A 114,191-nucleotide genomic window follows, 5' to 3' on the forward strand; every position below is an offset into this window, starting at 1 on the left:
TGGTCGCCGGTGCGCACCTTCAAGGGCTATGCCGCCTGGGGCGAGCCCGAGGGCGCCGGCAAGAACTCGCTGCGCCGGGCGGCCATGACCAACTGCGGCTGCGCCAGTTCCTGCAACGTCCATGGCCACGACCATGCCGGCGCCTGGTCCAGCAAGCTGCCGGTCGCCGACCTCAGGAGCTTCTGGGGTGCGCTTGGGTGCGCCTGCTGGGCGGTATGAGGTGAACGACGTCGGCTTGCTGGTCGGGCGCCTCATGCTCGTCGTGCTCTATCTGGTCAGCGGCTTCGGCAAATGGGGCAACCTCACCGGCACGGCGGCGGTCATCGCGGCGAAGGGCTTTCCGTCGCCCTTCGCCCTCGCTGTGATCGCAGCGGCGGCAGAGGTGCTCGGCGCCTCTGCGGTGGCGCTCGGTGTGCTGCCGCGCCTCGCTGCCCTGGGGCTCGCCGTCTACACCATCGTAACGGCCGTCGTTTTCCACGCCTTCTGGGGCGTGCCCGACGCGGCCGCCGCCGAGATACAGACGATCCACTTCCTGAAGAATCTCGGTCTCGCCGGGGGATTCTTGATCCTTGCCGGCGTCGGAGCCGGCCGCTTGGCGCTGATGCGTAACAGGAGATTATTATAGTGACGTCGCGTCTGGAGCGTTCGTCGGAAGGTAGTTCCTCGGTGCTGCGCTGGTGCGCACTGCTCTTGCTTTGTGCCGCCTATATCCAGGGGCCGGTGACCAAGATCCTCGATTTCGAGGGCGCCATTGCCGAGATGAACCATTTCGGTTTGTCGCCTGCACCGCTCTTCGCGGTCGGCGTGATCGTCTTCGAACTCGCGATGAGCGCGCTGATCCTACTCGGCCGCTGGCGCTGGCTTGCGGCGCTCGCGCTCGCAGCCTTCACGCTCGCCGCCACCTTCATGGCACTTCGCTTCTGGGAAATGCCGGCAGGTCAGGCACGGATGATGGCGATGAACGGCTTCTTCGAACATCTCGGCCTCGTCGGAGGATTTCTCCTCGTCGCGCATAACGACATGAGGTCGTGATGCGGCCGCCTGCGATTGCACTCGCTGCCGGATGGTGGCTCGCGCTAGCCGGGGGGGCGGCAGCGCAAGCCGACAACGCAGCCGCTCCGCTGGAAAAGGACCAGTACGACCGGCTCAAGAATATTCCGCTCACATCGGACGGTGCCGTCACGCTCAGCCTCGGCGGACAGCTTCGCGCCCGCGCCGAGTTCTCACGCCACCCTGTCTTCGGGCTGGCAGTACCGGAGCACAATAACGGCCTGCTGATCCGCTCCTTCCTTTCCGCCGATCTGCGGCTCGGGCCCTATCTGAAGACCTTCGTCGAGTTCGTCAGCGGGCAAGCGCCAATCTGGAACGGACCGCCGCCAGCGACCCAGCTAGACCGACTCGACCTGCTGCAGGGCTACGGCGAACTCACATTGCCGACGGCCAACGGCAACGTCATGCTTCGCGGCGGGCGGCAAGAGATGAGTTTTGGTTCCTCACGGCTAGTCTCTGTGCGCGAGAGCCCGAACGTCAGACGGGCCTTCGACGGCGTCCGCGCTGCCTGGATAGCCTCGGCCGAGGCGCGCATCGATGCATTCCTGGTGCGGCCAGTATTGCCGTTGACCGGAATTTTCGACGATAAGTCTGACCCTGGGCAGGCCTTCTGGGGCGTCTACGGCACGAGTCCGGTGCCTGGTATCCCCGCCCTCAAGGCCGATCTCTATTATCTCGGCTTGAACCGTCAAAACGCCCGCTTTGCCCAAGGCACGGCGGACGAGCATCGCCACACGATCGGGACCCGGCTCTTCGGCAAGGCGAACGGCTTTGACTGGAATGTCGAGGCCGCCTGGCAGTTCGGCCATTTCGGACGCTCGGACATCCGCGCCTGGACCGTTTCCGGCGAGTTCGGCTACACCTTCGCAGACCTGCTCTTCGCGCCGCGGTTGGGTTTCAACGCCGACACGATCAGCGGCGATAGCAATTTGCACGACAGCACGCTCGGCACCTTCAACCCGCTCTACCCGAAGCTGCCCTATTTTTCCGAAGCCAATCTGACGGCGCCGGCCAACCTCATCGACATCCAGCCGAACATCACCCTGACGCTCCTGCCCAAAGTGAAACTAACGGTGGGTTGGAACCCGCTCTGGAAGCAGGCCAAGGCCGATGCCTTTTACGGACCGGCGATCACGCCCGTTCCGCGCACCGCGGGCGGCGCCGGGCGGTATCTCGGCCATCAAGTCTCGACCACGCTCGAATGGAGTCCAACCGATCATCTCACGCTTGGTGGCACTTATGTGGCCTACGAGCCCGGTCAGCGAATCCGGCAGGCCGGCGGCGTCTCCGGCTCCTTTGCGGCCGGCTGGGCGACGCTGTCCTTCTGAGCCTTAATCTAAAGAGGAGCAGATGGTACCCGCCCTTTTCGACAGCGAAAAGGGCGGGCTGCGTCGTCAAGCCCTAGCGATCGCCGGTTCCCGCGCATCTGTTTGCGACGGCCCGCGTGGAAAACCCACAAAATGCCCTCTTCGAGGATGACATCACGTCTTACCGCTTAGTGTCTAATCGTCCAAGAAGAGATGGCAATTATCTTACGTAGATTTTGGGAGATGTTGCAATGATAGGTATATTTCGTAGCAAGCACAATTCGATGGGGCTCTCGTTTGTCTCTGGGTTTGCCGACGCGCTGTTTTTTATTCACTTGGGTGGCCTGTTCGTTGGACTGGTTACTGGCAACGTCGTGCTCCTGGGGCTAGGCATCGTTGGCCACGAGAAAGGCGGCCTGCGCGGCCTGCAACTTATGACGTTCCCTCTCTTTATGCTGGGTGCAGGTGCGGCAGCGATAATGGTCGCGTGGATTAGACCCATCGAGCGCGCGACTTTTTGGACCCTCATGCTGTCAGCAGTCGCATTCGCGACGTCCGCCCTTCTTGCGCTCCTTAACGCGGGGCCCATATCCGCGTGTGCCCTTCTTGCCGTCTTCGCTATGGGAATGTTGACCGCCATCCAGCGCCTTGATGCTGGCCTTGGCGCTCCATTTTCGCTGATGACGGGCAATATCGCTGGGCTCGCCGTCGCTGTTGCGCGTCGTGTCATCGGCTATTCCGAAAAACCCGAGGAGAGGGGGCAATCACTGACGTCGATCATCCTGGTCCTCGGCTTTGTGGCAGGTTGCGCAGTCGGCACCTTGGCTCAGGTCACGGTTGGTGTGGCCGGTATGGCGTTGCCGTCTCTTTTGCTCTTTCTGATCGGCATCTTCTATTCTTCGCAGGCAACGCAAAAGTCCGGATGACATATGGGTGTGATCTGGAATTTCTCTGGAGCCGAGAACGGCACTGGCGGTCTCACCAGAAGCGGGCGACCGACATGGCTCGGATAGCTTACTTTCGATTGACGGCGCGCGATCGCGATGAGCCCCATCGGGCATCTACTTCGCTTGAGTTGATGTTCGATCTGGCAACCGTCGTCGCAGTGGCGGCCGCTGCGCACGCATTAACGGAGGACATAAACAGAGATCGTTTTGCGCTTGGTGCCATTAAGTTTGCTTCGAGCTTCTTCATGGCGTGGCTCGCCTGGATGAACTACACGTGGCTCGCGTCAGGTTACGACAACAGGTCGGCCGCGTTTCGCTTTTTATCATTGGTCATCATATTCGGTTCGTTCACGCTAGCCGGAGGTATTCACAATGATGACGGCGGCCAGCCTATCTGGCTTGAGCTGGTTGGCTTCACCATCATGAGGCTTGGTCTTATTGCCCTTTGGATGGGCGTGGCGAACGGAGATCGAAAGGAGCGCCCAACAGCACTGCGCTATGCTGCGACTATCGCCATAATGCAATTGTATTGGTATGTAATAATATTTTATGTACCACCGCAGGCGGAGAGTTACCTGCCTCTTTTTTTATTCGGCGCGGTCGGTGAGTTAGCTGCCCCCGCATTTGCAGAGCGAAATAACCCGTCGAACTGGCATCATGGTCACATCATCGACCGATATAATATGTTCAACATTATTGTTCTTGGCGAGTGCTTTTTGGCAATTTCAATGATTGTTGCGGACTCAGGCGCGCCGGACTTCAAACATTTCTTACTCGCAAGACTTTGCTTCATCATCGCCTTTTCAATGTGGGGGCTTTATTTCGACCGCAATAAACAGCTTATTGGCCGCGAGCCGATTGTCGTTTTTACTTGGGCCTATGGCCATTATATTCTCTTCGCGGGTGGCGCAGCGACGGCGGCAGGTTTTTCCGTTTTTTTTGCTGCCGGTAATGGAGCCGTTATCGAGCCGGAAGCAGCTCTATCGATCAGCGTCCCAGTGGCCGTGTATTTGACTGCGCTTTGGTTGGTTCGCGATCGAGTATCTGGGCAGGGGGCAAGGCATTGGTTCCTACTTGTGACAGCGGCTTTTGTGCTAATAAGCAGCATGTTTGCTTCCTATGTTTTGGAATTGATCGTAGCGATCCTAGTAATAACTGTAACGGTACGAGGAAAATTGTATCACGCGCCGGCATGATGTGGACCAATGCAACTAATAATTGAGTGGCCCATTCGCCAGTAGTGCTCGCCGCGCGATTTGACTGACGCTCCTGCCCAAAATGAAGCTGACGGTGGGCTGGGACCCGCTCTGGAAGCAGGCCAAGGCCGATACCTTTTACGGACCGGCGATCGCGCCCGTTCCGCGCACCGCGGCCGCGCCAGGCGGTATCTCGGCCATCTCGACCGCGCTCGAATCCGGCGGGCCAGCGGCGTCTCCGACGCCCTTGCAGCCGGCTGGGCGCCGCCGTCCTTCTGACAACGCGCAAATCGTCAATCCGCGCCGCGGATCGACAATCCGCAGAACATTTCTCGGGAGATAATGCTGGTGCCATGCTTGAGGTAGGGCAGCAGCCCCAAAGCCTGATCGGCGGATCGTCATTGGAGAGAAATCATGTCCAAGTACCTGGAAGTCCTCACCCCAAAAAATTGCCAGATGATCTTCATCGACCAGCAGCCGCAGATGGCGTTCGGCGTGCAGTCGATCGACCGGCAGGTGCTGAAGAATAATGTCGTCGGCCTCGCCAAGGCGGCGAAGGTCTTCAACGTCCCGACCACGATCACCACGGTCGAGACGACGAGCTTCTCCGGCCACACCTATCCCGAGCTGCTGGCGGTGTTTCCCCAGAACAAGATCCTTGAGCGCTCTTCGATGAACTCCTGGGATGACCAGAATGTCCGCGACGCGCTCGCCGCCAACAACCGCAAGAAGGTCGTGGTGGCTGGCCTCTGGACTGAAGTCTGCAACACCACCTTCGCGCTCTGCGCCATGCTTGAGGGCGGCTACGAGATCTACATGGTGGCGGATGCCTCCGGCGGCACCTCAAGCGACGCACACAAGTACGCGATGGACCGCATGGTGCAGGCCGGCGCCGTGCCGGTGACCTGGCAGCAGGTGCTGCTCGAATGGCAGCGCGACTGGGCCCATCGCGAGACCTATGACGCCGTGATGGCGATCGTGAAGGAGCATTCCGGCGCCTACGGCATGGGTGTCGACTACGCTTACACCATGGTTCACAACGCGCCGGAGCGCGTCACCCATGGCGAAACCATCGGGCCGAACGCCGCCAAGGTGAACTGATCGCTCTGCCACTGCGGGCGCGTCATGAGCGCCCGCTGTGGCTCAATACTTCATGCGGCCGAAGGGATCGGGATCATGGTGAAGTCGCTTCTCGACAAGGAGAATTGCGCGCTCGTCTTTGTCGACCAGCAGGCGGGGCTCGCCTTCGGTGTCGGTTCGGAGGACCGTCAGGTGCTGCTCAACAACGCCGTGGCACTGGCTAAGACCGCGAAGGTTTTCGGGCTGCCGATCGTCGCCTCGACCTCGGCGACCAAAGTCTACAGCGGGCCGATGATGCCAGCCCTGCAACGGGCTATCCCCGATGTCAGCGCGATCGACCGCCGCAACATGAATGCCTGGGAGGACGACGCCGCTCGTAACGCCATCGTAGCGACGGGCCGCAAGCGGCTGCTGATCTCCGGCATGCTGACCGAAGCTTGCGTCAACTTCCTAGCTCTCTCGGCCGCCGAAGAAGGTTACGAAGTTTTCGTGGTTGGCGATGCCTGCGGAGGCTTGACACCTCAGAGTCATGAACTCGCGTTGCGTCGCATGCAGGCGGCCGGAATTCATATGACGAGCTGGATTCAGGTGCTGCTGGAGTTACAGCGCGATTGGACTCGTCACGATACCTATGATGGTGCGCGCGCGATCGTGGAGGAATTCGCCGGCGGCTATGGCATCGGTCTCGCCTATGCCCGCGACATGATCAAGCCGGGCTAAAGAGAAAATCTGTGGTGAGTGCCATGCCATCGCTGCGAACGAGGACGACACAGGCGCGTTTGCTATCGCCGACACTCCTTGTCGCGATGTTGGTATCAAGTTGCGTTAGCGGTCCGAACCGAGCTTCGGTGCCTGCCTCACTGGCCGCCTCGGCACGCATTGAGCATGTGGACCTCGCGCGTTTTTGGGGGGATTTGGTCACGCCCGAAATCCGCGCGGTGATCGAGCGGCAATATGACCAGACCTATCGTGCGGTCCGAACCGGCCAGCGCGCGGCCAGCGCTTTGCGCCAAGCCAATTTCCTCGCGATATCGGGGGGAGGCGCGGATGGTGCGTTTGCGGCCGGGTATCTGACGGGATGGACCGAGCGAGGCGATCGCCCGCAATTCGAGGTCGTCACGGGTGTCAGCACCGGGGCCTTGGCCGCGCCCTTTGCTTTCCTCGGATCTCGCTATGACGGGCCGTTGCAAGAGGTCTTCACCCTCTATGGCGACGCTGAAATCTACACCAGTCTTGGGGTGTTCGGCGTACTCGGGCGAGGCCTCTACGACAATACGCCGTTGAGGAATCTGATCGACCGCTATCTGACTGACGAGATGATTGAGGACATCGCGGTTCAATATCGTCTTGGGCGGCGGCTTCTGATTCAGACGACCAACATTGATGCGCAGCGCCCTGTGGTATGGGACCTGTCGGCCATTGCGGCAGGCAGCCGACCAGAACGACGGGAACGCATGGTCGAAATCCTGCTCGCTTCGGCAGCGATTCCGGCGGTGTTTCCGCCGGTACGCATAGACGTTCAGGTGGACGGTGAACGTCGGCAGGAATTGCACGTTGACGGCGGGACAGTGGCGCAGATTTTCTTTGCTCCCCCAGATATCGGCTTGAACCAATTCGAGCGCCGGCGGTTTGGCGCCATTCGCTCTCGAAAGCTCTATTTGATCAGGAACGGTCGGCTGCTACCGCAATATGAGACGACCGAGGAGACCGCGATCGGGGTCGCCAAGCGTGCCATTGAAACCCTTGTTAAATACCAGACCGTGTCCGACTTGGTGAGGCTGCAACTGCAAACGGCAGCCGGAGGAGCGAAGCTGTTCTATGCCGCCATCCCCAACAGTTTCACTGCTACGCCGAAATCGGACTTCGATCGCAGCTACATGCAGCAGCTCTTTGCGACTGGGCGGGAGGAGGGCGCGCGTGGAGCTTGGCGGACAAAACCACCATTAACGCCTATCCAGACAGAACCGACTCATTGACCCCACTGCCGTTGCAGCCGCCCTAGGGCATTCCAATCGTAGCGTTGCCAGGACGCGTTCAGGTGACCAGAGCCATTTCACGCGGGTTTTCCGGCAGCTCGCGGGTACAAGCCCAGGTGCCTGGCGTCGCAGCCAGGGAGACATGCAGGCCGGCTCGGGCAAGCTTCCGCCCGCTGGAGCCGCCTGTTTCGCTTCGCGGGCGATGCGGCTGGCGACCGCTTATGCCGAGAGGAAACGCGTAGCGGCCATGATCTCGGGCTCGCGCATCTCGTGCCCGCCTTCGTGCCAGTGCGTCTCGACCGCGGCGCCCTGGGCCGCCAGCCAGCTTTCCAGCTGCTCCGTCTGCGGCGCCGGGCAGATCGGGTCGCGGCGGCCCGCCGTGACCAGCACCGCGACCGACGACAGGCCCGGCTGCGGCGCGGGCTCGAAGGGGATCAGCGGGTGCATCAGGACGGCGCGGTCAAACAGCTCGGGCGCGGCGAAGAGGACGGAGGCGAGGATGTTCGCCCCATTCGAATAGCCGATCCCATAAACCTCACTGCCGGGACTGGCGGCGCGATGGGCGCGGATGAAGCCGATCATCTTCTGCGTGCGCGCGGCGAGGTCCTGCATGTCGTAGACGCCTTCCCCGGTGCGGCGGAAGAAGCGGGCGGCGCCGTGCTCGGAGACGTCGCCGCGGGGCGCGACGATGCCCGCGCCGGGCACGATCTGCGCCACGAGGCCGGAGAGCTGCCGTTCGTCGCCGCCCGTGCCGTGGAAGGCAAAGACCAGCGGAGCGCCCGGCGCTGCCGGCTTGGCATAGTGGTGATAAGCGTTTTTGTCCGGCTGCATGTTCGGTTGGATGTTCATCGCGACCTCCTTGCGGGTTTGCTGAGCGTCCCGCCGCGGAGGGCGGGGCGCCTGGTCGGTTCAGTCCTTGAGCGGAGGCAGGATGCGCTCGATCTCGGCACGCAGATGGGCGTGCTGCTGCGGCAGCTTCAGCGCCTCGCCGAGATGGGCGGTATCCTCGTCCCGGGCGAAGCCAGGCTCGTTGGTCGCGATCTCGAAGAGCACGCCGCCCGGCGCCCGGAAATAGATGGCCCAGAAATAGTCGCGATCGATCTGCGGGGTGACCTGGTAGCCGGTATCCATCAGGGCCTTGCGCACCTCGGCCTGCGCCGCCTTGTTGTCGACGGCAAAGGCGACATGGTGCACCGAGCCCGCGCCCTGCCGCGCCCTGTCGGCGCCCGGAAGCGTCTCGACATCGACGATATCGGCCCCGTTTCCGCCCGGCACGGCATAGCGCGTCACAGCGCCCTGCTTGTCGACGACCTCGTAGTTCATGAACTTCAGCAATTCGCCGGTGGCACCCTCGTCCTGCAGGCGCAAGGTCACGCCGCGAAAGCCGTGGACGCCCTCGGAGGCCGGGACCGGCCCGCCGGCAAAGGGCGCGCGCTTGTCACCGGCGACGCCGACCAGCGAAAAGCCGTCGCCGTCCGGGCCCTGCAAGCGAAGATGCTTCTCGCCGAACAGCTCGGTTTCACTGACGCCGCCGACGCCGGCCTTCTCCAGGCGCTCCTTCCAATAGGCCAGCGCCTCGGGAGCGACTGCGAACTGGGTCTCGCCGACCTCGCCGGTGCCGCGCCGTCCCCGCGGGATCTGCGCGAAGGGGAAATAGGTCATCACCGTGCCCGGCGTGCCGATCTCGTCGCCGTAATAGAGGTGATAGGTGTCCGGCGCGTCGAAATTGACGGTCTTCTTGACCCGGCGCAGGCCGAGCGTGTGCGTGAAGAAGCTGTTGTTGGTCTGGGCGTCCGCCGCCATCGAGGTGACGTGGTGAAGACCCTTGATCTGCTTGAGCATCGCTTTGTCTCCAAATTCCTTGCCGGGGTTCAGTCCGGTCTGAGCAGGAAGATGGACCCAGTGTCTTGTTGCTTGAATAGTCGTTTCTCTCAGCTTATTATTGCTCAAATCGCGATGATGGGACGATCTCTTGATCGGCGAGCTCGAAGCGGTCCGTGTATTCCTGGCGGTGGCGGAGAAGCGCGGCTTCGCGGCCGCCGCGACCGCTCTCGGCATGACGCCGAGCGCAGCCACGCGCGCCGTCGCGGCGCTGGAGGCGCGGCTCGGCGTGCAGCTCTTCATCCGCACGACGCGGACGGTGGCGCTGACCGCAGCCGGCGCGCTCTATGCCGAGCGCGTGCGCCCGCTCACCGCCGGGCTGGAACAGGCGGCGCAGGAGACGCGCGAGACGCAGGGGCTGGTCGCGGGCGCCCTGCGCGTCGCCGCGCCTTTGTCGTTGGGGCTCAAGGTGCTGCCGTCGGTGCTGACGCAGTTCGGGCTGGTCCACCCTTCCGTCCGGGTGGCGCTCAGCCTGACCGACAGCTTCGTCGACATCCTCGACGGCAGCGTCGACCTCGCCATCCGCATCTCGGGCGTGCCGACGGATAAATCGACGATCTGGCGCAAGCTCTGTCCCGTGCCGCGTCTCCTGGTCGCCGCGCCGGGCTATCTTTCAGCGCGCGGCGTTCCAGGCAGCCCCGAGGATCTCGCCGAGCACGAATTGCTGGCCTATGGCACCGACCCTGCCGGCGAAAGCTGGGAACTCAGGCAAGGCGACAAGCGCGGCACGATACGGGCGGCCGGCCGCTTCCGGGCGGATAGCGGCGACCTCCTGGCGGATCTCGCCGTCAACGGCGAGGGCATCGCGCTGCTGCCGCGCTTCATCGTGGCCGATGCGCTGGCCTCGGGTCGTCTCGTGCAGGTCCTGGAGGCATGGTCGCCGGGCGAGCTCTGGCTGACGCTGTTCTACCCGCCCTATGAGCGCCTGCCGCTGCGCGTCGCGACCTTCTCCGATTTCTTCGAGATCTACGTGACACAGACGCGCCCGCTTTGATCCCTTATTGGAGTTCCAATTCGCTCTGTTCTTGGAGGCCGAGCCTAAACGTCGTTCGAACGCCTCGCTGGATATGATGGCCGTTTGGGCCTACTGGACGCGCCGTCCCGACGTCACTGCGTCCTCGCTCTCTTCCTCGAGTTTCGAGACCACGGCCATTGTCCCTCTATCTCAGCTTCAAGGGAGAAGCTCAAAAATGTCCTGATGAGGACAATCAGCCCGAGAAGGCCAACACTCTCCCAGGTAAGCGGAGATATGATCGTGGCGATGATGTCTGCGCCGATCAGTATTTCCAGGCCGAGCAAGATTCCTCGCCCTAGATTAGCGCGATACCTGTCGTAAGCGTTATGACTGGATGCAAGAATCAGATCACGAATATAGACGACGGTTGCGATCGCCACGCCGGCAAGAATCACGCCGACACCGAAGAATTCAAGACCAGTCGCGAGCGGACTAAGAATTGGTGCGATCAGATTTGCCAAGCCGCCAGATTCACTACCAACATCCACTGCTATGTTCCTTCTGATAGAAAGGGAATGGATCGGCGAGGCGACCTGGAAGAGGATGCATTAGTTGGCTTCGGCGCCGGCTGTGCTGGCGAACAGGGCGACTGCCGCGAGAACAGCTGGCAGGCTGAAGGCAGCGGCCGGTGCGAACATGTAACCTGCCGCACCGAAGCCGCACCCCAAGGCGAACGTAACTACTGCCGCGGCCATTTTTTTGACCCGCGCTTTGGTGGTGGCGACCTCTTCGGCTTTCGAGCCAGCCAGAAGATCTGCGAGATCGAGCATGATCTGCGTTGTTGTGCCCGTCATCAATGTTGAGGGAGATGCCTTGGGCAGATGCGCTCTGTGAAGTCCGTTCTGAATTGCCATGGCCGAAACAAGCGCGAGCCCAACCACAAGCGTGACGACGTTTCCGTCCGCTTGAAACGGCCCGTGAGAGAGGGCGTAAATTGCCACGGCAGCCAGCAGGGCCAGCTTCACCACAAGCATCGGCTTGATAGGCGAGCGGCCCATACTTTGAAGTTTCAGGCAGATCAGGCGAGATACGAAGACGACGACGCAGAACATGGGAAGGGCCAGAACCTTAGACAGGGCACCGCTGAGGCCGAGTGCAGCCGTTGCGCCCAGGGTTACGAAGTTTCCAGTAACGTGTGCAGTGAACAGACCTGAAAGAGAAAGAAAACCCAGCGTATCGATGTAGCCGCCGTTTAAGCTCAGAAAAATGGGAAGAGAAGGAAATTTCATCGCTTATCTCGATTATAGTCAGATTTTAGAAGATTTTTTGACATGATCTGGACGTTAAATGCGACGTATAGTTTCCTCCGGCGAGAATTGTTTCCGGTCGCAGCGGGATACTATACATTTTTGAGCGTTTTTTTATTCCGTTGATACGCCGTTGAATGAAGCATACGTTCCAAAAATTTCAGAAATAGCTTCGATTTAAATGCGCGTGATCCCTGCATAGAGAGGCAATCCGTCCTGACTGTATTGGAATTTTCGCCAAGACGTGTCGTCGATCGAGATCGTCAGGATATGCCAGGCGACAGGAACGGCCGGAGGCGCAGGCCGCGCTCCGGCCGGCGGCTGCTATTCTGCTATGAAGGAAAGAAGATCGCTGTTGAGGCGGTCTTTATGTGTCACGGTCGTGGCATGAGGCGCGCCTTCATAGACCTTGAGCTTCGCACCTTTGATCATCTTGGCTGCTAGGGCGCCTGTCGCCTCCAGCGGCACCACCATGTCATCGCCGCCATGGATGACGAGGGCAGGCACGTCAATCTTCGCCATGTCGGGCCGGAAGTCCGTTTCCGAAAATGCCGTGACGCAGTCGATCGTCGCCTTGAGCGAGGCCTGAAGTCCGATTTGTACTGTCAGTCGGAATATGGCGGGCGAGACACTATGGCCGCGCTCGGTTCCGTAGAAAAGTGGATTGAAGTTCTCCAAGAACGGCGGTCGATCCTGCAAAAGCCCGGCTCTGATGCCGTCGAATAGCGACTTATCGGGGCCGTCGTGGTCGGCCGTCTTCATGAATAGCGGCGTCACCGCGCTGATCAGCACGAGCTTGGAAACGCGGCTTGCGCCGTGTCGAGCGATGTAGCGCACGATGTCGCCGCCGCCCATTGAGAAGCCGACCAGCACGGCGTCCTTCAGATCGAGCGTTTCCATCAGGGCGGCGATGTCATCGCCCATGGTATCGTAGTCGTAGCCGGTCCAGGGTTGGCTCGACCTGCCGAAGCCCCGGCGGTCGAAAGCGATCCCGCGATAACCCGCCAAGGCGACGGCGAGCATCTGGTCGTCCCACATGTCGGCGCTGAGTGGCCATCCGTGACTGAAGAGGATGGGGCGACCCGTTCCCCAATCCTTGAAATAGATTTCCGTGCCGTCTTTTGTCGCCAGTGTCGTCATGTCGAGTCTCTCCGTCGCGCGGCGCTTCGTGCCGATGCAATTCTTTGAGGCTAGACAGGGTTCAGAGATGCGGCTTGTCGGTCTTCTGCGCGAATTGCCGATTTGCCGCGCCTCGCTATCCTACTCGGCAATTAAAGCTGGATATTGAGAGAAGGGCTTCCAATTGAGTAAGTGCCGGTTTCTGGAATACGATCCTTCGACCACGGAAGAGATGCCGACGTTCCCGTCCAAATGATAGCGCTATTGTCCAAGACGCCGGCCAAAATGTGCCTTCGAATTGTCCTGTGGGTGACGCATGGGACACCGAGCCGTGGCCGCGTCCTCACCTTCGAAAGGCGATGCCGTTTTGACGGAGGATCGCGATCGTGAAGGGGCGCGGATTGCATCACGTCACCGTCATTGCCACAGATGCAGCACGGAACGTGGAATTCTATACGAAAGTACTCGGGCTGCGCTTGGTAAAGCGAACTGTGACGCACGAGGACCCGGGAGCTTACCATCTCATCTATGGAGATGCGGAAGGGGTGCCCGGCGGCAGTCTTTCCTTTTTCTCGTGGGTGAGTGCTGCTGAAGCGGAAGACCGCGGCGACAACGGCGAATACGTCCTCTTCTCAGTTGCCCCTGATGCGATTGGCTGGTGGGCGAAGCGGCTGACCGATTTTGGCGTACCGTTCCAGCAGCGGCAGTCATTGAGCGGAAGCGCTCAACTCAATTTCGAGGATCCCGACCGCACACCGCTGGCCTTGGTGGCCAGAGCGTCGGCGGAACAAGCCTCCTGGTCTCAACCGCATATTCCGCCGGCTTTCGCCGTTCGCCAACTCGTAGGTGTTACGATGAGCGTACGCGGAACGACGCTGATGGCGCGAATTCTGACAGAAGTGCTTGGTTTCGCCGAAGTCGGACGCGAGGGCGATCAAATCGAGTTCGCGGCGCATGACGAAGCGGGAGGACGGCTATATCTGCATCAGCGGCGCAATCGGTCTCGCCCCAGACTCGGTGCCGGCGTCATCCATCACGTTGCATTCCGAGCCAACGACGAAGCCGAATTGGCTACTATGGCTAAAGAACTCCAAGAGCGTTTTGGGATCGCCTCAAGCCCCGTCAAGGACCGCTATTATTTTCGTTCGATCTACTTCCGCGGACCAGACGGGTTGCTGATCGAGATTTCGACGGATGGTCCTGGTTTTCTCATTGATGAAACACCTGGAGCGCTGGGGACGCGCTTGATCTTTCCGCCGAGCTTGGAAGATCGCCAGGACGAGCTGTTGCGAATTTTGCCGCCGCTCGACAGAGTTCGCTGAGACGCTTCACGAAGCGCCTCTATCAAGGTTGGGCGCCGACAGCTTGATCTACGCGCGTCGTATAGTTGGCAGGCAGCCACCTGTAGTGGCCATCGCGAGCGGTAATATGCCCAAGGCCTGGAAATGAAATGTGAGCTGCGCCGATCCAGAAGCCTTTTGTGGCGGCTTCCGCGAAAAGGGAAAGGCGCCTCTGCTCTGCTTTCCACGCATCACTATCATAGGTCACGGTGACGGCCGGGTCGGGAAACTGGATGGGGGAGACATGGACGATGTCTCCCCAGACGAGCAACTGTTCACCTCCGCTTCCGACAAGGTAGGACGTGTGGCCCGGTGTGTGGCCTGGGGTCGGTACGGCTTTGATTCCCGGCAAAACCTCGCCCTCGCCGTTAAAGGTAACGAGGCGACCCGCCTCCTGATGGGGGCGAAGGGCACTGCGCGCCCCGTTGAACATGCTCCGAAGGATGGCAGGTGCCTTCGCCTCGTTGGCGCTATCGAGCCAGTAGTCCACGTCCTGCTTCGAGACGTGAAGCGTTGCGTTTGGAAAGCTCGGCTGCCCGTTCTCTACGACACCGCCGATGTGATCGGTATGCAAATGAGTGATGAAGACGTCGTCGATCTGCTCAGGCGCATAACCTGACGCTCTGAGGTTCGCCAGGAGCTGGCCACAGCACTTTCCATAGAGGGCTCCAGCTCCGCTATCGATGAGCACGAGCCGTCCGTTCAAATTGACAAGGAACGCGTTGATCGAGCCCTCGAAAGGCAGTGCCAAACGTTCCTGGGCCAGAAGTGCTTCGGCAGTGCCGGGACGTGCGTGGGACATGAGAGGTCGATCTTCGCCTGTCAGGGCCCGCTCCCGCGGTACGGTCAGCGTCGTGGGGATTGGAAACGGATGAGTCCCGTCGAGAAGCGCTGTGACTTCCAGTTGGCCGAGCATCATCCGATAATAGCCGGGTGCCTGTTTGCCGGCTTGAGGAGCCCCCGCCGGAGATCCGGTCGCGAGGAACGTCAAACCGAGGACCGTGGCGATCAATCGCTTCGAGTGTGAGGTGATCATCGAGCGCCCCATTGTTGGCTGGCAGGTATCCTGCCAGCTTGAGGGACATGCCTCTTGTCATAATGCGCTGGGCTTTGACGATTTTCGTCGTGTGATCAAAAAAGGAGAATTATGCCCAAACCTTCGTCTGAATTGCCTGTCGATGAAGGATTTACGTAGCTTCAGGACGGCTGTACCGGTCGTCAGTCGCAACCTGCGAACGCCGACGAAGGAACGGGCCCGGTCGCAGGCGAATACGGTGGGGGCCAATGATTCAGGGGCAAGATTTAGCGGGCGGGCTAGAGGAGCCCATTATGCCGTCGCAGTCCGCTACGGCCGCGATGGGCTTTTACGGCGAGCGCATCACATCACACCTTGAAATGCCCGGCCGCACTGTCGCTGAGTTTCGGCCTGGTGGCCGTCTTGGATTGGCGGTCACGCGCCTCACCTGCGATAAGGAAACGCGCAACAGAACTGCCCCAGTGCCGACGGAGGCTGCGTTCTCGATCCTCCACCAACTCCATCCTCTGCAGAGGCATTCGTGCTGGCTGAGTGGGCACAAGCGCTACTCTGATTGCTTTTCGGCTGGAACGGTGAGCGTCATCGATTTGCGAGACAGCCCCCAATGCGAGTTTGGTGGTCGCTTTGATGCTTTGCAATTCTACGTTCCGGCCGAGGCATTGGAGGAGTTGGCGGAGCATCACGCGGCACGGCGGGTGGATACTCTGCGGTGGAAACGCGACGAGCCCGACCCCATCACGGCTGCTCTGTCGGAAAGCCTGCTTGTTGCGTCGGAGTTTGCTTCCGCCAACGCATTGCTGATCGATCAGCTGTCGCTGGGGTTGCTGACGCACTTCGGCGAGACTTACGGCGGAATGCGTCGTCTGACGCAAGCGCGTGTCGGCATATTGGCGAGTTGGCAGGAGCGCAGGGCCAAGGAAATGTTGCATGCCCGCTTCGCCACGGACCTCAGTATCGCGCAGATCGCCGAGGAGTGCGGGCTGACGCCTAGCCATTTCGCGCGAGCTTTTCGGCGAAACACCGGCTTGGCGCCGCATCGCTATCTGATGAAGCTTCGCGTCGAGGAGGCGAAGAAACTGCTCGTTCGCCCTGATTTATCGCTCGAAGAGATCGCCATTTGCTGCGGCTTCGGCGGGCAGAGTCATTTGACGCGCGTCTTCGGCCGGTTCACCGGCGTGACGCCTGGTGTTTGGAGGAGGCAAGTGGGGCAGGGCTAGGCTGCACCTTCGCGCGACACGTTTTACGCCGCTTTTTGCGGCCTCAGATCGCGAACGCGCACAATGACCAATATTCTGACCGGCGCGTGTTCCGCTAAGGAACACACGCCGGTGCCGCGGGGTTCGGATCCGGTGATTGCCAGATCCGCGGGAGAGAAAGGGGCAGCTCTCCCGCTGCCGCTGCGCTTTGTGATTGCTAGGCCGGTTGGCTGGCGACATCCTCGGCGCCAGTTCTCATCAAGACATTCAACAGGGCTTCCACGTCGCGCGGACCGTCGTACCGCTGTCCATTGATGAAGAGGCTCGGTGTGCCGTTCACACCGCTGCGAACTCCTCCGAGAAAGTCACGCCTGATCTTCTCGTCAAAGCCGCCATTAAAACCTCGTTCCACAGGGGCGGTGTCCAGGCCAATTTTCCGCGCGTAATCGAGGAGATCGCGGTCCTGGAGCGCCTGCTGGTACTCGAAGAGCGTATCGTGTGCTTCCCAGAATCGACCTTTCGTCGCCGCGGCCTCCGCGAATTCGGCGGCGCGAAGCGCGTGGGGATGCAATTCGGAGATCGGGAAATTGCGAAACACGAACAGCAGGCGGTCGCCCATGAGGTTCTTCACGGCCTTCAGAATGGGATAGGCTTCTCCGCAATAGGGGCATTCATAGTCGCCATATTCGACCAGAGTGACGCGCGCGTTCCTAGGTCCCTGCGTGTGATCGTGGTTGTCGACTGGGATCGCGAGACCGTTCATGGCAGAACTCCTTGCGCCGGAGATCGGGCGTTGAGTTTGTCGAGTGCCTCGAGGATGCCGTCTGCTCCAGGGTTGATCCCCAGCGGCGAGACGTAGCTCCAGCAAATCACCCCCTCGCGGTCGACGACAAAAAGCGCGCGTTCGCAGATGCCTTCGATCTTGCGATAGGCACCGTAGCGCGCGGCGACTTCACCTTTTGGCTCGAAATCCGCCAACAATGGAAAGTGAAGCTTGCGATCGTTCGCGAAGGCCGCGTGACACCAGACCCCGTCGACGGATATGCCGACAAGCTGGGCTCCGGCCCGATGGAATTCGGGAAGGATCTCGTTGTAGAGAGCCATCTGATCGCCGCAGACCGGACTCCAATCGGCCGGATAGAAGGCCAGGATGACCGGGCTGCCTCGCATGTCCGCGAGCGAAAGCTTCTGGTCGGGCGTCGCCGGCAGGGTGAATTGCGGGGCGACGCTTCCGGGTGGCAGGACTGTCATGGGCGACTCATGCGCTGGCATCGGAAAGGCCGGGATCGGTTTGGCGGGTCGCTCAGCGCGTGGGGCGCGTCATTTCATAAAGGAACCAGGCTCTGCGCTCCGCCTCGTCGATCCAGACCTCGATCAAGCTCGTCGACGCGACGTCGTTGTAGTTCTCGCAAACACCGTGGGCTGAGCGCAGGAAACCCGCCATGCGGCGGTTGTCGTCCGCCAACTCCGCCAGCATGTCCTGGGCAGTTACATAGTCCGCGTCATTGTCGGGCAGGCGCTGGATCCGCGCGATGTGTCCGATCGAGCGCAACGTGGTCCCTCCCACCTTTCGGGCGCGCTCGGCAAGCACGTCGGTGGTAGCGAAGATCTGGTCACCATGCTCGTCCAGCATCAGGTGGTAGTCGCGGAAGTGGGGACCCGAGAGGTGCCAGTGGAAATTCTTCGTCTTCAGATAAAGCGCGAACATGTCGGCAAGGACGCCGGTCAACGCTGCCGCGATATCCACAGTGGCTTGCGCACCGAGATCAGTCGGCGTTTGCAGTGGAGCAGTCTGGTTCGCACGGCCCGAAGCGTTGTTCATGAGCGACCTCCAATGGTGATGACCCCCGCGCGCCTGACGCCATTATCGCTGTCGGACACCGTTGACGGGCTTTCGGAGCTGACGTTACGGCCGGCGGGACGAGCGGTGAATCGACCACAAGGGTGATTGCCTCATACTTCAGTTTGCATTGGGGGAAGTCGGCGGAGGCCAAGGGCGTTGGACCAGCTCAACCTCGATCTTCGACGCAAATCGGGGAGGGGGCGAGGAGGCTCTATTCCCCTGCGGTGCGATCATGATGCCAGCCTTCTTAAACTCTTGTATGATTCCGTTTCTCGGGCGATCGCTCACACTCGCCGCGGCGGCATAAAGCGATGTGAGCGGCACGGGGCGGATCGCTTCGGCCCTGGGAATTTGGACTGCGTCCAGCGATGGCAGCTGGAGCCACGCTCATCGCGATTCCAGTCAAACCGTGACGCTAATCTGCAAGCTCCGCCTGCAGCGATAAATTACCTTGCTGGCTGCGCTGATATCATCAAAGGCTGTCGCACCAGATGTCGTCTGAATCGTTCGCTGATCGGCGGGTCTCGATACGATCACGCCGAAAGCTATCGTTTGGCGAAATTTTTGTTTCGCCTTCTGCCGGAAAGCGAAACAGCTGCCGTTTTGCGGCCGTTCTTCTGGCAACAGGCATCTTCACCATCGATACATGGACACAATTGGAAGGCGCTGTTGCCGTCCTATACGTCCTTGTCATCCTCATCGCGATGCGCACAGGGCGGCAACAGGATATCGTCTCGGCCGCAATACTGAGCCTGATCCTGACACTGATATCTTACTTGCACGCACACGGTTTCGTATTCGGTTCGCCAGCGTTCCGCGCCCTTGTGAGCCTTTCAGCGATAGGAATGGCGACGATGCTGGCCCTCTGCAATCAAGAGGCCACGCAAACGCTCTCGGATCAGGCCAAGCTCTTGAACCTGAGCCACGACATGATTTTCGTGCGGAACAGCGAGGGCCTCATCACCTTCTGGAACCGCGCCGCAGAGGATGTCTACGGTTGGTCTAGCGCCGAAGCGATCGGACGCTCAGCGGATGAGCTCCTTGCGACGCAGTACCCCGAACATCGTCACGTGATCGAGCGCGGATTGCTCTCTACCGGACGATGGGAAGGGGAGCTCGTACAGTTCGGGAAGTCAGGCGAGCGGCTGATGGTTGCAAGCCGATGGGCCCTGCAACCGGGCGGACAGGGCGATGCACTTGGAGTCCTTGAAACGCACACGGATGTGACTGAGCGCAAAAGGACGCAAGATGCGTTGCACTTGGCGCGCTTGGAGCTTGCCCATGCCGCCCGGGTTACGACGCTGGGTGAATTGACCGCGTCGATCGCGCACGAAGTCAATCAACCGCTGATGGCGGTTGTTACGAATGCGGAAGCCTGCCGACGCTGGTTGCAGAGGAACCCGCCCGATATCCAGGAGGTCGATACGGCGATTGGGCGAGTCATCTCCGAGGGGCAACGTGCCAGCGAGATCGTCACTCGCATTCGCGGATTCCTAAACAAGGAACCAACTCAATCGAGCCAACTCAACGTCGCAACGCTCGTTGGCGAGGCGGTCTTGCTGGTTGAACGGGAGTTGCAACATGGGGAGGTCGAATTGCGGCTCGCGTTGGAGCCGAACCTCCCACCCATTCAGGGAGACAAGGTCCAACTCCAGCAAGTGCTAGTCAATATCCTGGTAAATGGTGTGCAGGCCATGGCTGGGCTTCTGGGTGGCCGGCACATCTCTCTGCAGGCGTTCCGTTCTGACGCTGATGCCATCGCGATAGAGATTAGCGATACCGGTCCGGGCATTGCCGAGGGCGATCAAGAGAGACTATTTGATCCATTTTTCACCACCAAGGACCATGGGATGGGCATGGGCCTCGCGATTAGCAGGACACTTGTCGAAGCCCATGGCGGGCAGTTGAAAGCAACGAGCGCCTCGGGCTGCGGCGCGACCTTCCATCTGACGCTTCCGGCACTGAACACGAGTGTCGCGCCATGACACGGCTGCGGACCGTGAGCACCGGATCTGTCGCTGTCGCGTCGGCACCTTTTGTGGCCGTGGTCGATGACGATCCTGGTGTCAGGGATGCCCTCGACAGCCTTTTTCGCTCTGTCGGATTGGCGACCCTGCTCTTCGGGTCGCCGGCTGAGCTGCTCGCGAACGCGTTGCCGAGCGTTCCCGGTTGCCTGCTTCTTGATGTGAGACTGCCTGGTCTCAACGGCCTGGATTTTCAGGAGCAGCTGGTACGTGATGGGTTCAACGTGCCGATCGTCTTTATGACGGGACATGGGGATATCCCGATGTCGGTTCGGGCAATGAAAGCGGGTGCGGTCGACTTTCTGGCAAAGCCGTTTCGCGAGCAAGACATGCTCGACGCGGTGACACTCGCGATCGCACGAGACCGGTCTCGGCGCCACGAACTCGAAGCCAAACACGATCTGCGGATCGAGTACGAAACGCTCACGCCCCGCGAGCGCGAGGTTATGGCACACGTCGTGGCAGGTTTGATGAACAAGCAGGTGGCAAATGCCATCGGTATCAGCGAAATCACCGTCAAGATTCATCGCGGCAACGTCATGCGGAAGATGCAGGTGCGATCGCTCGCTGACCTCGTGCGAAAGGCCGAAGCCCTCGGCGCTTCGAGAGCTTGAGCTGCCGGCAGCGCAAACCTCTGTATGATTCCGCTTCGTTCATTCTGCCTGCATAAACGCCAAAGCTGGGGCATCGCTGCCCGCTTCCTGCGAGATTGGCGTGATTGGCTTCGGAATGCCTCACATACCCACAATCGCGATCGTGGACGATGATGAAGGGGTCCGCACCTCGCTCTCAAGCCTCCTTCGTGCTCTCGGCTACCATGTTCGCGGTTACGCCTCCGCGCAGGATTTTCTGAACGATCCAGCCATCGAAGAGCCGGACTGCCTGCTGGTTGATGTCCAGATGCCTGGGATGAGCGGCGAGCAGTTGCAAATGCATCTGGTCGCGTCTGAACGCTCCTTCCCCATCATCTTCATGACGGCATTTCCACAAGCGGGCATCCGCGAACGTGTGATGGCAGCTGGTGTTCGCGGTTTCTTGCAGAAGCCCGCCGACGCCGGGCAAATCGCTAGTTCCTTGGCGGGGGTGCTCGGCGGGGATGGCTAACGGCTGACTCCTAACACCATCGTATGGGAAGCCGATCCCTACGTACGATTCTCGCCAGGTTGAAGGCCGCCTAGCGTCGCGCTGCTGACGGAACCGCTCGGGAAACCGGTATCCATCCGCTCACCCGATGCCCCAAGCGAGGCACTTATGACCGATTTAGCAACCCCTCCAACCTGGTCGAGGCGCGAAGCTGTAGCGACATTGGCCGGTGCAGCGAGCGCTGCATTCCTTCCCGCTGCCGCCTTCGCGCAGTCCTCGACAGCAACCTCGGGCCCAAAAGGAAAGACACAGATGAGCAGCGGTTTCGTAAAGACCAAGGATGGCGTCGAGATCTTCTACAAGGACTGGGGTCGCAAGAATGCCCAGCCGATCGTGTTCCATCACGGCTGGCCGCTGTCCTCTGACGACTGGGACGCACAGATGCTGTTCTTTGTGCTGCACGGCTATCGTGTCGTGGCGCATGATCGTCGTGGCCATGGCCGTTCAGCCCAGGTGAGCGACGGCCACGACATGGATCACTACGCGGCCGACGCCTTTGCCGTCGTCGAGCATCTCAATCTGCGGAACGCGGTGCATATCGGTCACTCGACCGGCGGCGGCGAGGTCGCCCGTTACGTTGCGAAGCACGGCCAACCCGCCGGCCGCGTCGCCAAGGCCGTGCTGGTCTCAGCCGTACCGCCGCTGATGCTCAAGACGGCGAGCAACCCCGAGGGCCTGCCGATGGAGGTTTTCGACGGCTTTCGCAAGGGCGTGGCCGACAATCGCGCGCAACTCTATCTCGATGTGGCGGCCGGCCCGTTCTACGGCTTCAATCGCGAGGGCGCGAAGGTCTATCAAGGCGTCGTCCAGAACTGGTGGCGCCAGGGCATGATCGGCAGCGCCAAGGCCCATTATGACGGCATCAAGGCCTTCTCCGAAACCGACCAGACCGAGGATTTGAAAGCCATCACCGTGCCGACCCTCGTGCTGCATGGCGATGACGATCAGATCGTGCCCATCGCCGACTCCGCACTCAAATCCGCCAAGCTGCTTAAGAACGGCACGCTGAAGATCTACAAGGGCTATCCCCACGGCATGCTCACGACGCATGCCGACGTGATCAATCCGGACCTTCTCGCCTTCGTGAAAGGCTGAACGGACTCGACCGAGGCGCCACTGGGGGAGGGTAGCCCTGCTACCCTCCCATTTCTTGCTTGAATGCCGGGCCTCCCGGGGTGCCGCGGCCGATCTGCAACGCGACGACGGCCCAAAGCTCTCCGCGGTCAAACCCAGCAGGGGCTGGCGGCTCTTCCTACATGCTCGAGGCGGTGGCGATTTTCTTTACGAGGTTCCGGATCAACCTCCGATGCTTCGTGAGCCTGCGCCGCCGAATCTCAGAGGGCGGAGGCACCAAGGCGGCGGCAATAGGCGGCAATCTCCCGCCCAACGGGAAGTCGCTCGCGCTCGAAGCCAGCCAGAGCGCGTTCAAGATTGTCTTCAGCCGCCAGATGACGGTGCAACGCCATGACGTCTCCGGCTGCCTTTGAGACTCCCATTGCAGTATGTGGCCTCACCACGAAGGCCGCATCGCCGATCAGCGCGATCGGTCCTCGCACCATCCGGGGGGCTTCGTAGTCGAAGATGCCTCGGATCGATGGCTTGTCCTCACTGCCGACCGCGAGGGCAAATTGGGGCGGCAACGTATCGGCAGCATCCCGATGCAGCATCGCCAGACGGTCAGCCGAAAAGCCACTCCTCGGCAGCGAGAACGGATGGGTTCGGCCCTGCGTGTCGGTGAACAACGCCGGGAGTTGGTCACTGCTGCCCGGCCGATACCAGACCCAGTTATAGCGCCGTTCGCCTTGCGCCATCTCTCCCTTTGAGCCCGGTACGAGATATCCGAGCGCATGGGCTCCGCGCTTCACGTAGAATGCAAAGCGCCCGATCAGCAGCGCCGCTTCCGATGGCAAGGCTGTCTCCGGTACGAGACCGCGCCAGGCTGAATAGCCTGCATAGCCGTTGACGTGGTTTTCGGGGTTCACGGCCTTGCGGACAATCGAACCGATCCCGTCGGCTCCGATCACGAGATCGGCTTTGCAGGCAGCGCCGTCACGGAAGTGGAGGACCGTGCCCGTCTCCGCGGGCTCGATGGCTTCCAACTCCTGCCCCAGTGCGTGGCGTTCCCCACCCAGATCGCTTGCCAAGTTCTCGTAGAGAACACCCCACGAGATTTGCATCTGCGGCATCGCGAGCGTTTCCGCCACCCCTCCGGCTCTGTCCAGATAGATCCGTTCTTCAGCCATGACCCCGATGGTGGCCACGCGCTCCTGACCGAGCAGGCGCAGCATACGGAACACATCCGCTTGCGCGACAAGGCCTGCGCCGCGACCGGAGAGCCCGTGCCGGGAGCGCTCATGAACGCGGACTTCGTGGCCATCCCGCCGCAGCAGGAGAGCGGCAAACAACCCAGCAAGAGAACCGCCGACGATGCTGATGCAAAGGGCTCTCATGTGGGGGGCGTATTGGCAGCCTATGACGGCGGGACGAGCCAGCAACCCAACAACATCGCACCACAGCGGGCAATCATACGGAGGTGTGCGGTCCCCATCCCCAAGCGCTACAGCCTCCCCGAGGTCAAGGCTCTAGCATTCAAAAAGGGCAGCCGGCCGGATTCGTCGCTGGCCCGTTCGCGCTGATTGGTTGCAGGGGACCCTTCCGATGACACAGCAAGGTATTACTGCGCCGCTTCCATTCGTGCTCCGGACCTCGGCAATCTATGCCATAGCGGCCGCTGCCGGCATCGCGGTGGCGAACATCTACTACAATCAGCCGATGCTGGGCCTGATCGAAGAGGCTCTCCCCGGTCAGGCTACGGGATTGGTCCCGACCGCTACCCAGCTCGGCTACGCCTGCGGCCTTTTCCTGCTGGTTCCACTTGGTGACATTGTCGAACGACGGCGGCTGATCGTCCTGCAGTTCGGCTTCCTCGCTGTCGCGCTCGTGCTGGCCGCCCTGGCGCCGAATGCGCTGTTGATCGTCCTCGCTTCTCTCGTCGTTGGCCTGTCGGCCACTGTCGCCCAGCAGATTGTTCCGCTGGCGGCGCATCTGGCTGCTCCCGAGCGGCAAGGGGCAGTCGTGGGTACGGTCCTGGCCGGCATTCTGACCGGCATCCTGCTGAGCCGGACCCTAGCAGGTTTCGTAGCGACCCATGCAGGCTGGCGGGAGATGTTTTGGCTGGGCGTGCCGATGGCGCTTGCCGCGGGCGGGCTGATGGCACTGGTCCTTCCGCATGCTCCGCCGGAATCGGAGCTGAGCTATGGTCGGCTGCTGAGTTCCATCTGGGATCTGTGGCGCGAATTCGCGGTGCTTCGGCTGGCCGCAATCACGCAGGCGCTGATTTTCGCGGCATTCACCGTCTTCTGGACCGTGCTCGCCTTCCGGCTGCAGGCGCCGCCCTTTGGTTTGGGTGCCGACATCGCCGGCCTGTTCGGCATCGTCGGGGCGGTCGGCATCTTCGCCGCGCCGCTGGCGGGGCGTTTCGCGGATGCTCGGGGGCCGGCGCCTGTTGTTGCGATGGGGGCCATCGTCACTCTGGTTTCGTGGATCGTCTTTGGTGCGTGGACCTCCTTGGCCGGGCTGGTGTTCGGCGTGGTGCTCCTCGACTTCGCCATGCAATCGGCACTCGTGTCGAACCAGCACATCGTCTTTGCGCTGCGGCCCGAGGCTCGGGCTCGGCTCAACACGGTCCTGATGGGAGCCATGTTCTTCGGGGGCTCGATCGGCTCGGCCAGCGGCATGGCCGCCTGGCAGTTCGGCGGCTGGCCTGGGGTGGTCGTCCTCGGTTTGATTTTTGGCGCCATTGCGACAGCGATGCAGTTTGCCTGCATTGCCCGCAGCCGCAGCCACACGACCGGCTCCTGAAGCCTTCGCCGGCATCAACCGCGCCGCAGGGGCAAGCAGAGCATGCGTCTCAAAACCATTCTTAGTATTGGCATCGCCTTCGCCGTCAGCGCTGGAGCTGGCGCACTGGCCTATGCTTGGCGGTTCGAGATTGCTCCGATCGAGACCCCTGCGCCAGCCAGCTTCGAAGCGGCGACGATCGCCAAGGGACGCGATCTTGCTCTCATCGGCGACTGCCAGACCTGCCACACGACACCGGGCGGCCGCATCTTCGCCGGCGGCCTAGCGATGCCGACGCCGTTTGGCACCATCTATTCGACCAACATCACGCCGGATCGCGGCACGGGAATCGGCTCCTGGTCCCGGGAGGCTTTCACGCGAGCAATGCGCGAAGGTGTCGATCGGGAAGGGCGGCACCTCTATCCGGCGTTCCCCTACGACCATTTCATGCTGACCAGCGATCAGGATCTCGAAGCGCTATACGCCTTCTTCATGACGCGCGAGGCGGTCAGCGCACCGACGCCCGCCAACGAGCTGCCATTCCCGATCAATATCCGCCTCGTTCTTGCCGGCTGGAAATTGCTCTTCTTCAGCCAAAGGCGGCTGCAGCCCGACCTTGCGAAGGACGCGCAATGGAATCGCGGGCGCTATCTCGTCGAAGGTCTCGGCCATTGCGGTGCCTGTCACACGCCGCGCAACCTCATGGGGGCGGAAGTCCAGTCCCGCGCTTTCGAAGGCGCCCGGGTCGAGGGCTGGCTGGCCTACGGGCTGGGAAAGGCATCGAAGGCGCCGCTGCCGTGGACGGCCCAGGCATTGGAGACCTATCTGGCTGAGGGCTCCCACCCGGATCATGGCGTGGCTCGGGGGCCGATGGCGCCGGTGACGGACAACCTTTCTCTTGTGCCGCGCGAAGAAGTCGCCGCAATGGCCGCCTATATTGCCGCGCTTGCACCCGCGGGCGCACCTGTTGCCAAACCGACTGGCGTCGCGCAGCTGGCTCTTGCGCAATCGGCTGGTCTGCAGATCGCGACGCCTCCGGACATGCCTGGAGCGGGAGCCCGCCTCTACGCCAGCGCTTGTGCTTCATGCCACGACGCTGGGCGCAGCCTGCCATTAGGAGCGGTATCGCTCGCAGCTTCGACAGCGCTGGCGGGGGAGGGGCCAGAGAATCTGGTGAAGCTCGTTCTGAACGGAATTCCCGCTGCCGGCGGTGCCAAGGCGCCGATCATGCCGGGCTTCGGAGCCGTCATGACCGACGAGCAGATTGCGGCTCTGGTGAAGCGCCTCCGCAGCCAGGTCGCAACGCGTCCGGACTGGCCCGATCTGCAGAAGGTCCTTCGAGAGGCGCGCCGCGAACTCGCGCGCCATCAGGCGAAATGAGGAGGCTGGTATGGCCAATGTCACAATCAATGGCACCAGTCACGCGATCAAGGCCGCGCCTGATACGCCGCTGCTCTATGTCCTGCGCAACGAGTTGAAACTCAATGCGGCGAAGTTCGGCTGCGGACTCGGCCAGTGCGGAGCCTGCACCGTAATCGTTGACGGCGAGGCCGTATTCTCCTGCGTTACCCCGGTCGAGCTGGTCGAGGGGCGTTCCGTGACGACGCTGGAAGGGCTCGGGTCCAGGGAAAATCCCGGGATTTTGCAGCAAGCTTTTATCGACGAGCAGGCGGCCCAGTGTGGCTACTGCATTCCCGGCATGATGATGCGCGCGCAGGCGATGCTCCAACGCAACCCACGGGTATCGGATCGGCAGATCCGCGAAGAGATGGAACCGCATCTGTGCCGGTGCGGCACGCATATGCGCATCCTCCGCGCTATCCGTCGGGCGGCCGACCGGGTGGCCGGGACACTCGTGCCGTCGGCGCCGGGAGGCCGGTCATGAACGCGATGCTGTCACGCCGCGCTGTCCTCGCTGGCGCCGGCGCACTGACCCTGGCGTTCAGTTGGTCCGCTGCGCGGGCGCAGACCGAAACCGGGAAGGGAGAGGGGCCAACAAAGCGAGGTCTCCCTGGCAGCCTCGATGACACGCCTCGGCTCGATGCCTGGATCCGGCTCGATGCCACTGGCTCCGTGACCATCCTGACCGGCAAGGCCGAACTCGGGCAGGGCCTCAAGACGGCTATTCTCCAGATCGCCGCGGAAGAGCTCAAAGTGCCCTTCTCATCGCTCGGTCTCGTCACTGCCGATACCGGCCGAACAGCCGATGAAGGCTATACGGCAGCCAGCCATTCAATTCGCGATTCGGGCACTGCGATCCGCAACGCCGCCGCCCAGGTGCGGGAAATCCTGATTGCCGAGGCCGCGCGACGGCTGACCGTCTCGCCTGAAACGCTGCGTGCGGCCGAAGGGGCCGTTCTCGGTCCAGGGGGAGTGCGCCTGAGCTACGGAGAGCTGGTCAGTGCTGAGTTGCTGCAGGTCGAGGCTCGACCCACTTCGAAACTGACACCGACGGCCGACTTCACCGTGATGAACCGGCCGGTCGCAAGGATCGACATTCCGGGCAAGGTCACGGGCGGCGAAGCCTATGTGCAGGATCGTCGCCCAGACGGCATGCTCCATGCCAGGATGATCCGGCCGCCGAGCTATGACGCCGAAATTGCTCGGCTGGATGCCACTGCCGTGGAAGCCATGCCCGGGGTTGTGAACGTTTTCCGCGACCGCAATGTCCTTGCCGTAGTAGCGGACGACGAATGGACGGCCATTCAGGCCATGCGCCGCCTCTCGCCACGCGTCGCGTGGAAGGAGCAGGCGTCGCTGCCGGATGCGGCGAATCTGGGCGACGCTCTGACGGTCCTTCCATCGCGCGACACCGCCATCCTCGAGGTGGGAACGCCGGGTGGGGCGGGAACTGTCGTCGAAGGACGCTTCGTACGCCCCTATCTCGCGCATGGCTCGATCGGCCCATCCTGCGCCATTGCCGAGGCGCTCGACGGCGAGGTGACGATCTGGACGCATACCCAAGGCGTCTATCCGCTCCGCCAGGCCATCGCGGGAATGCTGAAGCTGCCGCTCGACAAGGTTCGATGCATCCATGTCGAGGGCGCGGGCTGTTATGGTCAGAATGGTGCGGACGACGTTGGCGCCGACGCCGCCCTGATCGCGATGGCTCTGCCGGGACGCCCGATCCGCGTGCAGTGGATGCGTGAGCAGGAACATGCCTGGGAGCCTTTCGGGCCCGGCATGGTGGCCGCGGTGCGCGCCGTGGTCGACGGCAGTGGCGCCGTCACGGACTGGCACAGCGAGGTTTGGAGCCAGTCCCACATGATGCGGCCCGGGCCGCCGGGCACGCTGCTGGCTGCCCGGGACAAGAGCGATCCGGCTCCGCCGGCTCCGCCCGTCGCCCTCGCGCAGCCGGAGGGAGGTGGCGATCGCAACGCGATCCCGCTCTACCACTTCCCGAATGCGAAGGTGGTCCATCACTTCCTGCCGGAGATGCCGTTGCGCGGCTCCTCGATGCGTTCCCTCGGCGGCTATCTGAACGTCCTGGCCATCGAGAGCACCATCGACGATCTGGCTCATGCCTCAGGGCAGGATCCGGTCGCATTACGCCTGCGCCTGCTCACCGATGATCGCGCTCGGGCCGTCGTCGAGAAGGCAGCTATGGATTTTGCATGGAAGGCGCGACCGCGACTTCCAAAGGGAGGCGGCTACGGCTTCGGCTTTGCCCGGTACAAGAACCTCGAAGCGTATTGCGCCGTCGCGCTGGAAATCTTCGTCGACCCTGAGGCGGGCGAGGTCCGCATCGTCCGCGTCAACGCGGCTACCGACACCGGAGAGGTCGTCAACCCGGATGGTGTCAGGAATCAGATCGAGGGAGGGATCATTCAGTCCGCGAGCTGGACGCTGTTCGAGGAGGTGACGTTCGATCGCAAGCGCATCACGTCGTTCGACTGGTCGTCCTACCCGATCCTTCGGTTCTCAAGCGTTCCGGAACGGTTGGATGTCGCGATTATCGACAGGCCCGGCGCACCGTTTCTCGGCGTGGCGGAGGCGTCGCAAGGCCCAACGGCTGCGGCCCTGGGCAACGCCATTCGTGACGCAAGCGGTCAAAGATTGCGGCAATTGCCGTTCACTCCGGCCCGTATTCGGGCCGCCTTCGGACGGTGAGCGGACGAACTATAGCTGGCGAGCCATCACCGACGGGCATGGCCCAGTACGTTCTGCCGAGCTGGCGTCCGCGCCTCCTCTCACGTCCGCTGCTCCACGCATTGATCGTCGTCGCCAAGTACTGCTGGGCTGGACGATCGCGACGCAATCTATGCCTTCAAGCGACCGCTATCGTCGCTCTGTTCTGCTGGCTGCTTGCGGCCTTCGTCCCAAAGCCCCCCGGCCGCCCGCTGCAACGGTGGTCTCGTGAGGGCGTCTCACCCTGTAGCGGCACCGAGCCCTGGACGGCGAAACCGTCCGTTGGGCCATCCCGTGTCGGGATTTCATAAGTTGGAGAACCCTATGAGCAGCCAAACCGTGGGCAATGCCGCGCCTCGTGCCCATCAAATGTTTCCTGTGTTGACGCACGATCAGATCGAAACGATGCGTCGCTTCGCCAGTGGTCCGCCCCGGCGTTTCACTTCCGGCGAGCCGGTCTTCACAAGCGGGGATCGCGACGTGCCGGTCTGGCTTGTGTTGGCAGGCTCCATCGACGTCGTTCGGCGCGACGGCCTCGACGACGAGGCACCGATCACCACTCATCGTGCAGGCCAGTTCACCGGCGAGGTCAGTCAGATCGATGGGCGTGCGACAATTGCATCGGCCCGCGCTGGCAGCGACGGAGCCATGCTGCTGCCTTTCGATCCTCCCCATCTGAGAGCATTGATGATCGGGTCCGCGGAGGTCGGCGAGATCATCATGCGGGCGCTGATCCTTCGCCGCGTGGGGCTGATCGAGCAAGGCGGCTCCGGTACGATTTTGATTGGTTCGGCGCATGATGCGCATCTCATTCGCCTACAAAGCTTCCTGACCCGTGACGGCTATCCCAACCTGGTCATAGACCCGGTTACATCGGGCGAGGGGCGTAGTTTTGTCGAGAAGTTCTCCCTGCAGATTACAGATTTGCCGCTGGTCGTTTGTCCCAACGGCAAGCTGTTGAAGCGTCCGACCGAGCGGGAGGTAGCCGCGTGTCTCGGGATCATTCCGAAAATCGATTCGGAAAAGATCTATGATGTCGCCATCGTTGGAGCTGGCCCGGCCGGCTTGGCAGCGGCGGTCTACGGCGCGTCTGAGGGCCTTTCAGTCATCGTCCTAGACCAGCGGGCGATGGGAGGGCAGGCTGGTGCTTCGGCACGGATCGAAAACTATCTTGGATTTCCTACGGGCATATCGGGCCAAGCTCTTGCTGGCCGCGCTTTCAACCAGGCCATCAAGTTTGGCGCAGAGGTGGCGATTCCGTTGCGTGTCGAAACGCTACAACGGACTGGTGATCGCATTACTCTGGGGCTCTCTGACGGCGCGACGTTGGCGGCCAATACCGTGGTGATCGCGTCCGGCGCAGCCTATCAGCACCCGGAGATTCCTGGTCTGGCGCAATTGGACGGGGCCAGCGTGTCGTACTGGGCGTCGGCCGTGGAAGCCAGACTCTGCCGCGGCAAAGAAATTGCCCTCGTCGGGGGTGGAAATTCAGCGGGGCAGGCGATTGTGTTCCTTACGCCGCAAGTGAAGCGCCTTCACGTTTTCGTTCGCAGAGACCTGTCCGAAACGATGTCGCGCTATCTCATCGACCGGATTTCAGCGCTCCCGAACGTCGAGATTCATGTAGGAGCCGAGATTGCGGAATTGGACGTTAACGGGGGCGTGCTTTCCGGTGCGACCGTTCGAAATCGGTCTGACCATGGCCTGTCAAGATTCGGGATTAGCCACTTGTTCCTGTTCGTCGGCGCAACACCGCACGCAGGCTGGCTTCGAGATACACTGGCGACTGACGAGAAAGGCTTCATTCTCACCGGAGGTGAGGAGGCTTTGCCTTTGGAGACCAGCGTGCCGGGAGTATTCGCGATCGGCGACGTGCGCGCGGGTTCAACGAAGCGTGTCGCTGCAGCAGTAGGCGATGGAGCTGCGGTTGTTGCGCAGATTCACGGATACCTAGGAGCTTTGCGCGACAGGTAGTTAATCACGACGGTCTGTTATTGGCTTCCTTTGGTATTCTGCGGACCAAATGAACTGCAAGGCGTCATAACCAGACATTGGCTCGCGGCCATATAGCGGAGATCGGGCGCTTCCAGATTTAATTGCGCTCGGCCAACGAGTCGATGAAACCTCGTTAGCACGGCAGACTGGGGGCGCTTATGCAGAGAACCGACCTTGGCCCATAAGATGGTAGCCAGTTAGACTGCGGCCGCTACGCGCGTTGTGCCAGAGCTATCCGAAAAGTGCGGAATAAGCCTCTACATGTTACCTAGGGTTGTTTTCCCTTCTGTGCCGTGCACCATGAAATATATGGAGCGCTCAACCAGCAGGAGCGGGCTATGCGGGCAATACAGGTTCTCGCTTTCGGCTTCGTAACATTGGCGGGCCTTTTCTCATTCGGTGGCGAAGCGCGGGCCTGGGGCAAATTTGGTCATCTGACCATTTGCGATCTGGCGTACCGGAACTTCACAGACAAGGCGCGCGAGGAACTCAAAAAGCTCTTCCAGGTCGGCCGCGGCGGCATCGGTGTCAAAGGCCGCGGCAAAATGGATGACCGCCACTATACATCGTACAATGTCGGTTGCCTCGAAGAGGACGAGCTGCCGCGGAAGCACCCCGACGATCATTTCATCAATGTCAGCCGAGATACCAAGTCGATCACCAATAGCGCCTGTCCGGCCGCGGCCGACTGCATCCTTTCTGGGATCGGCCGAGATTTCGACACCCTCAGGGACACGGCCAGGCCAAACGAAGAGCGTGTCTTCGCACTAATGGCGCTGGGGCACTGGATCGGGGACATCCATCAACCGCTTCACGTCTCTTTCTCCGATGATCGCGGCGGCAACGGGATCGATGCTAAGATCACCGGCGGCAAATGCGGGAGATCGACCTATCGAGTCAAAAATCTGCACGGGATCTGGGACAACTGCCTGCTTGAAGCCGGCCTATTCGAGCGCGTTCGGAACCGGGCCGATTTCAGGAAGAGCTGGAGCAAGAACACCATCACTTACCGGGCCGTCGATACATTACAGGCCACCACCTCACTGGCGGAAGAAAAAGAACTCGTGGGGGGCGATCCAGTGAAATGGGCAAATGAATCCTTCGAGATCACTGTGATGCCTGAGGTGCGTTATTGCGTTATCGTCGCTGGCGTCTGTAAGTACTCGTCGGGCTCGGTACAGCTGGGGAATGGCGTTCCGAAGCGCTCCGAGCAGTTTGATCAGGCATACCTCGCCATGTTCTCGAAGACGGCCCAGAACCGCGTTAAGGCCGCCGGCTTCAGATTAGCTCACCTGGTAAATTTGGCGCTGGATCCGGCTTACACGGGACCGGTACAGGACAACCTGCAACCTTGATCGATATGAGCGCCGTCGCCGTTGGCTGTTGCGTACGGCCATTGTGTTTGAGATTTTGCGTTCGCGCTCGATCTTGCGACGACTTGCGCTGTTGCGTGGTGGCGGCGCCTCCGCCTTCTGGCTGACACGCCGGATGCACACAACCAACCTTGCAGATCCGGAATAGGATTCCGTGATTGCACGGATAACGTTCTACATCCTCCGACTGCTCTATCGGCCTGTGACCGGCATGCGCCATTAGCAGACTCTAGCTCTCTGGCCAAAAGCAGACGTCTTGAACGCGGTCGCGGCACGATCGGAAACGATCTAACTCGGAGGTTCGCGAGATCGGTCCTATGCAACCTAGTCGGGAGAGTTGCCAGGTCTTGGTGGGAGGCTAAACGGCGCTTTCGGGCAGCTGGGTAAAGGAAGTTTGTCCAAGCCATCGTTGGATACAGGATATCGGGCAAATCGATTTCGATCTTTCAGCATTTCGAAAGCGCGCCGCCATACCCTGATCGACCGTTAGCTTGGCGAGAGGCCGACGCTTGCCCACTCAGCGCGTGACCCGATCTTTCCCCGTGGACAGTGCTCTATTGAACGCTGTCCTGGAGCATGTGGACCAGGGAATTCTGATGGTCGATGCCAACGGCTATGTGGCCGTCTGCAATCAGCGCGCGATCGATCTGCTCGGCCTGCCACCCGACCTGATGCGTTCCAATCCATCTTTCGAGGCGGTGAAGAGATGGCAGATGGAACAAGGTGAATTTGGTACTGTCACCGAGGAGCTCCTCCGGGCCATCAAATATGAAGGGATACACGTAGAAATCCTGGACTACGATAGGCAGAGACCAGACGGCACGGTGCTGGAAGTTCGAACCAACCGCCTCCCCAACGGCGGAATGGTGCGCACCTTTACTGACATAACCATACGAAAAGCGGCCGAGAACGCGATCCGGGTGAGCGAGGAGCGCCTGCGGCTGGCTTTGCAGGCGAGCAGGATGGCTGCTTGGGAGCTGGATCTCGTGACGCAGTGGGTCGATCGCTCCGAGAATTCCATGGTGCTGCTTGGCATTTCCTCGGGACCGGCAGGCGATTTCATCAATAGGGTCCATCCCGACGACCGAGAAATGGTGACGGCCTTCTGGAGCGCCGTCAGGTCGGAAGGAAGTGGCACGGCCGAAGTGCGCTACCATTCTCCTGACGGCTCGCAAACGTGGCTTGCTCTCAGGGCCGAGCGAAAGGACGATAATCGACTCATCGGACTGACCTTCGACATCGCAGATCGGAAGGCCGCCGAAGAAGCCATCTGGCGAACCGCCAATCACGACCCGCTGACGGGCCTGGCGAACCGGGCGCTCTTCCAGGCTCGCCTCAACGAGGCGCTGACGAATGCCGGAATCTCTGGGACCAGCGTGGGGCTGTTACTGCTGGATCTCGACGACTTCAAGGATGTCAATGACACGCTTGGCCATGCGGTTGGAGACCTCCTCCTTCAGGAGGCGGCCCTTCGGCTCAGAAGCTTTGTCGGAGAAGGCGATACCGTGGCACGCCTCGGGGGCGACGAGTTTGCCATCATACTCGCCGATATTTCAGCGGGAAGTGAAGCAACTGCCCTTGCTACGGAAATCGTAGATGCTCTCTGTGCTCCCTTCCAGCACGAAGGACGAGCTCTTTCCACAACGGTCAGCATCGGGCTGGCAACCTTCCCTGAGCATCACCGCGATCCGGTCGAACTGATGAAGGACGCCGACATCGCGCTCTATCGCGCGAAGGAGCAGGGGCGCGGCCAAGCGGTTGCTTATACCAGTGCCGCCCGCGAGACGATGGAGCGTCGCGTCACCATCGCACACGACGTCCGCGAAGGGCTCGCAGCACAGCAGTTCGTTCCCTATTACCAACCGAAAGTGTCGTTGGTGACAGGCCGGATCGTCGGCTTCGAGGCCCTCGCGCGTTGGAACCACCCGACCAAAGGGCTCCTCTCGCCTGACTATTTTGGCTCGATGTTCGCCGAGCAGGCCATTTCGATTGCTCTGGGCGAGCAGATGATCCGCCAGGTCGCGGCCGATGTTCGATCATGGCTGAATCAGGGTCTCGAATGCGGTCGCGTCGCGGTCAATCTGTCTTCCGCCGAAATCTCCGACCCGAGACTCGCCGAGAGGATTATCCGCATACTGGAGGATACAGGTGTCTCCTCGGCGCATTTTGAAGTCGAAGTGACGGAAACGGCTTTCCTCGGGCGCAGAACCGCGACGGCGTCCTCCATCCTGAACAAGTTGCACGAGGCCGGCGTCTCCATCGCATTGGATGATTTCGGGACAGGCTTTGCGTCGCTTCTGCATCTGAAGCAGTTCCCCGTGGACCACATCAAGATTGACCAGAGTTTCGTGCGGAACTTGATCAGCGACGACAGCGACGCTGCAATTGTCGCCGCCATCGTAAGTCTCGGTCACGCTATGGGAATGCATACGACTGCGGAGGGGGTCGAAAGCTTCCCACAGGCCGCACGCCTGCGAGAAGCAGGGTGCGATTCCGCTCAGGGCTATTTTTATGCGAAGCCGCTGCGAGGGGAGATGGTGCCGAAGACCATTCAGAGTTGGTTCCCGACAGGCAAGCCAGAGCTTTGAGGGCGAAAATACGAAACCCGGGCCGGGTGAAAGCGTATTGCGAGTTTGCTATTGCTCGCCGCCCTCCCGGCTCCTAATCACCGATGGTGTGCGCCGCCACGTCGCCGCAGGCTAAACTTGCGCCATTTGCTGACGTTGGCGCACCATCCAGAAGCGGACATGTCTGGTTCAATGGCGTACCTGAACTCCTCACCTTCGTGGAGGAGCGCCCCCGCGAAAGCTAGCTTTGCTGGGCGGCGTCCTTCGGCAAATGGAGCGGGGCCTGGCACTGGCTAGGAAAGGTCGGCGCCACGACGTAGACCGCTTGGCAGCGAGCATGCGCGGAGCGCCCGGAGTGTCGTCGATCCAAGCGAACTACCCCGTTTGTGCTCGTTGTGGGCTTGGGCATATCAGCCTAATATCGCGACGGGCGCTGGGGTAACTCAGTGGGAGCATGACCATGTCTCACCGCGTGCCATTTACCACGGGTGATCTGACCGATCATCAATTGGGCGCTGATGACACTCTTGCCGGCGATCCGACCAGCACTGTTTTGATTGGCGACGCAGGCGGCAACCTGCTCGATCATTCCAAGGGCGGCAACGACACGTTCAGCGGGGGCGCCCCTGCCAACTACACCTTCTACGGTGACGCGGTCGGCAGGATGCTCGACCATGCTCAGGGCGGCAATGACTCTTTCAGGGGTGCGCTCAGCTCCACCAACACAGCTTACGGTGACGTGGGTGGCGACATGCTCGACCACGGCAAGGGCGGCAATGACGTTTTCACGGGTGGGGGCCTCTCCACCAACACTTTTTTCGGCGATGCGGGCGGCCGGATGTCCGGCCAGGCTCAGGGCGGCGATGATCGTTTCGTGGGCGCTGCCCTGTCCAACAACATCATCATCGGAGATGCGGGCGGCGATATGTCCGGCCATGCTCAGGGCGGCAGCGACAACTTCATCGGCGCCAGCAACCAGGCCAACAACGCCTTCTATGGCGACACGGTCGGCAGCATGTTCGACCATGCTCGAGGCGGCAATGACAGCTTCACCGGCGGCGGCCGCGATGCCGACAACAGTTTCTACGGTGATGCGCTCCGCGACATGTCGGATTTCGCCCAAGGCGGCAACGACGATTTCACGGGTGGCGGTGCCTTCAGCAACAACGTTTTCGCCGGCGACGCCGGGCGCAGCATGTCCGGCCATGCTCGGGGCGGCGACGACAGTTTCACAAATAATGGCGCCTTTTCCACCAACTTTTTCTACGGTGACGCGTTCGACATGGTCGACTTTGCCAAGGGCGGCAACGACACCTTCACCAGCGGTCCCGGCTCCAGCAACACTTTCTTCGGTGATGCCGGCCACAACATGTTCGGCCGGGCTCAGGGCGGCGATGACGTGGCGTTCTTTGCCGGCAATGAGGGCCTATCCGCACAGTTCGCGAATGCGGCCTATGGCGACGCGCAGACGATGTTCGGCGATGCTGCCGGCGGCAATGACCGCCTGTCGGGCGGCGTCGGTTCCGGGGATGTCGTCAACCAGTTCTATGGCGACGCGCAATCCATGCGCGAGGCGGCGAGAGGCGGCAACGATACGCTGACCGGCGGCAGCAACAGCGGCGGAGGCGCGGTGACGAACAGCCTCTTCGGTGACGCCGCAACCCTGTCAGGCTTCGCCAGGGGCGGCAACGATACCTTGATCGCCGGGACCGCAGCATCCGGATCCGCGGTCAGCAACGACATGTGGGGCGACGGACAACTGAGCGACCACGCGCGTGGCGGCGCCGATCTGTTCCTGTTCAAGGATTCTGGTTCGATGACGGTCGGGACCAATAACACCATCGAAGATTTCAGTCAGGCCCAGCATGACAAGATCGGGTTCAACGGTGTGGCGGGCGTACACTCCTTCGCTGATCTGACCATCGCGCAAAGCGGCTCCGACACCGTCATTACCGCCGGGGCGGATCAGGTTACGCTGCACAATTTCACGCACATGCTGACACATAGTGATTTTTTGTTCGCCTGAAAGCAAAGCGGGGTTTGCCGGCGGCTCGTTCAGCGGAGCGCAGCTGTCGGAAGTTCCGGGAAATCTTGCCTGTTGTTGGCCCCGGCGGATCTCTGGTGAGGTCCGCCGGGGCCATACGGCGGGCCCTGCCTGACCCGTTCACATCTGCTTAGGGATGGCTGCCTTGCTTCCCAAGCCCTCTTCCAATGCTGCCAGCGAGGCGTTGGCCTCCTGCCGCTCCGCCTTCCTGGCGGTCGCGCTGTTCTCTGCCCTGGTCAATGTGCTGATGCTGACCGGGTCGATCTACATGTTGCAGGTCTATGACCGGGTGCTGCCCTCGCGCAGCGTGCCGACGCTGGTCGCGCTCTCGATCATTGTCGCAGCCCTCTACATTCTGCTCGGCCTGTTCGATTGGCTGCGCCAGCGCATCATGAGCCGGATCGGGATCGTGCTCGACCGCCAACTCAGTGCGCCGGTGGTCGGCGCAATCCTCGGTACGAACCTACGCGGCGGGCCGGGCGGCATTCAGCTCTCACGCGATCTCGACAGCGTGCGCGGCTTTTTCTCGGGGCTCGGGCCGACGACGCTGTTCGACCTGCCCTGGATCCCGCTCTATGGCGGTCTGTGCTTCCTGCTGCACCCTTCTCTCGGCTGGACCCTGGTCGCCGGCGCGGCGATCCTCATCTTCATCGCCTTGCTGACCGAAGTGCTGACGCGTGGCCCGGCGCGCGAGTCGTCTCGCGTGGGTGCCGAGCGCTCGGCCCTGCTCGAGGCCGCCAGGCGCAATGCCGAAGTGATCGGCGCGCTCGGCATGGAGCGGCGCGTCGCCACTCTGTTCGACCGCATCAACGACCGTTACGTCGTGACCAATCTTGGCTCGTCCGATCTCGTCAGCACGCTCGGCACGATGTCGAAGACCATCCGCTTCATGCTGCAGTCGGCCATGCTCGGCCTCGGCGCCTGGCTGGTGATGAAGAACGAGGCCTCCTCGGGCGTGATGATCGCCGCCTCGATCCTGAGCGGCCGGGCGCTGGCACCGATCGAACTCGCCATTGGCAGCTGGCGGCCTTTCATCGGTGCCCGCCAGGCCTGGCAGCGGTTGAAGGCCGYGCTGGCGGAGCCGCGCGGCCATCCCTCCATCGCGCCGGACCGGCCGACGCAGCGGCTGGTGCTGGAGCATGTCTTCGTCGCGGCACCGGGCGCACAGAGCCCAATCGTGAAGGATGCAGGCTTTGCGCTGAAAGCAGGGCAAGGGCTTGCGATCATCGGCCCCTCCGCCTCCGGCAAGTCGACGCTGGCGCGGGCGCTCGTCGGGGTCTGGCCGCTGATGCGCGGCAGCCTGCGCCTCGACGGTGCGACGCTCGACCAATGGGCTCCCGAGCAGCGCGGCGGGATCATCGGCTACATGCCGCAGGACGTGCAGCTCTTCGCCGGTACGGTGGCGGAGAACATCGCCCGCTTCGATCCGGATATCAGCGAAGAGGCCGTTCTCGCCGCGGCCAAGGCGGCCGGCGCCTACGCCATGATCCTCGGCCTGCCCAAGGGCTTCGAGACGCCGATCGGCGAGGCCGGCAGCCTCCTTTCCGGCGGCCAGCGCCAGCATATCGCGCTCGCCCGGGCGCTCTACCGCGACCCATTCCTGGTTGTGCTCGACGAGCCGAACGCTAGCCTCGATGCTGCGGGCGATGCGGCGCTCACCGCCGCCATCGGCAGCGTGCGCGAGCGCGGCGGCATCGTGATCGTCATTGCCCACCGCCCATCGGCGCTCGCTGGCATCGACCTCGTCCTGATCCTGGCTGAGGGCCAAGTCCAGGCCTTCGGGTCGAAGGAGGAGATCCTGCGCAAGAGTCTGGCGGCTGCCCCCGCAGCGGCGGGCGCCGGCTTCCCGACTTCGAAGAGGATAGTGACAACCGATGCGCACGGCTAACGAGAACATGGCAGGTATGCTCCTGTCAGGTCCTGCGAACCGGAAGATCGCGCGCCGCCTCGATCCCCGCCGCGATATCCGCCAGGCGGCGATCGCTGGCGTCGCCATCATCGCCGTGCTCTTCGGCACAGTCGGGCTCTGGGCCGCGACCGCACCGCTGGCGGGCGCGGTCATCGCCTCCGGAAAGATAGTTGTCGAGAGCAATGTCCGCCGCATCCAGCATGCAGCCGGCGGCATCGTAGCGGAGATCCGGGTCAAGGACGGCGACCACGTCAAGGCCGGCGACGTCCTGGTCAGGCTCGACGAGACCCATGCCAGGGCAAGCCTGGCGCTGATCGAGATCGAACTGCGCCGGTTCCAGGCCCGCAAGGCCCGCCTCGAGGCCGAGCGCGACCGCAAGGCCGAGGTCGTCGTCCCAACGGAGCTGGCGGAGCGGGCCAGAGCGCCGACGGTGATCCAGGCGCTGGACAGCGAGCAGGCCCTATTCCGCACGCGACGCAGCGCGGCCGAGCTGCAGCGCTCGCAATTCCGCGAGCGCATCGCCCAGTCACGCGAGGAGATCAGGGGGATCGCGGCCCAGATCGAGGCGAAGCAGGCGCAGGCCGGCCTGATCAAGCAGGAACTCGACGGCGTACAGAAGCTCTACGATCAGAACCTCGTCGCGCTGTCACGGCTGACGGCGCTGCAGCGCGAGGCTTCACGACTCGCCGGCGAGCAGGGCAGCCTCATTGCCGACACGGCCCGGGTGAAGGGACGCATCGCCGAGATCGAGCTGCAGATCCTGCAGATCGACGAGGACCTACGCCGCGAGGTCACGACCGAGTTGCGCGATGTCGACGGCAAGATCGCCGATCTCTCCGAGCGGCGCATAGCAGCGGTCGACCAGCTAGACCGGACCGAGATGCACGCGCCGCAGGACGGCATCGTTCACCAGAGCACGGTGCACACGATCGGCGGCGTTATTTCGCCGGCCGAGCAGATCATGCTGATCGTGCCCGAGACGGACGGACTCGTGATCGAGGCACGCATCGAGCCGGCCATGATCGACCGGTTGCGCATCGGCCAGGCTGTAGTACTGCGGTTTCCTGCTTTCGACAGTCGCGCGACCCCCGACCTGGAGGGGCGCCTGATCCAGATCTCGGCCGACGCCTCCACCGACGAGAAGACAGGTGTCTCCTTCTACACCGCCCGTATCGGCCTGAGATTGACCGAAGTGAAGCGGCTCGATGGCAAGGTGCTGCTTCCGGGCATGCCAGTCGAAGCCTTCATCCAGACCGGCCTGCGCACCGCCTTCGTCTATCTCGTCAAGCCGATCGAGGACCAGATCGCGCGATCGTTCCGATACGATTGACGCTGAGCATGCTTCTGGGGGGACACATTTCGTTCTCGGACACGTCAATTTGGAAGCGAGCCGCGGAAGTAACGGCAGCGACCGACCGGCTGGCAGATCATTGAATTCTGTGGCGGCTGTTCGTTTACAGGCGACGACAGCCACCAGCGAGGCGATGACGGCCCAGTGCTCGCCGCCGCCGTCGCTGCCGGCGAAGAGCGCATTCTTGCGATTGAGCGCGATTGGTCGGATTGCGCGCTCGACCACGTTGGAGTCGATTTCGACGCAGCCGTCGTCGAGGAAGCGCGAGAGGCTGCCTGGAAGCGGACATGCTCGATGTCCGCCTTGGGCCAATTTGGCAAGTTCGGTCCTGCAATACGGACCTACCCGCTCTACGGATGCCTTCTCGTGTGCGGCGTCACGCCTCACCCAAATGGGGATACAAAGCGGGCTGGCGACCGGAAGCGGCAACCTCAGCAAGTTATGATCGGGACGCCTTAGAATCAAATTGGACGCCCGGCTCGGGCCGGGCGTCCAGAGGCAGATTGCGGAACTCGACCGACAATCGCGGCAACACTATGCCTCTCGCTTCAACTTCTGTAGCGGTACCCGATGGATGCCGCAGGGGGTTTGTGTAAGATACTGAAATATATTGGTAATTTATCGAAAGATGCCGCATCAATCTGCGCTTGTAACCCGAAGTGCTTCCTCAGTTTCCCGCTCAGGATATTGAGGCGGTTGCTGAGGCAAACAACAGGTACAAAAAAGCCTCCGGAAACCGGAGGCATGGCGACAGCACATTGGCCGTCGAGTTGGCTATTTAACGAGTTCGGCCATGCAATTCTCGACAGCGATCCGCTCGTAAAAGCTCGCTCGCACCTTCTCGGGATCGAAAGCGGGCCGAATTCCCTTCTCCCGCAATTTGTCTCCAATTTTCCGGAAGTAGATGCCGTACTCGTGGGCGAGCATATGGAGTGAGGCGAAACGATTGGCAAAACGATCCATGTCCTCCTCGGAAACGACGCGTTGCCTCCAGCGGGTCTTGGGATTGATCACAGTACTGACGGGGATCACGCCCAGGTTGATCAGGCTCTGAACAACCGCAAAGTCGGTTTTCAGTTTTCTCTCGACTTGCTTCAGCGAAAGAACGCCTTTGATCGTTTTGTCGAGCAGGGAAAGAATCTCGTCTGGGTCAACCATGATGGATGAGAAGCCGGATACTTCCGGCCGAAACCGCACCCGCTTCGCTTTGCAGCTCAAAATGAGTTCGACTATCTGGACAGCGGTGCACCCCACTCGCGTCGCGGCGGCGGTGATGTGCTCATATCCAGAATCGCTCGGCTCGATTTTGATTGCGTCCTTCATCAGGCGTTCAAGGAACAGGTCCAAATCTCGCTTGGCGAAAGCATGGTTGAACGTTTGGTCGCCGCCACCGGCCACGAAAGGGCGGAGATGTCCCGCTTCAAAGAGCGCCCGCTCTATGTGGCGTGGAATGTTGAGGTACTGTCCTGCCTGCTTCAGCGGCATTTCTTCCGAAATGAGACAGAGAAGGTCGCGTGCCGCATCTGCTTCGAAGAGGATTCGGTCGTCGGTCAGAGCCAACTGCTCGTCTGAAATGTGCCCGGCAGCGTGAAGTAGCTTCCGCAGCCGCTTGCGATGGCCTCCATATTCCTTTGATGCCGATCGAACCGAATGAAGGCGTCTTGCTGCGACTTCTCGGCCGAGGATCATATCGCCTGGGCCGAATGGGAAGGTCTCGATGACGTGCTGCCGGAAGATCTCCTGGACTGGAAGATATGCGGGATCACCGAGCTGTTCCCCCAGCCACTTATGGAGCCTTCCGAACAAAGAGCTAAGGCCCCAGTCGCCTCCTTTTTTCGCGGCGGTGTTCGCCTGAACTCGAACCAGTAGGTCGCGAACCCCCATCTCGCCAGCCTCTGCAATCTCAAACCCTGCTGCGCCGGCCTCATACCAATCGTTATCGTTGAAAGAATCGACCTTCACATTGATGCCGCCGATAGCTACGGCGCCCAGCTGTTCGCAGGTCGTCGCGGCGGCGTAGAAGGGCAGGGCGCCGAGCAAGCGCAATGTTGGGAGTTCTTGGCCACTCATGCGATCCGACAGGTAATCTTCCAGCCGCGATGGCTTTCGACGGGGCGCTTGGTCCGTGACGCGTGCGAGCTCATCGAGCGCGGGCTGGACTAGCTGGGCGAAGTCATGAAAGCGCTTAGGCGTTCTTTCGTCCGATACAACAACCAGTCCTACGCCGTGCACCCGGCACGTCCGGAGGGGCTCCACGATCCACTGCAGCCTACCGTAGGCCCGGCAGGACAGTGGCCCGTGCCCCACCTCAATGTCGCTCGAGATGCAGTGTGGGCAAACCCGCACCTTCTTTCTGCTTAGCACCTCTTTTGTGAGTGTTTGGCCCCGGACGGAGTAACGAAGCCGTCCTTGGTGCACGGTTGCATTTGCCTTGAGGACGGCCTCATCCGCCCTGCAACGATGAGCGAGCCGCTGAAGCGCTATGCCGTCTCCATCCACAACGCCCTGGAACTCAAAGCCTGCGTCCTTGCAGAAGTCACGGGCAGTGCGGCCGACCAACATGGCGTTGCGGGAGCAAAGGCTCATCGGCGTTTCACCGACGCCCTGGGCGACGGTCATTCGAAGGGGCAGCTGAGTCACTTGTTTCTCTTGTCGCGGGGAGCTTTGAATTTGGCCGGGCGGTCATTTCCGTCCTGGCTCTCGCATTGGATTTTGCGCTTGAGGACGCTTCGCGGATCGATCAGGTGCCAGTCGGCAATCGCGGCGTTGAACACGTTGTCGGCGGGCAGACAGCCGGTGCGGGCAGCGAACGCCGCCGCGAAATGCTCCATGCCGAGGGATCGCGACTCCTGCAGAAGCGCATTCCAGATTGCGTCCTGGACGAACTCTATCGCTATGCCGAGCCGATAGATGGAGGCATGGAGAAGGCGAGCGATGAACTCGTCATCCTCCAGGGCCTCGATGGATAGTGCGGCCTTTTCGCCGCCGAACGACCTAAGCAAATGTCGGATTAGCGGAGCATCCTTCGCCAGATCCAGGTCCTCGAACACGACAAAGCGTGTACGCCGCCACACCTGCTGATCACCGTCCTCTCCAGGATTGTCATCGCCAGAGAGCATCGACGTGATCGACGGAAGACCAGATAGGATTAGCCAAACGGGCCATCGCGGGCTTTGCATCAGTCCCTTCAGAGTGTCCTGCACCTTTTCGATTTCCACGACGTTCCTGGACTGCTGGACGTGCTGGAGCTCGTCGATATGAAGGAAGCGAATGCCGCGGAGCTCCAGCTGATGGCGAACCAGCTCCCAGACGACATTTTCCTTCAGCTCCCTGTCTGTTGTGTACTGGATCGCGTTCAGAACACTCATCCCCAGCAGCCTGAGCGTGCAGGGGGAGGGAGCCGTGAGCGAGATCAACATGCAGTCGGAATTCGGGTCGCCGTAGCCAGCGAACTCCTCTCGCTTCAGAAAGTGCCGCTCGAGCGTTCGCGATTTCCCGGACCCCGAACCGCCAATGATGGCTAGGGCGCGCCCTTCCTTGAGACGCCCCACGCAGCGGGCTGAGCCCGCTGCGGTGGCATCCTCGGCCAGGAGAAAGCTATCGAAAATTTGGTCGATCTCAGCATTTACCACTCGGTCACGCGCAGTGCCGAAATAGGCAGATGAGATGCCGACCATGACCTTCCCACTGTTTGTGCGCCGCCCCGATTGGAGGCGGCGCATACGGCTGACGGGATCTTCGCGGAGAGCGGTGGTGATCTTGGTTTCGCCCATGATCAATCCTCCATGAAGAAGTCATCGCCGGGGAGAACGTCCGGCGAGTTTGCAATGTCCTCGGCTGCCGTTGGCGGCTCGAGCTCGTCCATCGGTTCGAAAATGGCAGGCGCGTCGCCGGCATCCGGTGCGATTTCGAAGTCGCGGAATCGCGCCTTCTCGAACTTGGCGATCTCGGCCGAGCCAAGAATTGGAGACGCGATGCCGGCGCGCCGGGTCGCCTGATCTGCAGTCTCCTGGATGTCGCGAATGGCCTGCTGCACCACCGGCAAAGCCAGGGCAGCCATGCTCGCGTTCGTCCGTCGTAGGAGGCTCTCAGCTTCCAGCCAGCGCGTCACCGAAACGCCATCGAAGCCCGACTTCACGCAGGACACCTCGCACCAGCCTTCTTTCGTCCGAACCGAGATTTTTCCGAGATCGGCGGGATTGACGCGAACGAGTACCGACTTCTGGTGGACCTCCGCACGCAGCCGCTGAAGCTGGAGGCTCTGATAGCGAAGTCCGAGAACGCGGATGCCTTCATTCCCGATCCGGCGCTCCAGGGTAACGCCAAAAATGTGGCGATTTACGTCGGGCTCGGGGCTCGGAAGCACGGGGAAGTCACGTGTGAGGCGTAGCCAGGCGTTTCGCGGCGTTTCACCGCCGAGCCCGGAATGGGGCGTGTTGTGGTACACGTCCACAATCCACCGAACGATCATCCGACCGATTTCAGCGATGTCCAGCGTTGCGCGCGCTTCGGCATCGTAGTCGCCCTTTGCGACCACGTTGGCAAACGTCTGCCCGTCCAACCGAGAGAAAAGACCGTTCAGGGTGCGGAAGCTGCGCTCCGTGCGAGCGCGCATCTGTGGCAAGCCCGCAGGAGGGAAGAGCAGCTCTGCGCCCATATCGGTGGCAGCTGAACAATATTCGTGACTGAGGAATTGCGAACCAGAGTCCTGCACCACACTTTCGATCGAACCGTACATATCCCATGGCGTGATGCAGCCCGCTGCTGCCGCGTAGGTCGACTTGTCGTTCACCGCCATCTCGAGCGTCGCTACGGCCGTTGACGCTGAGAGCTTATCCACGAGCAGAGCTGCGGTATAACAGCGTGTGGCCGCATCGATCGCGGCGGAGAGCCAATAACGCCCACGCTTGACCTCGTCCTTCAGCTTCGGCGAAAGAGTTTCCCAGATTCCTGCGTCGATTAGGATTTTTTGGAGCGGAATGAGGGTCTCGTCGATCTCGACCCGCTCCAATGGCCTGGTGACGTCCAGTCCACCGCGCACGATAAAGAACTTCTTCCGGGCAGCTTCTGGAGACGTTCGGCCCGCTTCGACTGCGAACGGATCTAGAGCGTTGATGACACGCTCGAAAGCCTTTCGGCTCGGCTTGTGCAGCGGACGAAGACCTTGCTGCTCGCGCTCCTCGTTCTGCCGGTCAATCTCTGCGTGCAGATCGTGCAGCAGGTCCGACTTCCTTGGCTGGCGAGTACTCATGTACATATCCGCAAATTTGGACATGAGGGCGCGCTCCTCGGCTCCGAAGCGCACACTCCTGCGGTCGCCGCATCGACTCCAACCGTCGACGAACGCCATTGCGTCGTAATTGCACGCCTCATATTTCCGGAGCCAACGACGCAATGCCCGAGGGCTAGGCGGTCGCTTAACTGACACGTCAGCGGAGCCGCAACGGCCATTAGCGAACTCCCTCGTGAGGAGTTCAGCGACGATCTGGGCCACTGCTGCCTTTAGGGATTTGTCCGAGCGGCTGACCTTACCCTCGGCCTCCAGTTTCAGGATGCGATCGCATATCGTTTTGCGCCAAAGCACCTTCGTCTGCGTCTTTGGGCTGAGATCGGTGATCCGCGACGTACCGTGCGGTAGGCGCAGCTTGGCTTTTGTCTTCTTGTAGAAGCCAGGGTCGATGCTCAGGCGGCCAGCTTGCCGCAAAGCGTGAAATTCCTCGTGGGTGAAGGATTCATGCAGATCGGGGTTGTCGACACGCCGGAGGACATGACCGATCCAATCGTATGTTGCCGGCGAATATTCATTACCGTCGATGGTGATCTTGTCCTGATGCGAGAGGTTCCACCGCGGAGCGGTGCTCGTATGCACAAGGTGGGTGGGGTTCAAAGCATTGGTCATGTGAATTCTTTCAGAAATGGGTTTCGGAGGTGCGAGAAAGGCGCACGAAGCTGGTTCGAGAGATGCGGCCGGGGCCGAGGTGCTGCAGCACGCCATCGGCGATGAGGCAGAGGAGGGCCATGAAGCCGAAGCCATCGTTGCGGGTGACAGAGAGCACCTCGCGGATCGTCATCGAGCCGCGGAGCGTCCTAGCGAATGCGAGGATCGTCGCGATGTCGTCGCTGTCCCTGGATCGTAAGGCTCGGTGGAGCAAACGAGCGTCTGCCGAACGATCAGGGGTGATGTGTTGCTCAGTGCGGATATGAAAATAGTCTGCGACCTGGGGCTGCTGGTCCCGGATCAGCTCGACTGTCTTGCGAATACCGCTGGGTTCAACCCTTTTTGCGGGCTTCACAAAGAAGGCTGTGCTCGTACCCGCCTTCATGTCCACGACTATGTCGATGGTGTGCTGGTGGATCTCGCCGTTCTCGTCGACGTATTCCACTGGGCCGACTTGTTCGCGCAGATCGGCCACCGAAGGCGTGGCTATCGCAATATACGCCAGGTTGCGCTCTGGGATGCTCTCGAAAACAATCTCGCGGTTGGTGCGAGGGTTTACGAGCGATCCTCGGAACGATGCACGTGACTTCTTGGCTGGTCTTCTACTCGCGACAGAGGCTCTGGGGGGAATCCAGACTTTGTCCAGCGTATCCCGCTTGAGCTCGCGATTTTGGTCGAGAGTGAGCGGTGGGTGAGCTTCGGCGCTTGGCGTCGCCGGTTGTTCGGCCTTGGCCGGCTCGTAAATATTATCAGAGTACGTGGATGGTGGAATTGGATATTTCGGCAGTCTTTTAAATGAAATCATCTTAGGGTTCTGTTCGGTAGGCACACTACCGCGATCCCAATATCTCGCGAACACTGCTTGCTATTGCTCGCAAGCTCGTGTATAAGCGAGAGACTGAGTTCGGCAGTTGCCGGACTTGGATAGGCCTGCTCCGGGGTTTTCGACGTCCGTAGGAGCTTGCCGCATGAAGGGGGCATTCCGGTTGGCGCTGGAATGCCCCTTTTGCTTAGGCGTGTTGATTGCGTCTCTACATATGCGGTTCCTTGTCGTGTTCGGGCCGATCGTGAATGATCACCGGGAAGACGATGATCTGTGCGCCCGGCGCGGATTTGATCCGTGCTTCCGCCTCGGCCTCTGCCAGCACCACCTGCGCGGCGGCTACTGACGCTGCATAAATGGCCCGTGAGCCAACTTCCTCGCCAAACTCAATCCTGATTTGACTGAGCCTGATTACCAGCGAGGCGAGCTTATCCATTGCGTCCTCCAACCATTTTCTAGGCGTTGGGAGCGAGAGGCAGGCTCTGGTGGAAGCCTCCGGCGGGTATCTGCTTCGCTGCATTCGTGTCCTATTCCGCCGCACAGGTTGATCTGACCGGACACAATGCGTCCGGCACAGACCATCCCGCTCAGCTGAGTGAGAGTCAGATTTTGGCTGTGAGCACGGGCCCCGACAAAAAAACGTGGGCGCTGGCCTCCCGCCAATGGCGGGGCACGAGACTCAACGGTGAGTTCATCACCCTTCGAACTGAGCCTCGGCAATTCGAAGTGGGGTGGTTCTAGTTGATTTGGGAGGGGTGATGTAAAGAAAAATTTCGTTCAAAGGTCTGTTAAACATACCTGGCAAGCGATGAAACACCACTCTCTTTGGTGTTTACTTCTGGTCGAAGTGCGCTATTTTAATTCCTACAGCGTATACGTGCGTGACTTCTGATTTCTTAATAAATGATAAACGGCGCTGGCTCTATTGGGCACATTGGCGCATAATAGCTTTGCACAAACACTCAGGCCGGAAGCGCCGGACACCACCCCGAATGACTAGCAGATCGACGTGAATCCGTTGCTGGCGAGTTCGCTAGTGGGGGTGGCAGTTCGCCGGCAGTATCGCGCTTCGTTATTGGTTCGCTCGGCTGAGTGTACTCTCTCGCCTTTCCATGAGCCCTTCGGCGGAAGCGCTGGGCGGCGCGCGTGTTGGCCCGTCTGCCTCTGGCTTCACGCGCGAGCGGTCAGGTCAGAGCCCCGGGCGCAGCGGTCCTCAAGCTCCCATCCGTCACGTGTTCCCAGGCTGTAACGCGGGAGCGGCACTATGGCTGATTGGCTATTTTTAGAAGGATGGATGCGTCGCATCCCATCTCGTCGAACAGCGGATCAAGAAGCATTGGGTCGAACAAGGTGTCGACTTCCGACTGACGGTGACGCCAGAGAGGATCCCGACCATCCAGCGACTTGATCGGCGCCGACCGAAGGGTCTGGGAGCGGGAAAGGACAGGCCGCACGACGTGAATCATCTGAAACCCTCGCGTTGGATTAAGCCGGAAGCGAGCAGGCAGCAGCTATCGCTCAGGGTCGAGGAGGCGGGTTTCTCGTCTGAGCTCGCTGCATGTTATACAGAATGTAAAAAAATCTCATCAAATGCCGCGCATTATGGTTAACGTGCGGAGCTAGGGCGAGCTTAGAAGTCAGCCGACGTTGGGCTTTGTAAAAACCACGACGCCCTCAACGGAATCCCCACTTACAAAGCTGGCCCCGGCTCCCTCTAGGGCTCTGCGGAGACGAATGTTCAAGGCAATTTTTGGCTCGATATCGCCGGCTTCGAAATCAAAAAGCGTCTTCCGGGACACATCTGCGGTTTCTGAAAGCCAATCTTGCGTTTGCCCTAAAAGAAGCCTCGCGGCTCTGCAAACGAACCCTCGGATCGGCGCGTCTGCAGGCATAGGCAGAAAGCCCGCTCCAGTCAGGAGTGTCGGACCGCAATCATTTTTATGGAATAATTTTATGGAGCTTGTATAATAAGAGCTGTCGCCGAACGGCTTGGCGGAGTTGGGCGATCCATCCTTCTGCATGGGTATTTTCGACGGAGAGCTCATCCGTGCCGCACTCTTTTAACCTAGATTTCTGGGGACCCACCGACATCACACGTCGCCCCGCTGAGCACAGCGAGAGACAATGCGAGATGGGGCAGCGGTTGATATCGAAATCCGTCGTCCGGCAAACATGACAAATGCCTCGCTGCCGGTCGAGAGCAGCGGGATGATTTCCCCTGCACAATAGTCGCGGCGAGATCGCGCCGATCAATCCGGCCTCACCAGTCCCGCGAACGCAAGCGGTCGGCCTTCAGTGCCCGTCGTGTCGTTCCGTTACTGCCTCTCTGCGACCAGATTCACTCAGATCGAGGGCAACATGATCAAAGAGCGAAGCTTCGAAGAGCGCGAGCGCGTGAGTGCGCCGTGTATGCGGACATTCGTCAATATCGCGCGACGCTGGCGACTGTCCGAGCGCCACCAAGCCGATCTGTTGGCGGTCAATATCAACACATTGCGGGGCTGGGCCGCTACGGCTGCGGAGCAAAAGCACCTTGTCCTTGAGACGAGCGCGCTATTGCGCCTGTCGGTGATCCTGGGCGTGTTCGCGGATCTCCGGCGGTCCGTCGCGGCTGCAGCTGGAGCGCGGGAAGAGCGAGCGTGGCTGAAAGCTCGGCAGAAATTAGCGCCTTTCGACGGGCGCACTCCGCTTGAGGTCCTTTCAGGTGACTTCGGAGAGCAGATGGTCGTGCGAAGGCATTTGGCAGCTATTGTTGCCAATGCCGATCCTTCGCCCGCTTCGGGGTTCGAGCAACTCCCTCCTACGGATTTCGACTACTTAGACTTGCGATTTGCCATGGCGCCCATAGAGGCCATCGCCTTCGACGCGTTTGGGACGCTGGTTGAAATTATGGATAAGCGACGACCATTTCGCTGGCTGGTGGCAGGTGAGCGTTCAAACTCGCTCCTCCAGCACGCGATCAGATACCCTGTTGGCTTGAAGGAGTTGTCCCAGCAATTGTCATCACCGATCTCGGGAGACCGCCTTGCTGAACTCGAGGCGGACCTGAACGCGGAACTGAAATCCGTACGGCTTCGACCCGGTATGGATTTGGTGTGGCAGGTGGTCAAACGGGCAGGCCTCCAAACCGCAATATGTTCGAATCTCGCTGAGCCCTACGAAAAATCCCTGGTCGGGCAATTGCCCGGCAAGCCGGATGTCTCGGTTCTTTCATTTCAAACGCGGTTGATGAAGCCACAACCCGAAATCTATCACCTCGTGTGTAATCAGCTGGGCCTGGAACCCCGTCAGGTAATGTTCGTCGGTGACTCGATGCAAGCCGATGTAATCGGGCCGGCGGCGATCGGGGCGTTCTCGATGCCAATCGCGGAATTTGAGCGGTCATTTGCGGCCGGCGCGTCCTTCTATGCCCCGCGTCCAATAGCGGACCTGTTCGATCGGATTATCGGAGCCAAGGCCGGCTGAAACCCTCGTTCCCATCGAAACTCCCCCGATGAACATGGAGGCAAAATGCGCCTGCTTGTCGTAAGCGATATTCATCTCGAGTTCGGCCGTTTCGAATTTCCTTCTCCGATGCCCGACTACGACGTCGCTGTTTTCGCCGGCGACATTGGGCAACCAATTTCCTCTGCCATTGAATGGATGGCGCAGCGGCAGGGGGAGGGCGGCCCACTTCGCGACCGCCCAATTATCTATGTACCAGGCAACCACGAGTTTTATGGCACTGAGTTCAAGGCGGATCTCGCCAAAGGTACGCAGGCTGCCGAAATTGCCGGCATCGAGCTATTGTTTCGTCGGGCGGTGGTTGTCGGCGAAGTGCGCTTCATTGGAGCCATCCTTTGGACCGACTATCGAATTCTGGGGACACCGAAGCCCTCGATGGTGCACGCGGGCCAGACGCTGAACGATCATCGCCTGATCCGATACCGCCAAGATGACGGGCATTTCAGCCGATTTATGCCATGGCATGCAGCGGCAGAACATCGAATGGATCTAGCCTTTATCCGGCGGGAGCTCGATGTGCCTTTTGCCGGGCCTACTGTCGTGGTCACTCACCACGCGCCGCATCCAAAATCCATTCAGACACGCCATGATGGAAGTCCTCTGACGCCGGCATTTGTTTCTGACCTTGGGCATGTGATCGAAAAATTTCAGCCAGAACTCTGGATCCACGGTCATGATCACGGTTCGCACGATTACATGGTTGGGCGCACACGTGTCTTGGCCAACCAGGCCGGCTATCCAAACCTGCACGGCGACCGAGAGAATCGGGGCTTTGATCCGCTTTGCGTCGTGGAGGTCTGATCGAGCGATGAGAGGCTTTGATCCAACTCCGTGGAATTGGTCCATCCTGAAGTATGTCTTTTGGCAGACAGGAGGACCGAGATGCCGAAGAAGCGCCACAAGCCCGAAGAGATCGTCGCGAAGCTGCGCCAGGTCGATGTGCTGGTCTCACAGGGGCAATCCGTTGCCGACGCGATCCGATCGATCGGCGTGGCGGAGGTGCCGGAGCATGTTCGTTCAGATAACGGGCCGGAATTTGTCGCCAAGGCCGTGCAGGAATGGATCGGCGCGGTCGGTGCCAAGACTGCCTACATCGCTCCCGGCAGTCCCTGGGAGAACGGCGTCATCGAGTCGTTCAATGCCCGGTTGCGCGGTTCCACTCTCCCACGGCAAGCTCCTCTTGACGACAGGTAGCTCGCTTCGGACCAGTACATGTCGGACTTTTCGGTCCAGGGAATACGGCAAATCGCTCAGCATAGTCTGCAAAGCGGCCTTGTGAGACCGTGTCGCGGTCTAAGTATCCTTGACCGTGAAGTGATCCTGTGTCCAAAATGAATTCGATATTCAAATATCGAATTGGCTTCGGACTTCCGATCACTAACTGCGAGTAGCAGCGGCACAAGGCTGCTCTGCAAAAATCAATGCGGGAGGAAAATCCATGCGGGACCGAGTGCTTCACCCAGCCATCGTTCATCGACCGACAGGCCAAACTCAGTTTCAAGGCGGCACCTTATCCTGCCGATGCACCGATCGTCCTGTTCGAGTGAAAATCACCGGAGGAATTGCCCACAATCATGCCTGCGGATGCACCAAATGCTGGAAGCCCGACGGGGCGGCATTTTCGATCGTAGCGGTTGCGCCGACGGAGGCAGTCACCGTTGCCGAGAACGGCGATAAGCTAGCTGTCGTTGACCCCGCAGCCCTCATCCAGCGCTTTGCCTGTGACGATTGCAGGACCCACATGCATGGCCCCGTGGAGCGGGATCACGCATTCAAAGGCCTGACGTTCATCCATCCGGAGCTCTTTGATACCGACAATTGGCCGCAGCCTGGTTTTGCGGCCTTTGTATCGTCAGTCATCGAGAGTGGCGTCCATCCATCCGAGATGGATGGTATCCGAAGCAAGCTGGAAGGTATTGGCCTCGCGCCGTACGATTGCCTGTCACCGGTGCTGATGGATTACCTGGCGACATGGACGGCGAAAAGGAGCGGTGTTCTAGCCGATTGATTGGGGCGACAGTTATCGTCTCACCAATCCCGCGTAAAGACCAAGCCGAGTAACTCAGCACCGTGGCTCTTATTGGCTCCTGTGAGCTCAATGCAGCGCCTCGGCGCATTGATCTGCCTGCCTGAGATGGTCGAGCAATTGAGCAGCCAGGCGATGAGCAAAGTAATGTTTCATCCCAGACCGGCGGTTGGTCCGAGATGTGTCTTCGTCGCGAAGTATTTCAACGCCATGGTTTGATCGAGCTCAGCTCTCTTTCAACCGTGCAATCTAGCTTGGAGCAAGCGATGTTGTCGGTCCGGAAGAAGTTCAACGACATATTGTGCCGGAATTTATGCTCTGCTGCTGCGCCGATCTTTGATCCGCTTTCGGCGAGAATTGCCGACATGCAGGGTTGGGAAGTGTCAAAGCTATCAGGCTCGTTCGGCAAGTTCGCCAATCTTGCTGTTCCCGATGGAGTCAACTTGTCGAACATGAGCGACCTGGTGGATGTGTGCCAACGGATCACTCGTGTCAGCGATAGCTGCCTGATCGTCGACGCGGACGACGGAGGCGGAAACGCTCTCCATATTGCCCGCACCGTTCGCGAACTGGAGACCGCAGGCGTCAGCGCGATCGAGATCGAGGACAACGCAGTTCCGCGATCGTTTGGCGAGGCAGCCCGCCGACATTCGCTGATGCTCTCCGAGGAGGAGCAGGTGGGGAAACTGCGTGCAGCCGTCGCCGCGAGGCGCGACCAGGATACGGTCATTGTCGCTCGCACAAGCGCGCTTTCCGAGCTGCCCCATGACGAGGCGCTTCGGCGTCTGAAGGCTTACTCGGAGACTGGTGCGCAAGCTCTGATGTTTCCCGAGCTCCCTAACGAGCGGCAAGACCTGGCCGACATCGCATCTGCAACCCAGTTGCCGATCTTCGTTCTGGGGCTATCGCCGGAGGTGATCCAGGATGAGGCCCTGCTCGCGAGGTCCCGCGTTCGCATCCGGTTCTTGCCGCATCTGCCCTACAGGATGGCGGTCAAAGCGATCGATGACGCGTATCGCAGCTTGCAGAGCTTGCCCTCTGTCGATCATCTGCTTGAACAGTCAGCCTCGCCTGAGCAGCTCAGAAGGCTGGATCGCACAGACGAAATGAAATCGTGGCAGGAACGGTTCGTTCGCTGATTGGCCAGGAACGCTGCCGGCTACGAGCAGCCGGATCTTGTATCGGATGAGCGTGAGCGCTCATCCGATGTCAAACGGCCTGTCTCGCCGAGCCCATGGAAAGGGGTTGGTCGTCGCCGCGGCTGATCAGGCGATTGAGAACTCGCCTGCACGCCGCAACGTCCGTGGCAGGCAGATCAGCGATATTGCGGGCTTCAATATCTCTGGCCCGAGCCAGGAGTGCCCTGCTTCGATCGATCCCGCGGGCGGTGAGCGTCAGCAATCCTTCGTTCGAGACCGCAACGATCCCCATCGCTTCTAGTTCATGCACTGTTCCTTGGGCCGCATTGGCCCCCAAAAACAGATGCGGAAGTAGATCCTCGAGGCTCCTGTTCGGGAGCGTCTCGATCGCCGACATCAACCGTGTCTGAAGCAGGCTCAAGCCCTCGGCCCTGCGTCCCTCCTCAAGGGCGTCCGAAAGCGAGCCATGGGCCCGATATAGGAGCGCCGTGAGGAATTCGTTCATCGGCCCCGCGGCGATATCTTGATGTGGCGATTGTTGAGTTGCAGCTTCCGGGTGATCTGCGGCGATGCCGTAGCGGCCCTGGACGAAGAGAAGGGCTGAGCGATCGTGCCGCGTGAAGCGCTCGACCTGGCCTAGGAATATGGTGTGATCGCCTCCTGGGTAACTGGCTACTCGCCTACATTCGAAGCTTGCGAGGGCACCATGCAGCAAAGGTGCGCCCCCAGCACCGGGTGCCCAGGCAACCTCGTCGAACTTGTCTGGACCCGATTTCCCGAAGTGCTTCGAAAGATGAATCTGATCGTCCGACAGGATGTTGATTGCAAAATGTGAAGCGGACTCAAACGCCGGATAGCTCGGGCTGCCTCGTTTCGCCGACCACAAGACTAGGGGAGGGTCGAGCGAAACCGAAGAAAACGAATTTGCGGTCATCCCGACGAGGCTGTCAGTGCTGGAGGCCGTGATCACCGTCACACCTGTCGCAAACTGGCCGAGGCACCGTCGGAACGATGCCGGATCGGCGGCGGGATCACCAAATTCCGTCGGCTGCTGACAGCGCAAGGAGCTCATGATCTGTCCTTTCCGGAACTGGCGGATTTCAGTCGTGATGAGAGAACATTGCCCGGCCGGCGACCGGCATTTGGGCCGTCAGGATGGTTCCGCTCCTGGACTCGGTAATGAAGAGGGTTTTGCGATCCGGCCCGCCATAAGCGCAGTTCGTCGTCAAATGACCGACCGGCGATTTGATGCGCAGGATCGGCTCTCCCAGCGCGCCGAACAGCCAAACGCTTCCCAGGCCCACATGGCAGACGGCGAGGTTGTCATCCTCATCGATTGCTAGACCATCCGGCCCGCTTCCACCGGTCATCTGGATGAAGGTTCCCACTTTGCTGGCGGATCCATCACGCATTAACGGCACGCGCCAGACGGCGTTGGCCCGCGTGACTGCCAGGAAGACGGCTGTCTCGCTCTTGTTGAGAACCAGTCCATTCGGGCTTGGGATGCCATCCAAGATGCAGTCAAGCTTTCCGGCGGAATCGAGCCGATAGAGCCGGCCACTCGGATCGTGATGTCCTGTTTGCCCCTGGTCGGTGAAGTACATGTCCCCGTTCGACGCGAAGACGAGGTCGTTCACCCCTTTGAAGCTCTGCAGGTTAACTCGTTCCAGGAACGGCTCGACACGGCCGCTGACCGGATCGAGAACCATGATTCCCCGGCGGTGATCGGTAATAAAGCCGCGGCCGTCCTTATGAAATTTCAGCCCATTCGGCTCGCCGTCATATTCTGCCCCGACAAACACGTCTCCGCGGGGCGTGATGCGGAATAGCCGGCCCCAAGGGATGTCTACGACCCACAGGTCTCCGTTCCGATCGAATGACGGCCCTTCGAGGAAGGTGGGCGTCGGAGATCCGTTGAACTGGACTTCCGCCCATTCCGACCGCTGACCGGCCTTGAAAAACTGATCTGGAATCTCGGTGAAGACCGTCGCGTCGACGGTTGGCGGCGCTGCAAACATCATTCCTCCCTCGCGACCCTTGACATGGATCAATCGTTATAGTCAGTTCTTTAATAGGAACTCGCGTTCCGATACAAGAACAAAATTTCTTAGGAAACGCACCGACGAATGGCCAGCGCACTGCCGATCAGGCGTGCCGTCGGCTGCCAGAGAGGGTGGAAAACTGTGACGACCGGCATGCACCTGATCAGTTTCCTGATCCATTCGCCGATCAACCATACGATTATGAGTTGGGCCCATCCCGACGATCAGCGTCTGGAAACGCTGGGCAGCCTCAAGATGTGGCAGGACCTCGCGCGGACAACGGAGCGCGGCTTGTTCGATGGGGTTTTCTTCGGCGATACGCCCGGAACATTCGATCGCTTCCATGAGCGCACCGATGAAGCTGTTCGGTACGGGGTGTCATGGCCGTCGCACGATCCCATCGTTCTGCTGAGCGCCCTGGCCGCAGCGACAGAAAATCTCGGCCTGGCGGCGACGCTATCCGTGTCGGCAATCCAGCCTTACATGGCGGTTCGAACGCTCTCGACCCTCGATTACCTGAGCGGCGGTCGTGTCGGATGGAATGTGGTTACGGGCCATCTGCGAGGCGAACACCGAGCGCTGGGGGTAGAGCAACTCGACCACGATGTTCGCTACGACAAAGCGGATGAGTTCATGGATGTCTGCTACGCTCTCTGGAGCGGCATCAAGGATGGCGCCATCCTGGCAGATCGGAAGAGCGGGGTGTTCGCTGACCCATCAAAGGTCGACGTCATCAAGCACGAAGGCGCCTACTACAAGTGCCACACCACCTCCCCAACGCTTCCCTCGCCTCAAGGTCGACCGGTTATCTTCCAGGCGGGTTCGTCGGGACGCGGCCAGCAGTTCGCTCTGAAGCATGCGGACGTGGTGTTCGGCATCCAGCCGCATCTCCAGGGGATGCAGAAATTCATGCGTCAACTCAATGGAGCCGCGGCTGACGCAGGTACCGAAGCCCCGCGCGTGACATTCGGAATTCAACCGATCCTCGGTGGCACCGAGGCCGAAGCCAAGCGCCATCAGGAGGAGCTCCTCGAGCGCATTCCACTGGACGCTGCGCTCAGTCGCCTGTCAGGTTCGCTCGGCGTCGACTTCAGCCAGATGGAGCTCGATAAGCCCCTGGTCGAAATCGACACCCAGGGATCGCGTGGGCTGATGGCCGCGATGTCCGCCAATTTCGGAGGCCGGCCGGTGACGCTCCGCGACGTCGCGATGCACTGGGGGAAATCCGTCGGCGTGCCCCAGCTCGTCGGCACTCCCGAGCAGGTCGCAGACCAGCTGGAGACCTTCTGGCGAGAATCTGGCTGCCATGGCTTTAACGTCACGCCGACCGTGACCCCGACCAGCATCGAGCACTTCGTCGATGAGGTCGTCCCGATCCTCCAACGCCGTGGAGTTTACAGAACATCATATCGCGGCCGGACGTTTCGCGAAAATCTTCTAAGCTAAAAAATAACAAGATTCAGGGAGGGAAGTATGGAAAGGAAGTTCGCCTTCAAGGGCGCGGTTTGCGTCATTGCTGCTTCATTACTGTCTATCTCGCCAGGCGAGGCGCAGACCGCCGATTGGAAGCTGGCGACATTGCTGCCTGTCACGGGCCCCTACGCGAACTATGCGGTGGAGTTCAAGCTCGGGATGGAGATCGCAAGAGACGAGATCAATGCCGCCGGGGGCATTGCCGGCCGCAAGGTCGACCTCTCGGTTCTCGACACCCAGAGCAATAATGGCCAGGTGGTGAGCTTGATGCGCCAAGCCTGCCAGGACGCGTTCGCCGTTCTTGGCCCCAGCATGTCGAATGAGGCACAGGTCGCCTTTCCGATCGCCAACAAAATCGACTGCCCGGCGATCTCGTCATCGGCGGCTGCCAGCGGTCTGACGGACAAGAACCGGCCCTGGACTTTCACTTACGCCAGCCCGGCCTCGGTCATCACCCCGCAGGCGGTCGAATTGCTGGTCCAGAAGCTTAAGCCGACCCGAGCCGTGGTCGTCATCGACCGCGGCGACGCCGCCGCCAACGACCAAGGCACGGTTTCGCTGAACACGCTCAAAGCCAAGGCCGTTCCGACCGAAGTTTTGACCGTCAGCAGCACTGATCTTGAGTTCGGGCCGGTAGTCACGCGGATTGCGGGGCTCAACCCGGATCTGGTGATCTTGTCGACGACGGACAAAGGTGCCGTGGGCGTTATGAAGGAGATGAAGCGCACCCATTCAAAGGCTGCCATCCTCATCACGCAATCGGCCTTCACGCCGCTTGTCATGGCCGCCGGCCCGGAAGCGCTGGAAGGTGTTTATCGTTATACGGAGTTCGACCCGTCTTCGTCGGACGATCCGCGGGTCAAGCGCTTCGTCGAGACGTTCTCAAGTCGCAACAAGGGCAGGGCTCCGACGCAGCTCAGCACGCAGACCTATGACCTGGTCTTTCTGGTCAAGGCTTTGATCGAGAACGTGGCCGCCAGCGGCGCCGCGGACAAGCGCAATGCCGAGCGCCAGGCCTTTGCTGACAAGCTTGCTGCCCTGAAGGACTGGCAAAGCATCTCCGGGGCCATGTCGATCGCGCCTGGTGGTTACGCGATCAAGCCGGCCACGGTTCTGGTGTTCCGAGACGGGAAGCCGACGCGAGTCGCCAACTAGCGAGGCGTCTGCAGCGGGGGCGCTCAATGCGCTCCCGCTGCAAAACCGTCACCGTGCCGTCGTGTCGCGAACCGCGCCTCTGGCTGCGGACACACGCTGTGTTCTCGACTCCCCTTATCCAAGGCGCTCGGATGCAGATCTTTCTTCAACAAGTCGTCAACGGCCTGACGATCGGTGGAAGCTATGCCCTTGTGGCTGTGGGCTTCACGCTGATCTTCGGGGTCCTGCGGGTGGTCTATCTAGCCCACGGTGCCGTGCTCGTGAGCGGCGCGTATATCGGGCTTTTCGCCCTCCAGTGGTCCGGCAGCGTGCTGGTTGCGCTCATCCTCGGAAGTGCTGGAGCCGCAATTCTCGGTCTGGCCGTCGAACTCGTTGCGCTGCGCCCTGTCCGTGACCAGAACCATCTCATCGCGCTGGTGACCACGGTCTCGATCGCCACCATCATTCAAGAGATCCTGCGCCTCTCCGTTCAGCAGGGACAGCCGATCTCCTATCCGGACAGCATCGCGTCAACGCTCCTGAGAACCGAGTTCGGCGGCATAGCTCTCCACATTACCGTAGGGCAGGCGGTTGTCGTCCTGGTCGCGTGTGTTCTGGTCATTGCCCTGACCATCCTGATCCAGCGCAGTTGGCTGGGTCTTGCAATCAGGGCGGTCGCTGACGCCCCGCTGATCGCATCCCTGCTCGGGGTGAGGGTCAATGCGATTTCAGCTCAGACCGTCGCGTTAGCTTCTGCCTTTGCCGGCGTTGCCGGTGTGCTTCTCGGACTGACGATCCCGGCGATCGATCCGTATGTCGGGGAACACCTGCAGTTCAAGGCCTTGGCCATTGTGTTGTTCGGAGGGCTCGGGAGCATGCCCGGAGCCATCGTCGGCGGCCTGCTGCTTGGCTTAGTCGAGGCTATCGCTGCCGGGTATCTGGCGACCTCCTATCGCGACCTTTTCGCCTTCATGACCATGGTCGTGATCCTGTTCTTCCGTCCGGCCGGTCTCCTTGGCCAGAAGTCAGCGGAGCGCGTCTGACATGAGCCTGGGTGCCCTCGAAGCCTTCACGATCATCCAGTTGATCTATCTTATCGCGGCGCTCGGACATTATTTGCCGCTCTCCATGCGCCAGCTCGACGTTGGCATCGCCGGCTATTTCTCGATCGGCGCCTTTGTCAGCGCCTATCTCACGCGCGATTGTGACGTGGCCTTTCCGGTCGCGCTGGCTGCCGGTGCGCTGGCCGCTTCTTTCGGCGCCCTGATCGTCGATGCGCTGGCGACGCGCGTTCGGTTGACCGGCTTCGCCTATGCCATCTTCAGCCTGAGCTTCGCGGAATCGCTGCGCATCATCCTCAACAATGTCGAGGCTGTGGGTAGCTCGGGTGGCATGGTCGGCATTCCCTCGCACACCACCTTGGGCATGGTGGCCACGATCGCGGCGATTGTCGTGTTCGGCTTCTGGTGGCTGGACCGCAGCAGGCTCGGCCAGCTCAGGACGGCCATCGCCGATGACGAGTTCATCGTCCCCGTCTTCGGCGTGCGGCTGATCGCAACGAAGCTGACGATTTTCGCCCTGGGAGGCGGCCTTGGCGGCCTCGCGGGCGGTTTGTACGCGCATTATGTCCTGTTCATCCGGCCAGATGATTTCGGCTTTGCCCTCCTGATCGCCCTGCAGCTTCCGATCGTGTTTGGCGGGCTGGATCGCTTCTATGGTGCGGTTCTCGGGATCCTGGTGCTTGGCTATGCTCCCGAGCTCATTCGCGGGCTTGCCCAATATCGCTTGATCTTCGTTGCGGGCGTGACGCTGTGCGTCCTGCTCCTGAGGCCCTCCGGCCTGATTACCCACGCCACCATCGCCGCGGTGAAGGAACGGCTGCGCCGGTTGGCGGGGCGTGCCCCTGAGGCCGCGAGGACGGTGCCATGAGCATCGCTCACGTGAAATCAGCCGCTGTCGTTCCGGTCCTTGCGCTCCAGGATGTCCATGTTCGATTTGGCGGGGTGACGGCGCTCAGCAACGTCAGCCTGGAAATCCCGCCCGGCCCGGGCGTCAGCGCAATCATCGGCCCGAACGGGGCTGGCAAGACCACACTGTTCAACCTCCTGACCGGGATCGTCCAGCCTACGCAGGGGCTCATCCGTATTGCCGATCGCGACGTGACCGGAATTCGGCCCGATGAGATCTTTCGCGCGGGCGTATCCCGGACTTTCCAAGGCGTGCGCCTGTTCGCTCACCTGAGCGTCCTTGAGAATGTGGCCCTCGCTGCACGCTCGGCGCTTCCCCGCAACGCCCGCGCCTGGTTTTCGGGAGCGGCAGCGGCAGCGGCAGAGCAGCGCGCCAAGACCTGCCTGGAAACGGCTGGAGTCGATCCGCGGTTATGGTCCTTATGGCCGGACCGCCTGACCTTGCTTGAACAGCGTCTTGTCGAGATGGCGCGTGCGATGACTGCCAATCCTCTCGTCATGTTGCTGGATGAGCCGGCGGCCGGCCTCAACACGGCCGAGAAGCAGCGGCTTTGCGCGCTGTTCGAGACGCTCGCGGAAACCACCGGCTGCCGCGTCGTGGTGGTCGAACACGACATGAAGCTCGTCATGTCAGTCGCCAAGCGGATCTGGGTGATGAATTTCGGGCGGCTCCTGGCACAGGGCACGCCGGCGGAGATTCGAACAAACGAGGCCGTCATCGAAGCCTATCTCGGAGCACAGGCCCATCATGACTGAGAGCAATGCGACTTCCGAGGAGACTGTGCTTGCCGTGATCGGACTGCGCTGTGGCTATGGTCGCAGCGAAGTCATTCACGGCGTCGACCTCCGCGTCAGGAAAGGCGAGATCGCCTGCCTGATCGGCGCAAACGGCGCGGGCAAGACCACACTGATACGAGCCATCCTCGGCCTCGTGGCCGCCCGCGAGGGCTCGATCCGGTTTCGCGGCGAAGATGTCACCTCGCTGAGCACGGCCTCGAGGATCGAGCGGGGACTTGCCGTCGTCCCAGAGGGAAGGGGCGTCCTGCCTCGGCTTTCGGTCAATGACAACCTGCGCATGGGTGCTTACGTGCGCCGTCACGAAGCATCGTCAGGCGATGATATCGACCGCGTCTTTGCCATGTTCCCGATTTTGGCAGAAAGGCGCGAGCAGGTCGCCGGAACGCTCAGCGGTGGGGAGCAGCAGATGCTCGTCATTGGGCGGGCTCTGATGAGTCGGCCGCAGCTGCTGATCCTTGACGAGCCCTCATTCGGCCTGGCTCCGAAGATCGTGCAGTCGATTTTCGAAGTCATCGCCGGGCTGCGTGAGACAGGTCTCTCCATTCTTCTCGTCGAACAGAACGCCAGCATTGCTCTTCAGGTCGCCCAGCACGGCTTCGTGCTCGAATCCGGCTCCTGCCTGCTGGCGGCCGAAGCAGCGAAGCTGCGCGGCGACCCCATGGTTCGCGACATCTATCTCGGCTCGGGGTGAGCGCGAAGATCGTCCGTCACTGTCCAATTTCAGGATGCCCAATATGAACCCTGACAAAGGTGGCAAGCCCGTCGCCGTTATCCTCGACCCGATCCATCCCGCTGGGATCGAACGGCTCGGTCAGACCTTCGACCTCATCTTGCCAGCCGCGGCTGCGGACGATCCGCGGTGTAGCGAGGCCAGTGTCGCCGTCGTGCGGACCTTCCCGATTACCAAGGATTGGATCGATGCGCGGCCGAAGCTCCGCCTGATCGCCAAGCACGGTTCCGGCGTAGACAACATCGATATTCCCGGCGCGACACAACGAGGTGTCCTCGTTGCCAACACACCCGGTGGCACCAATTCGACCGCTGTGGCTGAGGGAGCGGTCACGCTCATGCTTGCGGTGTTGCGGCGCGTCCGGGAGATGGACGGCTCGATGCGCAGCGGAAACTTCGACCAACGCTGGTCGCTCGAGCTCGGGGATCTGACGGGCGGCACGCTTGGCCTGTTGGGCTTCGGCCAGATCGCCCGGTACGTCGCGAAGATCTGCGGGGCGGGCTTCGGGATGCAGGTCAGCGCCTACGATCCTTTCGTTTCAGCGGAGGAGATGAAGGACGTCGGCGTGCGCAAGGTCGAGGACCTGTTGGAGCTCATGCGCCATGACGTGGTCTCGGTCCATGTACCGCTGAGCGCGAAGACGCGGAATATCGTGGGCGCCGCTGAGTTGGCGGCGATGCCGGCCTCCTCGATCATCGTGAATACGGCGCGAGGCGGCTTGATCGACGAGGCGGCACTGGCCGATGCCCTCAGAGGCGGCCGCATTCGAGGCGCCGGCATCGATGTCTTCGAAGTCGAGCCGCCGCCTCGGGACAATCCCCTCTTGGCACTGCCGAACGTGGTGCTGAGTCCGCACGTCGCCGGGGTGACCAGCGGCAGCATGAAAGGGATGGCGCTGGCGGTCGCGGAGGTCGTCGAGACTGTCTTTGCCGGCGGGATTCCCGTCACCCTCCTCAACCGAGAAGCCTTGGGAGAAATGCGATGAAGCCTGTAATCTACACCCGAATTCCTGAGCCGGATCCCGATCTTGTCGCAGAGGCGGCAAAATTCGCGATCGCGGATTTGCATGAAGCGCTCGGACCGGTCGCCGGTCGCATGTCGCTCATGGGTCCCCGGATGCGGCCCTTGCTGCAGGGGAAGCGGATCAGCGGAGCGGCGGTGACCGGATACAATTATCCGGGCGACAACCTCATGATCCATGTCGCGCTCAACGTCGCGAAGCACGGCCAGATTCTTGTTCTGACCAACGGAGGCGGCAGCCAGGGCGCGCTGTGGGGCGATGTCGCCTGCACCTTCGCAGTGGAAAAGGGCATCGCTGGCGTCGTTGCAGACGGCGCGGTCCGTGATGTCGAGGCGCTGCGCGAGCTCGACTTTCCGGTCTGGGCGACCGCCATCTCGCCTGAGCATCCCGAGAAGCGGGGGCCTGGCTGCGTCAACGTGCCGGTCGTCGTCGATCGGGTCCTCGTTGAGCCAGGCGATGTCATCGTCGCGGATGATGACGGGGTGCTCGTGATCCCTCAGGCTCAATTGCGTCGAGCTGTCGAAGGCGCGCGCGAGCGGGCCAACAAGGAGATCGCCGTCCGGGAGAGGATCAAGTCAGGAGAATCTCTGTTCGAGATCCTCAACATGGCGGCGGCGGTGAAGGCGGCTGGCATCGAGCAGCACGACAAGACCTGGCGGGACGCCTAGTCCGCTCGGGGCCGGTGCAATCCGCTGCGGTTGCATCGGCCCTCAAATCGGCCACTTGGCGGGGAAATCACCCCGATAGCCCAAACGCTCAGATATCCGTCGCCCGGCTTCGAGTGCCAAGTCCTCGAACCTTGCACGCTCCGAGACGAGGCGAGTCGTCGGCCCCGCGATCGAGACCGCGCAAGCGATCTGTCCCGCGCTGTCAAAACCCGGGCTCGCGGCGGCAGCGGTGCCATCGATGATGCCGTTTGCATCCAGCACCACGCCCTGCTGCCGGATTTCCGGCAGAAGCGCGATGAGGGTATCCCGATCGGCGGTATCGTTGGTGAATTTTACGAAGGTCGTCTCGGCGATATAGCGCTGCTGGAATTCGAGCGGAAGGAAGGCCAGCAACGCCAGGCCAGCTGCGGCGCAGTAGAATGGGCGCCGATTTCCGATCCTGACCGTGAAGCGTTGCGGATGGTCGGCGTCGATGACATCGACATAGCTCAACTCTCGACCGTCTGGCGCGACAATCGCCAGGAGGATGGTCTCCTGGGTTTCCTCAGCCAGCCATTCGATCACGGGGCGAACGTGCGGAGCAAGTGAACTGGTCTGGTTAAGGCTCACGCCGAGGCGGAACGCCTGGAGCCCGAGCACATATCTCCCTGCACGTTGAGTAATGTACCCGCCTGCCTCAAGCGCCTTCAGAAGGCTAAAAGTACTTGTTTTTGGAAGGTCGAGTTTGACGGTAAGTTCCGTCAACGTTGAGCCGTCAGTGCTGCCCGCGATCATCTGAAGCAGCTCTAAAACCCGGAGCACCGATCGCGGGCCCGAATGCTGCTTTGCTGCATCAAATTCCTTAGGCATGCGTCCGTCGAAATCTATTTTGTGAAGGAAGATGAACCATATCGCAGAGGCCGCCGGGATGCCACCGGGCCCCATGGCGGTTTGAACGCATGTTTGAAGCGAGGCTGGAGCGGCCGGACAGGAACAAGCAATCGCTCAGCCTCAAAAAAGGAAAACGGCGCTTGCGGGAGATCCGCTCACGCCGTTCCGATAGCTGAGAAGCCAGCCGCTGCTTGCAGCAACTAGTCGAGAGTGATGTTGAGTTTGCTGATGACGGGGCCCCACTTGTCCCCCTCACGTGAAATGAAATCCTTGAACGCGACAGGTGCGTCTGCCTGGACGTCGGTGCCCTCTGCGGCGAAAGTTCCTCGCACAGAGGTCGTTGCCTTGATCGCGGCTGCCCGCAGTTTCTCAACCGTCTGGTCGGGTGTTCCCGCTGGAGCAAACAACCCGTTCCAAGCAGAGAACTCAGAGCCTGGGTAGCCGAGTTCGGCAATCGTCGCGATATCCGGCAAGACAGGCGACCGGACAGCTGACGTGACCGCCAACGCAACCAGTTCTCCGCTGACGACGAACGGCGCGAACGTGCTCACGCTGCCAAAAATCACATCCAGCCGGCCGCCCAGTATGTCAGATGAGGTATCCGCAATCGACTTGTAGGGGACATGAACAAGATTGATTCCGGCCTCGAGCTTCAGCAATTCCGCGCCGAGATGGGATGAGGAGCCGACGCCTCCCGATCCATAGTTAAGCGGCCGCTTTTCAGCCGCACGCGACTTCGCCAACGTAACGAACTCCGCAAGCGACTTCACGTTGAGCGATTTCGAAACCAGCACGAGATTGGGATATGAGACAAGGTTGATCACCGGGACAAAATCTTTGTCCGGGTCATACTTCAGTGTTTTGTAGATGAACTTGTTCATCAGAACCGTGCCTTGAGTTCCGATGACCAACGTTTTGCCGTCCGCCGGCGCCTTTTGCGCTCGAAGCGTTCCTACGATACCGCCGGCCCCCACGGCATTCTCAACAATAAATGGGCTGTTGAGCGCTGTTGCCATGCCGGCCGCGACGCGCCTTGCGAGGATATCCGACGCAGAGCCGGCCGAGTAAGGCACAATGATTGTGGTAGGTCTGTTATCCGCAGGTTGCCCCACTCCGACGGACGGTACGAAAACGAGGCCGAATGCCGCCGCGACAAGTGCGGCCTTAACTCGCATGAACAAAGCTGTTCCTCCCGATTTCGTTTGAAGATGCTTGTCAGGCCGCACAGTGATGACGTTGCGCGGCCAGCTTTGCGGTAGATCAGCTGCCGGAGATCTTAATGTTCAGCCCAGTCAATCGGCTGCGCTCCGTTAGAGTCCTTTGATCGGAGCTTCGTCTACCTTCACCGCCAAGCCGGCCAATTCCGGAGAGGCGGCAGGATAAAGGTCGATCACCTTTGGATCGTGCGCAGCGACGACGTGGTCGTCGCTGTCAGCGAGCTCTCGGATGCGTTCGTGAGACTTGATCATGTCCGCGACGTTGAAAACGATCGCAAATGGCACGCCTCTCGTCAGCTCTTCTTCGTAATGAAGAGCGTCGGAGGCGAGTACCACCCAGCCACGCTTCGTGCGAACCCGGACAACCTCTTGTCCGGCCGTGTGACCGCCGACCCAATGAACAGAAATGCCGTCGGCAACCTGGAAGTCTCGCCCGTGAAGCTTCAGCCGTCCGCTGTGCAGATAACCGAGAAATTTCTGAATCTCGTCGACCTCATAGGCGTGCCGAAAGAACGGCGTTTCCATATACGGCCCGGTCACATGCGCCATCTCTTCTTGCTGGAGCAGGAACTTGGCGTTCGGATAGGCCTCGGTGTGACCCGTGTGGTCGTAATGCAGGTGAGTCATGATCACGGTTTCGACGGAGGCCGGTTCGACGCCGAGCTTCTTCAACGTTTCGACCGGGCTCGCGATGAACTGATGCCCGTGGCGCGCGGCTTTTTCCGGCGCCATGCCGGTGTCAACGACGAAAGCCTTGCCATCGCCGATGATCACCCAGCAGAAGAAGTCCATGGTGAGGGGCGCCAGCGGATCGGCGTCCTTGATGAAGTTATGACCGCGGGTGCGATTGGGGTTCGTTGCGTACTTGATCGCATAGACGTCATAGGTCGGTGCGGCTTGGCGCGTGGTCATTGGCATATCCCTCAGTGCGATACAGCAGCCCCGGCGGCCGTCTCTTCGGACGGCGAGCCGAAATAGGCTGAGATGATGTTCTGGTAGGCTTCGGGCGTCCGCAGGTCCGCGGCATTGTGGTGCCCGACGATCCTGCCATTGCGCATGAAGCTAGCGGCCTGGGCCACTTTCAAAGTGAGCCGATAGTTTTGCTCAACCAGCACGACCGTGAGCGCAAATTGCTTCTGCAGCTCGCCCAACTGGTTGAAAACGCGCTTCACCAGGAGCGGCGAGAGCCCCAGCGACGGCTCGTCCAGGAGAAGCAACTCGGGGCCGGACATGAGCGCGCGCCCGATCGCGAGCATCTGCTGCTGACCGCCGCTGAGTTGCCAGGCGGGAGAGGTGAGCCGTTCCCGGATCTCGGGGAACAGCTCCAGGACGAGTTCGCGACGCTGGCGCACCACGGCCCGCTCAACGTGGAGCCCGCCGAGCAGGAGGTTCTCGTCGACACTGAGGCTCGTGACGATCGCGCGCCCCTCGGGGACGTAGGAGATGCCACCCCTGACGCGCGTCCGGGCTGTTTCGCTCGTGACGTCCTTGCCCTTGTAAACAATGCGCCCGGAATAGGCTGGCATCAGCCCGGCGATGCATTTGAGGAGCGTGGATTTGCCGGCGCCGTTCGCGCCGAGAAGCGCGAAGACGCTACCGGTTTCGACACGCAGGTTCACCTGCTCGATGGCCGGGCTTCCGTGATAGCCGGCGGACAGGTTCTCGACGAGCAGCATGTCAGTCATCTGCTGCCCCCAAATACACCTCGGCCACCAGCGGGTTCGCCTGGACTTCCGCAGGCGACCCGGCAGCGATCAGGGACCCGAAGTTCAGGACATTGATGACGTCGCAAATCTGCATGATCAAATCCATGTCGTGCTCGACGACGATCATGACCAGATCGCTCGATGCGATCTGTCGAAGCGTGTGGACCAGGTCCTTCGTTTCCGAGGAATTCAGGCCTGCCGCAGGCTCGTCGAGGAGTAGGGCACGCGGCCGGCCAACCATCGCTCGCGCCAGTTCCACGAGCCGCAGGGTTCCGGGCGCGACGCCGCCGGCGGGAATGTCGGCCAGATGGCTCAGACCAACGAGCGAGAGAGCCTCGATCGCCTTGTGCCGGCTCTCCTCGCGATCGCTCCAGGCGCTCGGCAAGGGAAGCAGCGCGTCGGCCAGGCCGCTCGTCCGGCAGGCATGGAGGCCGAACTGAACATTCTCCGCGACGCTCAGTTCCGGAGAAAGAGCGACATGTTGGAAGGTGCGCGCGATCCCCAGGCGGGCGCGGCGCGAGGCCGAGACGCCTTTCAGTTCGCGACCGTCGAGAGAGATATCGCCGGAACTGGGGCGATAGAGCCCGGTGAGGCAGTTGAAGAAGCTGGTCTTGCCGGCACCGTTCGGGCCGATGAGGCCGGTGATCGCGCCGGGGCCAAACGAAACGCTGACGTTCTTGAGTACCTGAATACCGCCAAAGGCCAGATTGACGTCCTTGGCGACCAGCCCCGCTCCACGATTAGCCATGTCCATTGCGGGCCTGCTTTCGCCGAATGGCTGCTCGAATGTGGGGTAGGGCGATGTTGAAGATGTAGATGACCACGAAGAGCGTGAAGCCGTAGATGATCTCGACGAGCTCGCCGTAATCCGAGAGCAGTTGCGGAAGGACGGTGATGAACAGCCCGCCAAAGAAAGCCGCGGCCGGCTTGGTGGAATACAGGCAGACGACGGAGCCAACGAGCAGATAGACCGAAGACCAGAAGGTGAAGCTGTTTGGCGACACCGTCGAGGACGCGAACGCGAGGACGCTGCCGCCGAAGCCGGCGATGCCGGCGCTGAGCGCAAAGACCAGAAGCCTGACGGAAGCGAGGGGCATCCCGAATGCCTCCGCGGCCTTGGCATGGTGGCGGGCCGTCAGCAGGGCAATTCCGAACCGGGAATGCCGGAAGCGGGCCAGGGCGACGACCACGATGCCGAAGCCGGCCAGCGCGACGTAGAACTGTTGAAGACCGTCAGGCACGCCGGCGACGAGATCCGGCTTGACGTTCATGCCCTCAAATCCGCCGGTGATGTCGGTCCAGTGGAGGAGCAGCTCCGGAACGCAGAGCCCGAGAGCCAGCGTCGCCACGCTGAGATAGACCCCCGACAGCCTGCGAGAAGGCCAGGCGAAAGCCAGTCCCATCAGGCACCCCAGCAGTGCGCCGATGGCTGCGCCGATCGGGAACGGAATCCCGAGCCTGACTTGCAGGATCGCAACGGCGTAGGCGCCGACGGCAATGAAGAAGTTCTGGCCGATCGAGACTTCGCCCGCGTAGCGAATGAGGACGCTCACGGAGAGAACCCCGATCGCGTTCGCAAGCGATAGTGCAAAAATATAGGTCCAGAAACTGGGAGCAACCCACGGGACGACGAGCAGCAGCAGGAGCAGCGCCGTGTCGAGCGATCGAGCCAGTTTGTCGCCAAATCCTGAATTCAGCGTCGAGCCAGCCGGGCTGGAGAGTGTGCGATCAGACACGGCCACCAATCCTGCGAGAGAGAATGCCGCCAGGAAAAATCGTCAGAGACGTGAAGATGAAGACCAGAAGGAAGGTGTTCATGAACTCCGGGGCCACGTAAAAGGCGAACAGGTTCGTCGCGATGCCGACCAGAATCCCGCCAATGATGCTGCCAGGCAGGCTATCGAAGCCACCGATCACCGTCGCCGCAAAAGCCTGAAGCATGAAAGTCGTGACCGTCGTCGAGCTCAGGAAGGTGGTCGGGACGATGAGCACTGCGGCGATGACGCCCAGGATTGCCGATGCGATCCAGGCGAAGAGATGGACGCGCCGGATGCTGAGACCACAGACCTCTGCCGCGAAGGCGTGGGTCGACACCGTCCTGAAGGCGATGCCCAGCCGGGTCCGGTCGATGAGCAGGAAGAGGAATACAACGATGAATGTGGCAACCCCCAGGATAACCAGCTCATAAAGCGTGATCCTGAACCCGAGAACCTGCATCGACCAGGACGGCAGAGGCAGATCGAGATTGACGATGTTGGCTCCAAAGAGGCTGAGGATCAGCCCCTGCAGCATGAGCCCGAGTCCGAGCGTCGCGATGGTCGCCGTCGTGCCTTCTTTCGTGATCAGGGGCGCGATCGCAAAATAGGCAATGGTGGCAAGCCCCACTGCAGTGATCAGCGCCACCAACACGCCGGCAAGCCACGGCCATTCCAGGCCGCTTGTGATCATGTAGACAATGAAGGCACAGAACCCCGCCATGCTTCCATGCGCGAAGTTCACCATGTGCGAACTCTTGAATACCATCACCAGCCCGAGTGACGCGATCGCGTACAGCAAGCCGGTGATGGCGCCCTGCCAAATCAGAGGAAGCATGTAATTCAGCCCGGGTTCGCGTTGAAAACGACATCCGGGTACGGGGTGTAATCACGGATAGAGACGTACTTGCCACCCTTCGCCTGAATGATCGTTTCCTGGCGAATACCGCGGTGATCTTCCTTCGAGAAAGTAACGGTCTTGACCCCGCCCACTTTCTCGTTGGTGATCGAATTCAGGGCTTCGACCAGGCTTTCGCGAGTCAGCGGTGCTTTCGCGCTCAGCATCTTTTCAAAGGCCACGCGGAACAGTGCCGCGCTCGTCCAGCCGTTGAGCCCGAAAATCCCGATCGGGTCGCGCGGATAGTATTTCTGCAGCGCCGAGCGGTACTGCTGGACCGATTCATCATCTGAATCGACGGGAAGAAGCCAGGACGAGAAATAGACGCCGTCGAGAAGCGACTTGGCCAGGCTGTAGGTGGCCGGATCAGCCGTGAAGAATGGCGCGATCCACTCGGCTTTGAAGCCCTGCTTGTCAGCCGCCCTCAAGGCGCCGGCAAGATTGGCGTTCGAACCGAACAGGATCACGACGTCGGCATTGGCTTCGGCCGCGCGCCGGACGTGCGGAGAGAAGTCGGCCGTCGAGTAGTCGAATGACGTCGCGACAGCCGTCTCAAGCTTTTGCGACGAGAGGTAGAGATCGATACCGCGCTTGGCGCCGCGACCCACCTCGTCGTTCACCCAAAGCAGGGCGACTTTCTTCTTCTTGAGATCATTGATCGCAAATTCTGCGCTGGCGGAGCCGGACAGGGCGTAGTCGGGAAGAAGCGGGAAGAAATTCGGCTCGGCGACCAGCTTGGGCGATCCGCCGACCGGCGATACGACCGGGATATTGACCGATTTGGCATAGGGAATGACGGCGATGTTCTGCGCCGTTCCAATGCTGGCAACCAGGGCGAATACCTTGTCGTCCTCGACGAGGCGCCGGGCCGCTGCCACGCTCCGGGAGGGCTCATAACCATCGTCCTTCAGGATGTAGTTGATCTTCCATCCCTGGATTCCGCCGTTGTCGTTCAGATACTTGAAATAGGCATCCGCGCCGTGAGAGATCAGTCCGTAAAATGGGACAGGGCCGGTTACCGGGGTGAAGGCTCCAACCGTGATCGTCTTGGAGGCCGCGTCGATTCCCGGAGTCGCGTCCTGAGCGAAAGCGCCCGAGGAGGGAAGAGCCAGCGCGCTGCCGACGGCGGCGGCATAGCCCAGCACAGAGCGGCGAGTCAGGTCCGTGGGCTCGTTCTGATGCGAACGCGCAGTAAAGTTCTCTGGATTCTTGGTATTCACTTGTTCCTCCCATGTTTTAAGCCGATTTGCTTTTATTGTTTCGGCTGATACAGACCCGAGCAGGGTGCTTGGACTGTTTTCGAGTGAATTTTACGGAAGTAGTTTCCCCGGGTTGAACAGGCCGGTGGGATCAAGAACGCTTTTGATCGACTGCATCATCCGGATTTCAAGCGGATCCTTGTAGTGAGCCAATTCGCTGCGCCGCAGCTGGCCCACGCCGTGTTCTGCCGTGATCGAGCCACCGAGCTTCACGGTGATGTCGTGAGTGACGCGATTGATGTCGCCGAGCCGTCCTGCCCAAGCCTCGGCCGGCTCCCCGTCAGCCTGGACAGGGTTGAAATGGATGTTGCCATCGCCGATGTGCCCGAAGGCGAACGAACGAATGCCGGGGTAAAGCTTGGATAGTCTTACCTGCGCTTCTTCGATGAAGGCGGGAACTTTGGAAACCGGAACAGAAATATCGTGCTTGAACGACACGCCTTCGTGCCGGTGTGCTTCGCCGATCGACTCGCGCAAATGCCACAAGGCATGAGCCTGAGCTCCTGAAGACGCGATCGCGCCATCAAGAACCACGCCGTCCTGGTAAGCCTGTTCGAAGAGCGATCCCAGCCGGTCTTCCAGATCGGTCTCGGGGTCGAGTGAATCCACTTCAAGCAGCACGTACCACGGATATTTCGCCTGCAGCGGATCGACGATGTCGGGAATTCTGCGGATTGTAACGTCAATGCAAATGCGTTCGATCAGCTCGCAAGCGGTCAGCTGGCCGCCGAAGGCTTCCTTGACTTTGCGAAACCACGATATCGCCTCCGCCGGGCTCTTGACCGCGACGATCGCCGTAGCCGAGCGCGCGGGGAGCATTGAGAGCTTGAGCGCCGCAGCTGTGATGACTCCAAGCGTGCCTTCTGAACCAATGAAGAGCTGCTTGAGGTCGTAGCCGGAATTGTCTTTGCGAAGCAGCTTGAGCGAACTCCAAAGCTCTCCGGTGGCGGTAACGACCTCCAGGCCGGCGACCATATTGCGCATCGGGCCATACCGGAGGGCGTTAATCCCGCCGGCGTTGGTGGCGATGTTGCCACCGATCATGCAACTGCCCTGAGCTCCCAGCGAAAGCGGAAACAATCGCCCGACATTCGCGGCAGCGGCCTTAACATCGTTCAAAACACAGCCGGCTTCTGCGATGAGCATATCGTCATCGACATCGATCTCGCGGATTCGGTTCATCCGGCGCAGAGAGAGCAGGACCTCGGTGCCGCCAGCCCGGCAGAGTGCGGCGCCGGTTACACCGGTGTTTCCACCTTGAGGAACAATCGGAAAGCCTAGACTGCGGCAAATCTGGACGACGGCCTGGACCTCGCCAGTGGTCGCGGGTTGCACCGCAAGAGCGGGTTCAGACGTCCATTTGTCGCGCCACGGCCTGGTCATGCTCTCAAGCTGACCTGGATCCTCGACGATGCCCTTTGGTCCGAGCGTTTCCTGAAGCTGACCCTTAAGTCGGGCCACGTTATCGCGGTGCATCTGTATTCACCTCGTGATTTTTCTATTCAAAACAGAATTTTGTTCGATGTCAATGCCGAGCTAGGCAGCTCGGTCCGAGAAGCTTTTTCGTTTCAGATCGCCTTGAGGCACTGACCTCGTGTGCCGGCCCGGTTCGAAGCGGGAGGCGTGAAAGGCGCATTGTTTTCCGGGGCGCCAGTTACGCGGTCAAAGATCGCTGGCGGCCCCTAGCCATTGGAGCATCGCCGCGGATACGGCGTCGGGATTTTCGATCGGCGTCATGTGGCCGGAGTTGGGAATTGAGACGAGTCGGGCACTCGGAGCGATTTCAGCCATGACTTGGTGATCGCGAAATGGGGGGTAATCGCGTCGAATTCGCCTGCGAGGATGAGAAGGGGGCACCGAAGCGCTTTGAGTATTGCGGCGCCGTCCTTGCGGACGACATTGTTCTGCCGGAGGAAGACCTCCGGCCCCAGCCTCTCCGTCATGCCTCGGATGCGAGACATAATCGTCTCGTCCTGGACATGGTCGGGGGCAAGGTAGGCCTTGAGGAGACCGTGGCCGAAGCCGTGGAATTTGCCCGGTGCCTTCGCCACATCGTTCAATGCGGACCTCGAGACTGCCCGGCTTGGACTATCGGCGTTGATTGACGTGTCGAGAAGCGCCAGCCGGTCGATCCTCTCCGGCGCGATCCGCGCGATCTCGATGGCCACGAAGCCACCAAGCGAGAAGCCGGCCAGTGCGAATCGTTCGGGCGCATCGGCGAGTACACTGCGAGCCATCGCTTCCAGGCTGGTCTCGCCCGTGATGTCGGCGACTTGGCAGTCCGCCACATCACTGCGAGCCATCGCTTCCAGGCTGGTCTCGCCCGTGATGTCGGCGACTTGGCAGTCCGCCACATCGGATAGCGCGTCGACCTGATCGCGCCATAGCTCTGCATCGTTGAGCAGGCCGGGGATGAGGACAAGCGGGGGCAGGCGCATGAACGATAGGTCCTTATATCGGCGGCACGAGCAAATCCTTCGTGTCGATCTGGTCGCCCGCTCTGACAAGTATTTCGCCGACAATGCCATCGTGCTCAGCGTGGAGGGCAGCCTCCGTCTTCATCGCGTACGTTCCCTTGGAACGACCAGAAGGGGAGCATTCGCTCCTGCCCGCTTCAGGATGGCGCGGGCCCGGATGCGAACCGGCTCGTCGACCATGGTCCCATCGACGGCGACGGCGCCTTCACCCCCTGTGAGCACCTTGCACGCCCAAATCACCTCGGCCTCATCCGGCGCGAAGCCGGCTTGAATTGCCGGAATTTGACGTGGGTGAATGCAGAGCTTGCCACCGAAGCCCAAGTGGCGCGCATTTCGAGCGTCGCTTCGGATCAAGGCTTCATCGTCGATCGAAGTCGTGACGCCGTCGATCGGAGCCGCGAGCCCCGCTAGGCGGGACGCCAATACAAGCTCGCTGCGTGCGAACAGCAACGCGTCATGGTCGTGGTTGCAACCGATGTCAGCGCAAAAGTCGATGCTTCCGAACGCGAGGCGGCTGACATGCGGAATCGCGGCAAGCCTTCTCGCGTCGGCTAGGCCGCGCGCCGACTCAACCAGCGCAACAACAGGAACCCCGAGGTTACGGCAGAGATCCTCGAATGGCTCCGTTGCTTCCGCCTTCGGTACGACCACGCCGGCAAAGTTGCGCCCCTTGACCGCCGCCTGGTCCTCCTGGCTCCAGGCCGTGCCGAGCGCATTTATTCGCACGAGCGCCGGAATGCCGGCGCCGACCGCCGAAAGGCTGTTCCGAGCTGCAATCTTCAACTCGGGAGGAACGGCATCCTCGAGGTCGATGATGATCGCATCCGCCCCGCTTTGAGCTGCCTTTTCAAATCGCTCAGGCCTGTTGCCGGGCACGAATAACGGAATGTTGAAGTCGAGCGGCACGCTCATGACCAGTACGCCTCAGCGGTCATGCAGATGGTTCCGTCCTCTTTCTCGGTCCAGAGCTTCAAATCCGATCCGTCCGAAGCGGCGTTGAGCGAAAAGGCGTCGTCGTCGAACAGGGGCGAGACGCCACGAAACTTGAACCTCGCCGGTCGCCGGCCTTTGATTTCCACGGCGAAGTCGGCGAGCAGGGCCGCCTGGAAGGGACCATGCACGACAAGGCCTGGATAGCCCTCGACCTCGACTGCATACTCGCGATCGTAGTGAATGCGGTGGCTGTTGAAGGTGAGGGCGGAATAGCGAAAGAGATGCGTCGCGCCGACCTTGATCGGCCTGACGTATTCGCCCTTCGCGGCAGCCGCTGGCGAGATGGGCGTCTGCCGCGGCGAGGGATCAAAACCCCGATAGACGATGTCCTGTCGCTCCTCGATCGCGAGTACGCTGTTTGCCTCGATCCTGTGCTCAACGGTGACGAAGCAAAGGGGGCCTGCCCGTCCTTCTTTCAAGGCGACATCGGACACACTGGAAGTACGCCGGATCTGGTCGCCTACATTCAGCGGCTTGTGGAACGTCAGGCTTCCACTGGCCCACATCCGACGAGGAAGAGGAACAGGAGGCAAGAAGCTGCCACGGCCGGGATGACCGTCCAAGCCCAGGCTCGCGGTGGGGGCCGCAGGCTGTGCCATGCAAAAATGCAATAGCGGCGGCACGCATTCCCCGGCCTGCGGCGGTGGGTCCTTATGGTCGAATGTCGCGTGATATTTTTCAGCTATACCCGACCCCACAACATCGATCGCGATCGATGGATGGCCGATCCATTTGCGGAGATGGATAAGGTCTATTTCGGAAGTATTTTTGATATTCATGTTTAAGCTCTAATCTAAGGCGATAGTGCTTCCATTATTATCCGTATAAATATAATTATCCCAATTAATTGGCCGGTTTCGAGATCAATCCTTTTCCGATAACATGCGCCTGAATTTCGGCCGCGCCTTCGAATATGTTTAGAATTCTTGCGTCGCACAGAACGCGGCTGATCTCATATTCGAGCGCATAGCCATTGCCGCCATGAATCTGGAGGCTGTTATCGGCGTTCGCCCATGCAATCCGGGCGGCAAGGAGCTTTGCCATGCCCGCCTCGACGTCGCAGCGCCGGTCGAGATCCTTTTGTTGCGCCGCATAATATGTGATCGACCTGGCGGCCAGGATCTCGGCGAGCATGAGTGCCAGTTTGTCAGCGACCCGAGGGAACCGGTTGAGGGCCTCCCCGAACTGCTTGCGCTCCTCGGAATATCTCCATCCAAGTTCGAATGCCCGCCAGGCAACACCCAGTGCGCGCGCCGCAGTCTGAATCCGCGCCCCCTCGAACGTCTGCATGAGTTGCTTGAAGCCGGCGCCTTCGATGCCGCCGAGCAGCCCCTCTTCGGGCACAGGAAGATTGTCCAGAGAGAGTTCGTACTCTCGCATGCCGCGGTAACCCAGAACGTGGATTTCTCCTCCAGACAGGCCCTCGTCCGGAAATGGGTCGGCTTCAGTCCCACGGGTCTTCGGGACCAGGAACATCGAAAGTCCCTTGTAGCCGGGGGCCGACTGATCGCTTCGCGCCAGGACCGTCATCAGGTCGCTTCTGGAGGCGTGTGTGATCCAGGTCTTGTTCCCCGAGAGGCGCCATTCGCCGTCGGCCATCTTGCTGGCGCGGGTCTTCAGGCCGGCCAGATCCGAGCCCGTGTCAGGCTCCGTGAAGACCGCGGTCGGAAGAACCGAACCCGAGGCGATCGCCGGGAGCCACTGTTCCTTTTGCTGGGAAGTGCCGGCAATGCCGATCAGCTCGCCAGCGATCTCCGATCGGGTGCCCAGCGAACCGGCTGCAATCCAGGCCCGGCTCAGCTCCTCGGTGATGACGCACATGGCTGTCTTGCCCAGGCCAAGTCCGCCGTAGTCAGGCGAAATGCAGACGCCGAAGGTGCCCATTTCCGCGAGTTCGACAATGACGCTGTCGGGAATCAGCTCGTCCTTCAGATGCCAGTCGTGAGCATTGGGAGCGATACGTTCGAGCGCAAACCTGCGATATTGCTCCCGAATCAAATCGAGGGTCTCGTCCCCGAGGCTCTCGGTGAGCAAATTACCTTGCCGATACCCGTCGATCAGATGCTCCCGGTTTTCGCGGCTGTTTCCGCGCTTCAGGAGCTCGCTCACGGCGGATGCCGAGCTCAGCTCTGAAACCCAAGCCTCGAGGCCAAGCTCGGCCGGGCGTACGATCTCGTTCTGGCTCATGGGGATGCCGTGAACCAATTGGTTCAGGTACTCGCCAAACAGGATCTGGACCGCCAGTCGGTCAAAGGTCGTAAGCGAGCCCTGATTGTGCAGGCCAACCGCCCAAACCGCCACTTGGACGAGGGATTCCACGACGGTCGCGATCCAGGCAAGTCCGTGCACCTCGCGTTGGGCGCGATTGGCGACATCCGCATCCAGCTTGCCTTGGGGAGCGAGCTGTTCTGACACGGCGCGCACTGTGCGCATCCGAAACGTGGCGGCCGCGTTGGCGGCCTCGACCACCGAACGAAGCTCACCGTCTAGGTTAGCAAGATCAACGTCTGCAAGGGACATCAGAGAGTTCCTAATTGGGAGGTTGTTAGGCGGAGGCGACCGTCCCGAGATCGTGGAGTTTCGCGATCTCGCCACCGGTCAGACCCAGCACGTCCGACAGCACCTCCTCGGTATGCTCTCCGAGCTTCGGAGCGCGCACCGGATCCTGTCTCGCAAGGCCGGAGAACGCGGTCGCGCTTCCTGGAGTGAGGTAAGTCAGACCGCTGGTATGCGGGATGTTCGAGAAGATCGGATTCTCGCTGGAGAACTCCGGGTCTTCGTCGAGTGCCTCCTTGAGGTCTCGATACAAGGACCAGCAGACGCCGAACGCGTCGAAATCTCGAACAAGATCAGCGTAGGAGCGGGATCGAACCTTCGCCTCTACAAGGGCGAAAAGGGCATCCCGATGGATGAAGCGATTTCCTTCGTCGCTCTTGAACGAGACGCCCCGGGATTCTTCGATCTGTGCGACCTCGCTCTCGATATCGAGGGCTCGGACCAGGCTCGACCACTGCCCTTCCGTGATCGCAACGACCATGAGCCGCTGGCTATCGGCAGTGGGGAAGTCGCGCCCGAAGGCCCCGTAAAGAGCGTTGCCGTACCGGGGCCTGCTCGTCTTTTGCTCGGTCACCTCGGCGATCTGGCCCAAATGTCCCAAGGTCGACGCCGCCAGGTCGAAAAGCGGTAGCCGAATCTCCTGTCCCTCACCTGTTGCGTGCCGATGTCGCTCGGCGGCGAGGAGAGCAAATGTCGCATGCGATCCCGCGAGAAGGTCCCATGCAGGCAGGACGTGATTGACAGGCTCGGCGTCCGGATCGGCGGGGCCGGTCATCGACGGAAGCCCCACGGCGTTGTTGACGGTATAGTCAACGGCCTGCTGCCCATTCGCGTGGCCCATGATCCGCGCTGTGATCAGATCGGGACGAAGGGCGGCCAGCCGCTCATGCGCCAAAAAGCCCGAAACGGGAAAATTCGTGACAAAAAGACCAGCCCCGTTGCCCGGCGCGGAAATGATGCGGGTAGCGAGTTCTCGTCCCTGCGCCTGCCGGAGGTCGATCGCAACGGACTTCTTCCCCTTGTTCAGCCCCTCCCAGAAGAGGCTGGCACCCGCATTGGACCTGGGCCAACGCCGGAAATCGGGGCCGCCGCCGATCATGTCGAGGCGGATCACGGTTGCGCCGAGCTGAGCCAGGTGCAGGCCGCAGGACGGAGCGGCGACGAATGAGGATGCTTCGACCACCCGCAAGTCACTCAATAGCGAGTGCATCAGAGCCTCTGAACAGCGCCGGTCATCAAGGCGATATCGAAAGAGCGGTCGCTGGAGCGATAGGCGACGGTTCCTCCGTTCAGGTCCAAATGGTGCACGCTTTGCTCCCATGGCCGGGCGCGGCGCCGCTCTGTTCGAGCCTAGAACCTGGCGCCTTCTTGATTGGCTGCGTTTCCTGCCGGCCTGGCGCCGGTCTTGAAATTCGCGAAGTGGGCGCATCTTTATTCTTGAATTCTGAATTCATCAAGAGAATAATGCGCTCACTTCCGGACGGCGCGGGCCGGGCTGATGCGATGCATCGGGTCGGGGAAGGGCGAGGTCTTGAGTGGGCTCGGTAGCGGACTGCGATTCTCCCGCGCGATGCGCGAAAGGAGTTGCGCGGGGCCGCATTGGGTGTCTGCCTAAGGAAGGTCGCATGGCTGCTCCCGCAGCGGCGGTGCGGTGGTAACGACAATAACGGTGTCTAGGGAGTCTGTTATGCCGTCTGAATCGATCAAGGAATCGGTTTTGAGCCAGTACAAAGAGCTGAGCTCCTCAATTATTTCGGATGCCTTGGACGTCCTAGGAATTCATGGAACGATCAACGATATCGTTTCGCAGGTTCCCGGGACGAAAATGTGCGGGCCAGCATTTACGGTTCAATATTCGATTGCTGAATCGACACTCGAGCGGTTTGCTGACTTCTTGGACGACGTCCCCGAAGGGGCTATTTGTGCGATCAACAATCGTGCCAGGACTGAGTGCTCGGTCTGGGGAGACACTCTGTCGCTCTTCGCTGTTCGACACGGCTTCGCCGGAACGATTATCGATGGGGTCTGCCGAGACATCGACGGGACGCGCTCACTGAGCTATCCGATGTTCAGCCGGGGCACCTTCATGCGGACGGGCAAGAACCGTATCGGTGTCGAGAGCACTCAACAGCCGGTCACGCTGGGAAGCGTCACTGTGCACCCTGGCGACCTGGTTTTTGCGGATGACACCGGGGCGGTGGCCGTTCCGAAAGACCGGATCGAAGAAATCCTGGAGCTTGCCAAGGGCATCGTCGCTCGCGACGACGCATGCGTTGCCGCAATCGAGGCAGGCAAGTCGATCGCCGATGTGTGGGCGGCTGGTGCCCAGGCGAAAGCCTCTTTGGGTCGATAGCCGGGGTCAGGCGACCTCTCGACACCGAGCTTGAGGTGACGGGGGCACTCTAGCCCTCGTGGACGGATCCCGCCTTCATTTCCTTTTGGCGAGGGTCGAGGCTCCGCAGTTGTCGAATCAGTATTGAAATGATTATTCATCTAGAGAATAATCGCTTTGAGGCGGCCGCCGACGCGGGAAATGTGGGACGGGGCCGTCTCCACCATGTCGCCGCCGCTTGAGGGGCTGTGAGAGGCTAATCTCCATGAATTTTCCGATTGGCGGCGACAGCGCCTATTTCATTCACCTGTACTCGCGGTACCGGCGCGACCCGAGTTCCGTGCCGGCGGACTGGGCTTTCCATTTTGAGGAGCTGGAGGGCACCGAAACCAGCCGATCGCGATCAACAGCGCAGGCCGTCGTTGAGGAATTGCATCAGGGGTATCGCTGGTATGGCCATCTCGAGGCCACAACGGACCCGCTCGCGACTAAGGCCGAGAATGTCGAGGTTCTGAATGAGCTTCGGGCGCGGGTCGCCAAATTTCCCGGGCACGAAGTCGAGCTCGAATTCGGTGGCGAGGCACGACGGATGCTTGCGGAAGAAGCCGCAGCCTTGCTGAAGTCGACCTATGCCAACAAGGTTGGCCTCGAGGTATCGCACCTCGAAAAAGAGCACGAGCGCATTTGGTGGTACGAGGCGTTCGAGCGGTCGTTCTCTGGCGAGATCGATCCGCAAACCAAGATCGACACGTTGGAGTCGATCATCCTCGTCGATGAATTTGAGTCCTTCATGAGGATCAAGTTTCCGACGAAGAAGCGTTTCGGGAGCGAGGGCGCGGAAAGCGCTATCGCGCTACTGCGAGAAGTTCTTCGTTCCGCCGCCAAGCAGGGCATCGAGAATGTCGTGATGGGAGGCATGCACCGCGGTCGCCTTGCGACCCTGGCCGCGGCCCTACGGAAAAATCCAGCGACACTCGCGGCCGAGCTGATGGGGCGTGATCTTTCTGAAGGCGCCATCTACACCGGCGATGTTCCCTACCACCTGGGCTATACGAGTGCCCTCGAGGTGGAAGGCAAGACCGTCAATCTCACCCTGTTGCCCCATCCATCCCACCTCATGGTGGTCGCACCGGTTGCCCTCGGGCTCGCCCGAGCGACGAGCCAGATTGATGGGACCGATACGGGCAAAACGCTCTGTTTCCTGTTGCACACCGATGCAGCCTTTTCCGGCCAGGGCGTTACAGCGGAACTCTTGCAGCTCGGAGGGTTGCAGAGCTATTCGGCGTCAGGTTCGATTCATCTCATCGTCAACAATCAAATCGGCTTTACGACGCTGCCGTCCGAAGGGCGAAGCGCCCGGTATTGCACGGACGTGGGCAAGATGGTCGCCGCGCCCATCCTGCATGTGAATGGGGATGATCCTATCGCGGCCGCGCGGGTGGCGCGGCTGGCTGTTGATTGGAGAATAGCGTTCCAGCGCGATATTTTGATCGATCTCGTGTGCTATCGGCGATTTGGCCACAACGAACTGGACGAGCCCCGTTTCACCCAGCCGGCGACTTGGGAAAAGATCGAAAGTCACCCTTCGATCCGAAAGAGCTTCTCTGAAGCAGTTTTGAAGGAGCATCCCGAATTCGAAACAAGCGCGGCCGACATATCGAAAGATTTCCGGGCAAGGTTGCAGGCGGGATTCGAGTCTGCGGCGGATATCGCTCCGAATGACGAACCCATGCAGAGCGAGGCCTGGAATCTTGTCCAGCAGAGCGACGCGGCTGACATTCTGCGCCCCGTCACCACCGGCGTAGACGCAGCGGCGCTGGCTAAGATCGGACTTCAAACGAGCCTCATTCCGGACACCGTCACTGCCAACCCCAAGGTGAGGCAGTTCTACGAATTGCGAGCAGGGACGATTTCCAGAGGCGAGGGCATCAACTTTGCCACCGCGGAAGCCTTGGCATTTGCATCGCTTCTTGCGGAAGGTGCGAGTGTCCGCCTTTCCGGCCAGGACTCTGAGCGAGGCACTTTCACGCAGCGTCATTTGGCCGTGCACGATGCGGTTAATGGCGCTCGTTATGTCCCGCTGCGGGACGGTCTTGAAACATCCGGCCGCCTCGAAATCGTCAACAGCCCTCTGTCCGAATATGGAGTGCTCGCGTTCGAATACGGGTTCAGCCTGGTTGACCCTCGTCAACTGACCGTGTGGGAGGCGCAGTTCGGAGACTTCGTGAACGGCGCGCAGATTGTCGTCGATCAGTACATCGCCTCAGCTGAAGCCAAGTGGAGGCTGAAGTCCGGCCTGACGATCATGCTGCCTCATGGCCTCGAGGGGCAGGGACCCGACCATTCATCCGCGCGAATTGAACGGTTGACGCAGCTTTGCGCGGGCGGGAACCTGATCGTCGCGCAGCCCAGCACGCCGTCAAATCTGTTCCATCTGCTGCGGCGTCAGGTGGTGGCCCCCTGGCGGAAACCGCTGTTCTTGATTGCTCCAAAATCGCTGTTGCGAGCGAAGGCAGCGGTGTCCCGTCTTGATGACATGGCTTCTGGAACGAGCTTCCGGCCCGTGATTGCCGAGCCGAAACAACGTCCGGATAAGGTCCGAACCGTCATCATGTGCTCCGGCAAGATCTTCTACGCCTTGCAGCACGAGCTGGAAGGGCATCCGGATAAGGATCGGTTCCAGGTCATTCGCATTGAGCAGATTTATCCCTTCCCGGCCGCCGAGCTGAAGAGTGCGATCGGTCAATATCAGGACCTGGAACGCGTGTTCTGGCTTCAGGAGGAAGCCGAGAATCAGGGAGGCTGGCCGTACTTGCGCGATCAAATGGCTGCAACCCTCGGCGCTGCGGCGCCTGCTGTGAAGCTGGTTGCACGCCCCTCGATGGCCGTCACAGCTGCCGGGTCGATTGAGAGGCACGAGCGCGAGCAGGCAGAGCTCTTCGCTCGCCTTCTGAAGGAGCAGTCGTAGCTTTCGAGCCTAATGCCGGCGGTTTCTTGGAAACTGTGGACCGGCTCGAATCCGCTTGCATTCACCTGCTGAAATGAATGCATATATGCGAGCCACGGTTTGCCTATGCCCGTGCTCGGCCTTGCCGTGCGCGGGAAGCTCAGAGCGGTTGGGAGTGATTTTGAATGCCGTCGTTCGAGCCCGTTCGCGCGATTATTCGCGGATTGCAGGTTCTGAGGGTCATCAGCGAAGATGGGCCGCTCGCTGCGCTGGATATCGGTAAGCGGGTGAATCTGCCTCAGCCGACGATCGTCAGAATCCTGGAGACGCTGATCAGCGCTGGCTACATCTATCGTCTCGAACGGTCGGCACAGTACGGCGTCACGGCCCGGACCTTGACGCTCAGCAAGGGCTTCGCGGCGACGTCTCGTCTTGTTCAGCTCGCCACTCCAATTATCGAGGAACTTCGGACCGAAATCGGCTGGCCGTCGAACCTGGCGACCTATGAGCAAGGACAGATGTCCATTGCCTACACCAATCGGAGTGAGCATGGCATGTCCATCTCAAGCCGGCTTGGTGCACGCATTCCGGTCCTCGTCACCGGCGTCGGAATAGCCTACCTCGCACATTTGTCGCCCGAAGAACTCAAGCGTGTGCAGTCGCAGTTGAACACGTCGGACAGTCGATGGGACACGAATCCCCGAATGCTTGAGGGGCTGGACGAGCGCCTCGGGGAGGCTCGCAAGAATGGCTATGCACTGGCTGAGCAGGCTTATCTCGACGAAATCTACCATTCGAGAATCTGGGCCGTAGCTGTGCCCGTCATTGTCGGCGGCAAAGTCATTGCCTGTTTGAGCAGCTTGATCCTGAGCAGTGCCGGCCCCCAAAGCCGGATGATGGCCAAGGTTCTTCCGCCCTTGAAGCGGGCCAGCCAGGCTATCGCGGATCGCTTGGCCGAAGACGCCGGGATGCTCGATACCGCGCCGCGTCGCGCGTCCGCTACCTCCGCGCGCGGAGGCCGGCGGGCAAAGACAATCGAAGAAGACGCGATCTGAGACTGTCGCGCCCCGCGATCGGGATAAACATTCCGAGCCAGCATTTGGGATCCGGTGGTCCGCCTCGATAGATTGCTGAAATGGCGCGTCCTGTGCGTCCGGAATGCGCTGAAATGCGCACACTATCGATGCGAGATCGCTCGCTGCATCCCCTGACATTTGCACCCTCAATCAGATCACAATTGACCCTCGCGGCGATTGACACCCCCGCGCGAAGTCAGTAATTTCTCACTTGATGAAATAAGAATTCATACAGAGAATAATTTGAGCTCTGCACTCGAATGCAGGGTCGAGCGGGCGACTTCAAGCGGGTTTTGGTTTCCGAACCGAGCACGCGGAAGCGTCGGGTTGGAAACAGACCTGGGAGGAAGACATGCTCAAATCACTGGGCCGTATTGCGTCGATCGCTGCGATCTGGGCGGCCGGACAATGCACGGCGTTGGCCGCCGACTTCGAATGGAAGATGTTCACGATCTACGACGTTGCCGACAAGCAAACGGAGTGGGCGCGAGGCTTTGCGAAAGACGTCCAGGAGGCGACCAAGGGGCGCCTGAACATCCGTGTGTTCGCGGGAAGCGAGCTCCCCTACAAGGGTGTCGACGTCTATCGCGCGATCAGCCGCCGCCAGGTCGAGATCGGTCATTCGCCGTCGGGCTTTATTGCCTCGGATCTGCCTGTCGTCGGCGCGACCGCGATGCCGTTTGTCTGCACGGACATGACCAAGTTCTTCGGCGGCGGACTGCCCAAGGTGCAGGCGCTGATGGACAAAGCGATTTTCGACAAGTTCAAGGCAACGCCCATCATGCACTGGGCCATGCCCGGGCAGCAGATCTGGTCTGTCCCATCGATCAAGACCCTCGCCGATCTGAAGGGTAAAAAGATCCGGACCTGGAATCGCGAGCAGGTCGAAACACTCGACAAGCTCGGCGCTACCAGCGCTTCCATCACGACGGCGGAGGTTACGCAGGCACTCCAGTTGGGGACGGTCGATGGAGCGATCACCGCGGCCATCAACGTTAACTACTGGGATTGGGCGCGGATTCTCAAGAACGGCTACATGTTCAACATCACGCTGTCTCACGAGATCATCTCTGTGAACAATCAAGCGCTCGCTGAGCTTCCTGCGGAGGTGCGGAGTGCATTCACGGAGGTTGCCACTCGCTGGGAAAAGAAGTTCCGCCAGGAGGTCTTCAAGCTCGATGGCGAGGCGAAGGCGGCTCTCGTCGCTAAAGGCATGATTTTGACCGAGCCGACCCCGGACGACGCAAAGAAGCTCCGCGCTCTCACCTCTGAGATTGGCGTGAAGTGGGCGAAAGCCAACGGCGAGATCGGTCAGAAAATCCTCTCCGGTCTGACCGAAGGCTGCAACTGAGCAAGTGCACGCCCACGGGAATTGCCTGTGGGCGTGACGCTTCGTGAGCAACTGGAATCCGAGTTGATGGGCAGCCTTGAGAAAATATTCGTCGGACTCGCGTCGATCTTGATTGCCGCGATGGTCGTTCTGATGAACACCGAAGTCTTCCTTCGATACACGTTTTCAATATCAATCAAGATATCTGAGGAGTACTCTGGATATTTTTTCGCGGCTGCGACGATGCTTGGATTTTATCCTGCTCTGATGAGAGGGCGGTTTCTTCGTATCTCGGCGCTGGTCTCACGCATTCCACTCAAGCCCCGCGCGATCTGGGAGCTCGGAATCGGAATAGTGTCCGCGGTGTTCTGCGGCATCGTCACACTCCAAACCTGGGCTCTTTTCACCACGAGCTGGGAGTTCGGAAGCGTTTCCGAGCAGTACTCGGCAACGCCCCTCATGTATCCGCAGATCCTTCTTCCGACTGCCTGGGCACTCCTCACCTTCGGGATGCTTTACCGCGCTGTGATCGTTGGAAAATCCCTCTGGCATGGCGACGCCTCGCTGGTGAAGGAAGAAGAAAATGTCATGGAATGAACTCGTCATCCTCTACTCGCTGGTTGTCGTCGGCTGCCTGGCCGGTGGCGTCTACATCGGCGTTGCGATGGGATTGGCCGGGCTGGTCGGGATCACGGCGGTCTCGGGCACCAATCTGTGGGAATCGATCGGCGGTATCGTCTGGAACAATTCGACGAACTTCACCCTGGTCGCCATTCCGCTCTTCATCCTGATGGGTGAGATCATTCTGCAGGGCGGCGTGGCCTCCAGATTCTATACGGGTTTGGCACGCGTTTTTCGGCATGTCCCTGGCGGCTTGGCGCAGACAAACATCGCCGGCTGCGCTGTGTTCTCCGCGGTTAGCGGCTCGTCAGTCGCGACGGCCATGACGGTCGGATCCGTTGCCGTCGGTGAGATGCGCAAGCGTGGCTATAAGGACAGCCTCACCATGGGCACCCTGACGGCCGGCGGCAGCCTCGGCATTCTGATCCCGCCGAGCATCCCCATGATCGTCTATGCTTCGATGACGCATGAATCCGTTATCGATCTTCTCATGGCCGGGATCATCCCGGGTATCCTGCTCGCCTTCTTCTTCTGCGTTTACGTCGCGATCAAAGCCAAGCTGGATCCCAGCCTCGTCCCCGCCAAGGATGGCTTTCCCGAGGAGGAGAAGGGAAACCCGATCAGGGATTCCTTGCCGATCGTCATTCTTGTCGGCGGCGTCATTCTCGGAATGTACACCGGCGCTTTCACCGCTACCGAGGCGTCGGCGACAGGTGTCGTTCTCGCGGCTATCATTGCCTACTACTACGGCGGATTGACCTGGAACGCCGTCAAGGTGTCGTTCGAGAACACCGTGATTTCGAGCGCGGTGATCATGTTCATCACCATCTGCGCCCAGATCCTGCAATACGGCATCGTCATCACAGGGTTCGGGGCCGGCGTCGCCAAATTCATCGTCGAACTGAATCTGAGCCCGTTCGTTTTCTTTCTCATCCTGCTCGGCATTTACATTGTGCTCGGGATGTTGATGGAAGGCCTGTCAATGATGCTGGTGACGGTGCCTCTGATCTACGCGCCGATGATCGCGATGGGATTTGACGGCGTCTGGCTGGGCATCCTGCTGATCCTCTTCATCGAGCTGGGGCAGATTCATCCGCCCGTCGGCCTGAACCTCTTCGCCATCCAATCGATATCGCCGCAAACAAGCCTGGCGACGATTGCATGGTCGTCGCTGCCCTACTGTTTCATCATCATCGCCTTCGCTTTCCTGATCTATTTGGTGCCGGAGATCGTCCTGTGGCTGCCAAAGACGATGCGATGATCCGCGCTGGAGAATAAAATGTACGCTGCTCCTCCGAGGGTGACCGCTGAGGTCTTTGCCACCCTCCCTGATGACCTTCGCAAGTCGAGCCGTGGCGGCGAATGGTTCGGACACCAACCCGCCATGGGGCACCACCACTCGGTGCTGGAAGGATTGTCTTTCGACGGCGAGGGTAACCTGTATTGCGTCGACATTCCCTGGGGGAGGATCTTCAGGATCGATCCCAAGGGCAATTTCCAGGTGATCGCTGAGTATGATGGATGGCCGAACGGCCTCCGGGTCCATCAGGACGGGCGCATCTTCGTCGCCGACCATAAGTACGGGATCGTCACGCTCGACCCTGACACCGGGAAGATCACGCCCTTCCTGGAGCGCGTGCGGCTTGAACATCTCAAGGCCGTCAACGATCTCTATTTCGGCCAGAACGGCGACCTCTATTTTACGGATCAGGGCCTGACCGGCCTTCACGATCCGACGGGCCGCGTGTTCCGCGTGCGCCCGAACGGCCAAGTCGACTGCCTGCTCGACAATGTTCCGAGCCCGAACGGCCTGGTTCTCTCGCTTGACGAGAAGGTGTTGTACGTCGCGGTGACGCGCGCCAATGCCATTTGGCGCGTGCCGTTCTCTGACGATGGAACGGTCGCAAAGGTCGGCAACTTCATTCAGATGACGGGCGGTGGTGGCCCCGATGGCATCACGATCGACGAGGCTGGCAACCTGGTCGTCTGCCAGATCGGCCTTGGCGCATTGTGGCTGTTCAGTCCTCAAGGGGAGCCGATCTTGCGCGTCGATAGCGGTACCGGGCGCCAGGTGACGAACGTGGCTTATGGCGGACCGGAGCGCAAAACCGCCTTCTTCACCGAGTGCGACGCGGGGGTGATCCTCAAGGCTGAAATGCCTCATCCCGGCACGCGCATGTACTCAGGGTTTTGAAGTTCGGATCCGCTCGGCATGAAAATCGATAAGCTTCGGGCTAGCGCTCTTTCGATTGCGGACCTCAAGGAGATGGCCCGTGAGAATTTGCCTCGCGGGATTTTCGAGTATGTAGCGCGGGGAATCGACGAGGATCGAAGTCTCAGAGCCAATTCAAACGCTTTTGACGAGATCGACTTGGTACCGCGCGTGGTGCGGGACGTCTCTTCGCCCAGCACTTCGTGCCAACTGTTCGGGCATCCTGCGGCAGCTCCAATAGCAGTATCTCCTACAGGGTTTGCGAGCCTGCTCTGGCTTGACGGAGAAATCGGATCGGCGCGTGCAGCTTCCCGCGCCGGTGTGCCCTTTGCCCTGTCGACAGGGTCGATTACTCCGATGGAGCAAATCAGGGACGCGGTCGACGGGCGTCTATGGTTGCAACTTTACGTTTGGCCTCAGCGTGAAATGACGCGCGAATTGATCGCGCGAGCAAAGCGGGCGCGGTACGACGCGTTGATCGTCACAGTTGATACGCCAATTGCCCCATTCCGGCCGTACAACCTCAAGAACGGCTTCAGCATTCCCTTCAAGGTTTCACGGAGAAATTTCTGGGACATCGCAAGCCACCCGCGCTGGCTGTATAGCGTGGTGTTTCGCAGATGGCTGAAATCTGGTCCGATGGTAGCCGAGAATTATCCGGAGGCCCTGCGCGTCCCGGTGGCTGCCGCTAAGCCCGGGAAATTCAATCTTCCATTCTGCGATAATATAAGTTGGGATGATCTCAAAGAGTTCAGGCGAATTTGGGACGGGCCGCTGATACTGAAAGGGGTCATGCATCCCGAGGATGCTGAACGAGCTGTAGACGTTGGCTGTGATGGGATTATCGTCTCCAATCACGGCGGGCGAAACTTGGATGGCTCGATCGCTCCGATAAGGATGTTGCCGGAGATCGCTGACCGGGTAGGGGGGCGGGCTACAGTATTGCTGGATAGTGGCATTACTCGTGGTAGCGACGTTCTTAAAGCCTTGGCGCTTGGTGCTTCGGCTGTAATGACGGGGAAAGCAACCTTGTTCGGTGTGGGCGCAGCGGGAGAGGCCGGAGCTCAGCGTGCGCTAGAGCTTCTCGTCGATGAGCTCGTGCGCGTTATGGTCAACTCCGGTGCACGAGAAGTGCAATCGCTCGCGCCAGATCTGCTTCGGCTCTCACAGTCATTTGAGAGATTCCTGCCGAAGGGAGCGAAGCATGATTAATAGGGAATCTCTTGGTCAAACCCGAAAAGCCGATTTCGATTTCGAGGGCGAATTTGAATCTGACCCTGCCTCGATGCAGATCTATCGCATCATATGGTTTTCGACGCTGGTGATTTCGATAGTAGGCTTGGCGTGGATTCTATATAATAATTCATTCTAAATCTTGTGAATCTATATCAAGCCGCCAATCGCCCGAGAGCGGGCCGTACGCTACTCAAGTTGTCTTATGGAATGACTTGCTGGGCGGCTCGTTTGGGCCGAAATTTGCTGAGTGAGACGGCCGCAAGGTTTTGGAGCTGGCCTGCCCCCATTAAGTGGCCCGGTTTAAATCTAATGCATGGTGGGCTTTGGTCCTGCCCCTTTTTGTGGTCCAGGCGCTATGCATGGCCTGCCCCCATTTGGTGGCTCAGTTCTAATCTAATGCATTGTGGGCTTGGCGGCCACGGTTGAGGTGGCCGGCGAGGCGTGTTGGGTTTGCGCAGCCGGTCACACGATAGTGCGCGGTGCTGGTGGCCGGTAGTGCGGCCCTTCGGAGCCTTGCGTTGCGTAGATCGATGCTGCCCCAGAACCCGGCACGCGAACCGCTCCGACACGCCGAACTTCATCATGGCGTAGCCGCAGCGCGCTTCAATCCCGATCTCAAGAGAAAGTACGAGGAGCTCATCGCTGCGGGGAAGGAGAAGAAGGTCGCGCTGACCGCGATCATGCGGAAAATCATCGTGATGGCCAACGCCCTCATCCGCGACGGCGGTCGATGGACCACAAGCCGCGCTTGACCAACACGGATACTCAGGAGTTGGGGCCTCCGACAAACCCGGGGCGGTTCAAGACGGCCGACCGGTTCGCTCCGCCGTTGGTGACCAGGCTCGGCAAATCGGACGCTCAAATCGGTCATTTCAGGCGTTGCTATCAGTCTCGATCCTTTCCACGGCTGATACTGTCGGATGACGCGAGAAGCGCTGTATGATCTGCTCGCCATCGACGGACCCATCCATGCCGACGACCATGCAAATGTTGGCCGAACCGTCCGGGCGCACCTCGACCCCCAAGCTCTGCAACGGAAAACCGAAGCGCTGCGCGTCAGTGGCAAGTCGTATGATCCCGTCATAGGCATCGCCGGCCTCGGCCTTGATCGCGATCCAGGACATCGGTTGTGGGCGCATCATCCGTGACTCCAGCGCTAGGCAGCGGAGCTGTTGGTGAGGAGAGACGCTGCCTTCTCGCCGATCATCAGCGCGGTTGCGTGCAGAGCAGCATTGGGCAGGCGCGGAATGATCGCGTTGTCCGCGACCCGCAGTCCATCGACCCCGCGGACTCGCAGTTCCAGATCGAGCACTGCGTTGTTGTCCGGCCCGATCGCGCAGGTGCCGCACTGGTGGTAGGAGGTGGCAGACCGCTGGCGGATTTCCTCGACCATCTGATCGTGAGTTTGCACTCCACTGCCGGGAGCGAGTTCCTCCTTGATATAGCGGGCGATCGCTGGCTGGCGCATCACCTGACGCATGCGATCCACACCGGCAGCGAGGATCTGGATGTCTCGCGCGTCGCTGAAATAGCCGGTATGGACGACCGGCTGCGCAAGAGGATCGGCCGAGCGTAGCTCGACCTTACCTCGGCTGTAGGGCGTGCCCTGATAGATCGTCATGCCGAAGCCCTGCTGGCGGGGCAGGAGATCCCGGATGCTTTTGCCGCCGCTGGGGGGCAGCGCCGAGAGCATGACGACCTGCATATCTGCGATTTGCAGGCGAGGGTCGCTTTTGAAGAAGCCGCCGGCGGACGCGAAGCTTTCCGCCAGCGGCCCGCCGCGTTGCAAGAGGTAGCGAAAACCGGCGCGCGTCGCCCCTTGCGCAGACAAATGATTGCGGGCTGTGACCGGTTCCGAGCAGGCGTAGCTCGGCCGGTAGCAGGGATGGTTCTGCAGGTTCTGCCCGACTTTGGGCGAATCCGCCACAACCGCAATGCCATGGCGGCGCAAGGCTTCAGCCGGGCCGACGCCCGACAGCATCAGCAGGGCCGGGCTCATGATGGCGCCCCCCGACAGGACCACCTCCCGGGCGACATGGAACGCGACGAGCTCGCCGGCGCGAACCGCCTCGACAGCCGTCGCCTTGCCCCGAACGATACGGACACGCACGACGCGGGTATCGGTCGCGACCGTGAGATTGGGCCGCCGGCGAGCCGGACCCAGAAAGGCACGGGCCGCGCTCAGCCGAAGACCGCGGTCGATGTTCACGTCGTACCAGCCGATACCTTCGGAATGATCCGCGTTAAGATCGTCCACGATCGGCAGGCCGGCCGCCTGAGCCGCGTCCAGAAAGGCGTCGCAGATCGGCAACTCCGGGTTTGCGCGCCTTAGCCGCATCGGGCCCGTGCCGCCATGCCATTCGCCGGGACCGCGGTAGTTGGATTCGGATTTGAGGAAGTAAGGCTTCAGATCGGCAAAGCTCCAACCCGAGCAACCCATCTTGGCCCAGGCGTCGTACTCACTGGAATGGCCGCGGGTATAGATCATCCCGTTCATGCTGCTCGACCCGCCGATGATCTTGCCCTGGAGCAAGGTAGCGGAGCGGCCAAAGAGATCGTCGATCGGCTCGCTGACGAAGTTCCAATTGTGCTTGGCGATTGCGCCGGCCGCGAAGCCGAGCCCCGGCACCCGCATCAGAGGGCTGTTGTCTTTGCCGCCCGCTTCGAGCAGCAGGACCTTGACTGACGGATCCTCGGAGAGACGAGCTGCCACGACGCAACCGCTCGCTCCTGCACCGACGACGATGTAGTCGAATGACTGAGTTGCCACGCCGTTACCTCGGCCGCCGCTCGATAACATGGTTGAGGACACGCTGGACCGTGGCCAGATCCTCGGGGGAGACGCCACGAAACAGGATCTCCTCGTTGCGGCGGGTATGCGCGACGATTGATCGAATATGCTCGTCCCCGGCGGCGGTCAGCTTCACCCGTCTGCGGTCGTCGGCACAGGCGAGTCCCTGGGCGACGACACTGTCGAGGACATTCTGGCTGGCGTTGAAATCCAGCAGGAGTTCCGGCTGAAGCTCCTCCAGCGTCCGGCAGGGATGGGTCTGGGCGGCCTTCAGCAGCCGGGCCTGCATCAGAGAGAGACCGAGCCCGGCGGTCTTCCGGCCCTTCTCGAGCTGCGAGGCGATCGTGCCATAGGCCCGTACCAGCAGGGACGTGAGCAGGCGCTCGTCGTCCAGAAGTGGGGCCACTCCACCAGTGCCCGCAGGCAGCTGCACATCGGGATGATCCGCAGCGATGGCGTAGCGGCCCTTCGAGAACAGCAGCGGTTGACGATCGAAGCGCGAGAAGCGCTCGACCTGACCTAGCAGGATCAGATGATCGCCGCCATCGAAGGTCTGTGTTCGACGGCACTCGAAGCTGGCGGCGCTGCCGTCGAGCAGGGGCGATCCCTCGATGCCGTGCCGGGAGGCAACGCCATCGAACTTGTTGGGGCCGGATTTGGCGAAGCGCTGCGACAGCGCCATCTGGTCGTGCGCCAGCACGTTCACCGCAAAATGGCTGCAGGCCTCGAAGGCTGCGAAGCTCTGGCTCTCGCGCCGGATCGACCACAGCACCAGCGACGGCCTGAGCGACACCGATGCGAATGAATTCGAGGTCATGCCGTAGCGCGTGCCGTCGACGCAGGTCGTGATGACCGTCACGCCGGTGGCAAACTCGCCGAGGGTACGGCGGTAGCCGTCGATGCCGAGCTCCGGATTTCCGGTTTCGATCGCGTTCATGAATGTCAGCCTTCTCGCTGATCCGGGGTGAGGCGAGGCCCGCCGTTTGGCTGGCTCGGGGTCGGCACGAGGCGTGATCGGCGGCTCTCGGTGCCGCCGATCACGCGAGGGTCAGCCGCCGGTCAGTCGTGGCAGCACGAGGGAGATCCAGGGCACCATCGCGATCAGGATCAGGCCTGCGACCAGCACGATCAGGAACGGCCGCATGGCCCTGGCCGCATCGGCCACCGTGGACTGCGCGACGCCGCAGGTGATCAGAAAGGCAATGCCGATCGGAGGCAGGAACACACCGATGCCCATCGCGATCAGGAGCACGATCACGTAGTGCACGGGGTCGACACCCAGATGGACGGCGGCCGGCATCAGCAGGGGCGACATGATCAGCAGGGCTGGAAGGCCTTCGAGCAGGCAGGAAACGATGATCATCAGGCTGATCGACGCCAGCATGAAGACCAGGACGCTGCCGCCGTGAAGGCTGGTCAGCCACTCTGCGAGACGCTGGGGCAGGTCGGCGACGGTCAGCGTCCACGCGAAGGCTGCTGCTGCCGAGAGCACGAACAGCACCATTCCCGAGAGGACGGCCGCCTCGATCGCGCCGTTGATGAAGTCGGCCAGCGATAATTCGCGATAGACCAGGACCGACAGGAAAAGGCCGAAGACGACGGCGATACCGGAGACCTCCGTCGGTGTGGCGATGCCGAAGCGGATCCCGACCATCAGCATGATCGGCATGAGCAGCGGCAGGAACGCGCCGGCCCCGGCCGACAGGATTTCCTTCGAGGAGGCCCGGGGCTTCGAGCGCTCGCCATTTCGGCGAGCCTGGACATAGATTAGCACGACGAGGCAGATCGCCAGAGCCGCCGCGGGCAGGAGACCTGCGATGAGCAGCGCGCCGATCGAGACCGAGGTGATCGCCGCGATGACCAGCATCGCGAGGCTTGGTGGCACGGTCTCCGCCATGGCGGCGGAGGCCGCGAGCACCGCTGCGATCTGGCCGGGCGAGTAGCCCTTGCGCAGGAGCGTGTCGCGCATCACCGAACCGACGGCGGCGACATCGGCGACCTTCGAGCCCGAGATGCCGGAAACGAGATAGGTCGCGACCACCACGACCTGGAGCAGGCCGCCCGGCATATGTCCTACGAGGGAGGAGGCGAAGCGCACGAAACGCAGGCTGATCCCGCCGCGCTCCATGATGACTCCGGCCCACAGGAAGAAGGGCAGGGCTAGCAGGATGAAATGCTGCGCGCTCGACGCCATGTTCTGCGCCACCGCGACGAAGGGGATCGAGTCGGCGACGTGCAGGTAGAAGGCGGCCGCCAGCATCAGCGCGAATCCGACGGGCAAACCGAGCAGGACCACGGCGAAGAAGAAGCCCAACATCAGATACATCGGGCCGTCGCCCTCCGGCGGCCAACGGCTCAATGCCAGTTGACCCAGCACCAGGGCGAGGCCGGCGCCGAGGATCAGCGGTATCAGGACTCGCACTTCGTGCCGCGCGAGACGATCGAGCGAGAACAGGACCACCAGCATCATGCCGACGAACAGCGGCAGCGATACCAGCCCTGCCGGCAGGTCGAGCGCCTGGGTGCGCTGGCCCCATTGCTCCATGACGAGTTCCCAGGAGGAGCGTGCGATCAGGGCGGAGACGATAAGGACGAGAATCTCAAGCACGATGGCCAGGCCATCGCGGCCCTTGGGGGACAGAAATGCCGTGGCGAGGTTGACTGCCGTGTGACCGCCGCGGCGATACGCGACGGCGCCGCCGACGAAGGTCAGGATGGAGATCGCGATGACCGTGACCTCGTCGGTCCACATCACCCCGTAGCCGAACAGCGCCCTGGCCACGACATGGGTCATGACGGCGCCCAGTTCGACCATGAGCGTCACGACGAGCAGCCAGACGAGGGCGCGGTCGAGCTTCAGGATTGCCGGACCCACCATGCGCGCCCAAGGCGTGCCGGTGGGAACTTCAGGAGCCGCCAGATGCATTTCCGCCATGTCCGAACCTATCGACCGCCGTAATGACCGGCGTATCGCTCGCCAGGTCTGTCACGCGATGCGTGGGGGGAAGAATAGGCGGCGCGGGTGCTGCGCCGCCTTCGCGTGTCAGGCCTTGGCGTCACGCAGGACACGGTCGACGAGTTCGGCACCGACCTTCTGCTTGAACCGGTCATAGACGGGTGCCAGCAGGGCCCGGAACGCGGCGACATCGACCGGAATCACCTCGATGCCGCGGTCCTTGATGAATTTCTCCGACTCGAGCGACTTCTCGTTGACATAAGTCCGCCATCCCGGCTGCAGCTCCGCGGCGGTGTCCCGGATCAGCTTCGCCTGCTCGGGCGCTAGCGCATTGAGGCGGCGCTTGCTCATCGCCAGCCATACGGGGTTATAGGCATGGTTCGTGAGGCTGACGTACTTCACCACCTCGTACCATTTGGAGGCCACGAGGCTGAGGAATGGCACCTCGAACCCGTCCACCGTCCCTTGCGAGACGGCGAGATAGAGCTCGGTCGAGTCGACGATGGTCGGGATCGCGCCGAGCGTGGCGAACGTGTCCGCGAACACCGGTCCGGCGGGCAAGCGGATCTTCAGGCCCTGGAAATCCTTCGGCTCCCGGATGGCGCGCTTCGAGGTCTGCGTCACCCGCCAGCCCCAGCTCGACCAGGCCAGGACCTCGATGCCCTTCTCGGACATCTTGCCGGTCAGCATCTTGCCGACATCGCCGTCGATGACCCGCTCGGCCGCCTTCTCGTCCGAGAACATGAACGGCAAGCCGAGGACACCGAGCTCGGGGACGATGCCCTCCGACATCGAGGCGCCGTTCACGGCCATGTCGATCGTGCCCGTCTGGAGGCCGGTCAGGGCATTGGCGATGGTACCGAGCTGCCCGTCGGGAAAGATCCTGATCTTGACCGAGCCCGACGAGCGCTCCTCCAGCAGGGCTGCGAACTTGGTCAGGATCGCGTGGTTGGGATGGGTCGCCGAATCCGGCGTGCTGATGCGAAGCGTGACATTTGCCGCCCGGCCGATCGACGGGGCGAAGATTCCGGCTGCGGCAGCGCCGCCGAAGGCGATGGCTTGGCGTCGGTTGATCATGGTCATGTGTTCCTCCCAGGTTGTTCTGCGCCCATTCGGGCGTCGGTTCGTTGTGTCGGCTGCCCGCTTCCGGGCCGGTTCGTCGAATTCCTCTCGTGTCGCCAGTATCGGTCGCTGAGGCCGTCGTGACGGCCCCGTTCTTATCCGTGCAGGTTGTCCCGCAGCGTCCGGCCTTCGTATTCGCGACGCACGAGCCCGCGTTTCTGCAGGATGGGCACGACGTGATCCACGAACTCCTCGATCATGCCCGGCTTTGTCGGAGCGCTCAGATTGAAGCCGAGCGCACCGCTCTCGCGCCAGTAGCGTTCGAGTTCGTCCGCGATGCGCTCGGGCGAGCCGACCACCTGCGGCAGACCGACCGTCAGGCCCATCTGGATTGCAGCCTCCCGGACCGTGAGCTTCCTACCCTTGTCGGTGCCCATCTTGGTGAGCGCTTCCATCATGCCGCGCGATGCCTGCGTCGGCAGTTCGTCCAGAGGCTGGTCCGGGTCGAGCGTACTGCAATCGATCCCGAGCGGTCCCGAGAGGCGGCTGAGCCCGGCATCGAGGGGCACCCGCTCGCGGAGACGCTGAAGGCGCGCCTGCGCCTCCTCGTCAGTGCTGCCGATGACGTATTGCAGGCCGAAAAGCGTGCCGACCGGTTCCTTGCCCGCCGTGCGGGCACCCTCATCGAAGCGCTTCCGGAAGGCGCTCATCGCTTCGAGATGCGGCTGGATCGCGAAGATCGCGTCGGCATGCTTGAGTGCGAACTCCATGCCGCGGCCCGACGATCCGGCCTGGAAGATCACCGGGCGCCCGCCCTGTGGCGAAGGAAGGGTCGATGACACGGCCTGGCAACGAAAGTACTTTCCATCATGGTCGATGCGCGCGATCTTCGCAGGATCAGCAAGGATTCCGGTCGCCTTGTCCATGGGCAGTGCTCCGGGGCCGAAGCTGTCCCAGAGCGCGTAGCAGACGTCCATGAATTCGTCGGCGAAATCGTAGCGTTCGTCATGGTCCATGAGCGCCTGGCCGATGGCGCGGTGCTCCGCCCGCATGTGGCCGGTCACGACGTTCCAGCCGACGCGACCCTTGCTCAGATAGTCCAGTGTCGCGATCCGCCGATGCGCCAGATAGGGCGGCGTACCGTTGACCGACAGTGTGACGCCGATGCCGAGATGGTCGGTCGCTGCCGCCATGGCCGCGACCAGCGGCATCGGATCATGCGTCGGCCAGACCACACCATAGGTGAGGGGGGTCTCGGGGCCATTCTTGTACTGGTCGGATGCTGCCGGCGTATCGGCGAAGAAGGCGGCATCGAAGCGGCCGCGCTCCAGCGTCTTGGCGATGTGCTGCCAATAGCCGAAATCGCCCATGCCTTCGAGCTGGCCGTCATCTTCGCTGGCCCAGCTCAACGCCGTATGCGTGATCGGGGAGTGGAAGAACATATGGATCAGGTGCATCTGGAACATGGCGTTCGCGATCAATCCTGTTGCAGGGGAGCCGGCCGGGGCATTCAGCCCTGCGGTGGGCTCCATTCGGTGTCGACGGTTCGCACGCCTGCGGCGTCGAGAATTTTCTGGATGCCGACGATCTCGAACAGCGACGATCCGGCCTTGATCTCGCTGCGGATGCGGGCCTCCGTTTCGTTGCGCTCGCGCGCCCGGCGAATGGTCTCGGCGGCCAGGCGGACGGGAACGACTAGAACGCCGTCGTCATCGGCGACGATGATGTCGCCGGGCATCACCTGGACGCCGTCGCAGACAAGCGGGACATTGACGGCGCCGGGGCCGCGCTTCTCGGGATGAGAGGGCGAGACGATCGTCGACCAGACCTTGCAGCCCATCTGCCGCAGCGCTTCCGTATCCCGAACCGGACCGTCAATGATCAGGCCGGCGACGCCTTTCTCCGCGGCATAGGTCGCTGCGACATCGCCCCAGAGCGCGCCCTGCGGCAGGCCGCCATTCGACAGCACCAGCACATCCCCCGCCTGCGCCACGTTCAATGCCGCGTGGATCATCAGGTTGTCGCCGGGGTAGTTGTTGGAGGTGACCGCCTGGCCGGCCAGCTTTTGACCTGTTGCGATCGGGCGCATCCGCGGAGTCATCAGGTGGCTCCGGCCCTCGATTGCCCCCATGGCTTCATGCAGGTCGGAAACCGGGAACTGTCCGATCTCGGCGATCAGGGCCGGATCGCAGCGCGGAATGCGGGTGTAGATGACGGGCTGCATCACGGGGTCCCTCGTGCGGGCCGGTTCGACGATCGGTCGAAGCCATAGAAATTGGCGGGGTTGTCGACGAGGACCCGCCGGCGAAGGGCTCCGTCCGGCAGCCAGGCTGCGAGTGGATCGAGGAGGTCGGCGAAGTCGGGAAGGGGACCCGAGAACGCCGGATGCGGCCAGTCGCTCCCCCAGAACAGCCGGTCCGGCGCAGCCTCGACTAACGCTTCGGCCAGAGCCGTGATGTCGTCGTAAGGCGCGCCCACGCGCGAAAGCCGATAATAGCCCGACAGCTTCGCAAAATGCCTGCCGCTTCGAAGCAGGTCGAGCATCGCCTGCATCGCAGGTTGTGCCGGTCCGCCAGCCGGATCGATCATGCCGAGATGGTCGAAGACGATCTGGCAGGGCAGCCGCGCGAACAGACCGTTCAGTTCCACAAGCTGCTCGGGCTTGACCAGCAGTTGCAGGTGCCAGCCGATCTCCGCCGATCTCTCCGCCAGCCGAATCAGGTCGGTCTCGAACGCGGCGCCCTGCTGCGGGGCGATGATCCGTCGGACACCGCACGCCCCATTGGCCTGCAATTCGGCAAGGTGCCGATCGGAAGCATCCGTCTCGATCGCGACGATGACCTTCGCGGGGATCCCGAGCTCGGCAGCGGCCGTCAGATGGCGGCTGTTGTCCGTGCCATAGACGCCCGGCTGAACGATGATCGCACGTTCGATGCCGATCCCGGCGAAGATCCGCCCGGCAGTTGCCGGCAGGGCATCCTGCGGCGTGTAGCTCCGGTTCGGAATATAGGGAAAGTCGGCCTCGGGGCCGAAGACATGGAAATGCGCATCGGTCATGCCGCCGGGCAGATCGAAGCTCGGCCGCCGCAAGGATTGCGGGGCGTCATGGCTGGCCATCGTCACCTCGTCGTCCCTCCCCGCGTCACCGAAGCCGCGGTTCCAGTTCCTCGCCCTCTCCAGACCCGGAGCGGGTCATCGGGAGACGATGGCATCGGCCCGCCGAGGACGTGCCGAATGCAAGGAGACTTGCACGAGAGGGGTATCGATTGAATGAGCTATATTGTGATCGTATCTGGCATAAAAACCGATAGATCGATCAGAGGTTGGCGATCGCTTCGAGTGGATAAGGCACGGCGCTTACGTCGTCCTCGGGCTGGATGAAGATGTCCTGATAAGCCGGCAGGCGGTTGCGCAGATAGGCGATCAGCCACTTCATCAAGACGTCGGGCGTATGGCCGTCGAGATGGACGATGTGGAGGGGCAGGCTGAAGGGCATTCCGTTGAACATCTCGAAGCGCAGAATCTTCAGTTCGCCGCGGGCGACCTGATTCCGGACCAGATGCAACGGTGCAAAGGACCAGCCGAAGCCGTTCGATGCATACTCGAGCCGGCTGTGTTGATCGGCGAACATCCAGTACTGGGAACTCAAGACGAGGCCGGAGATGGCCTGCGCGCGATCCGTCAGCACGAGTTGAACGTGCCTGCGCAGCTCGGCTCGTGTGATCATCCCGTCGATGTGGGCTAGTGGATGCGAACTCGCGACGATCGGGACGATCCGCACCGTGGCCAGGAATTCAGTCCGAAGGCCGGTCGCCTCCGAAAGCAGCGGCGAGTAGATCGCCAGGCGCGCCATTTTGCTTCGCAGCCTTTGTTCCGTTGCGCCCAGTCCTTCCGTGAACAACGTCACGGGGATGCCCGGAAATGCCTCTTTGAAGGCTGTCAGGCTTTCAATCAGAAGATCACTCGGAAAGACCTGGTCGACGGCCAAGGTCAATTGAGGGGGAAGATCGCTTGCCAGGCTCTGCGCCCTTCGCCTGAACGCTTCGACGTCCTGAAGGATATGCGTGGCCTCACGCAGTAGGGCACACCCCGCTTCCGTGAGGCGCGGCGTCTTTCCGCCTCGCTCGAAGAGTTCAAGCCGCAACGTCGCTTCCATGGACTTGACCGATTGACTGACCGCCGACTGGACTCGGCCGAGGCGGCGCGAAGCAGCAGAGAAGCTCCCCGTTTCTGCCACGCATAGGAAAATCCGCATCTGGTCGAGCGTAAGTGAATCCAGCAATCGTCTAGCTCCGGTTGTCTGCTGCCGAATGTTAGCTCCGGATCGAATACATCATAGGTTTAATGACGGGGCGAGGAGCCGTTGAACCGGGAAATTGATAATCTTGAGGTGGTTTCGCGCCAAGCACCCGCCTGGCGGGAGGATTCGCGCTGGTCAATCGGGGCGTAATGTGTTCGCGAGCTGCGCGCCTGCGTCTGAACCGCTCGCTCTCGGACGGAATGCGCCACTTCCGGACGTTCGTGCCTTGCCAAGAAGCAGACATACAATAGGGTACAACAAGGGGGGTGCCGCGACAGATTTCACGACGGCTGCAATGCGCGTGCGCCTTGGCACCGATGCTAGGCGCATCAGTAGAGGCAGCCGTTTTCATCAGGGAGGGAAGATGGAGCGAGCTCCTCAAAACTGAGGTACGAGCGCTATCACGTGTGGACCAGCGCGCTTAGCCGATGGCTGGTTGGTATGGATTACAGTGGAGCTCAGGCGCCGTACGGAACATAAGTCGCGACGAAGCTGACGAGCTGGCTCTGCCGGGCCGTGCCGGTTTTCGAAAAAATCCTTTGAAGATGGCTTCGTGCCGTCGTCGCCGCGATGCCCATGCGTTTGGCCGCTAGGATCGTGTCGAGGCCCTCGACCACGAGCGCCAGCATGCGCGCCTCGGCAGCGGTCAGGCAGAATGCCCGACCGATCTCGGAGAGATTGCGAGCGATAGCCCGATAGGGATCGTCCACGGTGAGGACGAAAAGATCGAGGCCGAGGCCGCCCAGATGCACGGCGTCGACCGCGACCTGCCGCCCGTCCATCATCGCCAGCGGCAGCCGTGCGGCGTCGCCGGTCGTGCCCTTGCAGCAGCGCCTGAGCCAGGTCTGCAGTCGGGCGGCAAAATTCCGGTCGGTAGAGACAAAGCGCTTCGCCGATCCAAGGCCCTCGCGAGCAAGCGCCACGCCGGCGCTGTTGCCGAAACGGATTTGCAGATCGGCGTCGATGACCAGGAAAGCTTTGGCGCCGCAATCCAGCGCATCAAGCCCGTGATGCTCGATGCCCCAGGAGGGATGGGGCCGCGCGGAGCCGGTAGCCTGCAATGCGAACGACATCAGCTATTCTCGCGTTAGATCCCGGTCGCCGATCCTGTCTGCCATGCGGATCAGCCAGAGAATGGTTTCGCGCTCCTGTGAAGCGAGTGCCGTTGAGCGCGAGGCCTTCACGGCGGCCTCCCGAAATTCCGACCATCTCAAATGGAAATCCGCCAAATCCCTGATGGGCATAAGTTCGACTCCGAGGGGTTTTTTAGTCATTGCGTTTTTTCGCCAGCCACAACTCGCAGCTTATTCGGCCGCCGCGGCCGCTGGCGCGTGAAAAAACCGTGAAGCGCATTGTGGTGCGTCGCGGGAGGTTGCTAATCTTTGATTGCAGCGCGGGACGCTGCGTCATGGACGGCAAGCTTCGTCATGGACAGCAGGCTTCTTGAGATAAATCTCTTCGGCGCGTGCTCGGTTAGGTCGAGCGTGGCCGAGGGGTTCGAGATCACCGGCGCCAAGCACAAGGCTCTGTTCGTTCTGCTTGCGACCGCGCCGTTTGGCCGTCGCACGCGGTCGTTCCTGCAGGAAACGCTCTGGGGGGTGGCCTGCTACGACACGGGGCGCCAAAGCCTTCGTCGCGCGCTCGCCGACATCAAGGCCGTCATGGGCGACAGCTTCGGGGATCTCCTGACGAGCACCAACTCAGAGGTTTCGCTGGATCTCTCGCGCGTCACCTTCCTCGGGCGGTCCGGCCAAGGCGCGTTTCTGGAAGGCCTGGACATCAAGGAGGCCGGCTTCGGACAATGGCTGTCCGGCATCCGCCAGAATCCGCGGCAGCTCGACGGCCTGTTCACCCTGACGTCGAGCGCCGCTGGCGCATCGGTGCTTCCCGCCATCGCCGTCCTGCCCTTCCGCGCCGTCGGCAACGACGTCGCCGACGCGACCATCAGCGATTGGCTGGCGGAGGAAATCTGCCGATCGCTCAGCCGCTCGCGACTGCTCTCGGTGATCTCGCACCTGTCGTGCCGCGAGCTTGCGCGGACCGGTATCGACATCGCGCAGGTCCGCTCGTCGCTGCGCGTCGATTTCTGCGTTGCCGGGAGCCTTCGGCGGTCGGGAGGGCAACTCGTGCTGGATGCCGATTTCATCGACGTGCGCTCTGGACGCATCCTGTGGACGCGCCAGACGAGCAATCCGATCGACAGCTTCTTCCAGGCTGCCGAGGACGGCATCGCGGCGATCGTCGGCTCAATCGGTGCCGCCATCGCCGACGAAGCGCTCAACCACGTCGCGGGCCGCCATCTGGCCGAGGTGGAGGACCACCGCCTCGTCATCGCCGGCGTGCGCCTGATGAACCGGTCGACGCTTCACGACCTGGCGCGTGCGCGCGAGTTGCTGGAGGAAGCGCTGCGGCGCGCGCCTTATGTCGCCGAGACCCATGCCTGGCTCGGCAAGTGGTATTTCCTCAGCGTCTTCAACGGTTGGAGTACCGATACAGCAGCGGAAACGCAGCATGGGATCGACTGTACCGCCCGGGCGCTGGATCTTTCGCCCGACAACGCCTTCTGCCTAACCATCGACGGGCTCGCGCAGAACAATCTCCTGAAGCGGCTCGACGTCGCCGAGCAGCGCTACGCGACTGCACTGGCGATCAATCCCAACGAGGCGCTGTCCCTGCTGTTGCGCGGCGCGCTGCACGCCTTCCGCGACGAGGGGCCGGAGGCGATCCGGTCCGTCGAGCGGGCAAGACGGCTCTCGCCGATCGACCCGTTCCGATACTTCTACGAGTCCCTGAGCGCGACCGCGTATCTGTCGGCAGGCGCCTACGAGCGCGCGCTGGAGCTGGCGGAATCTTCGCTAATGCTTAACGATCGCCATGTCTCGACGCTGCGGGCCAAGATCATCGCGCTGCATAATCTCGATCGTGGCGACGAATTGAAGGCCGCAGGGCAGCAGCTGCGGCGGCACGTGCCCGATTTCACGATCGACGGCTATCTCCGCAGCCATCCGGCCTCGGATTCGAAATTCGGCCGCAAGGCGGTGGCGGCTCTCGCCGCCGCCGGGCTTTCCTAGAAGATCCGGGGAACGACATGTCGAGTGCAGGCGGTATCGGTGGAATCGGCAGGATAGGCGGCATCGGGGGAATTGGAGGCATAGGTGGCATAGGAGGCATAGGTGCGACGGGCGTCGGTCCCTTCGTTCCGGGCGGCGGTGCCAATCCGCTTCTGGCCCAGGGTTTGACCATCAACGCTCAGGCGATCGGTCATATCGGCGGCGTCGACGATACGGGCAACTCGGCAGAGGGCAGCTATGCCGAGCTTCCGGTTGGGCCGGCCGCGAACATGGACAGCTGGGCCGCATGGGTACGCGCCTCGCTTTATCTCAGCGACGTTCTGAAGCGCCTCGACTGGACTCCCAGCAAGCGGCGAAGTGCGGCTGGAACGGAAGCCTTCAACGGGATCGAGATGACCTATGGTCGAAAGCCGCTCGTCACCCTGCAACGACCGAGCGTCGATCTCTTTCGGCGGCAGCTTCGCCACATCCGCGCCTATGCCGACCAGCGCGCCGACAGGGCGCCGGAGATCCTCACGCAGGTCGGTTATCCCGTCGATTATTTCGCCAGCCTGCTCGGACTGAACGCCGATGCCAACAAGTCGACCTTCGAACTCATCGGCATCACGCAGGTCGTCACCTCGCATGTGGCGATGGTCGCCAAGCATCATCTTGCCTGTCGGCGGCCCGACCGTCTCGGTGCGACAACGATGGCGATGATCCCGACGCCGGCGCATGGGACCTTTCCGAGCGCCCATGCGGCGGAGGCCTTCGCAGTCGCGACCGTGCTGGAAGGCCTGCTCAGGAAACTGGATGCCAAGCCGCCGGCCGAGCACCACTTTCCCCAAAGCGGGCGGGCAGGACTTCCTTGAAAACTTCCCCCTGTTCTCGCAAGCCGCGCCCAGGAGACCCCCCAGCGAAGTGAAGCACTTCCAAGTCGCCGTCGAAGGCGACGCCGCGTGACGTGAGCATCGAAGTCGCGGCGGCGACATAGGCGTCGACATCGGTCTGGGGAACGAGCAGTCCAATAATCCCAGGATGACCGAGCAGCATGTGGAGCAGGGTTGTCCGACGCAATGCTCTGGTGATCAACATCCGCGCGAGAATTTGGCCGGCATCTCTCGAGCGGCGATCGATTTTTCGGCTGTTGGACCTCATTGGAAATCCCACCGGTCGGAGAGGTGATGTCGGCTTCCAAGCGCGTAGAGCCGGCTTAGCGTGCGGGCGTACCCGAGCGAGGGGGCAATGAACCAGAGATCAGATGTGCAGACCGGACGGCCATTCGGGATTGTTGGGTGGTCAGTGACGACTCCCGCGAGAGCGATCGTGCGGCGTTCGGCTATGCACCAGCTATCGATCGTCGGGGCCTTCGATAGGTCGCCCTTCCCAGGATGGTGTCCGGCCTGAATTTGCTCGAGGTCGTTCAAGAGGCGCCGCAGTCGGTCGACCTCGGGATCGAGTCCGGGAACCGGACGAGGGTCTGAAAACGGGTAGTGCATGGGCATATTCCATCGTGCGCGGTCCCGGGGCGGGGCCGACGGCGAAAATCGAAAGGCGAAGGAGGGGCGCGCGGCGAAGGACCGACGGCGGGCCGCCGCGGAAGGACGTCAGCTTGCCGGGAGGTGCACGCGCGTCCGAGCCGTGATGGGGCGGCTGATGTCTATCGCGATCGCCTTGGCTGCGGCCAGGGCAAGGACCGCCTGAACGGGATCGCGTGCTGCGTGCACGTACGCGGCACAATCTCCGAGCTCCGAGCTCCCGCCGGATTCTGACAGGTGGTTTGATATGAGAACGCGGGCCAGGGGCGAGACCGGACATCCGGCGCTTTCGGCAATAAGCATTGCGCCATCGACATAAGGGCGCCGCCGGAGGTATCGTTCTGGGATGATGAGTAAGTTTTTTATATCTCGGCGGTTGTAAGAGCTGCGGCGAGATATCGTCGCGCCCGTGGTCCCGTCGGGGATTGCAACGATGACGAGAATCCGATGGGCTGTCCTGACAGTTCGACTTGTCGAGCCCGGCGGAGCGCCAGCGCAGGAGAGGATTGAATCCTCTGAAGCGCTTCGATGGAAATCGACGACCCTGGGATCCGCGATCAGTCGGGCATCGAGGATATCATCCAGGCAATGTTGCCGTCGGATAGTATCAAGAGGCGTTGGGGGATCGGTTATTCTCGACAGCATAACGTTCATAGCAAAGCTCCGCCGGCGTCCGAAATGCCTTTCGGACGCTGGTTTCAAGAATCCGCGAATCCCATCGCGGAGAGTTGGAATGGTTGCAGCGGAGGAGGGGCATGATGTCGGGTGATCAAGCGCCCTCGAGGCCACGAGAGCTCAATGCCGGTTTCGAACAAAATGTGCGAATCATAACGCGCGATATGGTTACCGGCCGACTGGTAATAGCTGCGCGAGGCCTTCTCGGATGGGGGCAGGCGGAGCTTGCCGACCGCGCGGGTATCCGGCGGCAGACGCTTGCGGAATTCGAAGGTGACGTCCGCCGCCCGCAAGCCCGGGTGCGCGATGCAATCCTCGGCGTACTCGATGATGAAGGCGTCCGCTTCGTTGAAATAGCTGGTGCCGTGGGAGTCGTTTTGGAGCTGAGCTCAAAGCAGTCGTAACGCTACCGTATGTCATGCGCGAGCCAGACTGGCGTTCTCATCCGCGCGGGCGGCTTAGCGCGGGCTCCGTCGCCCCGAACATCAGCCGGTCGTTGCCAGACACGATGCGGACCACGGCGTGGCCCGGGGTGGGACCACCCGTGCGAGTGACAACGATCCCTGGTGCAACCTGCTGCTCCTGCTCGAACGTCCGTAGCTCAGTTTGGTAGACCTCCAGGAAGCGTTTCGACGCATTTCTGGCGATCTCCGCAAGAGCCGGCGGCATGCCGGTGCGAGAGAAGTCAGGCGCTTCCCAGAACTTGGCTTCCGCGGCAGAGGCAATGCATTCGCACGGAATGATGCCAGACTGACATTTCCACGGCCGCCATCTCAGGAAAGTTGAGCAAGGCAGACTGAAAATGCGACGAACAGCGTATTGCAGAACGTGTTCGCCAAATCGGCGAGAGGGCGCAGTGCTCGATCGACAGTCCCACCAGGTGGTCCGGGTCGCCACCGTTGAGCCTCCTCGAACGGAGTAAAAGCCGAACTTCGCTGCGTAGATGCCTAAAGGCACACTGCTTTAGTTGGCTGGGTCCAGCGACTGTGCCACGTATAGTCGCAGCCAATCCTCGAAGCGGGTCGGCGCGGCAATGTGCTGATGATCACGAGGCACGAGGGTGTCGTCACGCAATATCGCTCCAAAATAGAGCGCTTTAGCATCGGCCACGATCGGCCGCGGGTCCTCGTTCGCAGCAAGTATATCACGAGCGATTTCGTCGAGCCGAAAGCGGTCCGGGCCCGCGATTTCCAGTTCGCGGTTCTTCGCGTGCCCGAGGACGACGTCGCGTAGCGCTAGCGCGACATCGTCGCCTGCGATGGGCTGGATCAGGGCTGGCGAAATGTGAAGCGAATCTCCTTCCGCGTCGGCCTCGACGATTCCGTTGATGTATTCAAAGAAGGGCGTCGATCTCACGATCGTATAGGGCACGGTTGCGCTTCTCACGATCACCTCCTGCATCATCTTGGCTCGGAAATACCCGCAATCGGGTAGCCGATCGGTCCCGACGGCAGAGAGAACGACGTGATGCTGGATGCCGGCGGCCTCCTCGGCAGCGAGCAGGTTCCGTCCGGAGGCCTCGAAGAAGGCGAGCGCGGCGTCCTGATCGAAGGTCGGAGAATTGGAAACGTCCACGACCATCTGCGCGCCGGACAGCGCCTCGGCCAGACCTTCTCCGGTGACCGTATCGACGCCGCGCGATGGCGAGGCGATTTCGATTTCGAGACTACGGCCGGCCAGCGCATCGACGAGCTTGGACCCGATCAAGCCGGTCCCGCCTACCACAACGATCTTCATGCGCCGTCTCCTTGATATCCTCGTTCCCTGCCCGGAAGCATCTCACTCGTCGAACGGCGCGCGCTCGACAGAATCGACCGACGACGGCGCGCGGTAGCCCGCGACGAGCCGCTCACCGAAATCACGTGCGAAATTGTCGTAGGTGGTTTCCGGACGGGTTCTGGCGATGTGGCAGAAGCACTGCGTCATCAGCCGCTTCATCCCGAGCCTCGGATAGGCCAGAAGGATCTGCTGGACCTCGTCCGGCGGAAGCGCGTCGTATTGCAGTCCAACGACATCGAGGCAGATGCCTGCCGTGCAGAGCGCAACCTCAGCCTCCTTGTAGAGGCCGATCGACGGTGTTGAGTTGAGGGCCACGCTGTCCCAAATCAACTGAGCACGACGCTCGTCGACACCGCTTTCTCGAGCAAAGCTTCGTGCGAGATCGGCGCCCTCGACCTCGAACCGTCGCGGCCCGTTGAAGCGCTCGTTCAACGTGACATCGTGCAGGAGCGTCCCCACAGCGACGACTTCCTCATCATGATGGATATTCCGAAGCTGCCCGAGGCGAGCCGCGAAAAGCCAGGAGCGCACAACGTGATTGTACAGGTAAGGCTCGCAGGCTCGGCGGGCATAAGCGAGAGTGCTGGCTACCAGCTCGGTATCCGGCACAGCAACGCCGGCCAAAGTTTTACGGTCTTTTTGGATCTCTGACATGGCTTTCGAGAGCCTCGATCGACGGATTACAGAAGCTGTCAGCGAACGGTCGGTTCGCAGCCCGCGGCTTCCCTGTGCGATGCCCCACTGCCGAAGCCGATCTGCGGAGGGCAAGCATGACGAGGCGCCTTCACCAGCCGCCTCGTCTGTGAGCTTCACCCTCGGACGAAGGCAAGGATGTCCCTATTGATCGTGTCGGCATGGATGGTCGCCATGCCGTGCGGGAACTTGTTGTAGATCGTTAGGGTCGCCCGCTTCAGGAGCTTGGCCGAAAGCGGGGCGCTGTCGCCGATTGGAACGATCTGATCATCATCGCCATGCATGACGAGCGCCGGAGCGTCGATGACCTTGAGATCCTCGGTGAAATCGGTCTCGGAGAAGGCCTTGATGCCCTCGTAGTGAGCCTTGGCAGCTCCCATCATGCCCTGGCGCCACCAGTTCTGGACGACGCTGGCATCCGTCTCGACCCCGGCGCGATTGAATCCGTAGAACGGCCCCGCTGCGAGATCGGTGTAGAACTTGCTGCGATTGGCAGCGAGGCTCTTCCGAAGGCCATCGAAGGCTTCGATCGGCAGGCCGCCGGGGTTCCGCTCGGTCTTGACCATGATCGGCGGGACTGCGCCGATTAGAACGAGCTTAGCAGTACGGCTCCTGCCATGGCGCGCGACATAGCGCGTGGCTTCGCCGCCTCCGGTGGAGTGTCCAATATGCACCGCATTGCGCAAGTCGAGATGGTCGACGACGGCCGCCGCGTCAGCCGCGTAATGGTCCATGTCATGTCCCTCGCTGACTTGGCTCGAACGGCCGTGTCCGCGCCGGTCGTGCGCGACGACCCGGAAGCCTTGCGCCAGAAAGAACAGCATCTGGGCGTCCCAGTCGTCCGAGCTGAGTGGCCAGCCATGGTGAAAGACCAGCGGCTGGGCCGATTTCGGGCCCCAATCCTTGTAGAAAATCTCAACGCCATCCCGCGTCGTGACATAATTCATGCGTCGGCTCCTTTTGCTGTTGTGAGGGGGAACGGAGGCGGGCTGCGCCAAGGACTGGAGCGGAAGCGTGCCAGCCGCCGCTATGCCTGCGCCGCCGCAAAGGAGGTCCCGCCGACTGAGGTCGGTGGAACTGGATAGTACTTTGTTGGGCATTGGCGCCTCCAGGGCGCAGATATTGGTTGCGGACCGAAATGCTCAGGGTGCCCGCTTTCGCAGGAAACCCCGAACCTTCGACCTCAATCGGCGACGATATCGATATGATCGTCGGGTTTCTGAGGCATATTTATTTTTCAACTTCCTAAAGTGACGATCAATACGCTCGAAGACGGTTCATTCTATTCAGATGTATAGATCATATCGACTTCGGCATATTTTGATTTCGATGAGGAGCCGCCCGACTGTGGATCATCAATGGAGATCCACATGGGTAAATTGTCGAACAAGGTCGCCGTGATCACCGGTGGCAATAGCGGGATCGGCTTCGCGACAGCGCGGTTGTTCATAGCCGCAGGTGCGAAGGTACTGATTGTCGGTCGTCGAGAAGACGCCGTGACCAAAGCCGCCGCCGCCCTTGGGTCTCAGGCGACCGGCTTCGTAGGTGACGTTGCCGACCTCGCCACGCACGAACGTGTCGCCGCGATGGTCTCCAATCGTTTTGGGCAGGCCGACATCTATGTGGCGAATGCGGGCAGCGTCCGCATCCAGCCGAGCTTCGACGTGACGGCCGCGGACTACGACACGCAGTTCCTCACCAATGCGCGCGGCACGTTCTTCGGCGTGCAGAAGATCGCTCCGCTGTTGCGCGATGGCGGCGCGATCTTGCTCACCAGCTCGATCGCGAGCCGCAAGGTGTTAGATGGTCATGCTGTCTACGCTGGCAGCAAGGCAGCAATCGAAGCGTTCGCGCGCAACTGGGCGCTGGAACTTAAGGACAGGCGCATTCGAGTAAATGTGCTCAGCCCCGGCCCGACCGATACGCCGATTGTGGGAAAGCTCGGCGTCGCTCCGGAAACGCAGGCTCAGGTCGAAGATCAGGCCGCTCGGATGATCCCGTTCGGCAGGATGGGAATGCCGGAAGAGCTCGCACAGGCGGCTCTCTTTCTCTGCTCCGCTGACGGGGAATTCATCACCGGCGTCAACCTGGCCGTCGATGGCGGCATCACGCTGACATGATCTCAGAAGAGGCGGCCATGCCGTTTCCCTCGCCCAGCCATTCCGGCGCATTGGCGAGGCATCACGCCGTGACCAGGACACTGGAGCATCGAAGCCGGTGCTCCAGCCTCGCCAGGGCTAGGCGGCGTTTGCCATACGCATGCCGACCGGTAGAGCCTCCCAAGCCCTGATAAGTTCGCCGAGTGAGGCAACTTCCATCTTCCGCATCAGGTTGCCCCGGTGCAGCTTGACTGTGACCTCGCTGATGCCGAGGTCGAAGGCGATCTGCTTGTTGAGGCGCCCCCGTGCGACCTCGCACATGACTTCGCGCTCCCGTGGCGTCAGAGTTTGCAAGCGTTCGACACATCCCTTGATCTTCGCAGCTTCCATCCTTCGCGCCCCATCCAGCCCGATCGCCGCATTGACGGCGTCCAGAAGCGTCTGGTCGCGAACCGGCTTCGTCAGGAAATCCACCGCGCCTGCTTTCATGGCCTGGACGGTCATGGGGATGTCGCCATGCGCGGTGAGGAAGATGATTGGCTTTGGATTTCCGGTCATCGTCAAATGACGCTGGAGGTCGAGTCCGCTGAAGCCGGGCATACGCACGTCGAGAATGAGACATCCCGGCCCGTCGAGCATGCTGGTCTCGAGCAGCGCCTGTGTCGAGCTGAACGAAACCGCGGCAAAGCCGGCTGACTCCATCAGCTCGAACAGTGCGTCTCGGACCGACGCGTCGTCATCGACGATGATGACGAGAGGCTGCTGTTCTTCGGCTACACCTCGCCTGGAGGAGAGTCGCGAGATTGAGCGGTCAATGATCATGTTCACCTTCCACGTGCTGTTGAGGTAATGCCCTTGCGATCGCCGCGAGCAAGGCTTGGCCATCGAACGGCTTGCAGAAGAAGCTCTCCACGGCCCGCGCCCTGATCTGCTCTGCGATCTCGTGGCGCCCGGTGATGAGAAAGACCGGCAGATCCGGGCGCTCTTGGTTGACGAAGTCGCGTAGCTCGAAGCCGTTCAACCCCGGCATGCCGACATCGGTGATGAGAAGATCCAGTCCGGAGAGGCCGACCTGGGTCAGCGCTGCCGCCGACGAGAAGCTACGAACCGCATACCCCGCGGACTCGAGCAATTCCTCAAGCGATTCGAGCAATCTCGGGTCGTCATCGACGGCGGCTATGACATATTTGTGCTTGATCACGCTTAGATTCCTCCCATCCGGCGCGAATGCTGGATCGGGATTTCCAACCGCTCCGCAATTCGAACCAGGTCGGCGAGCGATGACGCCGCCATTTTCTGCATCACGTTTCTTCTGTGAATCTGAAGGGTCACTTCGCTGATGCCGAGCTCGGCCGCAGCTTGCTTGTTGAGGAGTCCGCTCACGACCAGCGGAAGCACGTCTCGCTCTCGCGGAGAGAGATGGTGATAGCGTTCCTTCAGCCGCGTGAGATCCGCGCGTTTCGCCTTTGTTTCCCGATCCTGCGCTATTGCCGAGCGGATGGCCGAGAGCAGCGCCGTGTCGCTGAACGGCTTAGTCAGAAAATCGACGGCACCATGCTTGATGGCACGCACCGATGACGGGATGTCACCATGCCCCGTGATGAAGACGATCGGCGGATGGTCTCCCTGCGCGATCTGGCGTTGCAGCTCCAGCCCGTTGATATCGGGGAGCTCGACATCGAGAATCAGGCAGGCCGGGAGATCGGGCTTGTTTGACCCGATATAGTCGCCGGCGGAGCTGAATGAGACTGATCGGACACCGTTCGCCGCCAGCAACTCACCCAGGGCCTCCCGGAGCGCATCGTCGTCGTCGACGATGAACACGATGGCGTCGTCAACGGTCATGATCGGCTTTCAGTTCGACAGGTAGGGTGAAGATAAACGCCGCCCCGCCGTCCTGGTTGTTCTCCGCCCATAGTCGGCCGCCATGGGTCTCGATGATGGTTCGCGATATCGCCAACCCCATGCCCATCCCATTGGGTTTCGTTGAGAAGAAGGCTTCGAAGACCTTATCGGGCGCACCAAGACCCATGCCGGTGTCTCGGACTTCGGTCCTGACGAAATCGCCGGCGCGGAATGTTCGGACGCGCAGAACCCCCCGCCGAGCAGGCTCCATCGCTTCAAGGCCGTTGCGGATCAGGTTGACCAGGACCTGCTGGATCTGGATGCGATCCAGCTCAAGCGACGGAAGACCAGCCTCGACCTCGACCTCGATACGCATGCGACGCCGGGCCGCTTCTTCCATCATCAGATCCCGCGCCTCATGAAGAATGGCGTCGAGCGGGCAGAGATTTCGCGCTTGGTCCGTCTGCCTGAACAAGGCACGAACCCGGCCGACGACATCGGCGGCTGAATTCGCATCCCGGATGATGCGTTCGATGGTTTTCTGCGCCCGATCCAGATTGGGCGGCTCCGAGGTCAGCCAGCGCTGGCACGCGTGCGAATTGGCAACCACGGCCGCGAGCGGTTGGTTGACCTCATGGGCGATCGAGGCGGAAAGCTCCGCTAGGCTCGCGGCCTGCGCTGCGCGTGCCAGGCGCTCCTGCGTCAAGGTCAGCGCTTCCTGCGCGCGCACCTGATCTTCGATCTCGAAGCAGATGCCGTTCCATTGAACGATCTCCCCTTCGACATTTCGCATCGCTGCGGTTCGCGTCTCGACCCAGCGATACTCGCCGTCCGCCCGCCGGAGGCGATGCTTCATCGCATAGGGTGCGCCGGTCGCCAGTGAGCGCCCATATTTCGCTTTGACGTCAAGAAGGTCGTCAGGGTGTATGATCGCTTCGAGCGTGCCGGTCAGGCGTGTCTGACCGTCCTCGTCCTTGTCCCCTAGCCCGAAGCCGAGAAATTCCCCAAGCTTCTCGCTGCGATAGATGGGCTCCCCGTTCGGCGCGGCGCAGTAGATGAGGGCGGGCAGCGTCTCGACCAACTGGCGCAGCGATCGTTCGCTTTCCCTGAGCGCCTCCTCGACGCGCAATTGGTCGTCGATATCATGGGACAGACCATACCACTGAATGATGCCGCCATCGTCGTCCAGGAGCGGCTCGGCACGCCCGTCCATCCAGCGATAAACACCGTCGTGGCGTCGCAAGCGATAGCGCATCGCGTAGGGCCGACCGCTGCTGAGACAGTCCTTGATTTCTGCCCAGACGCGACTGGCGTCGTCCGGATGGATCGCAGCCTTCAAGGCGGCTGCGTATCGCTCCGTCTGCGATTGCTCCAGGTCGCCCTCGTCAATGCCCAGGAAGTCGATGAAGCGGCGGTTGAAGAAATTCGGAGCCCCGGTTGGGGTCAGTCGCCAGAGGAAGCTCGGAACCAGATCGATCAGCCGCGTCAATTCCTGCTTTCGGAGATTGAGTTCGGTCTGGGTGGTGATCAGATCGTGGATATCGACGGATACGCCGTACCATCGAATAATCTTACCGGCTTCGTCGCGCAGAGGTTCGGCGCTCGTCTGCGTCCATCGATAGGAGCCGCCAGCCCGATGCTGGAGGTACTTGATGTTATACGGCGCGCCCGTCACGACCGAGTTCGTGAAGGTTTGCTCTGCCAGCTCCCAGAAATTCGGATGAATCATCTTTTTCAAGGAAAGAGACCCGTCCGACGCCTTGACGGTATCCAGCGTGGCGCCGGTGACCTCCATGATCCGCCTGTTGAGATAGATGGGCCGCCCCTCCGATGACATGCTCCAGATCATGGCAGGCACCGTGTCGATGAGCTGTTCGAGATGCTTTTCTCGCTCTCGCAGCGCGGCCTCTGTTTTCTTGTAGACATCAATATCGATGGAGGTGCCGAACCAGCCGGTGATGTGGCTCTCGCCATCCCGTGTCGGCCGCGCTGAAATGCGGTGCCAGACATAGTGTCCCGTCGCGCGCAGCATGCGGTATTCGATGTTCC

100 protein-coding genes and 6 pseudogenes (1 of these 106 running past the window's edge) are annotated in these 114,191 nt (G+C 61.2%); 53 read left to right on the forward strand and 53 right to left on the reverse strand.

Annotation, left to right across the window (positions count from 1 at the left end; all coding sequences use genetic code 11):
* The 9 genes and pseudogenes from AC1DNE_RS04075 to AC1DNE_RS04115 form a co-directional block, all read left to right on the forward strand.
* Positions 1-219: pseudogene (locus tag AC1DNE_RS04075) on the forward strand (amidohydrolase); the annotation flags it as partial.
* Position 220: 1 nt separating this feature from the next.
* Positions 221-625: a DoxX family protein gene (locus tag AC1DNE_RS04080; RefSeq protein WP_476840916.1), complete on the forward strand. Its 405-nt coding sequence runs from the start codon at positions 221-223 to the stop codon at positions 623-625.
* Complete coding sequence (locus tag AC1DNE_RS04085; RefSeq protein ID WP_476840917.1) at positions 625-1,032, forward strand: DoxX family protein; 408 nt, start codon at positions 625-627, stop codon at positions 1,030-1,032. Before AC1DNE_RS04080 ends, AC1DNE_RS04085 begins: the two co-directional genes overlap by 1 nt.
* Positions 1,032-2,378: an alginate export family protein gene (locus tag AC1DNE_RS04090; protein ID WP_476767377.1), complete on the forward strand. Its 1,347-nt coding sequence runs from the start codon at positions 1,032-1,034 to the stop codon at positions 2,376-2,378. Before AC1DNE_RS04085 ends, AC1DNE_RS04090 begins: the two co-directional genes overlap by 1 nt.
* A gap of 230 nt (positions 2,379-2,608) precedes the next feature.
* Complete coding sequence (locus AC1DNE_RS04095; RefSeq protein WP_476767376.1) at positions 2,609-3,283, forward strand: YoaK family protein; 675 nt, start codon at positions 2,609-2,611, stop codon at positions 3,281-3,283.
* A gap of 74 nt (positions 3,284-3,357) precedes the next feature.
* Positions 3,358-4,500, forward strand: a complete 1,143-nt coding sequence (locus tag AC1DNE_RS04100; RefSeq protein WP_476767375.1) for a low temperature requirement protein A — start codon at positions 3,358-3,360, stop codon at positions 4,498-4,500.
* Positions 4,501-4,914: 414 nt separating this feature from the next.
* Entirely contained in the window at positions 4,915-5,601 is a 687-nt protein-coding gene (locus AC1DNE_RS04105) for a hydrolase (protein WP_476767374.1), read from the forward strand.
* 24 nt (positions 5,602-5,625) lie between these two features.
* Positions 5,626-6,300 carry a hydrolase gene (locus AC1DNE_RS04110; RefSeq protein WP_476840918.1) on the forward strand — a complete coding sequence of 225 codons (675 nt, stop codon included), beginning with the start codon at positions 5,626-5,628 and terminating at the stop codon, positions 6,298-6,300.
* Positions 6,301-6,428: 128 nt separating this feature from the next.
* Positions 6,429-7,556: a patatin-like phospholipase family protein gene (locus tag AC1DNE_RS04115; RefSeq protein WP_441473381.1), complete on the forward strand. Its 1,128-nt coding sequence runs from the start codon at positions 6,429-6,431 to the stop codon at positions 7,554-7,556.
* A gap of 219 nt (positions 7,557-7,775) precedes the next feature.
* Here AC1DNE_RS04115 and AC1DNE_RS04120 read toward each other — a convergent pair whose 3' ends face one another.
* Together AC1DNE_RS04120 and AC1DNE_RS04125 are read right to left on the reverse strand one after the other, a co-directional pair.
* A complete protein-coding gene (locus AC1DNE_RS04120) occupies positions 7,776-8,405 on the reverse strand; it encodes an alpha/beta hydrolase (protein ID WP_441473380.1) in 630 nt (209 codons plus the stop codon).
* 60 nt (positions 8,406-8,465) lie between these two features.
* Positions 8,466-9,398, reverse strand: coding sequence for a ring-cleaving dioxygenase (locus AC1DNE_RS04125; protein WP_476840919.1), 933 nt, complete (start codon positions 9,396-9,398; stop codon positions 8,466-8,468).
* 133 nt (positions 9,399-9,531) lie between these two features.
* On the opposite strand from AC1DNE_RS04125, the gene AC1DNE_RS04130 reads away from it, so the two are divergent.
* On the forward strand, positions 9,532-10,431 hold the full coding sequence (locus tag AC1DNE_RS04130) for a LysR family transcriptional regulator (RefSeq protein ID WP_441473396.1): 900 nt from the start codon (positions 9,532-9,534) through the stop codon (positions 10,429-10,431).
* A gap of 113 nt (positions 10,432-10,544) precedes the next feature.
* Here the strand turns inward: AC1DNE_RS04130 and AC1DNE_RS04135 are convergent, their stop codons facing one another.
* The 3 genes from AC1DNE_RS04135 to AC1DNE_RS04145 form a co-directional block, all read right to left on the reverse strand.
* Positions 10,545-10,940 (reverse strand): DUF1622 domain-containing protein, encoded by a 396-nt coding sequence (locus tag AC1DNE_RS04135; protein ID WP_441473378.1) that lies wholly within the window; start codon positions 10,938-10,940, stop codon positions 10,545-10,547.
* 60 nt (positions 10,941-11,000) lie between these two features.
* A complete protein-coding gene (locus AC1DNE_RS04140) occupies positions 11,001-11,681 on the reverse strand; it encodes a YoaK family protein (RefSeq protein WP_441473377.1) in 681 nt (226 codons plus the stop codon).
* Positions 11,682-12,023: 342 nt separating this feature from the next.
* Complete coding sequence (locus tag AC1DNE_RS04145) at positions 12,024-12,839, reverse strand: alpha/beta fold hydrolase (protein WP_441473376.1); 816 nt, start codon at positions 12,837-12,839, stop codon at positions 12,024-12,026.
* Between the two features lie 365 nt (positions 12,840-13,204).
* Here AC1DNE_RS04145 and AC1DNE_RS04150 point away from each other — a divergent pair, with 365 nt between their 5' ends.
* On the forward strand, positions 13,205-14,140 hold the full coding sequence (locus tag AC1DNE_RS04150; protein WP_441473375.1) for a VOC family protein: 936 nt from the start codon (positions 13,205-13,207) through the stop codon (positions 14,138-14,140).
* A 22-nt stretch (positions 14,141-14,162) separates the two neighbouring features.
* Here the strand turns inward: AC1DNE_RS04150 and AC1DNE_RS04155 are convergent, their stop codons facing one another.
* Positions 14,163-15,194 carry an MBL fold metallo-hydrolase gene (locus AC1DNE_RS04155; protein WP_441473374.1) on the reverse strand — a complete coding sequence of 344 codons (1,032 nt, stop codon included), beginning with the start codon at positions 15,192-15,194 and terminating at the stop codon, positions 14,163-14,165.
* A gap of 293 nt (positions 15,195-15,487) precedes the next feature.
* Here AC1DNE_RS04155 and AC1DNE_RS04160 point away from each other — a divergent pair, with 293 nt between their 5' ends.
* Positions 15,488-16,411, forward strand: a complete 924-nt coding sequence (locus AC1DNE_RS04160; RefSeq protein ID WP_441473373.1) for a helix-turn-helix domain-containing protein — start codon at positions 15,488-15,490, stop codon at positions 16,409-16,411.
* A 196-nt stretch (positions 16,412-16,607) separates the two neighbouring features.
* Here the strand turns inward: AC1DNE_RS04160 and AC1DNE_RS04165 are convergent, their stop codons facing one another.
* From AC1DNE_RS04165 to AC1DNE_RS04175, 3 genes are read right to left on the reverse strand one after another with little or no spacing between them, the layout of a single operon-like run.
* On the reverse strand, positions 16,608-17,153 hold the full coding sequence (locus AC1DNE_RS04165; protein ID WP_441473372.1) for a DsbA family protein: 546 nt from the start codon (positions 17,151-17,153) through the stop codon (positions 16,608-16,610).
* On the reverse strand, positions 17,150-17,662 hold the full coding sequence (locus AC1DNE_RS04170) for a redoxin domain-containing protein (RefSeq protein WP_476804131.1): 513 nt from the start codon (positions 17,660-17,662) through the stop codon (positions 17,150-17,152). Before AC1DNE_RS04170 ends, AC1DNE_RS04165 begins: the two co-directional genes overlap by 4 nt.
* Before the next feature lie 31 nt (positions 17,663-17,693).
* Positions 17,694-18,212 (reverse strand): Dps family protein, encoded by a 519-nt coding sequence (locus AC1DNE_RS04175; protein WP_441473370.1) that lies wholly within the window; start codon positions 18,210-18,212, stop codon positions 17,694-17,696.
* Positions 18,213-18,724: 512 nt separating this feature from the next.
* Here AC1DNE_RS04175 and AC1DNE_RS04180 point away from each other — a divergent pair.
* From AC1DNE_RS04180 to AC1DNE_RS04195, 4 genes are all read left to right on the forward strand, one after another.
* Entirely contained in the window at positions 18,725-20,218 is a 1,494-nt protein-coding gene (locus tag AC1DNE_RS04180; RefSeq protein WP_441473369.1) for a two-component system sensor histidine kinase NtrB, read from the forward strand.
* A complete protein-coding gene (locus AC1DNE_RS04185; RefSeq protein ID WP_441473368.1) occupies positions 20,215-20,871 on the forward strand; it encodes a response regulator transcription factor in 657 nt (218 codons plus the stop codon). Before AC1DNE_RS04180 ends, AC1DNE_RS04185 begins: the two co-directional genes overlap by 4 nt.
* A 100-nt stretch (positions 20,872-20,971) precedes the next feature.
* Entirely contained in the window at positions 20,972-21,361 is a 390-nt protein-coding gene (locus tag AC1DNE_RS04190) for a response regulator transcription factor (RefSeq protein ID WP_476804130.1), read from the forward strand.
* 147 nt (positions 21,362-21,508) lie between these two features.
* Positions 21,509-22,495 carry an alpha/beta fold hydrolase gene (locus tag AC1DNE_RS04195; RefSeq protein WP_441473366.1) on the forward strand — a complete coding sequence of 329 codons (987 nt, stop codon included), beginning with the start codon at positions 21,509-21,511 and terminating at the stop codon, positions 22,493-22,495.
* 239 nt (positions 22,496-22,734) lie between these two features.
* On the opposite strand, the gene AC1DNE_RS04200 is transcribed toward AC1DNE_RS04195, so the two are convergent.
* Positions 22,735-23,850 (reverse strand): FAD binding domain-containing protein, encoded by a 1,116-nt coding sequence (locus AC1DNE_RS04200; protein ID WP_441473365.1) that lies wholly within the window; start codon positions 23,848-23,850, stop codon positions 22,735-22,737.
* Here AC1DNE_RS04200 and AC1DNE_RS04205 point away from each other — a divergent pair.
* From AC1DNE_RS04205 to AC1DNE_RS04255, 11 genes are all read left to right on the forward strand, one after another.
* Positions 23,755-24,036 carry a hypothetical protein gene (locus AC1DNE_RS04205; RefSeq protein WP_441473397.1) on the forward strand — a complete coding sequence of 94 codons (282 nt, stop codon included), beginning with the start codon at positions 23,755-23,757 and terminating at the stop codon, positions 24,034-24,036. The genes AC1DNE_RS04200 and AC1DNE_RS04205 overlap by 96 nt on opposite strands.
* Before the next feature lie 22 nt (positions 24,037-24,058).
* Complete coding sequence (locus tag AC1DNE_RS04210; protein ID WP_441473364.1) at positions 24,059-25,261, forward strand: MFS transporter; 1,203 nt, start codon at positions 24,059-24,061, stop codon at positions 25,259-25,261.
* A gap of 42 nt (positions 25,262-25,303) precedes the next feature.
* Positions 25,304-26,620 carry a c-type cytochrome gene (locus AC1DNE_RS04215; RefSeq protein WP_441473363.1) on the forward strand — a complete coding sequence of 439 codons (1,317 nt, stop codon included), beginning with the start codon at positions 25,304-25,306 and terminating at the stop codon, positions 26,618-26,620.
* A gap of 10 nt (positions 26,621-26,630) precedes the next feature.
* Entirely contained in the window at positions 26,631-27,125 is a 495-nt protein-coding gene (locus AC1DNE_RS04220) for a (2Fe-2S)-binding protein (protein ID WP_441473362.1), read from the forward strand.
* The gene (locus AC1DNE_RS04225; protein ID WP_476766215.1) at positions 27,122-29,350 is read left to right on the forward strand and encodes a xanthine dehydrogenase family protein molybdopterin-binding subunit; all 2,229 of its coding nucleotides are present in this window, start codon (positions 27,122-27,124) and stop codon (positions 29,348-29,350) included. The genes AC1DNE_RS04220 and AC1DNE_RS04225 overlap by 4 nt, the downstream gene beginning before the upstream one ends.
* Before the next feature lie 342 nt (positions 29,351-29,692).
* Complete coding sequence (locus tag AC1DNE_RS04230) at positions 29,693-31,342, forward strand: FAD-dependent oxidoreductase (protein WP_441473361.1); 1,650 nt, start codon at positions 29,693-29,695, stop codon at positions 31,340-31,342.
* Between the two features lie 359 nt (positions 31,343-31,701).
* Positions 31,702-32,718, forward strand: a complete 1,017-nt coding sequence (locus AC1DNE_RS04235; protein ID WP_441473360.1) for a S1/P1 nuclease — start codon at positions 31,702-31,704, stop codon at positions 32,716-32,718.
* A 560-nt stretch (positions 32,719-33,278) separates the two neighbouring features.
* The gene (locus AC1DNE_RS04240; protein ID WP_476766213.1) at positions 33,279-35,324 is read left to right on the forward strand and encodes a putative bifunctional diguanylate cyclase/phosphodiesterase; all 2,046 of its coding nucleotides are present in this window, start codon (positions 33,279-33,281) and stop codon (positions 35,322-35,324) included.
* A 439-nt stretch (positions 35,325-35,763) separates the two neighbouring features.
* Positions 35,764-37,329: a hypothetical protein gene (locus AC1DNE_RS04245; protein ID WP_476766212.1), complete on the forward strand. Its 1,566-nt coding sequence runs from the start codon at positions 35,764-35,766 to the stop codon at positions 37,327-37,329.
* Positions 37,330-37,483: 154 nt separating this feature from the next.
* Positions 37,484-39,235, forward strand: coding sequence for a type I secretion system permease/ATPase (locus AC1DNE_RS04250; RefSeq protein ID WP_476840920.1), 1,752 nt, complete (start codon positions 37,484-37,486; stop codon positions 39,233-39,235).
* Positions 39,236-39,242: 7 nt separating this feature from the next.
* Positions 39,243-40,586: an HlyD family type I secretion periplasmic adaptor subunit gene (locus tag AC1DNE_RS04255; RefSeq protein WP_441473357.1), complete on the forward strand. Its 1,344-nt coding sequence runs from the start codon at positions 39,243-39,245 to the stop codon at positions 40,584-40,586.
* Positions 40,587-40,727: 141 nt separating this feature from the next.
* Here AC1DNE_RS04255 and AC1DNE_RS04260 read toward each other — a convergent pair.
* The 7 genes and pseudogenes from AC1DNE_RS04260 to AC1DNE_RS04290 form a co-directional block, all read right to left on the reverse strand.
* Positions 40,728-40,877, reverse strand: a pseudogene (locus AC1DNE_RS04260) (IS66 family transposase); the annotation flags it as partial.
* Positions 40,878-41,381: 504 nt separating this feature from the next.
* On the reverse strand, positions 41,382-43,247 hold the full coding sequence (locus AC1DNE_RS04265) for a TniQ family protein (protein ID WP_476766211.1): 1,866 nt from the start codon (positions 43,245-43,247) through the stop codon (positions 41,382-41,384).
* Positions 43,244-44,380 (reverse strand): ATP-binding protein, encoded by a 1,137-nt coding sequence (locus AC1DNE_RS04270; protein ID WP_476766210.1) that lies wholly within the window; start codon positions 44,378-44,380, stop codon positions 43,244-43,246. The genes AC1DNE_RS04265 and AC1DNE_RS04270 overlap by 4 nt, the downstream gene beginning before the upstream one ends.
* 2 nt (positions 44,381-44,382) lie before the next feature.
* The gene (locus AC1DNE_RS04275) at positions 44,383-46,506 is read right to left on the reverse strand and encodes a transposase (protein WP_476766209.1); all 2,124 of its coding nucleotides are present in this window, start codon (positions 46,504-46,506) and stop codon (positions 44,383-44,385) included.
* Between the two features lie 10 nt (positions 46,507-46,516).
* On the reverse strand, positions 46,517-47,374 hold the full coding sequence (locus tag AC1DNE_RS04280; RefSeq protein WP_476766208.1) for a PDDEXK family nuclease: 858 nt from the start codon (positions 47,372-47,374) through the stop codon (positions 46,517-46,519).
* Between the two features lie 202 nt (positions 47,375-47,576).
* The gene (locus tag AC1DNE_RS04285; RefSeq protein WP_476766207.1) at positions 47,577-47,804 is read right to left on the reverse strand and encodes a hypothetical protein; all 228 of its coding nucleotides are present in this window, start codon (positions 47,802-47,804) and stop codon (positions 47,577-47,579) included.
* 1,201 nt (positions 47,805-49,005) lie between these two features.
* Positions 49,006-49,389, reverse strand: a complete 384-nt coding sequence (locus tag AC1DNE_RS04290; RefSeq protein ID WP_476766206.1) for a helix-turn-helix domain-containing protein — start codon at positions 49,387-49,389, stop codon at positions 49,006-49,008.
* A gap of 337 nt (positions 49,390-49,726) precedes the next feature.
* On the opposite strand from AC1DNE_RS04290, the gene AC1DNE_RS04295 reads away from it, so the two are divergent.
* From AC1DNE_RS04295 to AC1DNE_RS04320, 6 genes and pseudogenes are all read left to right on the forward strand, one after another.
* Positions 49,727-50,833, forward strand: a complete 1,107-nt coding sequence (locus AC1DNE_RS04295) for an HAD family hydrolase (protein ID WP_476766205.1) — start codon at positions 49,727-49,729, stop codon at positions 50,831-50,833.
* 45 nt (positions 50,834-50,878) lie between these two features.
* The gene (locus AC1DNE_RS04300) at positions 50,879-51,673 is read left to right on the forward strand and encodes a metallophosphoesterase (RefSeq protein WP_476766204.1); all 795 of its coding nucleotides are present in this window, start codon (positions 50,879-50,881) and stop codon (positions 51,671-51,673) included.
* Between the two features lie 81 nt (positions 51,674-51,754).
* Positions 51,755-51,871, forward strand: a pseudogene (locus AC1DNE_RS04305) (IS3 family transposase); the annotation flags it as partial.
* Positions 51,872-52,036, forward strand: a pseudogene (locus tag AC1DNE_RS04310) (integrase core domain-containing protein); the annotation flags it as partial.
* 274 nt (positions 52,037-52,310) lie between these two features.
* Positions 52,311-52,880 carry an S-(hydroxymethyl)glutathione synthase gene (gene gfa / locus AC1DNE_RS04315; protein WP_476766203.1) on the forward strand — a complete coding sequence of 190 codons (570 nt, stop codon included), beginning with the start codon at positions 52,311-52,313 and terminating at the stop codon, positions 52,878-52,880.
* A 284-nt stretch (positions 52,881-53,164) separates the two neighbouring features.
* Positions 53,165-54,037, forward strand: coding sequence for an isocitrate lyase/PEP mutase family protein (locus AC1DNE_RS04320; protein WP_476766202.1), 873 nt, complete (start codon positions 53,165-53,167; stop codon positions 54,035-54,037).
* Positions 54,038-54,107: 70 nt separating this feature from the next.
* Here AC1DNE_RS04320 and AC1DNE_RS04325 read toward each other — a convergent pair whose 3' ends face one another.
* Complete coding sequence (locus AC1DNE_RS04325; protein ID WP_476766201.1) at positions 54,108-55,109, reverse strand: flavin reductase; 1,002 nt, start codon at positions 55,107-55,109, stop codon at positions 54,108-54,110.
* Positions 55,110-55,137: 28 nt separating this feature from the next.
* Positions 55,138-56,055 (reverse strand): SMP-30/gluconolactonase/LRE family protein, encoded by a 918-nt coding sequence (locus AC1DNE_RS04330; protein ID WP_476766221.1) that lies wholly within the window; start codon positions 56,053-56,055, stop codon positions 55,138-55,140.
* Between the two features lie 108 nt (positions 56,056-56,163).
* Here AC1DNE_RS04330 and AC1DNE_RS04335 point away from each other — a divergent pair, with 108 nt between their 5' ends.
* The 8 genes from AC1DNE_RS04335 to AC1DNE_RS04370 all read left to right on the forward strand — a co-directional run bounded on the left by AC1DNE_RS04335 (position 56,164) and on the right by AC1DNE_RS04370 (position 63,870).
* Positions 56,164-57,525, forward strand: coding sequence for an NtaA/DmoA family FMN-dependent monooxygenase (locus AC1DNE_RS04335; RefSeq protein WP_476766200.1), 1,362 nt, complete (start codon positions 56,164-56,166; stop codon positions 57,523-57,525).
* 27 nt (positions 57,526-57,552) lie between these two features.
* On the forward strand, positions 57,553-58,707 hold the full coding sequence (locus AC1DNE_RS04340; RefSeq protein ID WP_476766199.1) for an ABC transporter substrate-binding protein: 1,155 nt from the start codon (positions 57,553-57,555) through the stop codon (positions 58,705-58,707).
* 131 nt (positions 58,708-58,838) lie between these two features.
* Positions 58,839-59,729 (forward strand): branched-chain amino acid ABC transporter permease, encoded by an 891-nt coding sequence (locus AC1DNE_RS04345; protein WP_476766198.1) that lies wholly within the window; start codon positions 58,839-58,841, stop codon positions 59,727-59,729.
* Position 59,730: 1 nt separating this feature from the next.
* Complete coding sequence (locus AC1DNE_RS04350) at positions 59,731-60,615, forward strand: branched-chain amino acid ABC transporter permease (protein WP_476766197.1); 885 nt, start codon at positions 59,731-59,733, stop codon at positions 60,613-60,615.
* A 74-nt stretch (positions 60,616-60,689) separates the two neighbouring features.
* A complete protein-coding gene (locus tag AC1DNE_RS04355; RefSeq protein WP_476766196.1) occupies positions 60,690-61,409 on the forward strand; it encodes an ABC transporter ATP-binding protein in 720 nt (239 codons plus the stop codon).
* A gap of 25 nt (positions 61,410-61,434) precedes the next feature.
* Complete coding sequence (locus AC1DNE_RS04360; protein WP_476766195.1) at positions 61,435-62,142, forward strand: ABC transporter ATP-binding protein; 708 nt, start codon at positions 61,435-61,437, stop codon at positions 62,140-62,142.
* A 34-nt stretch (positions 62,143-62,176) separates the two neighbouring features.
* Complete coding sequence (locus AC1DNE_RS04365; RefSeq protein WP_476840921.1) at positions 62,177-63,166, forward strand: NAD(P)-dependent oxidoreductase; 990 nt, start codon at positions 62,177-62,179, stop codon at positions 63,164-63,166.
* Complete coding sequence (locus AC1DNE_RS04370; protein WP_476766193.1) at positions 63,163-63,870, forward strand: 4-carboxy-4-hydroxy-2-oxoadipate aldolase/oxaloacetate decarboxylase; 708 nt, start codon at positions 63,163-63,165, stop codon at positions 63,868-63,870. The genes AC1DNE_RS04365 and AC1DNE_RS04370 overlap by 4 nt, the downstream gene beginning before the upstream one ends.
* A 42-nt stretch (positions 63,871-63,912) precedes the next feature.
* Here the strand turns inward: AC1DNE_RS04370 and AC1DNE_RS04375 are convergent, their stop codons facing one another.
* The 15 genes and pseudogenes from AC1DNE_RS04375 to AC1DNE_RS04445 form a co-directional block, all read right to left on the reverse strand.
* Entirely contained in the window at positions 63,913-64,719 is an 807-nt protein-coding gene (locus AC1DNE_RS04375; protein ID WP_476766192.1) for an IclR family transcriptional regulator, read from the reverse strand.
* 221 nt (positions 64,720-64,940) lie between these two features.
* Positions 64,941-65,915 (reverse strand): Bug family tripartite tricarboxylate transporter substrate binding protein, encoded by a 975-nt coding sequence (locus AC1DNE_RS04380; protein ID WP_476766191.1) that lies wholly within the window; start codon positions 65,913-65,915, stop codon positions 64,941-64,943.
* 135 nt (positions 65,916-66,050) lie between these two features.
* Positions 66,051-66,869: an N-acyl homoserine lactonase family protein gene (locus AC1DNE_RS04385; protein ID WP_476766190.1), complete on the reverse strand. Its 819-nt coding sequence runs from the start codon at positions 66,867-66,869 to the stop codon at positions 66,051-66,053.
* 11 nt (positions 66,870-66,880) lie between these two features.
* Positions 66,881-67,633: an ABC transporter ATP-binding protein gene (locus AC1DNE_RS04390; RefSeq protein WP_476766189.1), complete on the reverse strand. Its 753-nt coding sequence runs from the start codon at positions 67,631-67,633 to the stop codon at positions 66,881-66,883.
* A gap of 1 nt (position 67,634) precedes the next feature.
* A complete protein-coding gene (locus AC1DNE_RS04395) occupies positions 67,635-68,411 on the reverse strand; it encodes an ABC transporter ATP-binding protein (protein ID WP_476766188.1) in 777 nt (258 codons plus the stop codon).
* Positions 68,404-69,399, reverse strand: coding sequence for a branched-chain amino acid ABC transporter permease (locus AC1DNE_RS04400; RefSeq protein WP_476766187.1), 996 nt, complete (start codon positions 69,397-69,399; stop codon positions 68,404-68,406). The genes AC1DNE_RS04395 and AC1DNE_RS04400 overlap by 8 nt, the downstream gene beginning before the upstream one ends.
* Positions 69,392-70,255 (reverse strand): branched-chain amino acid ABC transporter permease, encoded by an 864-nt coding sequence (locus AC1DNE_RS04405; protein WP_476766186.1) that lies wholly within the window; start codon positions 70,253-70,255, stop codon positions 69,392-69,394. Before AC1DNE_RS04405 ends, AC1DNE_RS04400 begins: the two co-directional genes overlap by 8 nt.
* Positions 70,256-70,260: 5 nt before the next feature.
* Positions 70,261-71,535 (reverse strand): ABC transporter substrate-binding protein, encoded by a 1,275-nt coding sequence (locus tag AC1DNE_RS04410; protein ID WP_476766185.1) that lies wholly within the window; start codon positions 71,533-71,535, stop codon positions 70,261-70,263.
* Positions 71,536-71,625: 90 nt separating this feature from the next.
* Positions 71,626-73,050, reverse strand: a complete 1,425-nt coding sequence (locus AC1DNE_RS04415) for an FAD-binding oxidoreductase (RefSeq protein ID WP_476766184.1) — start codon at positions 73,048-73,050, stop codon at positions 71,626-71,628.
* A 257-nt stretch (positions 73,051-73,307) separates the two neighbouring features.
* Positions 73,308-74,012, reverse strand: coding sequence for an alpha/beta fold hydrolase (locus tag AC1DNE_RS04420; protein WP_476766183.1), 705 nt, complete (start codon positions 74,010-74,012; stop codon positions 73,308-73,310).
* A 13-nt stretch (positions 74,013-74,025) separates the two neighbouring features.
* Positions 74,026-74,139: pseudogene (locus AC1DNE_RS04425) on the reverse strand (biotin/lipoyl-containing protein); the annotation flags it as partial.
* Positions 74,133-74,963, reverse strand: coding sequence for an HpcH/HpaI aldolase/citrate lyase family protein (locus AC1DNE_RS04430; protein ID WP_476766182.1), 831 nt, complete (start codon positions 74,961-74,963; stop codon positions 74,133-74,135). The gene AC1DNE_RS04430 and the pseudogene AC1DNE_RS04425, both read right to left, overlap by 7 nt.
* The gene (locus AC1DNE_RS04435; RefSeq protein ID WP_476766181.1) at positions 74,960-75,823 is read right to left on the reverse strand and encodes an HTD2 family dehydratase; all 864 of its coding nucleotides are present in this window, start codon (positions 75,821-75,823) and stop codon (positions 74,960-74,962) included. The genes AC1DNE_RS04430 and AC1DNE_RS04435 overlap by 4 nt, the downstream gene beginning before the upstream one ends.
* A 64-nt stretch (positions 75,824-75,887) precedes the next feature.
* Positions 75,888-77,564, reverse strand: a complete 1,677-nt coding sequence (locus tag AC1DNE_RS04440) for an acyl-CoA dehydrogenase family protein (protein WP_476766180.1) — start codon at positions 77,562-77,564, stop codon at positions 75,888-75,890.
* 25 nt (positions 77,565-77,589) lie between these two features.
* Entirely contained in the window at positions 77,590-78,810 is a 1,221-nt protein-coding gene (locus AC1DNE_RS04445) for a CoA transferase (protein ID WP_476766179.1), read from the reverse strand.
* Between the two features lie 477 nt (positions 78,811-79,287).
* Between AC1DNE_RS04445 and AC1DNE_RS04450 the strand changes: the two genes are divergently transcribed.
* The 9 genes from AC1DNE_RS04450 (at position 79,288) to AC1DNE_RS04490 (ending at position 90,106) form a co-directional block, all read left to right on the forward strand.
* A complete protein-coding gene (locus AC1DNE_RS04450; protein ID WP_476766178.1) occupies positions 79,288-79,953 on the forward strand; it encodes an RraA family protein in 666 nt (221 codons plus the stop codon).
* Between the two features lie 244 nt (positions 79,954-80,197).
* A complete protein-coding gene (locus AC1DNE_RS04455; RefSeq protein ID WP_476766177.1) occupies positions 80,198-82,900 on the forward strand; it encodes a 2-oxoglutarate dehydrogenase E1 component in 2,703 nt (900 codons plus the stop codon).
* A 164-nt stretch (positions 82,901-83,064) separates the two neighbouring features.
* Positions 83,065-83,934 carry an IclR family transcriptional regulator domain-containing protein gene (locus tag AC1DNE_RS04460; RefSeq protein ID WP_476766176.1) on the forward strand — a complete coding sequence of 290 codons (870 nt, stop codon included), beginning with the start codon at positions 83,065-83,067 and terminating at the stop codon, positions 83,932-83,934.
* A 373-nt stretch (positions 83,935-84,307) separates the two neighbouring features.
* The gene (locus AC1DNE_RS04465; RefSeq protein WP_476766175.1) at positions 84,308-85,306 is read left to right on the forward strand and encodes a TRAP transporter substrate-binding protein; all 999 of its coding nucleotides are present in this window, start codon (positions 84,308-84,310) and stop codon (positions 85,304-85,306) included.
* A gap of 27 nt (positions 85,307-85,333) precedes the next feature.
* Positions 85,334-85,882: a TRAP transporter small permease gene (locus tag AC1DNE_RS04470; protein WP_476766174.1), complete on the forward strand. Its 549-nt coding sequence runs from the start codon at positions 85,334-85,336 to the stop codon at positions 85,880-85,882.
* On the forward strand, positions 85,869-87,167 hold the full coding sequence (locus AC1DNE_RS04475; RefSeq protein WP_476766173.1) for a TRAP transporter large permease: 1,299 nt from the start codon (positions 85,869-85,871) through the stop codon (positions 87,165-87,167). Before AC1DNE_RS04470 ends, AC1DNE_RS04475 begins: the two co-directional genes overlap by 14 nt.
* 18 nt (positions 87,168-87,185) lie before the next feature.
* A complete protein-coding gene (locus AC1DNE_RS04480) occupies positions 87,186-88,100 on the forward strand; it encodes an SMP-30/gluconolactonase/LRE family protein (protein WP_476840922.1) in 915 nt (304 codons plus the stop codon).
* 18 nt (positions 88,101-88,118) lie between these two features.
* Entirely contained in the window at positions 88,119-89,330 is a 1,212-nt protein-coding gene (locus AC1DNE_RS04485) for an alpha-hydroxy acid oxidase (RefSeq protein WP_476840923.1), read from the forward strand.
* A 554-nt stretch (positions 89,331-89,884) separates the two neighbouring features.
* Complete coding sequence (locus AC1DNE_RS04490; RefSeq protein WP_476766223.1) at positions 89,885-90,106, forward strand: hypothetical protein; 222 nt, start codon at positions 89,885-89,887, stop codon at positions 90,104-90,106.
* 120 nt (positions 90,107-90,226) lie between these two features.
* On the opposite strand, the gene AC1DNE_RS04495 is transcribed toward AC1DNE_RS04490, so the two are convergent.
* The 10 genes from AC1DNE_RS04495 to AC1DNE_RS04540 all read right to left on the reverse strand — a co-directional run bounded on the left by AC1DNE_RS04495 (position 90,227) and on the right by AC1DNE_RS04540 (position 101,536).
* Positions 90,227-90,478, reverse strand: a complete 252-nt coding sequence (locus AC1DNE_RS04495; protein WP_476766170.1) for a hypothetical protein — start codon at positions 90,476-90,478, stop codon at positions 90,227-90,229.
* Positions 90,479-90,510: 32 nt separating this feature from the next.
* A complete protein-coding gene (locus tag AC1DNE_RS04500; RefSeq protein ID WP_476840924.1) occupies positions 90,511-92,124 on the reverse strand; it encodes a GMC family oxidoreductase in 1,614 nt (537 codons plus the stop codon).
* Positions 92,125-92,128: 4 nt separating this feature from the next.
* Complete coding sequence (locus AC1DNE_RS04505) at positions 92,129-93,082, reverse strand: flavin reductase (RefSeq protein ID WP_476811902.1); 954 nt, start codon at positions 93,080-93,082, stop codon at positions 92,129-92,131.
* Between the two features lie 111 nt (positions 93,083-93,193).
* Complete coding sequence (locus AC1DNE_RS04510; RefSeq protein ID WP_476766167.1) at positions 93,194-95,080, reverse strand: TRAP transporter large permease; 1,887 nt, start codon at positions 95,078-95,080, stop codon at positions 93,194-93,196.
* A 108-nt stretch (positions 95,081-95,188) separates the two neighbouring features.
* A complete protein-coding gene (locus AC1DNE_RS04515) occupies positions 95,189-96,184 on the reverse strand; it encodes a TRAP transporter substrate-binding protein (RefSeq protein ID WP_476766166.1) in 996 nt (331 codons plus the stop codon).
* 134 nt (positions 96,185-96,318) lie between these two features.
* Positions 96,319-97,629: an NtaA/DmoA family FMN-dependent monooxygenase gene (locus tag AC1DNE_RS04520; protein WP_476766165.1), complete on the reverse strand. Its 1,311-nt coding sequence runs from the start codon at positions 97,627-97,629 to the stop codon at positions 96,319-96,321.
* Between the two features lie 44 nt (positions 97,630-97,673).
* On the reverse strand, positions 97,674-98,387 hold the full coding sequence (locus AC1DNE_RS04525; protein ID WP_476766220.1) for a 4-carboxy-4-hydroxy-2-oxoadipate aldolase/oxaloacetate decarboxylase: 714 nt from the start codon (positions 98,385-98,387) through the stop codon (positions 97,674-97,676).
* Positions 98,387-99,280 (reverse strand): amidohydrolase family protein, encoded by an 894-nt coding sequence (locus tag AC1DNE_RS04530; RefSeq protein WP_476766164.1) that lies wholly within the window; start codon positions 99,278-99,280, stop codon positions 98,387-98,389. Before AC1DNE_RS04530 ends, AC1DNE_RS04525 begins: the two co-directional genes overlap by 1 nt.
* A gap of 199 nt (positions 99,281-99,479) precedes the next feature.
* Positions 99,480-100,445 (reverse strand): LysR family transcriptional regulator, encoded by a 966-nt coding sequence (locus AC1DNE_RS04535; protein ID WP_476766163.1) that lies wholly within the window; start codon positions 100,443-100,445, stop codon positions 99,480-99,482.
* A gap of 476 nt (positions 100,446-100,921) precedes the next feature.
* Positions 100,922-101,536, reverse strand: a complete 615-nt coding sequence (locus AC1DNE_RS04540; RefSeq protein WP_476766162.1) for a helix-turn-helix transcriptional regulator — start codon at positions 101,534-101,536, stop codon at positions 100,922-100,924.
* 411 nt (positions 101,537-101,947) lie between these two features.
* Here AC1DNE_RS04540 and AC1DNE_RS04545 point away from each other — a divergent pair, with 411 nt between their 5' ends.
* Positions 101,948-103,534, forward strand: coding sequence for a tetratricopeptide repeat protein (locus AC1DNE_RS04545; protein WP_476766161.1), 1,587 nt, complete (start codon positions 101,948-101,950; stop codon positions 103,532-103,534).
* Between the two features lie 17 nt (positions 103,535-103,551).
* Positions 103,552-104,385, forward strand: coding sequence for a hypothetical protein (locus AC1DNE_RS04550; RefSeq protein WP_476766160.1), 834 nt, complete (start codon positions 103,552-103,554; stop codon positions 104,383-104,385).
* Between the two features lie 282 nt (positions 104,386-104,667).
* Here the strand turns inward: AC1DNE_RS04550 and AC1DNE_RS04555 are convergent, their stop codons facing one another.
* The 5 genes and pseudogenes from AC1DNE_RS04555 to AC1DNE_RS04575 form a co-directional block, all read right to left on the reverse strand.
* Entirely contained in the window at positions 104,668-105,018 is a 351-nt protein-coding gene (locus AC1DNE_RS04555) for a DUF6634 family protein (protein ID WP_476811922.1), read from the reverse strand.
* Between the two features lie 1,188 nt (positions 105,019-106,206).
* Positions 106,207-106,446 (reverse strand): annotated as a pseudogene (locus tag AC1DNE_RS04560) (MBL fold metallo-hydrolase); the annotation flags it as partial.
* 243 nt (positions 106,447-106,689) lie between these two features.
* Complete coding sequence (locus AC1DNE_RS04565; RefSeq protein WP_476766157.1) at positions 106,690-107,463, reverse strand: SDR family oxidoreductase; 774 nt, start codon at positions 107,461-107,463, stop codon at positions 106,690-106,692.
* Positions 107,464-107,505: 42 nt separating this feature from the next.
* The gene (locus AC1DNE_RS04570; RefSeq protein ID WP_476766156.1) at positions 107,506-108,159 is read right to left on the reverse strand and encodes an HD domain-containing protein; all 654 of its coding nucleotides are present in this window, start codon (positions 108,157-108,159) and stop codon (positions 107,506-107,508) included.
* A gap of 155 nt (positions 108,160-108,314) precedes the next feature.
* Positions 108,315-109,145, reverse strand: coding sequence for an alpha/beta fold hydrolase (locus AC1DNE_RS04575; protein WP_476766155.1), 831 nt, complete (start codon positions 109,143-109,145; stop codon positions 108,315-108,317).
* Positions 109,146-109,568: 423 nt separating this feature from the next.
* Between AC1DNE_RS04575 and AC1DNE_RS04580 the strand changes: the two genes are divergently transcribed.
* Positions 109,569-110,318: an SDR family NAD(P)-dependent oxidoreductase gene (locus AC1DNE_RS04580; RefSeq protein ID WP_476766154.1), complete on the forward strand. Its 750-nt coding sequence runs from the start codon at positions 109,569-109,571 to the stop codon at positions 110,316-110,318.
* A gap of 117 nt (positions 110,319-110,435) precedes the next feature.
* On the opposite strand, the gene AC1DNE_RS04585 is transcribed toward AC1DNE_RS04580, so the two are convergent.
* The 4 genes in view from AC1DNE_RS04585 to AC1DNE_RS04600 are tightly spaced (at most 2 nt apart) and all read right to left on the reverse strand, a layout consistent with a single transcriptional unit that may run on beyond the window.
* The gene (locus AC1DNE_RS04585) at positions 110,436-111,119 is read right to left on the reverse strand and encodes a response regulator transcription factor (RefSeq protein WP_441473346.1); all 684 of its coding nucleotides are present in this window, start codon (positions 111,117-111,119) and stop codon (positions 110,436-110,438) included.
* Complete coding sequence (locus AC1DNE_RS04590; protein WP_441473345.1) at positions 111,109-111,498, reverse strand: response regulator; 390 nt, start codon at positions 111,496-111,498, stop codon at positions 111,109-111,111. Before AC1DNE_RS04590 ends, AC1DNE_RS04585 begins: the two co-directional genes overlap by 11 nt.
* Before the next feature lie 2 nt (positions 111,499-111,500).
* Positions 111,501-112,142: a response regulator transcription factor gene (locus AC1DNE_RS04595; RefSeq protein ID WP_441473344.1), complete on the reverse strand. Its 642-nt coding sequence runs from the start codon at positions 112,140-112,142 to the stop codon at positions 111,501-111,503.
* Positions 112,132-114,191, reverse strand: partial view of a PAS domain-containing protein gene (locus AC1DNE_RS04600; RefSeq protein ID WP_476766152.1) — the 3' portion only. Its footprint extends 868 nt past the window's final position; 2,060 of the gene's 2,928 nt are visible here — the last part of the coding sequence; the start codon falls outside the window, past its right edge; the stop codon is at positions 112,132-112,134. The genes AC1DNE_RS04595 and AC1DNE_RS04600 overlap by 11 nt, the downstream gene beginning before the upstream one ends.

The organism is Allobosea sp. 05L423, assembly GCF_056397745.1.

Excerpts from the sequence above, each read along its gene's own strand:
- AC1DNE_RS04330 (WP_476766221.1), bottom strand. The coding sequence starts at position 56,055 with ATGTTTGCAGCGCCGCCAACCGTCGACGCGACGGTCTTCACCGAGATT.
- AC1DNE_RS04430 (WP_476766182.1), bottom strand. The coding sequence starts at position 74,963 with ATGAGCGTGCCGCTCGACTTCAACATTCCGTTATTCGTGCCCGGCAAC.
- AC1DNE_RS04395 (WP_476766188.1), bottom strand. The coding sequence starts at position 68,411 with ATGGCTAATCGTGGAGCGGGGCTGGTCGCCAAGGACGTCAATCTGGCC.
- AC1DNE_RS04555 (WP_476811922.1), bottom strand. The coding sequence starts at position 105,018 with ATGCCCATGCACTACCCGTTTTCAGACCCTCGTCCGGTTCCCGGACTC.
- AC1DNE_RS04550 (WP_476766160.1), top strand. The coding sequence starts at position 103,552 with ATGTCGAGTGCAGGCGGTATCGGTGGAATCGGCAGGATAGGCGGCATC.
- AC1DNE_RS04580 (WP_476766154.1), top strand. The coding sequence starts at position 109,569 with ATGGGTAAATTGTCGAACAAGGTCGCCGTGATCACCGGTGGCAATAGC.
- AC1DNE_RS04210 (WP_441473364.1), top strand. The coding sequence starts at position 24,059 with ATGACACAGCAAGGTATTACTGCGCCGCTTCCATTCGTGCTCCGGACC.
- AC1DNE_RS04530 (WP_476766164.1), bottom strand. The coding sequence starts at position 99,280 with ATGGCCAGCCATGACGCCCCGCAATCCTTGCGGCGGCCGAGCTTCGAT.
- AC1DNE_RS04455 (WP_476766177.1), top strand. The coding sequence starts at position 80,198 with ATGAATTTTCCGATTGGCGGCGACAGCGCCTATTTCATTCACCTGTAC.
- AC1DNE_RS04385 (WP_476766190.1), bottom strand. The coding sequence starts at position 66,869 with ATGACCACGCGCCAAGCCGCACCGACCTATGACGTCTATGCGATCAAG.
- AC1DNE_RS04195 (WP_441473366.1), top strand. The coding sequence starts at position 21,509 with ATGACCGATTTAGCAACCCCTCCAACCTGGTCGAGGCGCGAAGCTGTA.
- AC1DNE_RS04485 (WP_476840923.1), top strand. The coding sequence starts at position 88,119 with ATGAAAATCGATAAGCTTCGGGCTAGCGCTCTTTCGATTGCGGACCTC.
- AC1DNE_RS04300 (WP_476766204.1), top strand. The coding sequence starts at position 50,879 with ATGCGCCTGCTTGTCGTAAGCGATATTCATCTCGAGTTCGGCCGTTTC.
- AC1DNE_RS04340 (WP_476766199.1), top strand. The coding sequence starts at position 57,553 with ATGGAAAGGAAGTTCGCCTTCAAGGGCGCGGTTTGCGTCATTGCTGCT.
- AC1DNE_RS04180 (WP_441473369.1), top strand. The coding sequence starts at position 18,725 with ATGTCGTCTGAATCGTTCGCTGATCGGCGGGTCTCGATACGATCACGC.
- AC1DNE_RS04420 (WP_476766183.1), bottom strand. The coding sequence starts at position 74,012 with ATGCGCCTGCCCCCGCTTGTCCTCATCCCCGGCCTGCTCAACGATGCA.
- AC1DNE_RS04095 (WP_476767376.1), top strand. The coding sequence starts at position 2,609 with ATGATAGGTATATTTCGTAGCAAGCACAATTCGATGGGGCTCTCGTTT.
- AC1DNE_RS04125 (WP_476840919.1), bottom strand. The coding sequence starts at position 9,398 with ATGCTCAAGCAGATCAAGGGTCTTCACCACGTCACCTCGATGGCGGCG.
- AC1DNE_RS04155 (WP_441473374.1), bottom strand. The coding sequence starts at position 15,194 with ATGATCACCTCACACTCGAAGCGATTGATCGCCACGGTCCTCGGTTTG.
- AC1DNE_RS04585 (WP_441473346.1), bottom strand. The coding sequence starts at position 111,119 with ATGATCATTGACCGCTCAATCTCGCGACTCTCCTCCAGGCGAGGTGTA.
- AC1DNE_RS04450 (WP_476766178.1), top strand. The coding sequence starts at position 79,288 with ATGCCGTCTGAATCGATCAAGGAATCGGTTTTGAGCCAGTACAAAGAG.
- AC1DNE_RS04435 (WP_476766181.1), bottom strand. The coding sequence starts at position 75,823 with ATGAATATCAAAAATACTTCCGAAATAGACCTTATCCATCTCCGCAAA.
- AC1DNE_RS04120 (WP_441473380.1), bottom strand. The coding sequence starts at position 8,405 with ATGAACATCCAACCGAACATGCAGCCGGACAAAAACGCTTATCACCAC.
- AC1DNE_RS04540 (WP_476766162.1), bottom strand. The coding sequence starts at position 101,536 with ATGTCGTTCGCATTGCAGGCTACCGGCTCCGCGCGGCCCCATCCCTCC.
- AC1DNE_RS04235 (WP_441473360.1), top strand. The coding sequence starts at position 31,702 with ATGCGGGCAATACAGGTTCTCGCTTTCGGCTTCGTAACATTGGCGGGC.
- AC1DNE_RS04285 (WP_476766207.1), bottom strand. The coding sequence starts at position 47,804 with ATGGATAAGCTCGCCTCGCTGGTAATCAGGCTCAGTCAAATCAGGATT.
- AC1DNE_RS04350 (WP_476766197.1), top strand. The coding sequence starts at position 59,731 with ATGAGCCTGGGTGCCCTCGAAGCCTTCACGATCATCCAGTTGATCTAT.
- AC1DNE_RS04140 (WP_441473377.1), bottom strand. The coding sequence starts at position 11,681 with ATGAAATTTCCTTCTCTTCCCATTTTTCTGAGCTTAAACGGCGGCTAC.
- AC1DNE_RS04490 (WP_476766223.1), top strand. The coding sequence starts at position 89,885 with ATGCTGCCCCAGAACCCGGCACGCGAACCGCTCCGACACGCCGAACTT.
- AC1DNE_RS04215 (WP_441473363.1), top strand. The coding sequence starts at position 25,304 with ATGCGTCTCAAAACCATTCTTAGTATTGGCATCGCCTTCGCCGTCAGC.
- AC1DNE_RS04160 (WP_441473373.1), top strand. The coding sequence starts at position 15,488 with ATGCCGTCGCAGTCCGCTACGGCCGCGATGGGCTTTTACGGCGAGCGC.
- AC1DNE_RS04335 (WP_476766200.1), top strand. The coding sequence starts at position 56,164 with ATGGCCAGCGCACTGCCGATCAGGCGTGCCGTCGGCTGCCAGAGAGGG.
- AC1DNE_RS04220 (WP_441473362.1), top strand. The coding sequence starts at position 26,631 with ATGGCCAATGTCACAATCAATGGCACCAGTCACGCGATCAAGGCCGCG.
- AC1DNE_RS04100 (WP_476767375.1), top strand. The coding sequence starts at position 3,358 with ATGGCTCGGATAGCTTACTTTCGATTGACGGCGCGCGATCGCGATGAG.
- AC1DNE_RS04570 (WP_476766156.1), bottom strand. The coding sequence starts at position 108,159 with ATGTCAGAGATCCAAAAAGACCGTAAAACTTTGGCCGGCGTTGCTGTG.
- AC1DNE_RS04110 (WP_476840918.1), top strand. The coding sequence starts at position 5,626 with ATGAGCGCCCGCTGTGGCTCAATACTTCATGCGGCCGAAGGGATCGGG.
- AC1DNE_RS04175 (WP_441473370.1), bottom strand. The coding sequence starts at position 18,212 with ATGAACAACGCTTCGGGCCGTGCGAACCAGACTGCTCCACTGCAAACG.
- AC1DNE_RS04185 (WP_441473368.1), top strand. The coding sequence starts at position 20,215 with ATGACACGGCTGCGGACCGTGAGCACCGGATCTGTCGCTGTCGCGTCG.
- AC1DNE_RS04170 (WP_476804131.1), bottom strand. The coding sequence starts at position 17,662 with ATGCCAGCGCATGAGTCGCCCATGACAGTCCTGCCACCCGGAAGCGTC.
- AC1DNE_RS04510 (WP_476766167.1), bottom strand. The coding sequence starts at position 95,080 with ATGGCGGAAATGCATCTGGCGGCTCCTGAAGTTCCCACCGGCACGCCT.
- AC1DNE_RS04365 (WP_476840921.1), top strand. The coding sequence starts at position 62,177 with ATGCCCAATATGAACCCTGACAAAGGTGGCAAGCCCGTCGCCGTTATC.
- gfa (WP_476766203.1), top strand. The coding sequence starts at position 52,311 with ATGCGGGACCGAGTGCTTCACCCAGCCATCGTTCATCGACCGACAGGC.
- AC1DNE_RS04245 (WP_476766212.1), top strand. The coding sequence starts at position 35,764 with ATGTCTCACCGCGTGCCATTTACCACGGGTGATCTGACCGATCATCAA.
- AC1DNE_RS04230 (WP_441473361.1), top strand. The coding sequence starts at position 29,693 with ATGAGCAGCCAAACCGTGGGCAATGCCGCGCCTCGTGCCCATCAAATG.
- AC1DNE_RS04320 (WP_476766202.1), top strand. The coding sequence starts at position 53,165 with ATGTTGTCGGTCCGGAAGAAGTTCAACGACATATTGTGCCGGAATTTA.
- AC1DNE_RS04445 (WP_476766179.1), bottom strand. The coding sequence starts at position 78,810 with ATGCACTCGCTATTGAGTGACTTGCGGGTGGTCGAAGCATCCTCATTC.
- AC1DNE_RS04105 (WP_476767374.1), top strand. The coding sequence starts at position 4,915 with ATGTCCAAGTACCTGGAAGTCCTCACCCCAAAAAATTGCCAGATGATC.
- AC1DNE_RS04390 (WP_476766189.1), bottom strand. The coding sequence starts at position 67,633 with ATGCTGCTCGTCGAGAACCTGTCCGCCGGCTATCACGGAAGCCCGGCC.
- AC1DNE_RS04380 (WP_476766191.1), bottom strand. The coding sequence starts at position 65,915 with ATGCGAGTTAAGGCCGCACTTGTCGCGGCGGCATTCGGCCTCGTTTTC.
- AC1DNE_RS04505 (WP_476811902.1), bottom strand. The coding sequence starts at position 93,082 with ATGAACGCGATCGAAACCGGAAATCCGGAGCTCGGCATCGACGGCTAC.
- AC1DNE_RS04205 (WP_441473397.1), top strand. The coding sequence starts at position 23,755 with ATGAACGCGGACTTCGTGGCCATCCCGCCGCAGCAGGAGAGCGGCAAA.
- AC1DNE_RS04575 (WP_476766155.1), bottom strand. The coding sequence starts at position 109,145 with ATGAATTATGTCACGACGCGGGATGGCGTTGAGATTTTCTACAAGGAT.
- AC1DNE_RS04520 (WP_476766165.1), bottom strand. The coding sequence starts at position 97,629 with ATGTTCCAGATGCACCTGATCCATATGTTCTTCCACTCCCCGATCACG.
- AC1DNE_RS04595 (WP_441473344.1), bottom strand. The coding sequence starts at position 112,142 with ATGACCGTTGACGACGCCATCGTGTTCATCGTCGACGACGACGATGCG.
- AC1DNE_RS04495 (WP_476766170.1), bottom strand. The coding sequence starts at position 90,478 with ATGTCCTGGATCGCGATCAAGGCCGAGGCCGGCGATGCCTATGACGGG.
- AC1DNE_RS04405 (WP_476766186.1), bottom strand. The coding sequence starts at position 70,255 with ATGCTTCCTCTGATTTGGCAGGGCGCCATCACCGGCTTGCTGTACGCG.
- AC1DNE_RS04370 (WP_476766193.1), top strand. The coding sequence starts at position 63,163 with ATGAAGCCTGTAATCTACACCCGAATTCCTGAGCCGGATCCCGATCTT.
- AC1DNE_RS04325 (WP_476766201.1), bottom strand. The coding sequence starts at position 55,109 with ATGAGCTCCTTGCGCTGTCAGCAGCCGACGGAATTTGGTGATCCCGCC.
- AC1DNE_RS04090 (WP_476767377.1), top strand. The coding sequence starts at position 1,032 with ATGCGGCCGCCTGCGATTGCACTCGCTGCCGGATGGTGGCTCGCGCTA.
- AC1DNE_RS04415 (WP_476766184.1), bottom strand. The coding sequence starts at position 73,050 with ATGCACCGCGATAACGTGGCCCGACTTAAGGGTCAGCTTCAGGAAACG.
- AC1DNE_RS04255 (WP_441473357.1), top strand. The coding sequence starts at position 39,243 with ATGGCAGGTATGCTCCTGTCAGGTCCTGCGAACCGGAAGATCGCGCGC.
- AC1DNE_RS04165 (WP_441473372.1), bottom strand. The coding sequence starts at position 17,153 with ATGAACGGTCTCGCGATCCCAGTCGACAACCACGATCACACGCAGGGA.
- AC1DNE_RS04375 (WP_476766192.1), bottom strand. The coding sequence starts at position 64,719 with ATGCCTAAGGAATTTGATGCAGCAAAGCAGCATTCGGGCCCGCGATCG.
- AC1DNE_RS04225 (WP_476766215.1), top strand. The coding sequence starts at position 27,122 with ATGAACGCGATGCTGTCACGCCGCGCTGTCCTCGCTGGCGCCGGCGCA.
- AC1DNE_RS04145 (WP_441473376.1), bottom strand. The coding sequence starts at position 12,839 with ATGACGACACTGGCGACAAAAGACGGCACGGAAATCTATTTCAAGGAT.
- AC1DNE_RS04440 (WP_476766180.1), bottom strand. The coding sequence starts at position 77,564 with ATGTCCCTTGCAGACGTTGATCTTGCTAACCTAGACGGTGAGCTTCGT.
- AC1DNE_RS04295 (WP_476766205.1), top strand. The coding sequence starts at position 49,727 with ATGATCAAAGAGCGAAGCTTCGAAGAGCGCGAGCGCGTGAGTGCGCCG.
- AC1DNE_RS04345 (WP_476766198.1), top strand. The coding sequence starts at position 58,839 with ATGCAGATCTTTCTTCAACAAGTCGTCAACGGCCTGACGATCGGTGGA.
- AC1DNE_RS04290 (WP_476766206.1), bottom strand. The coding sequence starts at position 49,389 with ATGCAGAAGGATGGATCGCCCAACTCCGCCAAGCCGTTCGGCGACAGC.
- AC1DNE_RS04565 (WP_476766157.1), bottom strand. The coding sequence starts at position 107,463 with ATGAAGATCGTTGTGGTAGGCGGGACCGGCTTGATCGGGTCCAAGCTC.
- AC1DNE_RS04475 (WP_476766173.1), top strand. The coding sequence starts at position 85,869 with ATGTCATGGAATGAACTCGTCATCCTCTACTCGCTGGTTGTCGTCGGC.
- AC1DNE_RS04200 (WP_441473365.1), bottom strand. The coding sequence starts at position 23,850 with ATGAGAGCCCTTTGCATCAGCATCGTCGGCGGTTCTCTTGCTGGGTTG.
- AC1DNE_RS04275 (WP_476766209.1), bottom strand. The coding sequence starts at position 46,506 with ATGACCAATGCTTTGAACCCCACCCACCTTGTGCATACGAGCACCGCT.
- AC1DNE_RS04270 (WP_476766210.1), bottom strand. The coding sequence starts at position 44,380 with ATGGGCGAAACCAAGATCACCACCGCTCTCCGCGAAGATCCCGTCAGC.
- AC1DNE_RS04525 (WP_476766220.1), bottom strand. The coding sequence starts at position 98,387 with ATGCAGCCCGTCATCTACACCCGCATTCCGCGCTGCGATCCGGCCCTG.
- AC1DNE_RS04460 (WP_476766176.1), top strand. The coding sequence starts at position 83,065 with ATGCCGTCGTTCGAGCCCGTTCGCGCGATTATTCGCGGATTGCAGGTT.
- AC1DNE_RS04480 (WP_476840922.1), top strand. The coding sequence starts at position 87,186 with ATGTACGCTGCTCCTCCGAGGGTGACCGCTGAGGTCTTTGCCACCCTC.
- AC1DNE_RS04465 (WP_476766175.1), top strand. The coding sequence starts at position 84,308 with ATGCTCAAATCACTGGGCCGTATTGCGTCGATCGCTGCGATCTGGGCG.
- AC1DNE_RS04515 (WP_476766166.1), bottom strand. The coding sequence starts at position 96,184 with ATGACCATGATCAACCGACGCCAAGCCATCGCCTTCGGCGGCGCTGCC.